104 protein-coding genes, 2 pseudogenes and 2 riboswitches (1 of these 108 running past the window's edge) are annotated in these 111,230 nt (G+C 70.8%); of the genes and pseudogenes, 48 read left to right on the forward strand and 58 right to left on the reverse strand.

The window, feature by feature from the left end; translation table 11 throughout:
- Window positions 1-40 precede the first annotated feature (40 nt).
- The 4 genes from ilvD to ACWEMY_RS04340 all read right to left on the reverse strand — a co-directional run bounded on the left by ilvD (window position 41) and on the right by ACWEMY_RS04340 (window position 3,963).
- Window positions 41-1,732 (reverse strand): dihydroxy-acid dehydratase, encoded by a 1,692-nt coding sequence (gene ilvD, locus ACWEMY_RS04325; RefSeq protein ID WP_452388839.1) that lies wholly within the window; start codon window positions 1,730-1,732, stop codon window positions 41-43.
- A gap of 23 nt (window positions 1,733-1,755) precedes the next feature.
- Window positions 1,756-2,697: an antibiotic biosynthesis monooxygenase gene (locus ACWEMY_RS04330; RefSeq protein ID WP_452388840.1), complete on the reverse strand. Its 942-nt coding sequence runs from the start codon at window positions 2,695-2,697 to the stop codon at window positions 1,756-1,758.
- 1 nt (window position 2,698) lies between these two features.
- Window positions 2,699-3,265, reverse strand: a complete 567-nt coding sequence (locus tag ACWEMY_RS04335) for a nucleoside deaminase (protein WP_452388841.1) — start codon at window positions 3,263-3,265, stop codon at window positions 2,699-2,701.
- 89 nt (window positions 3,266-3,354) lie between these two features.
- Window positions 3,355-3,963, reverse strand: a complete 609-nt coding sequence (locus ACWEMY_RS04340; protein WP_452388842.1) for a TetR/AcrR family transcriptional regulator — start codon at window positions 3,961-3,963, stop codon at window positions 3,355-3,357.
- A 71-nt stretch (window positions 3,964-4,034) separates the two neighbouring features.
- Here ACWEMY_RS04340 and ACWEMY_RS04345 point away from each other — a divergent pair, with 71 nt between their 5' ends.
- Complete coding sequence (locus ACWEMY_RS04345; protein WP_375927798.1) at window positions 4,035-4,796, forward strand: 3-hydroxyacyl-CoA dehydrogenase; 762 nt, start codon at window positions 4,035-4,037, stop codon at window positions 4,794-4,796.
- Between the two features lie 69 nt (window positions 4,797-4,865).
- Here ACWEMY_RS04345 and ACWEMY_RS04350 read toward each other — a convergent pair whose 3' ends face one another.
- A complete protein-coding gene (locus ACWEMY_RS04350) occupies window positions 4,866-5,855 on the reverse strand; it encodes an NAD(P)H-dependent flavin oxidoreductase (protein WP_452388843.1) in 990 nt (329 codons plus the stop codon).
- A 193-nt stretch (window positions 5,856-6,048) separates the two neighbouring features.
- On the opposite strand from ACWEMY_RS04350, the gene ACWEMY_RS04355 reads away from it, so the two are divergent.
- The gene (locus ACWEMY_RS04355; RefSeq protein ID WP_452388844.1) at window positions 6,049-7,071 is read left to right on the forward strand and encodes an Acg family FMN-binding oxidoreductase; all 1,023 of its coding nucleotides are present in this window, start codon (window positions 6,049-6,051) and stop codon (window positions 7,069-7,071) included.
- Window positions 7,072-7,074: 3 nt separating this feature from the next.
- Here the strand turns inward: ACWEMY_RS04355 and ACWEMY_RS04360 are convergent, their stop codons facing one another.
- From ACWEMY_RS04360 to ACWEMY_RS04375, 4 genes are all read right to left on the reverse strand, one after another.
- A complete protein-coding gene (locus ACWEMY_RS04360; RefSeq protein WP_452388845.1) occupies window positions 7,075-8,811 on the reverse strand; it encodes a GAF domain-containing protein in 1,737 nt (578 codons plus the stop codon).
- A gap of 40 nt (window positions 8,812-8,851) precedes the next feature.
- Window positions 8,852-9,496: a response regulator gene (locus ACWEMY_RS04365; RefSeq protein ID WP_375927790.1), complete on the reverse strand. Its 645-nt coding sequence runs from the start codon at window positions 9,494-9,496 to the stop codon at window positions 8,852-8,854.
- A 113-nt stretch (window positions 9,497-9,609) separates the two neighbouring features.
- The gene (locus ACWEMY_RS04370; protein WP_452388846.1) at window positions 9,610-10,617 is read right to left on the reverse strand and encodes an Acg family FMN-binding oxidoreductase; all 1,008 of its coding nucleotides are present in this window, start codon (window positions 10,615-10,617) and stop codon (window positions 9,610-9,612) included.
- A gap of 84 nt (window positions 10,618-10,701) precedes the next feature.
- Window positions 10,702-11,601 (reverse strand): universal stress protein, encoded by a 900-nt coding sequence (locus ACWEMY_RS04375; RefSeq protein ID WP_452388847.1) that lies wholly within the window; start codon window positions 11,599-11,601, stop codon window positions 10,702-10,704.
- 256 nt (window positions 11,602-11,857) lie between these two features.
- Between ACWEMY_RS04375 and ACWEMY_RS04380 the strand changes: the two genes are divergently transcribed.
- The gene (locus ACWEMY_RS04380; protein ID WP_452388848.1) at window positions 11,858-12,916 is read left to right on the forward strand and encodes an MBL fold metallo-hydrolase; all 1,059 of its coding nucleotides are present in this window, start codon (window positions 11,858-11,860) and stop codon (window positions 12,914-12,916) included.
- Window positions 12,917-12,972: 56 nt separating this feature from the next.
- On the opposite strand, the gene ACWEMY_RS04385 is transcribed toward ACWEMY_RS04380, so the two are convergent.
- From ACWEMY_RS04385 to ACWEMY_RS04400, 4 genes are all read right to left on the reverse strand, one after another.
- Complete coding sequence (locus ACWEMY_RS04385) at window positions 12,973-13,788, reverse strand: ABC transporter ATP-binding protein (RefSeq protein WP_452388849.1); 816 nt, start codon at window positions 13,786-13,788, stop codon at window positions 12,973-12,975.
- Window positions 13,781-14,605, reverse strand: coding sequence for an ABC transporter permease (locus ACWEMY_RS04390; protein ID WP_375927774.1), 825 nt, complete (start codon window positions 14,603-14,605; stop codon window positions 13,781-13,783). The genes ACWEMY_RS04385 and ACWEMY_RS04390 overlap by 8 nt, the downstream gene beginning before the upstream one ends.
- Window positions 14,583-15,605: an ABC transporter substrate-binding protein gene (locus ACWEMY_RS04395; RefSeq protein WP_452388850.1), complete on the reverse strand. Its 1,023-nt coding sequence runs from the start codon at window positions 15,603-15,605 to the stop codon at window positions 14,583-14,585. Before ACWEMY_RS04395 ends, ACWEMY_RS04390 begins: the two co-directional genes overlap by 23 nt.
- The gene (locus ACWEMY_RS04400) at window positions 15,602-16,309 is read right to left on the reverse strand and encodes a TenA family protein (RefSeq protein ID WP_375927770.1); all 708 of its coding nucleotides are present in this window, start codon (window positions 16,307-16,309) and stop codon (window positions 15,602-15,604) included. Before ACWEMY_RS04400 ends, ACWEMY_RS04395 begins: the two co-directional genes overlap by 4 nt.
- A riboswitch (TPP riboswitch) is annotated at window positions 16,300-16,395 on the reverse strand. It overlaps the preceding gene by 10 nt.
- A gap of 153 nt (window positions 16,396-16,548) precedes the next feature.
- Between ACWEMY_RS04400 and ACWEMY_RS04405 the strand changes: the two genes are divergently transcribed.
- Together ACWEMY_RS04405 and ACWEMY_RS04410 are read left to right on the forward strand one after the other, a co-directional pair.
- Window positions 16,549-18,660, forward strand: a complete 2,112-nt coding sequence (locus tag ACWEMY_RS04405; RefSeq protein WP_452388851.1) for an acyltransferase family protein — start codon at window positions 16,549-16,551, stop codon at window positions 18,658-18,660.
- An 86-nt stretch (window positions 18,661-18,746) separates the two neighbouring features.
- Window positions 18,747-19,646 (forward strand): alpha/beta hydrolase family protein, encoded by a 900-nt coding sequence (locus ACWEMY_RS04410; protein WP_452388852.1) that lies wholly within the window; start codon window positions 18,747-18,749, stop codon window positions 19,644-19,646.
- Here ACWEMY_RS04410 and ACWEMY_RS04415 read toward each other — a convergent pair.
- Entirely contained in the window at window positions 19,628-20,206 is a 579-nt protein-coding gene (locus tag ACWEMY_RS04415) for a TetR/AcrR family transcriptional regulator (protein ID WP_452388853.1), read from the reverse strand. The genes ACWEMY_RS04410 and ACWEMY_RS04415 overlap by 19 nt on opposite strands.
- Window positions 20,207-20,281: 75 nt before the next feature.
- Between ACWEMY_RS04415 and ACWEMY_RS04420 the strand changes: the two genes are divergently transcribed.
- Window positions 20,282-21,673: an MFS transporter gene (locus ACWEMY_RS04420; RefSeq protein WP_452388854.1), complete on the forward strand. Its 1,392-nt coding sequence runs from the start codon at window positions 20,282-20,284 to the stop codon at window positions 21,671-21,673.
- A 7-nt stretch (window positions 21,674-21,680) separates the two neighbouring features.
- Window positions 21,681-22,340, forward strand: a complete 660-nt coding sequence (locus ACWEMY_RS04425) for a PAS and ANTAR domain-containing protein (protein WP_452388855.1) — start codon at window positions 21,681-21,683, stop codon at window positions 22,338-22,340.
- A 12-nt stretch (window positions 22,341-22,352) separates the two neighbouring features.
- Here the strand turns inward: ACWEMY_RS04425 and ACWEMY_RS04430 are convergent, their stop codons facing one another.
- Window positions 22,353-22,964 (reverse strand): flavodoxin family protein, encoded by a 612-nt coding sequence (locus ACWEMY_RS04430; protein WP_452388856.1) that lies wholly within the window; start codon window positions 22,962-22,964, stop codon window positions 22,353-22,355.
- A gap of 20 nt (window positions 22,965-22,984) precedes the next feature.
- The gene (locus ACWEMY_RS04435) at window positions 22,985-23,341 is read right to left on the reverse strand and encodes a hypothetical protein (protein ID WP_452388957.1); all 357 of its coding nucleotides are present in this window, start codon (window positions 23,339-23,341) and stop codon (window positions 22,985-22,987) included.
- A 712-nt stretch (window positions 23,342-24,053) separates the two neighbouring features.
- On the opposite strand from ACWEMY_RS04435, the gene ACWEMY_RS04440 reads away from it, so the two are divergent.
- Window positions 24,054-24,464: an STAS domain-containing protein gene (locus tag ACWEMY_RS04440; protein WP_452388857.1), complete on the forward strand. Its 411-nt coding sequence runs from the start codon at window positions 24,054-24,056 to the stop codon at window positions 24,462-24,464.
- Here ACWEMY_RS04440 and ACWEMY_RS04445 read toward each other — a convergent pair.
- Genes ACWEMY_RS04445 through ACWEMY_RS04455 form a run of 3 tightly spaced genes read right to left on the reverse strand, consistent with a single transcriptional unit; the run spans window position 24,425 to window position 26,323 of the window.
- The gene (locus ACWEMY_RS04445) at window positions 24,425-25,450 is read right to left on the reverse strand and encodes an iron-containing redox enzyme family protein (protein WP_452388858.1); all 1,026 of its coding nucleotides are present in this window, start codon (window positions 25,448-25,450) and stop codon (window positions 24,425-24,427) included. The genes ACWEMY_RS04440 and ACWEMY_RS04445 overlap by 40 nt on opposite strands.
- Window positions 25,447-25,689: a CDGSH iron-sulfur domain-containing protein gene (locus ACWEMY_RS04450; protein ID WP_452388859.1), complete on the reverse strand. Its 243-nt coding sequence runs from the start codon at window positions 25,687-25,689 to the stop codon at window positions 25,447-25,449. Before ACWEMY_RS04450 ends, ACWEMY_RS04445 begins: the two co-directional genes overlap by 4 nt.
- Window positions 25,649-26,323 (reverse strand): HemK2/MTQ2 family protein methyltransferase, encoded by a 675-nt coding sequence (locus tag ACWEMY_RS04455; RefSeq protein ID WP_452388860.1) that lies wholly within the window; start codon window positions 26,321-26,323, stop codon window positions 25,649-25,651. Before ACWEMY_RS04455 ends, ACWEMY_RS04450 begins: the two co-directional genes overlap by 41 nt.
- A 143-nt stretch (window positions 26,324-26,466) precedes the next feature.
- Between ACWEMY_RS04455 and ACWEMY_RS04460 the strand changes: the two genes are divergently transcribed.
- Window positions 26,467-27,342: a carboxylate-amine ligase gene (locus ACWEMY_RS04460; protein WP_452388861.1), complete on the forward strand. Its 876-nt coding sequence runs from the start codon at window positions 26,467-26,469 to the stop codon at window positions 27,340-27,342.
- A gap of 6 nt (window positions 27,343-27,348) precedes the next feature.
- On the opposite strand, the gene ACWEMY_RS04465 is transcribed toward ACWEMY_RS04460, so the two are convergent.
- The 3 genes from ACWEMY_RS04465 to ACWEMY_RS04475 form a co-directional block, all read right to left on the reverse strand.
- A complete protein-coding gene (locus tag ACWEMY_RS04465; protein ID WP_375927746.1) occupies window positions 27,349-27,642 on the reverse strand; it encodes a hypothetical protein in 294 nt (97 codons plus the stop codon).
- 27 nt (window positions 27,643-27,669) lie between these two features.
- Window positions 27,670-28,158: a DUF6328 family protein gene (locus tag ACWEMY_RS04470; protein ID WP_375927745.1), complete on the reverse strand. Its 489-nt coding sequence runs from the start codon at window positions 28,156-28,158 to the stop codon at window positions 27,670-27,672.
- A 135-nt stretch (window positions 28,159-28,293) separates the two neighbouring features.
- A complete protein-coding gene (locus ACWEMY_RS04475) occupies window positions 28,294-28,467 on the reverse strand; it encodes a CsbD family protein (RefSeq protein ID WP_375927743.1) in 174 nt (57 codons plus the stop codon).
- Window positions 28,468-28,636: 169 nt separating this feature from the next.
- On the opposite strand from ACWEMY_RS04475, the gene ACWEMY_RS04480 reads away from it, so the two are divergent.
- Window positions 28,637-29,332, forward strand: coding sequence for an LmeA family phospholipid-binding protein (locus ACWEMY_RS04480; protein ID WP_452388862.1), 696 nt, complete (start codon window positions 28,637-28,639; stop codon window positions 29,330-29,332).
- A gap of 26 nt (window positions 29,333-29,358) precedes the next feature.
- Here the strand turns inward: ACWEMY_RS04480 and ACWEMY_RS04485 are convergent, their stop codons facing one another.
- Together ACWEMY_RS04485 and ACWEMY_RS04490 are read right to left on the reverse strand one after the other, a co-directional pair.
- Complete coding sequence (locus tag ACWEMY_RS04485; RefSeq protein WP_452388863.1) at window positions 29,359-30,792, reverse strand: hypothetical protein; 1,434 nt, start codon at window positions 30,790-30,792, stop codon at window positions 29,359-29,361.
- A gap of 112 nt (window positions 30,793-30,904) precedes the next feature.
- Window positions 30,905-31,921 carry a glutathione S-transferase family protein gene (locus ACWEMY_RS04490; RefSeq protein WP_452388864.1) on the reverse strand — a complete coding sequence of 339 codons (1,017 nt, stop codon included), beginning with the start codon at window positions 31,919-31,921 and terminating at the stop codon, window positions 30,905-30,907.
- Between the two features lie 98 nt (window positions 31,922-32,019).
- Here ACWEMY_RS04490 and ACWEMY_RS04495 point away from each other — a divergent pair, with 98 nt between their 5' ends.
- The 6 genes from ACWEMY_RS04495 (at window position 32,020) to ACWEMY_RS04520 (ending at window position 39,483) form a co-directional block, all read left to right on the forward strand.
- Window positions 32,020-32,937, forward strand: a complete 918-nt coding sequence (locus tag ACWEMY_RS04495) for a D-alanyl-D-alanine carboxypeptidase family protein (protein ID WP_452388865.1) — start codon at window positions 32,020-32,022, stop codon at window positions 32,935-32,937.
- Between the two features lie 76 nt (window positions 32,938-33,013).
- Window positions 33,014-34,558: an MFS transporter gene (locus tag ACWEMY_RS04500; RefSeq protein WP_452388949.1), complete on the forward strand. Its 1,545-nt coding sequence runs from the start codon at window positions 33,014-33,016 to the stop codon at window positions 34,556-34,558.
- Window positions 34,559-34,734: 176 nt separating this feature from the next.
- The gene (locus ACWEMY_RS04505; protein WP_452388866.1) at window positions 34,735-35,793 is read left to right on the forward strand and encodes an LLM class flavin-dependent oxidoreductase; all 1,059 of its coding nucleotides are present in this window, start codon (window positions 34,735-34,737) and stop codon (window positions 35,791-35,793) included.
- 262 nt (window positions 35,794-36,055) lie between these two features.
- Complete coding sequence (locus ACWEMY_RS04510) at window positions 36,056-37,696, forward strand: bifunctional 3'-5' exonuclease/DNA polymerase (RefSeq protein ID WP_452388867.1); 1,641 nt, start codon at window positions 36,056-36,058, stop codon at window positions 37,694-37,696.
- 147 nt (window positions 37,697-37,843) lie between these two features.
- Window positions 37,844-38,623 carry a helix-turn-helix transcriptional regulator gene (locus ACWEMY_RS04515; protein ID WP_452388868.1) on the forward strand — a complete coding sequence of 260 codons (780 nt, stop codon included), beginning with the start codon at window positions 37,844-37,846 and terminating at the stop codon, window positions 38,621-38,623.
- A gap of 5 nt (window positions 38,624-38,628) precedes the next feature.
- Window positions 38,629-39,483, forward strand: a complete 855-nt coding sequence (locus tag ACWEMY_RS04520) for a sterol desaturase family protein (protein WP_452388869.1) — start codon at window positions 38,629-38,631, stop codon at window positions 39,481-39,483.
- On the opposite strand, the gene ACWEMY_RS04525 is transcribed toward ACWEMY_RS04520, so the two are convergent.
- The gene (locus ACWEMY_RS04525) at window positions 39,480-40,034 is read right to left on the reverse strand and encodes a winged helix-turn-helix transcriptional regulator (RefSeq protein ID WP_375927724.1); all 555 of its coding nucleotides are present in this window, start codon (window positions 40,032-40,034) and stop codon (window positions 39,480-39,482) included. The genes ACWEMY_RS04520 and ACWEMY_RS04525 overlap by 4 nt on opposite strands.
- Window positions 40,035-40,127: 93 nt before the next feature.
- On the opposite strand from ACWEMY_RS04525, the gene ACWEMY_RS04530 reads away from it, so the two are divergent.
- The 6 genes from ACWEMY_RS04530 (at window position 40,128) to ACWEMY_RS04555 (ending at window position 46,145) form a co-directional block, all read left to right on the forward strand.
- Window positions 40,128-41,339 carry a pyridoxal phosphate-dependent aminotransferase gene (locus tag ACWEMY_RS04530; protein ID WP_452388870.1) on the forward strand — a complete coding sequence of 404 codons (1,212 nt, stop codon included), beginning with the start codon at window positions 40,128-40,130 and terminating at the stop codon, window positions 41,337-41,339.
- A gap of 102 nt (window positions 41,340-41,441) precedes the next feature.
- Entirely contained in the window at window positions 41,442-42,377 is a 936-nt protein-coding gene (locus ACWEMY_RS04535) for a TauD/TfdA dioxygenase family protein (RefSeq protein WP_452388871.1), read from the forward strand.
- A gap of 141 nt (window positions 42,378-42,518) precedes the next feature.
- On the forward strand, window positions 42,519-43,163 hold the full coding sequence (locus ACWEMY_RS04540; protein ID WP_452388872.1) for an ABC transporter permease: 645 nt from the start codon (window positions 42,519-42,521) through the stop codon (window positions 43,161-43,163).
- Window positions 43,160-44,440: an ATP-binding cassette domain-containing protein gene (locus tag ACWEMY_RS04545; protein ID WP_452388873.1), complete on the forward strand. Its 1,281-nt coding sequence runs from the start codon at window positions 43,160-43,162 to the stop codon at window positions 44,438-44,440. Before ACWEMY_RS04540 ends, ACWEMY_RS04545 begins: the two co-directional genes overlap by 4 nt.
- The gene (locus ACWEMY_RS04550; RefSeq protein WP_452388874.1) at window positions 44,437-45,174 is read left to right on the forward strand and encodes an ABC transporter permease; all 738 of its coding nucleotides are present in this window, start codon (window positions 44,437-44,439) and stop codon (window positions 45,172-45,174) included. The genes ACWEMY_RS04545 and ACWEMY_RS04550 overlap by 4 nt, the downstream gene beginning before the upstream one ends.
- The gene (locus ACWEMY_RS04555) at window positions 45,171-46,145 is read left to right on the forward strand and encodes a glycine betaine ABC transporter substrate-binding protein (RefSeq protein WP_452388875.1); all 975 of its coding nucleotides are present in this window, start codon (window positions 45,171-45,173) and stop codon (window positions 46,143-46,145) included. Before ACWEMY_RS04550 ends, ACWEMY_RS04555 begins: the two co-directional genes overlap by 4 nt.
- Window positions 46,146-46,149: 4 nt before the next feature.
- On the opposite strand, the gene ACWEMY_RS04560 is transcribed toward ACWEMY_RS04555, so the two are convergent.
- The gene (locus ACWEMY_RS04560; RefSeq protein WP_452388876.1) at window positions 46,150-47,790 is read right to left on the reverse strand and encodes an FAD-dependent monooxygenase; all 1,641 of its coding nucleotides are present in this window, start codon (window positions 47,788-47,790) and stop codon (window positions 46,150-46,152) included.
- A gap of 176 nt (window positions 47,791-47,966) precedes the next feature.
- Between ACWEMY_RS04560 and ACWEMY_RS04565 the strand changes: the two genes are divergently transcribed.
- On the forward strand, window positions 47,967-49,250 hold the full coding sequence (locus ACWEMY_RS04565) for an oxygenase MpaB family protein (RefSeq protein WP_452388877.1): 1,284 nt from the start codon (window positions 47,967-47,969) through the stop codon (window positions 49,248-49,250).
- A gap of 8 nt (window positions 49,251-49,258) precedes the next feature.
- Here ACWEMY_RS04565 and ACWEMY_RS04570 read toward each other — a convergent pair whose 3' ends face one another.
- Both ACWEMY_RS04570 and ACWEMY_RS04575 read right to left on the reverse strand, forming a co-directional pair.
- Window positions 49,259-49,876 (reverse strand): TetR/AcrR family transcriptional regulator, encoded by a 618-nt coding sequence (locus ACWEMY_RS04570; protein WP_452388878.1) that lies wholly within the window; start codon window positions 49,874-49,876, stop codon window positions 49,259-49,261.
- A gap of 47 nt (window positions 49,877-49,923) precedes the next feature.
- A complete protein-coding gene (locus tag ACWEMY_RS04575; RefSeq protein WP_375927704.1) occupies window positions 49,924-51,069 on the reverse strand; it encodes an AI-2E family transporter in 1,146 nt (381 codons plus the stop codon).
- 78 nt (window positions 51,070-51,147) lie between these two features.
- On the opposite strand from ACWEMY_RS04575, the gene ACWEMY_RS04580 reads away from it, so the two are divergent.
- Complete coding sequence (locus tag ACWEMY_RS04580) at window positions 51,148-51,993, forward strand: class I SAM-dependent methyltransferase (RefSeq protein WP_452388879.1); 846 nt, start codon at window positions 51,148-51,150, stop codon at window positions 51,991-51,993.
- A 107-nt stretch (window positions 51,994-52,100) separates the two neighbouring features.
- Window positions 52,101-52,241: a hypothetical protein gene (locus ACWEMY_RS04585; protein WP_452388880.1), complete on the forward strand. Its 141-nt coding sequence runs from the start codon at window positions 52,101-52,103 to the stop codon at window positions 52,239-52,241.
- Between the two features lie 3 nt (window positions 52,242-52,244).
- Here ACWEMY_RS04585 and ACWEMY_RS04590 read toward each other — a convergent pair whose 3' ends face one another.
- Complete coding sequence (locus ACWEMY_RS04590; RefSeq protein WP_452388881.1) at window positions 52,245-52,847, reverse strand: class I SAM-dependent methyltransferase; 603 nt, start codon at window positions 52,845-52,847, stop codon at window positions 52,245-52,247.
- Window positions 52,848-53,051: 204 nt separating this feature from the next.
- On the opposite strand from ACWEMY_RS04590, the gene ACWEMY_RS04595 reads away from it, so the two are divergent.
- Entirely contained in the window at window positions 53,052-53,903 is an 852-nt protein-coding gene (locus tag ACWEMY_RS04595) for an LLM class flavin-dependent oxidoreductase (protein ID WP_452388882.1), read from the forward strand.
- A 6-nt stretch (window positions 53,904-53,909) separates the two neighbouring features.
- Here ACWEMY_RS04595 and ACWEMY_RS04600 read toward each other — a convergent pair whose 3' ends face one another.
- The 8 genes from ACWEMY_RS04600 to ACWEMY_RS04635 form a co-directional block, all read right to left on the reverse strand.
- Window positions 53,910-54,551, reverse strand: a complete 642-nt coding sequence (locus ACWEMY_RS04600; RefSeq protein WP_375935201.1) for a LuxR C-terminal-related transcriptional regulator — start codon at window positions 54,549-54,551, stop codon at window positions 53,910-53,912.
- A gap of 17 nt (window positions 54,552-54,568) precedes the next feature.
- Window positions 54,569-55,969, reverse strand: a complete 1,401-nt coding sequence (locus tag ACWEMY_RS04605) for a sensor histidine kinase (protein ID WP_452388883.1) — start codon at window positions 55,967-55,969, stop codon at window positions 54,569-54,571.
- A gap of 84 nt (window positions 55,970-56,053) precedes the next feature.
- Window positions 56,054-56,842: a GTP pyrophosphokinase gene (locus tag ACWEMY_RS04610; RefSeq protein ID WP_375927690.1), complete on the reverse strand. Its 789-nt coding sequence runs from the start codon at window positions 56,840-56,842 to the stop codon at window positions 56,054-56,056.
- Window positions 56,843-56,901: 59 nt separating this feature from the next.
- Window positions 56,902-58,704 (reverse strand): fatty acid--CoA ligase FadD11, encoded by a 1,803-nt coding sequence (gene fadD11, locus ACWEMY_RS04615; protein ID WP_452388884.1) that lies wholly within the window; start codon window positions 58,702-58,704, stop codon window positions 56,902-56,904.
- 103 nt (window positions 58,705-58,807) lie between these two features.
- Window positions 58,808-59,677, reverse strand: coding sequence for a short-chain dehydrogenase/reductase (locus ACWEMY_RS04620; RefSeq protein WP_452388885.1), 870 nt, complete (start codon window positions 59,675-59,677; stop codon window positions 58,808-58,810).
- Complete coding sequence (locus tag ACWEMY_RS04625; protein WP_452388886.1) at window positions 59,674-61,131, reverse strand: flavin-containing monooxygenase; 1,458 nt, start codon at window positions 61,129-61,131, stop codon at window positions 59,674-59,676. Before ACWEMY_RS04625 ends, ACWEMY_RS04620 begins: the two co-directional genes overlap by 4 nt.
- Before the next feature lie 21 nt (window positions 61,132-61,152).
- Window positions 61,153-62,184 carry a PDR/VanB family oxidoreductase gene (locus tag ACWEMY_RS04630; RefSeq protein ID WP_452388887.1) on the reverse strand — a complete coding sequence of 344 codons (1,032 nt, stop codon included), beginning with the start codon at window positions 62,182-62,184 and terminating at the stop codon, window positions 61,153-61,155.
- The gene (locus ACWEMY_RS04635; RefSeq protein ID WP_375927681.1) at window positions 62,181-63,062 is read right to left on the reverse strand and encodes a metal-dependent hydrolase; all 882 of its coding nucleotides are present in this window, start codon (window positions 63,060-63,062) and stop codon (window positions 62,181-62,183) included. The genes ACWEMY_RS04630 and ACWEMY_RS04635 overlap by 4 nt, the downstream gene beginning before the upstream one ends.
- 68 nt (window positions 63,063-63,130) lie before the next feature.
- On the opposite strand from ACWEMY_RS04635, the gene ACWEMY_RS04640 reads away from it, so the two are divergent.
- The 4 genes from ACWEMY_RS04640 (at window position 63,131) to ACWEMY_RS04655 (ending at window position 65,802) form a co-directional block, all read left to right on the forward strand.
- Entirely contained in the window at window positions 63,131-63,742 is a 612-nt protein-coding gene (locus ACWEMY_RS04640) for a TetR/AcrR family transcriptional regulator (protein WP_452388888.1), read from the forward strand.
- 148 nt (window positions 63,743-63,890) lie between these two features.
- Window positions 63,891-64,511: a hypothetical protein gene (locus ACWEMY_RS04645; RefSeq protein WP_452388889.1), complete on the forward strand. Its 621-nt coding sequence runs from the start codon at window positions 63,891-63,893 to the stop codon at window positions 64,509-64,511.
- Between the two features lie 67 nt (window positions 64,512-64,578).
- Window positions 64,579-65,214 carry a TetR/AcrR family transcriptional regulator gene (locus tag ACWEMY_RS04650; RefSeq protein WP_452388890.1) on the forward strand — a complete coding sequence of 212 codons (636 nt, stop codon included), beginning with the start codon at window positions 64,579-64,581 and terminating at the stop codon, window positions 65,212-65,214.
- A gap of 132 nt (window positions 65,215-65,346) precedes the next feature.
- Entirely contained in the window at window positions 65,347-65,802 is a 456-nt protein-coding gene (locus ACWEMY_RS04655; protein ID WP_452388891.1) for a hypothetical protein, read from the forward strand.
- 54 nt (window positions 65,803-65,856) lie between these two features.
- On the opposite strand, the gene ACWEMY_RS04660 is transcribed toward ACWEMY_RS04655, so the two are convergent.
- Complete coding sequence (locus ACWEMY_RS04660; protein ID WP_452388892.1) at window positions 65,857-67,017, reverse strand: acyl-CoA dehydrogenase family protein; 1,161 nt, start codon at window positions 67,015-67,017, stop codon at window positions 65,857-65,859.
- Window positions 67,018-67,204: 187 nt separating this feature from the next.
- Between ACWEMY_RS04660 and ACWEMY_RS04665 the strand changes: the two genes are divergently transcribed.
- From ACWEMY_RS04665 to mmsB, 4 genes are read left to right on the forward strand one after another with little or no spacing between them, the layout of a single operon-like run.
- On the forward strand, window positions 67,205-68,704 hold the full coding sequence (locus ACWEMY_RS04665; protein ID WP_452388893.1) for a CoA-acylating methylmalonate-semialdehyde dehydrogenase: 1,500 nt from the start codon (window positions 67,205-67,207) through the stop codon (window positions 68,702-68,704).
- A 7-nt stretch (window positions 68,705-68,711) separates the two neighbouring features.
- Complete coding sequence (locus tag ACWEMY_RS04670; protein WP_452388894.1) at window positions 68,712-69,851, forward strand: acyl-CoA dehydrogenase family protein; 1,140 nt, start codon at window positions 68,712-68,714, stop codon at window positions 69,849-69,851.
- A complete protein-coding gene (locus ACWEMY_RS04675; protein WP_452388895.1) occupies window positions 69,848-70,918 on the forward strand; it encodes an enoyl-CoA hydratase/isomerase family protein in 1,071 nt (356 codons plus the stop codon). The genes ACWEMY_RS04670 and ACWEMY_RS04675 overlap by 4 nt, the downstream gene beginning before the upstream one ends.
- A complete protein-coding gene (gene mmsB, locus ACWEMY_RS04680) occupies window positions 70,915-71,805 on the forward strand; it encodes a 3-hydroxyisobutyrate dehydrogenase (protein ID WP_452388896.1) in 891 nt (296 codons plus the stop codon). Before ACWEMY_RS04675 ends, mmsB begins: the two co-directional genes overlap by 4 nt.
- A gap of 21 nt (window positions 71,806-71,826) precedes the next feature.
- Here the strand turns inward: mmsB and ACWEMY_RS04685 are convergent, their stop codons facing one another.
- The 7 genes from ACWEMY_RS04685 to ACWEMY_RS04715 all read right to left on the reverse strand — a co-directional run bounded on the left by ACWEMY_RS04685 (window position 71,827) and on the right by ACWEMY_RS04715 (window position 80,349).
- On the reverse strand, window positions 71,827-72,084 hold the full coding sequence (locus tag ACWEMY_RS04685; protein WP_375927663.1) for a hypothetical protein: 258 nt from the start codon (window positions 72,082-72,084) through the stop codon (window positions 71,827-71,829).
- A gap of 75 nt (window positions 72,085-72,159) precedes the next feature.
- Window positions 72,160-74,643 carry an aminopeptidase N gene (gene pepN / locus ACWEMY_RS04690; protein ID WP_452388897.1) on the reverse strand — a complete coding sequence of 828 codons (2,484 nt, stop codon included), beginning with the start codon at window positions 74,641-74,643 and terminating at the stop codon, window positions 72,160-72,162.
- Window positions 74,625-76,274: an ABC transporter ATP-binding protein gene (locus tag ACWEMY_RS04695; protein ID WP_452388898.1), complete on the reverse strand. Its 1,650-nt coding sequence runs from the start codon at window positions 76,272-76,274 to the stop codon at window positions 74,625-74,627. The genes pepN and ACWEMY_RS04695 overlap by 19 nt, the downstream gene beginning before the upstream one ends.
- Complete coding sequence (locus ACWEMY_RS04700) at window positions 76,267-77,091, reverse strand: ABC transporter permease (protein WP_452388899.1); 825 nt, start codon at window positions 77,089-77,091, stop codon at window positions 76,267-76,269. The genes ACWEMY_RS04695 and ACWEMY_RS04700 overlap by 8 nt, the downstream gene beginning before the upstream one ends.
- Entirely contained in the window at window positions 77,088-78,059 is a 972-nt protein-coding gene (locus ACWEMY_RS04705; RefSeq protein WP_452388900.1) for an ABC transporter permease, read from the reverse strand. The genes ACWEMY_RS04700 and ACWEMY_RS04705 overlap by 4 nt, the downstream gene beginning before the upstream one ends.
- Before the next feature lie 5 nt (window positions 78,060-78,064).
- On the reverse strand, window positions 78,065-78,826 hold the full coding sequence (locus ACWEMY_RS04710; RefSeq protein WP_452388901.1) for a class I SAM-dependent methyltransferase: 762 nt from the start codon (window positions 78,824-78,826) through the stop codon (window positions 78,065-78,067).
- On the reverse strand, window positions 78,823-80,349 hold the full coding sequence (locus ACWEMY_RS04715) for an ABC transporter substrate-binding protein (protein ID WP_452388902.1): 1,527 nt from the start codon (window positions 80,347-80,349) through the stop codon (window positions 78,823-78,825). Before ACWEMY_RS04715 ends, ACWEMY_RS04710 begins: the two co-directional genes overlap by 4 nt.
- A gap of 112 nt (window positions 80,350-80,461) precedes the next feature.
- Window positions 80,462-80,576, reverse strand: a riboswitch (cobalamin riboswitch).
- An 86-nt stretch (window positions 80,577-80,662) separates the two neighbouring features.
- On the opposite strand from ACWEMY_RS04715, the gene ACWEMY_RS04720 reads away from it, so the two are divergent.
- Window positions 80,663-82,453: an HSP90 family protein gene (locus ACWEMY_RS04720; protein WP_452388903.1), complete on the forward strand. Its 1,791-nt coding sequence runs from the start codon at window positions 80,663-80,665 to the stop codon at window positions 82,451-82,453.
- Window positions 82,450-85,194, forward strand: a complete 2,745-nt coding sequence (locus tag ACWEMY_RS04725; protein ID WP_452388904.1) for a hypothetical protein — start codon at window positions 82,450-82,452, stop codon at window positions 85,192-85,194. Before ACWEMY_RS04720 ends, ACWEMY_RS04725 begins: the two co-directional genes overlap by 4 nt.
- Before the next feature lie 51 nt (window positions 85,195-85,245).
- On the opposite strand, the gene ACWEMY_RS04730 is transcribed toward ACWEMY_RS04725, so the two are convergent.
- The 5 genes from ACWEMY_RS04730 to ACWEMY_RS04750 all read right to left on the reverse strand — a co-directional run bounded on the left by ACWEMY_RS04730 (window position 85,246) and on the right by ACWEMY_RS04750 (window position 89,948).
- A complete protein-coding gene (locus ACWEMY_RS04730) occupies window positions 85,246-85,896 on the reverse strand; it encodes a hypothetical protein (RefSeq protein ID WP_452388905.1) in 651 nt (216 codons plus the stop codon).
- A 229-nt stretch (window positions 85,897-86,125) separates the two neighbouring features.
- Window positions 86,126-87,157: a cytochrome d ubiquinol oxidase subunit II gene (cydB, locus tag ACWEMY_RS04735; protein ID WP_452388906.1), complete on the reverse strand. Its 1,032-nt coding sequence runs from the start codon at window positions 87,155-87,157 to the stop codon at window positions 86,126-86,128.
- 10 nt (window positions 87,158-87,167) lie between these two features.
- Window positions 87,168-88,652: a cytochrome ubiquinol oxidase subunit I gene (locus tag ACWEMY_RS04740; RefSeq protein ID WP_452388950.1), complete on the reverse strand. Its 1,485-nt coding sequence runs from the start codon at window positions 88,650-88,652 to the stop codon at window positions 87,168-87,170.
- A 115-nt stretch (window positions 88,653-88,767) separates the two neighbouring features.
- Window positions 88,768-89,145 carry a DUF488 domain-containing protein gene (locus ACWEMY_RS04745; protein ID WP_452388907.1) on the reverse strand — a complete coding sequence of 126 codons (378 nt, stop codon included), beginning with the start codon at window positions 89,143-89,145 and terminating at the stop codon, window positions 88,768-88,770.
- A complete protein-coding gene (locus tag ACWEMY_RS04750; RefSeq protein ID WP_452388908.1) occupies window positions 89,142-89,948 on the reverse strand; it encodes a uracil-DNA glycosylase in 807 nt (268 codons plus the stop codon). The genes ACWEMY_RS04745 and ACWEMY_RS04750 overlap by 4 nt, the downstream gene beginning before the upstream one ends.
- A 103-nt stretch (window positions 89,949-90,051) precedes the next feature.
- Here ACWEMY_RS04750 and ACWEMY_RS04755 point away from each other — a divergent pair.
- The 3 genes and pseudogenes from ACWEMY_RS04755 to ACWEMY_RS04765 form a co-directional block, all read left to right on the forward strand.
- Window positions 90,052-91,473, forward strand: a pseudogene (locus ACWEMY_RS04755) (carboxylesterase/lipase family protein); the annotation flags it as partial.
- A 90-nt stretch (window positions 91,474-91,563) separates the two neighbouring features.
- The gene (gene car / locus ACWEMY_RS04760) at window positions 91,564-95,043 is read left to right on the forward strand and encodes a carboxylic acid reductase (protein ID WP_452388951.1); all 3,480 of its coding nucleotides are present in this window, start codon (window positions 91,564-91,566) and stop codon (window positions 95,041-95,043) included.
- Window positions 95,044-95,070: 27 nt separating this feature from the next.
- Entirely contained in the window at window positions 95,071-95,535 is a 465-nt protein-coding gene (locus ACWEMY_RS04765) for a nitroreductase family deazaflavin-dependent oxidoreductase (RefSeq protein WP_452388909.1), read from the forward strand.
- 5 nt (window positions 95,536-95,540) lie between these two features.
- Here the strand turns inward: ACWEMY_RS04765 and ACWEMY_RS04770 are convergent, their stop codons facing one another.
- Complete coding sequence (locus tag ACWEMY_RS04770; protein WP_452388910.1) at window positions 95,541-97,316, reverse strand: hydroxysqualene dehydroxylase; 1,776 nt, start codon at window positions 97,314-97,316, stop codon at window positions 95,541-95,543.
- Window positions 97,306-98,724: an NAD(P)/FAD-dependent oxidoreductase gene (locus ACWEMY_RS04775; protein WP_452388911.1), complete on the reverse strand. Its 1,419-nt coding sequence runs from the start codon at window positions 98,722-98,724 to the stop codon at window positions 97,306-97,308. The genes ACWEMY_RS04770 and ACWEMY_RS04775 overlap by 11 nt, the downstream gene beginning before the upstream one ends.
- 202 nt (window positions 98,725-98,926) lie before the next feature.
- On the opposite strand from ACWEMY_RS04775, the gene ACWEMY_RS04780 reads away from it, so the two are divergent.
- Window positions 98,927-99,574: a TetR/AcrR family transcriptional regulator gene (locus ACWEMY_RS04780; RefSeq protein WP_452388912.1), complete on the forward strand. Its 648-nt coding sequence runs from the start codon at window positions 98,927-98,929 to the stop codon at window positions 99,572-99,574.
- A gap of 10 nt (window positions 99,575-99,584) precedes the next feature.
- Here the strand turns inward: ACWEMY_RS04780 and ACWEMY_RS04785 are convergent, their stop codons facing one another.
- Complete coding sequence (locus tag ACWEMY_RS04785) at window positions 99,585-100,523, reverse strand: oxygenase MpaB family protein (protein ID WP_452388913.1); 939 nt, start codon at window positions 100,521-100,523, stop codon at window positions 99,585-99,587.
- Between the two features lie 86 nt (window positions 100,524-100,609).
- Here ACWEMY_RS04785 and ACWEMY_RS04790 point away from each other — a divergent pair, with 86 nt between their 5' ends.
- On the forward strand, window positions 100,610-101,239 hold the full coding sequence (locus tag ACWEMY_RS04790) for a TetR family transcriptional regulator (protein ID WP_452388914.1): 630 nt from the start codon (window positions 100,610-100,612) through the stop codon (window positions 101,237-101,239).
- 9 nt (window positions 101,240-101,248) lie between these two features.
- On the opposite strand, the gene ACWEMY_RS04795 is transcribed toward ACWEMY_RS04790, so the two are convergent.
- The 3 genes from ACWEMY_RS04795 to ACWEMY_RS04805 form a co-directional block, all read right to left on the reverse strand.
- Entirely contained in the window at window positions 101,249-101,851 is a 603-nt protein-coding gene (locus tag ACWEMY_RS04795; protein ID WP_452388915.1) for a GDSL-type esterase/lipase family protein, read from the reverse strand.
- A 66-nt stretch (window positions 101,852-101,917) separates the two neighbouring features.
- Window positions 101,918-102,496 (reverse strand): VanZ family protein, encoded by a 579-nt coding sequence (locus ACWEMY_RS04800; protein WP_452388916.1) that lies wholly within the window; start codon window positions 102,494-102,496, stop codon window positions 101,918-101,920.
- A gap of 30 nt (window positions 102,497-102,526) precedes the next feature.
- Window positions 102,527-103,090 carry a TetR family transcriptional regulator gene (locus ACWEMY_RS04805; protein ID WP_452388917.1) on the reverse strand — a complete coding sequence of 188 codons (564 nt, stop codon included), beginning with the start codon at window positions 103,088-103,090 and terminating at the stop codon, window positions 102,527-102,529.
- Window positions 103,091-103,182: 92 nt separating this feature from the next.
- Between ACWEMY_RS04805 and ACWEMY_RS04810 the strand changes: the two genes are divergently transcribed.
- Genes ACWEMY_RS04810 through ACWEMY_RS04820 form a run of 3 tightly spaced genes read left to right on the forward strand, consistent with a single transcriptional unit; the run spans window position 103,183 to window position 105,396 of the window.
- A complete protein-coding gene (locus ACWEMY_RS04810) occupies window positions 103,183-103,653 on the forward strand; it encodes a DUF4334 domain-containing protein (protein WP_452388918.1) in 471 nt (156 codons plus the stop codon).
- The gene (locus tag ACWEMY_RS04815; RefSeq protein ID WP_452388919.1) at window positions 103,653-104,741 is read left to right on the forward strand and encodes an NAD(P)-dependent alcohol dehydrogenase; all 1,089 of its coding nucleotides are present in this window, start codon (window positions 103,653-103,655) and stop codon (window positions 104,739-104,741) included. Before ACWEMY_RS04810 ends, ACWEMY_RS04815 begins: the two co-directional genes overlap by 1 nt.
- Window positions 104,742-104,745: 4 nt before the next feature.
- Window positions 104,746-105,396: a TetR/AcrR family transcriptional regulator gene (locus ACWEMY_RS04820; RefSeq protein WP_375927611.1), complete on the forward strand. Its 651-nt coding sequence runs from the start codon at window positions 104,746-104,748 to the stop codon at window positions 105,394-105,396.
- A 4-nt stretch (window positions 105,397-105,400) separates the two neighbouring features.
- On the opposite strand, the gene ACWEMY_RS04825 is transcribed toward ACWEMY_RS04820, so the two are convergent.
- Window positions 105,401-106,054 (reverse strand): TetR/AcrR family transcriptional regulator, encoded by a 654-nt coding sequence (locus ACWEMY_RS04825; RefSeq protein ID WP_375927609.1) that lies wholly within the window; start codon window positions 106,052-106,054, stop codon window positions 105,401-105,403.
- Window positions 106,055-106,194: 140 nt separating this feature from the next.
- On the opposite strand from ACWEMY_RS04825, the gene ACWEMY_RS04830 reads away from it, so the two are divergent.
- From ACWEMY_RS04830 to ACWEMY_RS04845, 4 genes and pseudogenes are all read left to right on the forward strand, one after another.
- Window positions 106,195-106,989 (forward strand): alpha/beta fold hydrolase, encoded by a 795-nt coding sequence (locus ACWEMY_RS04830; protein ID WP_452388920.1) that lies wholly within the window; start codon window positions 106,195-106,197, stop codon window positions 106,987-106,989.
- Window positions 106,986-108,431, forward strand: coding sequence for a flavin-containing monooxygenase (locus ACWEMY_RS04835; RefSeq protein WP_452388921.1), 1,446 nt, complete (start codon window positions 106,986-106,988; stop codon window positions 108,429-108,431). The genes ACWEMY_RS04830 and ACWEMY_RS04835 overlap by 4 nt, the downstream gene beginning before the upstream one ends.
- A pseudogene (locus ACWEMY_RS04840) lies at window positions 108,431-110,096 on the forward strand (GMC oxidoreductase). Before ACWEMY_RS04835 ends, ACWEMY_RS04840 begins: the two are co-directional and overlap by 1 nt.
- Before the next feature lie 13 nt (window positions 110,097-110,109).
- Window positions 110,110-110,640 (forward strand): DUF4334 domain-containing protein, encoded by a 531-nt coding sequence (locus tag ACWEMY_RS04845; RefSeq protein ID WP_452388922.1) that lies wholly within the window; start codon window positions 110,110-110,112, stop codon window positions 110,638-110,640.
- A 1-nt stretch (window position 110,641) separates the two neighbouring features.
- Here the strand turns inward: ACWEMY_RS04845 and ACWEMY_RS04850 are convergent, their stop codons facing one another.
- Window positions 110,642-111,230: the 3' portion of a crotonase/enoyl-CoA hydratase family protein gene (locus tag ACWEMY_RS04850; protein ID WP_452388923.1), read on the reverse strand. The gene runs 431 nt beyond the window's last position; the window shows 589 of its 1,020 coding nt (coding positions 432-1,020); its start codon lies off the right edge, out of view — the gene reads right to left on this strand; its stop codon occupies window positions 110,642-110,644.

Below are 111,230 nucleotides of genomic sequence, written 5' to 3' on the forward strand. Positions count from 1 at the left end.
ACCCTGCCGATCCGCACCCTGATCGCCTCCTAGGCGCCGGTCAGGCCGTGACGGCTCCGTGCGCGGCCGAGCTGACGAGCTTGCGGTACTTGGCCAGCACACCCGAGGTGTACTTCGGCGGGAGCGGCTCGAAACCCACCGCGCGGGCGGCGAGTTCGCGCTCGTCGACCTCGACGTCGAGACGACGGCCCGCCACATCGAGGACGATCGGGTCGCCGTCGCGGACGAAGGCGATGGGCCCGCCGTCGACGGCCTCGGGCGCCACGTGTCCCACGCACAGGCCGGTGGTGCCTCCGGAGAAGCGGCCGTCGGTGAGCAACAGGACGTCCTTGCCCAGACCCGCGCCCTTGATCGCACCGGTGATGGCGAGCATCTCGCGCATGCCGGGTCCGCCCTTGGGGCCCTCGTAGCGGATGACCACCACATCGCCCGCGACGATCGTGCCGTCCTCGAGCGCGTCCATCGCGGCACGTTCGCCGTCGAACACCCGGGCGGTGCCCCGGAAGACGTCGGAGTCGAAGCCCGCGCTCTTCACCACGGCGCCCTCGGGGGCCAGCGAGCCGTGCAGGATGGTGAGGCCGCCGGTGCGGTGGATCGGGTGGTCGAGCGGCCGGATGACCTCACCGTCGAGGCCCAGCTCGATGCCTGCCAGGTTCTCGGCCATGGTCCGGCCGGTGACCGTCATGACGTCACCGTGCAGCAGCCCCGCGTCCAGCAGTGCCTTGAGCACCACGGGGATTCCGCCGACCTTGTCGACATCGTTCATGACGAAGCGCCCGAACGGCTTGAGATCACCCAGGTGCGGCACGCGTTCACCGACCCGGTTGAAGTCGGCGAGGGTCAGGTCCACCCCGGCTTCGCGGGCGATGGCCAGCAGATGCAGCACCGCGTTGGTGGACCCGCCGAGCGCCATGACGATGGTGATGGCGTTCTCGAACGCCTCCATGGTCATGATGTCGCGCGCGGTGATGCCCCGGCGCAGCAGTCCGACGACCGCCTCTCCGGACTTGCGCGCGTACTCGTCGCGGCGCCGGTCCGGGGCGGGCGGGGCGGCCGAGCCGGGCAGGCTCATGCCGAGGGCCTCGGCCACCGAGGCCATGGTGTTGGCGGTGTACATGCCGCCGCACGCGCCTTCGCCCGGGCAGATCGCGCGCTCGATCTTGTCGACCTCCTCGCGGCTGATCAGCCCCTTGAGACAGGCGCCGACGGCCTCGAACGCGTCGATGATGGTGACGTCGCGGCCGTCGACATTGCCCGGCATGATCGACCCGGCGTAGAGGAACACACTCGACAGGTCCAGGCGCGCGGCCGCCATCAGCATGCCCGGCAGGCTCTTGTCGCAGCCGGCCAGCAGCACCGAGCCGTCCAGGCGCTCGGCCATCATCACCGTTTCCACCGAGTCGGCGATGATCTCGCGGCTGACCAGCGAGAAGTGCATGCCCTCGTGACCCATCGAGATGCCGTCGGACACGGAGATGGTGCCGAATTCCAGCGGATAACCGCCCGCGGCGTGCACGCCTTCCTTGACGGCCTTGGCCAGCCGGTCCAGCGACAGATTGCAGGGGGTGATCTCGTTCCAGCTGGACGCGACGCCGATCTGCGGCTTCGCCCAGTCCTCGTCACCCATGCCGACGGCGCGCAACATGCCGCGGGCGGCCGTTTTCTCGAGTCCGTCGGTGACATCACGCGAGCGGGGCTTGATATCGACCGGCTTGTCGGTGTCGTGTGCCATCTGGTCAGCCTACGGCCGGGTGATCACGGCAGCGTCCAGAACACACGCGTCACCGCGTAGAAGAACGCGGCAGCGAGGGTCAGGAAACCGAGCGAACAGATCAGGCCGGTCACTTCGGTGCGGGGATCGTGGCGGCCGGAGGTCATCCAGAATCCCAGCGCGCGGTTGACGATCGGCATCACCACCCAGGTGAGCAGGGCGACCGAGAGGATATTGCCGACCAGCAGACTGATCCACAACGGCGCGTCCGGCCACATCTCGTCGATGGCCAGCGTCAGGATCACCACCGTCGGATACAGGCCGACCAGGACCGACAGGGCGGTTTTCCAGGCCGCGGGGCCGTTGTCCTCGGCGGCCGGACCGGGCGGAAACCACGAGCCGTAGGGATTGGTGATGCGGTGGACCTCGAAATCGCGGAAGTCCGGCGCGTCGGCCAGTAGTTCCCGGCGTTGCGGTGAATCGAGCCAGCGCTGGAGATTCTCGGCGGAGGTGAACGAATAGATGGCGGTCCATTCGTTCTGCACGCCCGGAATCGGCCGGTGCAGCGCGGACCCGCGAAAGCCGGGAAAGGTGCGTTCGGCCTCGGTCATCCGGTCCTGCCAGGCCAGGAATTCCGTTTCCCTGGCGGGCGCGACCGGATGCGAGACCACGACGGTCGCCACCGCGTCGTCGGGTTCGTCGACCAGTACGTGCTGGGTGGACGGCTGTGCGAACAACCCGCTGCCACGGGCCAGGAGTTCCTCGCGGGTGTCGGAGCCGAGCCAGTGTTTCAGGTGGTCCAGGTCGTCGAAGCGGTACACGACCGACCAGGCCGATCGCGCGTCGCCGGGCGGGGTCACCTCGGCGCCGAGGAAGCCCGGACACTGCGCGGCGGCGTCGTTGACCTGTGCCTGCCAGCGCTGGAACTCGGCCTCCCGGCCGGGTCGCAGGTGCTGGGTGATGACCACGGTCGCCGGGGCGGACATCTCAGTACGGGTGCTTGTCCGGTTTCTCGGCCCAGCTCTTGTACGCCTCGGCGCCCAGGTCCCGGCGGAACTGCTCGATCCGCACCCGCCGCTCGGCGAAGGGTTTCGTGAAGTCCTCGTACTGGTAGGCGTCGTCGAAGCCGATAGCGCTGGTGTCCTCGAGGTCGCTGGCGAAATGCACGGCGTCCAGGCGCGCCCAGTAGATCGCGCTCATACACATGGGACAGGGCGCGCCACTGACGTAGATCTCCATTCCCATCAGCATGCGCGCGCGTTCGGGGACGCTGTCGACGGAATCCGGCGGACGCGGGACCAATTCCAGGGTCGACTCGTTCTGGTGTTCTCTGGCGATGGAGGGCGACCATTCGTTGAGCACGCGCGCCGCCGATCGGATGGTCTCTATCTCGGCGTGCGCGGTGATGTCCCCGGTGAGCAGCACGCGATTCTGGCCGCGGGCGACGATCTCGCCGTCTTTCGCGATCACCGCGCCGAACGGGCCGCCCCAATCGTTCTCGACGGATTCCCTGGCCAGCCGGCAGGCTTCTTCCATCAATTCGTCCGGTGTCATCGGCTGCACCTCACGTGGTCGTCACCGAAATGCAAGGGGGCTGAACATCGAGCGTATCCCGGTGATCCGAGCCCACGCAACGCTCGCCGTCAGACCTCCCGGTCAGCCCCGGGGGTGTGGACATCGAGCCAGCGCAGCATGCGGTCGACCGCGTCGGCGGCATCACCGGACGCGCCCGATTCGGCCCATTCGGTGAGCGCGGCGAAGGTGGCCGCCTGATAGGCGGTGGCCAGGGCGCGGCAGATGGCGGCGGGGGCGCCGGGCAGGCGGCGTGCGAGATACGCGGTGAGCGTGTCGATCCAGGGCTGGTAGACCGCGGGGGCGGTGGCGGCGAGGGCGGGTTCGGCCGAGATCAGGCGCAGCCAGTCCGGAGCCAGTTCGTGGATCTGCGGATCGCGCGAGACCGACTCGACGATCGCGGCGCGGACGACGACGGCCACGGGGTCGTCGTCGCCGGCGCGGGTGAGGACCTCGCGCAGCCGGTCGGTCGCGGGGGCCACGCCGAGCCAGGCGATCTCGGCGCGGGAAGGGAAGTGGCGCAACAGCGTCCGGGTGCTGATGCCGGTCGCCTCGGCCAGGTCGTTCCAGTTCGTGGCGGCGAAGCCGCGCGCGGTCCACAGACGCAGCGCGTCGGCGGCCACCGCGCGGGTGTTCAGCACGGAGGGGCGGCCGGGGCGGCGGCGATCGGGCCGGGTCACGCCGAAAGCCAAACAGTTTTGGCGAAGTGTGTCAATATTGCGGCGGAGCAGACCCTCAGAGGAGATAGAGCATGGAATTCGTCAACGCGTCCGCCGTGGTCACCGGTGGTGCGTCGGGCCTCGGCCTGGCCACCGTGCGGGAACTGCACGCCCAGGGCGCGAAGGTCGTCATCGTCGACCTCGCCTCGTCCAACGGCGCGGCCATCGCGAAGGAACTCGGCGACGGCGTGGTCTTCGCGCCCGCGGACGTGACCGACGAGACGGCGGTGTCGGCGGCACTGGACGCGGCCGAAGCGCTGGCGCCGCTGCGGATCACGGTGAACTGCGCCGGGATCGGCAATGCGATCAAGACGGTCGGCAAGAAGGGGGCGTTCCCGCTGGCCGACTTCACCAAGGTCGTCAACGTCAACCTGTTCGGCACGTTCAATGTGATCCGGCTGGCCGCCGAGCGGATGGCGGCCACCGAGCCGGTGGGCGAGGAGCGCGGCGTCATCGTCAACACCGCCTCCGTCGCCGCCTTCGACGGGCAGATCGGCCAGGCCGCGTACTCCGCGTCCAAGGGTGGCATCGTCGGCATGACCCTGCCGATCGCCCGCGACCTGGCGAGCTTCAAGATCCGGGTGGTCACCATCGCACCCGGCCTGTTCCGCACGCCGCTGTTCGAGACCCTGCCCGAGGAGGCGCTGCAGTCGCTCGGCGCGCAGGTGCCGCATCCGTCGCGGCTGGGTCAGCCGACCGAATTCGCCGCGCTGGCCCGCCACATCGTGGAGAACCCGATGCTCAACGGCGAGACCATCCGCCTCGACGGCGCCATCCGCATGGCGCCGCGCTGAGCCTGCCGACACGCCGAGACCGGCCCGAAGCGAGTGCTTCGGGCCGGTCTCGTGCCGTCGGGGCCGGTGTCAGCGCACGGGCAGGGCGGCGGGCTGGTCGAGAACCGCGGCGAGGTCGCGGCGGGCCAGGTCGTACTGCTCGGTCAGGGTGGCGACGAGTTCGGCGGTGCCGCGGCCCGCGGTGATCGCGCCGATGCCCTGGCCGGCGCCCCAGACATCCTTCCAGGCCTTGGCGTCGGTGCTGGAACCGAAATTCATCTGGGAGGGATCGGATTCCGGCAGGTTGTCGGGGTCCAGGCCCGCGGCGACGATGCTGCCGCGCAGGTAGTTGCCGTGCACGCCGGTGAACAGGTTGCTGTAGACGATGTCGGCGGCGGCGGAGTCCACGATCATCTGCCGGTACCCGTCGACGACATTGGCCTCGGTGGTCGACAGGAAGGCCGAGCCGACGTAGGCGAGGTCGGCGCCCGCGGCCTGGGCGGCCAGGATCGAGCGGCCGTGCGCGATCGCGCCCGAGAGCAGCAGCGGGCCGTCGAACCAGGCGCGGATCTCCTGGACGAGCGCGAAGGGGGACTGGGTGCCCGCGTGCCCGCCCGCGCCCGCGGCGACCGCGATCAGACCGTCGGCGCCCTTCTCGATCGCCTTGCGCGCGAAGCGGTCGTTGATCACGTCGTGCAGGACGATGCCGCCGTAGGAGTGCACCGCCTCGTTGATCTCCTCGCGCGCGCCCAGGGAGGTGATCACGATCGGCACCTTGTGCTCCACGATGACCGCCATGTCGGCTTCGAGGCGGTCGTTGGAGCGGTGCACGATCTGGTTCACCGCGAACGGCGCCACGATCGCCTCCGGATGGGCCGCCTGGTAGGCGGCGTTCTCCTCGGTGATGCGGCTGAGCCAGTCGGTGAGCAGGGCGGCCGGGCGCGCGTTGAGCGCCGGGAACGAGCCGACGATGCCGGCCTGGCACTGGGCGATGACGAGCTCGGGACCCGAGGCGATGAACATCGGCGACGCGACGACGGGCAGGGCCAGGCGGCTGGACAGCCAGGTCGGCAGGGCCATGGGGTACCTCCGGGAGGGTCGAGCGGCGCGTGGCCGCGGCAAGGCGATGCTGCCGACCGTATTGCGCGCCGCCGCCCTATGCAACGAGTTGCATAAAAACGTGTCGACGATCACGGGGCCGGTGACCATCGGCCCGCGATCCGGGGCCCAAGGGCCGTTCGCACCGGGCCCGCCGGGGGAGAAGACTCGGATCATGACCGACAGCAAAGCCACCAGGGCGATCCTGGCACCGGATCTGTCGACGATCAGGGCGGCGCTGGAGCGAGCCAGCCGCGCGCCCTCGATCCACAATTCCCAGCCGTGGCGCTGGGAATTCGACGGAACCCACCTCTACCTCTACCGCGACGACCACCGGCAGCTGACCGCCGCCGACCCGACCGGACGGCAGCTGGTGATCAGCTGCGGTGCCGTACTGCACCACCTGCGCACCGTGCTGGCCGCCGACGGCTGGCGCACCGACCTCGACCGGCTCCCCGATCCCGGCCGACCCGACCTGCTGGCCCGCTTGGACTTCCGGCCCTGGGCCGATCCGCCCGAGGGCGTACGCGCCCGCGCGGCGGCGATCGAGCGCAGGCGCACCGACCGTCTCCCGCTGCTGACCCCCACCGGCTTCGGCGAGGTGTGCCGCGCCGCGCGCATGCTGGCGAGCCCGCACCGGATCGAGCTGGACGTGCTGTCCGGGCAGGCGCGGCCGGTGCTGGCCGAATCCTCGCGCGAAGCCGACGCCAAACGACGCTACGACATGGGCTATCAGGCCGAACTGCGCTGGTGGGCCGGACATTCGGCCGACACCGAGGGCGTTCCCGGCACCGCGCTGCTCGCCGCGGACGAGACCGCGCAGGTCCCGATCGCCCGCGCCTTTCCCACCGCGCCGGTGTCCGCGCGCCGCGGCGGTCTCGAGGATCGGGCCGAGCTGGTGGTCCTGAGCTCCGCGGGGAACGGCCCGGCCGACTGGCTGCACGTCGGCGAGGCGCTGTCGGCGGTGCTGCTGGAGTTCACCCGTGCGGGCGCGGCCACCTGCGCTCTCACCCACATCACCGAACTGCCCGGCGCGCGTACCGCACTGGAGACGATGGTCGACGGCCACGGGGTGCCGCAGGTGCTGGTCCGGGTCGGTGCCGCGCCGGCCGGTGACGTGCCCGGCCCGCCGACCGCGCGCAGGCCCGTCGACGAGATCCTGACCGTCCGCCCGGACACGGCCGCGGCCGTGGGCTGACGGTCAGGCCAGCGGGGCCGACCAGCGCAGGGTCGTGCCGCCCTGCTCCCGCGGCCCGACGTGGAATGTGCCACCCACCTCGGCGGCACGGGCCGCGAGATTGGCCAGCCCCCGGCGGTGCGTGGTCTCGGCCGGGATGCCGATCCCGTCGTCGGAGACCTCGATCGTGACGTCGTCGCGCACCGTCAGTTCCACCGCGACGGTGCTCGCCCGCGCGTGATGCACCGCGTTGCTCAGCGCCTCGCGCAGCACGGCTTCCACGTGGTCGGTCAGCGGTGGCTCGAGCACGGTGACCGGGCCCGCCAGGCGCACGGTGGTGCGCACGCCGCTGTCGGCGGTCATCCCGGTGATGATGTCGTGCAGGCGCTTACGGTAGGTCGCCGAGTCGGTGGTGGTGTTGGACTGCAGGTCGAAGATCGAGTGGCGGATGTCGCCGACGATGGCCTGGATGTCGTCGATGGTGTCCTCGAGCCGGTTGCGCACCTCGCCGCTCCTGGCGCGCTGCATGGTCGCGTGCAGGGACAGGCCGACGGCGAACAGGCGCTGGATCACGTGATCGTGCAGCCCGCGCGCGATCCGGTCGCGGTCGGCGAAGACGTCGAGTTCGCGCATCCGGCGCTGGGTGTCGGCCAGTTGCAGGGCCACCGCGGCCTGATCGGCGTAGGTGGACAGCAGGGCCTGATCGGACTCGCCGGGCAGCACGGCACCGGCGGGGAAGACCGAGGTCAGTACGCCGGTGACGATGCCGTGCGCGCGCAGCGGCAGGGTAAGGACCGGTCCGAAGCGGTCGGTCGAGACCAGGATCGGGATGTCGGCCGGGGAATGCGTGGTGACCGCGCGCCCGGAATGGAAGGCCTCGCCGGTGTGCCGGTCGGCCAGGGGGAGCGGGGTGCCGATCAGGCGCTCGGCGTCGGCACCGGCCGCGGCGACCACCACCAGTTCACCGATCTCCTCGGGCGGCACATCCGGGTCCTCGGGCAGCGCGAGAAAAGTGCAGGCCGAGCCGGTGAGCGCCTGGCCGCGTTCGGCGGCCAGGCGCAGCACCTCGGCGGACGGGCTGCCCGCCAGCAGTTCGGTCGCGACATCGCGGATGGCCTCCAGCCACTGCTGGCGCACCCGCGACTGCTCGTAGAGGCGGGCGTTCTCGATGGCGATCCCCGCCGCCGCGGCCAGTGCCTGCACCACCACCTCGTCGTCCTCGGTGAACTCCTGCCCGCCTGCCTTCTCGGTGAGATACAGGTTGCCGAAGATCTCCTCGCGCACCTGAACCGGCACCCCGAGGAAGGTCCGCATGGGCGGGTGATGGTCGGGAAACCCCACCGACGACGGGTGCCGGGACAGGTCGGTCAGCCGCAGCGGGCGCGGGTCGGCGAAGAACAGCCCGAGCACGCCGTGCCCGCGCGGCAGGTCCCCGATCAGCACCCGGGTCCGGTCGTCGATGCCCTCGTAGACGAATTCGGAGAGCTGGTCGCTGGTCTTGTCGGCGCTGCGCACACCGAGCGCGCCGTAGCGGGCGTCGACGAGTTCGATGGCGGTGTGCACGATGGTGCGCAGGGTGTTGTCCAGATCCAGGCCCGCGGTCACCACCAGCATGGCCTCCATCAACCGGTCCATCCGGTCACGGACGTCGACGATCTGGGCGATCCGGTCCTGCACCTCGCCGAGCAGCTCGCGCAATCGCAATTGGGACAGGGTTCGGGCGACCGGTGGCAGGCCGCCGACCCCCGGCGCTTCGTCCATACCGGGATTCTCGCACGTCCGGGTGGTGGGCATCGTGAGGTCAGCGCCGCCGCGACGGGTCGAGATCGGCGGCCATCACCGCGGCCTGGGTGCGCCGCTGCACGCCGAGCTTGGTCAGCAGCCGGGACACGTAGTTCTTGACGGTCTTCTCGGCGAGGAACATCCGCGCGGCGATCTGGCGATTGGTCAGGCCCTCGCCGAGCAGGGCCAGCAGGGTGCGTTCCTGATCGGTCAGGGTGGACAGCGGGCCGGTCTTCTCCTCGGCCTCGGCGCGCAGTTTGGCCATCAGCGCGGCCGCGGCGCGATTGTCCAGCAGCGACTTGCCCGCGCCGACCTCGCGCACGGCATCGATGAGCTCGAGGCTCCGGATGTCTTTGACCACATAGCCGCTCGCTCCGGCGAGGATGGCGTCGAGCATGGCCTGCTCGTCGGTGAACGAGGTGAGGATCAGGCAGCGCAGCGTGGGTTCGGCCGAGAGCAGTTCACGGCACAGTTCGATCCCGCTGCCGTCGGGTAGCCGCACGTCGAGCACCGCCACCTCGGGACGCAGGGCGGGGATGCGGGCCAGGGCCTGCGCGCAGGTGCCCGCCTCGCCGATCACCTCGAGGTCTGGCTCGAGCGCGATCAGATCGGCGACGCCGCGCCGGACGATCTCGTGGTCGTCGACCAGGAATACCGTGGTCATCGCGAGTCCTCCTCGGTGTTCGGCGCCGGTGTCTCCATTGTCCGCCGCGGGCGGCCGGTGGGCGTCCTCGTACGAGTCTGGTCGCCGGTACCCGTGACGGGGAGGGGCGAAGGTCACCCGGAGACGGGACCAGTGGCCCCCGACGGGCGTTCGCGCAGGACATCGGTGAGCGGGCGGCGCGGGGTGGGAGCCGGCCTGGCCGGATCGGGGGCGGAGCCGACCCGCACCACGACCTGCGGGACGCCGGGGTGCCCGATCATGCTGCCGAGCAGGCGGCGCGCGGCGACCAGTTCGGTGACGTGGGTCAGCGGACAGGTGGCCAGGCCGTCGGCGGTGCAGGCGAGCAGCATCGCGGACAGCGCCTCCCCGGTGCGCAGCCAGCTCATCGGGGACTCGTCGGTCGCGGTGAGCACCGTGAGTCGGGCACGGTCGTGCAGCTCGCCGCGCCGCGCCGAGGGGCCTGCGGCGGGGAAGTCCCTGGCCACCCCTACACGGGCGCGTTCGGAGTCGGAGACCACCGCGGTGGGCGGGATGCCTTCCCTGGCCCCGGGATGCCCGGTCCACCAGCCGATCTCGGCCTGGTACTGCGGATCGTAGGCGCGCAGCGAGGCGGTCTGCTCGGAGGCGAGGGCCAGGCGCGGGCGGGCGTCCTCGGGCAGGACGTCGAGAGTGAGCCCATGCGGGGTGACGACCTCGTCGAGCGCGCGGCGGACCGAGGCCCAGCCGGTGGGTTCGGTCATCGGGAGCCGGTCGGTGTAGCGGTGGGCGATCGCCTCGGCGCGGCGGAACAGATCCACCGGTGGGTCCGGCCACGGCCGGAAGGTGAGGGCGGCCAGCAGATCCGGCCGGGCGGGGTCGGGCAGGCGGTCGGCCTCGGCGTGCACGCAGTGCGCCGCGAAGGCCGTGCGCACGTGGTCGAGCACCGCGCCGCAGCTGATCACCGCCTGGCGTCCGTGCGGATCGGCCGCCCCCAGCAGCCGGTCGGGGTCGCGCAGCAGCTGCAACCGGTCACCGTCGAGGACCCACCGCCACGGCTGGGTGTTGTGCACCGACGGTGCCCGGCAGCCGAGCTCGACGGCCGCGCGGATCGTGGACAGCCCGGGAACCGGATCCTCGCTCATACCAGTCAGTGTGCTCCTCCGATCGGGTGTGCCGAGACGGTCTTCGCGCCCTTGTTCCGGGGACCGAGTGCCCTGGCGGCGAGGTCAGCCGGGATGCACGACCATGACCGGGCATTCGGCGTGCTGGACGAGCCAGTTGCTGGTGGACCCGAGCAGCAGCCCGCGGAACCCACCGCGGCCGCGACTGCCGACGACGAGCAACTGCGCCGTCCGCGACCAGTGCGCCAGCCGTTCCCTGGGCCCGAACACCTCGACCTCGCGTCGCACCGGCACGTCCGGGAACTGCTCGGTCCACCCGGCGAGCCGTTCGGCCAGCAGTGCCTCCTCGGCGACGGCCAGGTCCGCGATCGGCAGTTCGAGATAGCCGGTTCCGGCGAACTGCCCGCGCGACAGATCGCTCCACGCGTGCACGGCCACCAGCTCGGCCCCGCGCTGGGCGGCCTCGGCGAACGCGGCACCGATGGCGGGCTCGCCGACATCGCTGCCGTCGACACCCACCACCACGGGCCCGTCGCGTCCGGGATCGGGCCCGCGCACGATGACCACGGCGCCGTGCGCGTGCGCGGTCACCGCGAGCAGCGTCGAACCGAGGTGGGCGAGTGTGCCCGCCGAGTCGCGCACGCCGAGGACCACCAGGTGCGCGTGCGCGGAGGCGGCGACGAGCGTGCGGGCGGGATGCCCGGCGGCGAGTTCGGTGGTGACCGTCAGGCCCGGTGCGGCGGCGAGCGCGTCGTCGCGAGCGGTGGCCAGGATGCGCTCGGCGGCCAGGTGGATGTCCTGCATGGTGGCGTAGATGAAGGCGTCGTAGGCGCTGCGCGGGGTCCGGTCGGCGATCGGATCGGTGCAGTGCACGAGGTGCAGGGCGCGGTCGCGGTCCGCGGCGACGCGGGCGGCCCACCGCACGGCCGTGGTCGATCCGTCCGAGCCGTCGATCCCGACGACGATCGCGTCCGCGCCGTGCGGACTGTCACTGTGCTGTGTCATGTCCGTTCCCCTCGGTCGGTGACGGTGTGCCTCCACCGTGCCACGCGGCACCGGTCGGGCGCGACGGTCACGGTTCGCCGCGGTCTCGTCGGGCTCCGGAATTCGCACTCTACGGCCGGTGGCCGGGCGATTTCGGGACCCGGACGCGGGTCGCGTGTCCCCGGGCCGGAATCCGGAATTCCCTGTCGGACGGCCGGGTCCGTGGTCTAGTACCCGTATGTGCGGTGCGGCGCGGCGGTTGGTGAGCAGGCGGGGAATGCTGAGTGGAATGCTCGGCGGCGGTGCCTTGGTGGCGCTGAGCGCGGCCACCGCGTCGGGAACACCCGCCGACGCACGCACGATCGCCGCCCGGCAGCGCTTCTTCGGCACCGACATCGTGGACGCGGCCACCGGCGAGGTGCGCCCGGACCGGGTGGTGCTGTCGTGGGTGGGGTGCGCGACCTACGCGGTGGCGTTCGCGGGCACGGTGCTGCTGCTCGACGCGTGGGTGCCCCGATTGAGCAGTGCGGGGTATGTGCCCGCGACCGCGCAGGATCTGGCGGATCTGCGGCCCGCCGCGATCCTGATCGGGCACGGGCACTTCGACCACGCCGGCGACGCGGGCCGGATCGCGCAGGCGAGCGGCGCGGTGGTGCACGGGACGGCCGAGCACTGCGCGACCATCCGCGCCCAGGTCCCGGACCCGGGGTTCGGCACGGTGGCGCTCGGTGACGCGGCCACCGCGCCGGGCAGCGTCCACGAGTTCCGCGTCGGCGACATCGCGGTGACCGCGGTCCGGCACCTGCATTCGGGCCCGACCGCGCCCGACCCCGTGCAGGGCTCGGCACCGTTCTTCCCGGTGCCGGACCTGTGCGCCATCGCCCAGCACCCACCCACCCTCGACGATCTGCGCGTCGGGCTGCCACGACTGCGCGACGAGGAAGGCGGCTGCCTGCTGTACCAGCTGCGCACCCCCGGATTCTCGCTGGTCTGGCACGATTCGGCCGGACCGCTCCTCGAGAAGGCGCCCCAGGTGTTCGACGTCTTCGCCGGCCTCGCGCCCACCGATCTCCAGATCGGCGCCATCCAGGGTTTCAACCAGCTCACCAACGGCCTGCGCGACCCCCGCACCTACATCGAGGCCCTGCGCCCCCGCCTGTTCGTCCCGGCCCACCACGACAACTGGCTCCCCGGCTTCACCGCCCCCGCCGCCACCTACACCGCCACCCTCCACGCCGAACTCGACCGCATCCCCGCCGCCCACCGCCCGGAACTACGTTCCCTGCTCGACCCGACGGACTACATCGCTCCCGCCCGCCTGACTTTCCAGATCTGAGCACCCCGACGACGGGGCTGTTCTCGACACGCTGGAGCCCGCGCCGGTGCGGTGACTCAGCGGCGCGGGGCCGGGGGTTGCTGCTGGGTGAGTGCGCGGCGGGATTCCTCGTGCAGGATCTCGAGGAGTTGTTCCTCGAGCGCGACGAATTCCGGGGTGGTGATCAGCGACAGGTCGCGGGGGCGGGGGAGGTCTACGCGCAGTTCGTGGCGGACGGTCGCGGGGCGCGCGGACAGGACGACGACGCGGTCGGACAGGTAGACGGCCTCGCGGATGTCGTGGGTGATCATCAGGACCGTCCAGCGGTAGCGCTGCCACACGTCCTGTAGCCAGGACTGCATCTCGGTGCGGGTCAGTGAGTCCAGGGCGCCGAACGGTTCGTCGAGCAGCAGCAGTTCGCGTTCCTGGACGACGGTGCGCAGCATGGCCGCTCGCTGCCGCATCCCGCCGGAGAGCTGCTCGGGCCGGGCGTCCTCGAATCCGGCCAGGCCGAAGGCGGGGAACAACTCGCGGGCGCGGCGGCGGGCCTCGGCCTTCGGCACGCCCTGCACCCGCAGGCCCAGGACGGTGTTGTCCAGGACCGAACGCCAGGGGAACAGCAGGTCTTTCTGCGGCATGTAGGCGCAGTGGGCGCCGGTGCCGGGACCGTGGAACCGGATGCTGCCGGAATCCGGCGACTCGAGACCGGCCAGCATATTGAACACCGTGCTCTTGCCGCTGCCGCTGGGCCCGATCACCGTGACGAACTCGCCCGCGCGCACGCTGAACGACACCCCGGCCAGCACCTCGAGCCGCTCGCCACCCCTGCCCTCCTGCGGGAACGACTTGGTCAGACGGTCGACGACGATGCGGTCGTCTCCGGCGTCAGTCATGCCTGCTCCTGTTCTGCGCCCGCGACCACGGCGCGACGAGGCGCTCGATCGCGAAGGTCGCCAGGTAGAGCGCGATACTGAGCAGCGCCGTCACCAGGACCGCGGCCAGGACCAGGTCGGTGCGGAAGGAGTTCTTCTGCAGGCTCATGTAGATGCCGAGACCGACGCTGGCGCCGACGTACTCGGCGAACACCGCGCCCACCACCGCATAGGTGATCCCGATGCGCAACGCGGTGAAGAACCGGGGGATCGCCGAGGGCAGCCGCACATACCGGAACACCTGCACCCGCGAGGCGCCCATGCTCCGCAGCAGCGCGCCCGCCTCGCGATCGGCCGCGGCGAACCCCTCGATCAGCCCGATGGCCATGGGGAAGAAGGTGACCAGCGAGACCACCAGGATCTTCGGCAGCAGCCCGAAACCGAACCAGATGATCATCAGCGGCGCGATCGCGATGATCGGCACCGTCTGTGAGGCCACGAACAACGGCACCAGCGCCCGCCGCAGCCACGGCGAGAAGTCCACGACGATCGCCAGCACCCAGGCCAGCGTCAGCGAGACCGCGAACCCGAGCAGGGTGACCTGCAGGGTGGCGGCCGCGTGCGTGGCGATGTCGTCGCGATGAGCCCAGCCCTGCTCGGCCACGCGCATCGGCGAGGGCAGCACCTGTGGACGGATCCCGCTGCTGGTGACGTAGACCTGCCAGAGCACGACCAGCGCCGCCACCGTGAGCAGTGACGGCAGCGCCCACCGCAGACCCGCCCACGCGGACCGGGGCCGCGGCTTCGCGTGCGGGTCAGGCGGTGCCGAGGTACTCATCGGTGAAGTACGTCGACCAGTCCGGCTCGGTGGTCAGCGGTTTGCCGTCGGGACCGGTGAGCAGCCCGCTGCGGTAGAGGAACCCGGAATTGGCCGCCCACTGCTGCACGGTCTGCGTGCCGACCTTGCCGTCGGCGTCCTTCATGAACTGCTCGGCCAGCATGCGCTGGCTCTCGAAGACCAGTTTCTCGTCGGTGAACGCGCCGGGGTTGGCGTCCAGGAGATCCTGGGCGGCCTGGTCCGGGTTGTCGGCGGCGAACTGGTAGCCGCGCTGCAGTGCCTGCACGAACTTCGCGGCGCGCTCGGGATTCTCGGCCAGCCAGCCCTCGTTGGCGTCGATCACGATGGCGTAGGAGTCCGGGAAACCGAAGTCGGTGTAGCGGAAGTACCGCATCGGGGTGCCGTGGTGTTCGGCCTCGATGCCCTCCCACGCCAGGTAGGAGACGGTGAAGTCGGCCTTGCCCGAGTAGACGGCCTCGTACGCCGACGAGCCCAGCGTCACCGAGGTGAAATCGCCGGTGCCACCGGCATTGCGGATGACCTGCTGCAGCGCCTCCCGCTCGCCCGGGTCGCCGAACCCGGCGTAGGTCTTGCCGTCGAGATCCTTCGGGCTCGCCAGGTCGGCGCGGTCGGCGCGCACGCCGATTCCGGTGGCCCAGTGCTGCAGCGGCGCGAGCACCGAACGGACCTGCGCGCCCGAGGCGCGCGCGAAGGTCGACGAATTGTGGGTGCTGATGCCGAACTCCGCGTTCCCGGCATCGATCACGGTGTCGACGGCGGTGTTGTTGTACGGCAGGACCTCCACGTCCAGGCCAGCGTCGGCGAAATAGCCGCGCTGCAGGGCCACATAGAGGCCGGTGTGGTTGGTGTTCGGTGTCCAGTCCAGCGCGAAGCGGATGGTGTCGCCGGACCCGCTGCCCGATCCGCAGGCGGTGAGCACCGAGACGACGGCAACCGAGGCGAGCACGGCCGCGAGCGCGCGGCGCAGACGGGCGCTCATCCGGCGGGCCAGGGCTGCGGGTGCAGGGCGGTGTCCCAGAACAGCAGTTCGTAGCGCACCGCGAGGGTGAAGGCCGTGGCCATCGCCGCCCGCTCGCGCGGACCGGCCGACTCGGCCGCCGCGTCCACCAGCGCGCGGGCGGTGGCCGCGGACTGCTGGAACTCCTCGGCGCCGTAGGTGGTGACCCACTGCGCGTACGGGTGCGCGGGATCGGCGGCGATCACCTGCGCGGCGCTCGCGGCCAGCTCCCGGCCCACCTCGGCGTAGATCCAGAAGCAGGGCAGGGCCGCCGCGGCGGCGACGGCGTAGGAGTCGGTCGCGGCGGTGGCGATCAGGAAGGAGACATAGGCCAGGCAGGTCGGCGTGTGTTCCGGTTCGCCCTCGCGCGGCGGCAGCACGCCGCCGGTGAGCAGCTGGTCGTGCATGGCCGATTCGACGGTGGCCGCGGTCGCCGAGGAGTTCGCCCAGAAGGCCGCGGTCTGCGGGTCGGGCGACTTGGCGGCCAGCAGGGCCAGCGCCTTGGCGTAGCCGGTGAGGTACAGCGAATCCTGCTCGATGTAGACGCGGAAGGCGTCGAGCGGCAGGGTGCCGTCACCGAGACGGCGCAGGAATTCCAGATCGTCGATCGCGGTGCGCAGCGCTGTCGTCTGCTCCCAGAGCTCGTCGGTGAATCTCTGTGTGGTGGTGGTGTGGGCGCGCAACACCGTGACATCCCTTCGTCAGCATTACCTGAACAGGTTCCCGGGTCTGTTCTCAGCCTTGCGGTCGCAAAGCACCCCGTGTCAGAACTCGACCGACCCTAGCAGCGACCGCCGACAAGCGGGGAATGCCGTTCGGCGGCCGGTCACCGCGGCCGGGGCCCACGGAATGGCAGTGCGTGCCAGATCACATTCGATGCCAGGAGGAATGGCCCGGGCCGACGCGGCGTGATAGGAGATTCGTCATGGCCAGACCCCCGGAGATCGAATCGGTACCCCGCCCGGCGCGGACGCACAGTCCGTCGGCGGACGGCGCCGAGCGCTCGGCGTACCGATTCGATCTGGACGGTCTGCGGGGTCTGGCGATCGCGTTGGTCGTGGTCTTCCACGTGTGGTTCGGGCGCGTGTCCGGCGGGGTCGACGTCTTCCTGGTGCTGTCGGGCTTCTTCTTCACCGGCATGGTGTTGCGCCGGGCACAGTCCCCAGAACCGGGCTGGGCGACCGGGGTGCTGCGGCGCACGCTGCGCAGGCTCGTCCCGGCCATGGCGGTCGTGCTGGCCGCGGTCGTCGTCGCCACCGTGCTGGTGCTGCCGTACACCCAGTGGTCCACGGTGGCGGCGCAGGTGCTGGCCTCGCTGTTCTACTACCAGAACTGGCAGCTCGCGCTGACCTGGTCGGACTACCTGGCCGCCGATCCGTCGGTGAGCCCGCTGCAACACCTGTGGTCGATGGCGGTGCAGGGGCAGTTCTATCTGGCGGTGCTGCTCGTGATCGGGGCCGCCGGCTGGGTGTGCGCGCGGCTGTCGCGGCCGCATCGGGTCCGGCTCGTCGTCGGCGTGGTGGTGATCGTCGGCGCGGTGTGCTCGTTCGTGTTCGCGGCGCACGGCATGACGACCCGGCAGGGCTGGAACTACTACGACACCGCCGCCCGCGGCTGGGAACTGCTGGCGGGGGCCGCGCTCGCGGTGCTGGCGCCGTCGCTGCCGCGGTCGCGGTTCGTGCGGTCGCTGGCCGCGTTCCTCGGTGTCGCCGGTGTGGTGCTGTGCGGGTGGATCGTGCTCGACGCCGCGAACCGGTTCCCCGGTCCGGCCGCGCTGCTGCCGGTGGGCGCGGCGATGGCGGTCATCCTGTCCGCGTCGGGCCTGCCGGTGCGCGAGTGGCCCGCGGTGAATCAGCTGCTGGCCCATCCGGCCATGCGGTGGCTCGGCGACATCGCCTACCCGCTGTACCTGTGGCACTGGCCGATCCTGATCTTCTTCCTCGCCGAGCGGGGACATCCACGCGCGGGTCTCGTCGGTGGGGCCGCGGTGATCGGGGTGTCGGTGCTGCTGGCCTGGCTCACCCACCGCTGGGTCGAGGAACCGCTGCGACAGCGCGGCGCGGTGCGCCCGGTCGGTGGCGCGCGACCACGCAGGCTGGTCACGGCGGGGGTGGGTGTGCTGCTGGTGGCCACGATCACGGCGGCGACCGGGTGGCAGTACGCCGTGGTCCGGGTCAACCCGTCGGCCGCGGTCGGCGTGCTCGATCCGCAGCGGTACCCGGGCGCCGAGGCACTGGCCGCGGGCGCGCCCGTCCCCGACGCACCGATGCGGCCCACGGTCTTCGAGGCACCCGCCGAACTGCCCCCGCCCACCGTCGACGGGTGCATCGCCGACTGGGACACCCGCGACCTGGTCACCTGCACCTACGGTGACCCCGACGCCGAACGCACCCTGGCCCTCGTCGGCAGTTCGCACGCCGAACACTGGCTGCCCGCCCTGCAGGTCCTGGCGACCGAACACAGCTTCCGCATCCAGGTGTATCTGAAGATGGGCTGCCCGCTCACGCTGGCCGAGGACGCCATGTACAAGGGCGAGGCGAACCCGGACTGCCGGGACTGGTCGGCCGAGGTGATCGACCGGCTCGACGCCGACCGCCCCGACTGGGTCTTCACCACCGGCACCCGCCCCCGCGACACCGGCGGTGACGAGACCCCGGGCGACTACCTCGACGTATGGACGGCTCTGTCGGAGCGCGGCCTCAATGTCATCGCCGTGCGCGACACCCCCTGGTTGCGTCGTGGCACCGTGCGCTACAAGGCGGTCGACTGCCTGGCCGGTGGCGGTGATCGCAGCAGTTGCGGCATGGCCCGCGAGGACGCGCTCGATCCGGTGAACCCCGGACTCGAGCCCGCCTCGGCGTTCCCCAGCGTCTTCCCGATCGACCTGAGCGACGCCGTGTGCGAGCAGACACGCTGCCTGGTCGAGGAGGGCAACATCCTCATCTACCACGACGAGCACCACCTCACCGCCAGCTATTCGCGCTCGCTGGCGGGACCGCTCGGGCGCGAACTGCAACCGTTGCTCGGCTGGTGGTGAGCCGCGCCACGGTGGACTCCCGCCTCACCGTCTGAGCGTCACCGGCGCGGTACCGTGCTGCTCAGGGGTGTAAAAGGAGGTTCCCGGTGGCAGCTGGCCGACGACGGTTCCTCGTGGCTGTGAGCGTGGTGGCGGCGGTGCTGGGAGCGCGGGCCGCCGAGCTGTCGGCGCCCGCCGAGCCGGTCGTCAGCGAGGTCGTGGCGCACCCACAGAGCGTCCAGCGCATCGCCTACGGCAACGCACCGGACACCTTCGGCGACCTCTATCTCCCGCCGACCGCCAGCACCCGGCTACCGGTGGTGGTACTCGTCCACGGCGGCGGCTGGACCCAGGGCCGCACGCTGGCCCAGTTCGACGCGCACGCCCGGGCCCTGGCCCGCGAGGGCGTCGCGGTGTGGAACGTCGAATACCGGCGCGTGGGTGGGGGCGGTGGCTGGCCGATGACCCTCACCGATGTCGACGAGGCCGTCACCGCGCTGGCCGACACCGTGGCACCGCGCGTGGGCAATCTGCTCGACCTGGGGCGGGTGCACCTGGCCGGCCACTCCGCCGGGGGCCAGCTCGCTGCCTGGGTCGCCGGGCGCTGGTCGGCGCATCCGCCGCGGCATCCGGAGATCCGGATCCGCAGCCTCACCCTGATGGCCGCCGTCCTGGACCTCGACTCCGCGGTCACCGACAACCGCGACGCCTTCGTCCCGAAGCTGCTCGGTGGGACGCCCGGTGAGGTCCCCGACCGTTACCGCGACGCCTCACCCATCCACCAGCTGCCCGCCGCCGCCATCCGCGTCACCGCCCTGCACGGCGCGAACGACCGCGTCGTCGTCCCCGCGCAGAGCATCCGCTTCGTCGAGGCCCTGGCCCGCGCGGGTATCGTCGCCGATCTCCAGATCCTGCGCGGCACCGGTCACGGCGAATTCGCCGACGCCACCTCCCCGGCCTGGAACACCGCCCACCGCAGCATCCTCGCCTACACCGCCGCCGACTGACCCCGGCTCTCGGGCAGCAACTGCAGGATGCCGGTGACGGCCCGCCGGAACGGCTCCTCGGACTGGGCCCCACGCGCGAGCACATAGGCGCCCTGCCGCACCGCGAGCACGGTCGTGGCCAAGGCGTCGACATCGAGTGCGCTGTCGAGTTCCCCCCGCGCCACCCCCTCGGCGAGAACCTCCCGGATGCTCTCCTGGATCCAGGCGAACATCGTCGAGATCGGCTCCAGCAGGGCGGGATCGGCCACCACCGCGGAATCCTGCACGAGCCGCCCCAACCGGCACCCGCGCAGCACGTTCTCATCGATCGTCAAGAACGCCGCCACCTTCTCCCGTACGGTCGACCCACTGCGCAACCGCCCGCCGATCTGCTCGCGCAGCTCATCGGCCATCCGCTCCTCGGCCGCCACCGCCAGCCCCGCCTTGCCGCGGAAGTGGTGATACATGCTGCCCTGACCCGCCTGCGCGAGTTCCTGGACTGCCCGCGGGCTCGTGCCCGTGAACCCGTTCTCCCACAACAGTGTCTGCATGCTCGCCACCAGCCGGTCCGCCGTCGTCATCTGGCGATTGTACCCAGCAGTATGTACAGTCGGCGGCGTTGTACCTGTAGGTACAGGAGTCGACGGGGGTGGCGAATGACGGTCCGCGCGAACGGAACCGGACGATCGGCGACAGCGAACACGGCGGCCTCGGCGGCGATCTGCCTGGGGTTCTTCATGATCCTGCTCGACGGCAGCGCGCTGAATGTGGCGTTGCCCGCGATTCAGGCCGAGACCGGCGGCACCATGGCGGCGCTGCAATGGTTGATCGGTATCTACACGATTCCGCTGGCCGCGTTGCTGCTCAGTGCGGGGGTGCTCGCCGATCGGATCGGTGCGGGCAGGCTGTTCCTGTGGGCACTCGGTGGTTTCACTGTCGCGTCGCTGGCGTGTGCGCTGAGTCCGACCCTGCCGGTTCTGCTGGGGTTCCGGTGCCTGCAAGGTGTTTTCGGTGCGGGGATCCTGCCGACGACCTTGGCGCTCATCACGCGTCTGCATCCCGAACCGGCGCAGCGGGCGCGGGCGATCACGGTGTGGGGTGCGATCGGGGGGATCGCGCTGATCGTAGGGCCGGTGGGTGGAGGTGTGCTGACCGAGGTGCTCGGGTGGCGGTCGATCTTCCTGGTGAACGTGCCGATCGGGTTGGTGGCGGTCGGGCTGGCGTGGTGGTGCATCGGCGAGACCGCCCGGCGGGGCGGTGCCTCGTTCGACTGGGGCGGGCAGATTCTGGCGGTGCTGGGGTTGGGGGCGCTGGTCGCGGTGCTCGTGGAGGGTGGTGAACGGGGCTGGTCTGATCGGGTGACGGTTGTCGCGGGCGTGGCGGCGCTGGGGTCGCTGGTCGCGTTCGTCGTGACCGAATCGCGGGTGCGGGCACCGGTTCTGCCGCTTCGGATATTCCGCACGCCCGCGTTCTCCGCCGCCGTCATCAACGGCTTCGCGTTCCAGTACGGGGCCTACGGCCTGCAGTTCCTGCTGGCGCTCTTCGTCCGATCCCGGTGGGGCTACGACGCGTTCGGCGCCGGTGTGCTGTTCGTTCCCTTCGCCGCGGTGTGGACATTCGCCACGCTGGTCCTGAACAGGCGGTGGTCGGGGCGGGGGATGCGCTGGCTGTTGATCACGGGCTCGCTCGTGGCGGCCTTCGGGTCGCTGGTGTGCGTGGCGGTCGACGGGCCGGAGAGCAGGCCGGTGCTGCTCGTGGGCACCGTCATCGTCGGATTCGGTTGCGGGCTCTTCGGGCCCAGTGCGAACGGCGCGGCCATGGCGGCGGCCGATCCGGACTTCGCGGGCTTGGCCTCGGGGGTGCTGAACACCGCGCGTCAGGTCGGGATGGCGGTGGGTGTGGCGGTGCTCGGGGGATGCCTGCGTGCGAACCCGCTCGTCGGTGTGCGGGTGGGCATCGTGACCACGGCAGTCGGTTTCCTCACCATTGCCGTGTTGTCGTGGCGCTACGTCCCGGCACGGCTTTTCGGCGCCGGAGATCGGGGATAATCGGCGCATGATCGGACCGGACGGCGCGGCGGCGCGGGTGCAGGTGGAGCGGGTGCTCGGTGGGGGAGAATCGCTGGCTGTCGGGCGATTCCGGTATTGGTTCGTCGAGCATCGGTGGGAGTGGTCGGACGAGGTCGCCCGGATGCACGGGTACCCACCCGGGACGGTTCCCACACTCGACATGCTGCTGGCACACAAACATCCCGACGACCGGGACCGGGTCGCGGCGATGCTCACCTCCATCGACCGCGTCGGCACCTTCTCCAGCCACCATCGCATCATCGACACCCGGGGCCAGCAGCGCGATGTGCTGGTGGTGTCCGAACCGATGGTCGACGATTCCGGCGCGGTCGTCGGAACCGCCGGCTACTACATCGACGTCTCCGGCTCCGCCGCCGAATACCGGCGCGAGGCCATCGACACCGCGCTGCCGGATCTCCTGGCGGCCCGCGCCGAGATCGAGCAGGCCAAGGGTGCGTTGATGCTGGTCTACGCGATCACCTCCGACCAGGCCTTCCAGGTACTGCGCTGGCGCTCCCAGGAGACCAACGTCAAACTGCGCACCCTCGCCGAACGGGTGGCCGCACGGCTGCCGCAGATGGCCGGCGGTGACGCCGCGCTGCGCACCCGGCTCGACCACCTCCTCCTTACCGCCCACGAAGCCTGACCGGGCCGGAGATCACCGCGCGGGGTAGTTCTGCGCGCGCAGCAACCGGGCGAGGTGGGCGGCATTGCGCGCCATGGTCGAGGTCGTCTCGCGCACCGCGTCGGGCGTCTCGGACAGATCGTTGTAGTCGACGCTGCCCATCGCCTCCCCGTTCCAGTAGGTGCAGCCCTGCGCGGGAATGGTGAAGCCGACATCGTTGAGCGCCTGGAAGGTGTCGGCGACGATCTTGTGCGCGCCGTCCTCGTTGCCGACGACAGCGGCGAGCCCGAGCTTGCCGAAGGCGGCGGGCCTGCCCAGCTCGTCGGTGTTGGACACCTCGGCGTCGAGTCGCTCGAGGGCGCGCTGCGCGATCGAGGACAGATGCCCCATCCAGGTGGGGGTGGACAGCAGCACGATGTCGGCGTCGAGCACGCGGCGCCGGATCTCGGGCCACTGGTCGCCGTCGCCTTCGTCGGCGCTCACGCCCGGCCGGACGTCGAAATCGGCGACCCGCACCGCCGCACCGGTGACGCCGTGCCCGGCCAGCTCGGCGAGGACCTGTTCGGCGATGAGCACACTGCTCGACGGCGCGGGCGAGGATTTCAGGGTGCACACCAGGGCGAGAGCGCGCAGGGAGTCGGTCATCGGAGATCCTTTCGGGCAGGTCAGCGGTCACGGACGACGCGCACCGTGTCCAGGCGCGGATCGGCGGCATCGGGCAGGTTCATTCCCGCGGCGACACCGGTGCGCAGGTATTCCATGACCGCCTCGTCGAGCCGTTCGCCGGGCACGACCGCGGGAGATGGAACAATCAGCTCCTCGGCCTCGGCCAGCAGACCCCGCCGGGCCAGCCGGTCGTCGAGGCCGGGCGTCATCAGCATGTCGCTGCGGAAGGCGTCGGTGCCCAGGGCGCGCAGCACCCGGTCGTCGATGCCGCGGCCCTGCCGGTGCCCGGGCGGGGTGAAACCGTAACGGCCCAGCGCGTGGTACGCGGCGAGCAGCGGGGCGGTGCTGTGGTCCATCCGATCGCTTTCCCCTGTGCGGCCTATCGCCGTGCCGAGGGGTCGGGCAGTCGGGGGTCTGGCCCGGGAACCGGCGGAAACGGTTCGGGCTCCGGGGACGGCGGCGGGACCGGTGGCGGTGACGGAGTGGGCCGGGGCGGGGGAGTGGGTGACGGTGTGGGTGACGGTGACGGATCGGGTGGTGACGGCGGCACCGGGTCACCCGGGGTGGGCGGCACCGGGTCCGGGCCGGGGCCGGGTGGGAACGGCGGGGGTGGAGTGGGTTCGGTGAGGCGGAGTGGAGTCATGCTGTCCTCCTGAGTGATGGTCGGCGCGGGAATCCGTGCGCTGCCGGGCCGACACAATCGTCATGCCCGTTGCCGATGCCCCGAAACAGCTCGGCGACCGCGCCCGCCACCGACGACGGCGATGACGCCACCGACGCTGCCCACCCCGATTGAGTGATCGAACGTGGGGTACGCGCCGGTCATGGAAATCGTGGTGATCGTCGGACTGGTCGTTGTCGTCGCGGTGGTTCTGCTGGCCCGCAAGCGCACTCCGCGCGGGCCGGACGAACCGGAATCGACCGGCAACGACCCGAAATGAGCCGCCCGCCGCCGAGGCGGTGACAGCGGCACTGACCCGTGCCAGAATTGGATCAGGTTGAGACCCCAGCCGATCCCGGTCGCTGTGCTGCCACGACCGACCGGAACTTCCTTCTGACGGAGGTTCGATGGCTGTCGTGACCCGTCGTCGGCACGCGAGCCGGCTGCGCTGGTATCGAGGATCCACCCAGGCGAGCATGGTGCAGCGGTTGCGCCGGCGGGGCGAACCGGGCTGCTGGGTGATGGTCGCCGGAGCCGAACTCGACGCCGCGCACACCCCCGAGCTGCGCGCCCTGCTCGAACGGTCCCGGCGCTCGGGTGCGCGGGTGATGGTGCTCGACCTGCGCGGCACCGATTTCCTCAGCATCCGCGTCGCCGCCTCGCTCGCCGAGGCCAAGCGCGAGGCCGCGCGCCACGACATCGACCTGCGCCTGGTCACCGGCAGGCCGGAGGTGGAGCGGGCACTGGACCTGGTCGGCGTGCGCCCGCTGTTCCGCTACTACAGCTCGATCGAGGCGGCCTCCGCGCCGGCGCGCTGAGCGAGCGGCGCGCGCAGCGAGGTCTCGCCCCGCGTCCAGCGGCCCAGCACATGCTCGGTGAAGCGGTCCTCGAGCAGGTTGGTCACCTGGATCCCGAAGACGATCTCGCGGGCCGCCGCGGGCTCGGCGGCCAGCAGCTCACCGATCACCTCCCGGCGCATCACCTGCTCGTGCACGGCGTCGGCCTCGACGTGCTCGGTGTAGAAGCGCGCGCACGCCGGGTGGGGCAGCAGGTCGCGGGCCAGGTCGGCCAGCCGGCGCGACGCCGGGGACGAGGTGATCTCGACCGACGCGAAATGCCCGACCGAGGCCGCCCGCAGCCCACGGTGCAGCCCCAGCAGCGACATCATGTCGACCAGGGCCAGCATCGGTGCGGGCACGATGTCGAGGTAGTGCAGGTAGCCGGGGTCGAGGTCGGCCCCGGCCAGCAGGTCGGCGAACAGTTGCGCGTGCACCCGTTCGCCGCGGCCGCCGCCGAACTCGTCGAACTCGACCGCGACCAGCGCAGCCTTCGCCTGTCCCCGCAATCGCGGGATCACCCAGGCGTACGGGTCGGCCTCGATGTGGTGATAGATCGAGCGGTGCACGAAGTACTCGCGCAGCAGGTCGGCGGTGCCGCGCTCGGCGAGGAATCCGGCGATCCCCGTGCCCTCGGCCGCCGGTTCCAGCAGCGGGGCGAGTTCACCGTCGACATCGTCGCCGCCGTCGACCCCCGCCCGCAGCGCCGCGAGGAACTGCCGTTCCAGCGCGGCGCGCACACCCAGCAGCCCGGGGTCCCACTCCCAGCCGTCGTCGACCGCGGCGAAACCCTGATAGTGCAGTTCGTAGCAGGTGTGCAGGGCGAGCAGCAGATCGTCGCCGAAGGGATCGAGTTCACCGACCGCCGGGACCGGCGAACCCGGTGCGCGGGTGAGCGATTCGACCAGCCGGGCCGAGAGTTCACCGCGCGGGGCAGGCAGTGCGCGCTGCGGCGCCGGGGCGGTCATCGTGCCTCGTCGGTGTGGGGGCCACGATGTCTGCGCCGGTGGCTGGTGTCGCACAGCGGGTAGATCGAGGAGCGGCGGCACAGGCACAGGGCGACCCGGAACCGGTCGCAGTGCAGGACCTCGCCGTCGGCGGTGACCAGGTCGACGGGCCCGTCGATCAGGGCGGGACCGCCGTCGACGAGCACCACCCGCCGTGGCTCACTGCCGTTCCCCGACGACGGGCGACTCTGTGCGGTCAATGCGGATCACCACCAATTCCTCCTGGTCCTGTCCCGGCCGGATATGGCCGCGCTCGGCCAGCCACCGCGCCCGCGACCGCAGGACCGGCCCGAACGGCACCGTGCCCCCGGCGACCACCTGGGCGTCGACACCACGCTCACGCAACTGGCACAGACTCCGGTCCGGATCGCTGATCGCCGAGTGCACGATCAGCCCGCACCCGCGGTCGGTGAGCAGATCGGGCAGCGTGTGGCACAGCCGGTCGAGCACGCTGCGGCCGTCCGGACCGGCGTCCCAGGCCAGTGCGGACCCGCGCGTTCGCGATGCGGCGGCGGGCACATAGGGCGGGTTGGCCACCACCAGGTCGAAGCGCGGCAGCCGCAGCGCGGCGCTGAAGTCACCGTGCAGCAGTTCGACCGCGATGCCGCGCACCCGGCAGTTCAGCCAGGTCGACAGGAGCGCCGGCCACGACAGGTCGATGGCGGTGAGACTGCCCGCACCGGCCGCCGCGGCGGCGAGCGTCGCCACCCCGGTCCCGGCGCAGGCGTCGAGCACCCGGGCGCCGGGAATCCGGGGCAGATCGCGCAGGGCGCGACACAGCAGCCAGCTGTCGGTCTGCGGGCGGTACACACCGGGTGCTCGGATCAGACGCATGGCGGTTGTCCTGTCGTCCGGTCGATCGATGAGGTGGTGCTCAGAGCGAATGCCCCGACTCCGCCGAGGTAATCAGCGCACCCGGTTTCGGTGCGCACGCCGGGGTATTACCCGGGCACAGCGTCGGACTGTCGCGTCGCCGGGTGGCCCAGTGCGCGGTCGACCACGGCGTGCACCTGCTCGCGGTAGCCGTGCCGCCGACGGTGCCCGAGGGCTATCCGGTGACCGACACCGACCGCTACCAGCGGATCGCGCACACCTTCGGCATGATCGCGCACGAACAGGGCCTGTGCGGGTGCCACGTGCACGTGGGAGTCCCGGATCGCGAGACCGCGGTGCTGGTGGGCAATCATGTGCGGCCCTGGCTGCCGGTGCTGCTGGCCGTCACCGCGAATTCGGCGATCTACCGGGGCAGCGAGACCGGCTACGCGAGCTGGCGCAGCATTCTGTGGCGCCGCTGGCCCAGTGCGGGACCGCCGCCGTATTTCACCTCGCTGGCCGAATTCGAGTCGATCGTGGCGATGATGCGGGCCGGTGGCAGCATCCTCGACAACAAGATGGTCTATTGGGACATCCGGCCCTCGGAGTCGTTTCCCACCGTCGAGATCCGGGTGAGCGACGTCCCGGCCACCGTCGGGGAGTCGGCGCTGCTGGCGGCCCTGATCCGTGGTCTGGTCGGCATGGGATTGCGGGCGATCACCCGCGGCGACATCGGCCGGGCCGTCCCGGGAGAGCTGTTGCGCGCCGCGTACTGGAACGCCGCCCGCTTCGGGCTCGACGGCAACGGGCTCGATCTGGTCGACGGCCGGGTCGTTCCGCAGCAGCAGCTGCTGGCCCGGCTCGTCGCCCACATCGAGCCCGTCTTGCAGGACTGTGGCGATCATGCCTTCGTCACCGAGGCGATCGCCGCGCTCACCGCCCGGGGTAACGGTGCCCGTCGGCAGGTGCGCGCGCTGCGTGAGCGGGACGCGGTGGCCGACGTGGTCACCGAACTGGGCCGGGCGACGCTGGAGGGTTGAGCGGGCTCAGTGCCCGCGCTCATCGGTGAGGTCGAGGCCCTCGGCGGCCTTGACCCGGCGATGCTCGGCGACCACGATGACGATCCCGGCGACGAGGCAGATCGCGCACACGATGCCGGCGATCGCGGCCCAGCCGGCGAAGCCGTAGCCCGCCGCGGTGAGCGTGAGGCCGACCAGCACCAGTCCGAGGCCGATGAGGATGAGACCCGGCCAGTTACGGGTGTCCTCGATGGATTCTCCCGCGTGCGAACGGGTGGTGCGCTCGTCGTCGGGGAAATTGTGCGGCTGCGGAGAGTTCATCGCAGGTTCCTTCCGGATCGGAGGGGGTCAGCGGTCGGGGGTTCGCCCGCGTTCGAGCAGTGGCCACACCAGCCAGGTACCGAGGAACAGCGCGCTGAACACGACCCCGGCCGCCACGGCGGCGACGGTGCCCGCCACGATGCCGAACAGCAGCACCGCGACGCCGACCAGCGCGATTCCCAGCAGGATCACCCCGCCGATCGCGACGCGATGGGTGGAGGCCACCAGCCAGGCGATGCGGTGGCGCCGGAACAACAGCCGGTGCGCCGCCACCGGGGCGACCAGCAGCACGGTCGCGCCGATCGAGGCCGCCACCACCACCAGATACAGCACCTTGATCGGTGTGCCGGTGGTGACGAACTGCGGTTGGAACGGCAGCACCATCAGAAAACCGGTGAGCAGCTGGACTCCGGTCTGGACGACGCGCAGCTCCTGCAACAGCGACGCCCAGTTGCGGTCTAGCCGTTGCGTCTCGGTCTCGCCGCGGGCGTCGAGGTTCCAGGAATAGTCGTCCATCAGGTGACCTCCTGCCCACTGCCCGACGGCCGGGAAACCGGGCCGTCTCACCGGGCAATACCCGCTCGGTGCGGCGGCAATCGGGGCGGGGACCGCCGGGGGCCGCCCGAACGGACGGCCCCCGGCGGTGTGCGCTCAGTCGCGGAAGGCGTCCTTGACCTTCTCGCCGGCGTTCTTCAGATCGGATTTCGTCTGATCCACGCGACCCTCGCGCTCCAGATCCCGGTCGTCGGTGGCCTTACCCGTGGCTTCCTTGGCTTTGCCTGCCAGTTCCTCGGCCTTGTTCTTCGCCTTGTCAGCAAAGCTCATCGTGGCAATTCCTTTCAGACAGTTGCTCGGCCATCTCGTGACCGTGGGCCGTCCTGGGGACCCATTCAGGGCGATACCCGGGTCCTCACATCGCAAACAGCCGCGGCTGTCGGCGCTGCGCCGCGCGCGGTTTCGCGCATGATGGGGGGATGGCCGAGCAGGTGAGCGCATGCGCGCGGTGCTGATACTGATCGTCGTGCTGGCGGTGGCGCTGGTCGTCGGGGACCGGGTGGCGGTGGTGGTGGCGCAGAACGAGATCGGCAGGCGGGTCGCCGCGGCCTACGACCTGCCGCAGCCGCCGCAGGTGGTGATCGGCGGGTTCCCGTTCCTGACCCAGGCCGTCGACGGGCACTATCCCGAGGTCGACATCCGCGTCGGGGACTGGACCGGCGAGGACATCACCGTGCGCGACCTCGATGTCCGGCTGACCGAGGTGACCGCACCGCTGACGGACCTGCTGAACCGCCGCACCGAGAACCTGGTCGCCGCCACCGCGACGGCCACGGCCGTGGTGCCCTACGACAGTGTGCGCGGTTTCGCACCGGACGGGGTGGAGTCGGTCGCACCCGGCCCGGACGGGCTGCGGGTCACCGGGACGTTCCCGGTGCAGGGCCTGTCGATTCCCGCGATCGTCGTGGTCACGGTCGCCCCGGCCGACGACGGGATCGAGGTCACCCCGGTCTCGGCCCAGTCCACCGCCGGTGGCCCGGCCATCCCGCTGAGCCTGCTGCGCAGCGTGCTGACCTTCACCGTGCCGCTGCGTCAGCTCCCGCTGGGCGCCCGCCTCACCGCCATCGAGCCGGGCGCCGACGGCCTGCACGTCACCGCGGTCGCCCACGACGTCCCCTTCGCCGACACGGCCTGAGCCCGATCACCCGGAACCGGCCGGGCTCAGCGCGGGGCGATCCGGAACAGCCCGCTCATGGTGCCCTGGTAGAGCGTCCGGTCGGGGGCGATGGTGCCCACCATCTGCAGGGTGTTGTGGATCGCGGTCGCGCCGATCGGCTGCTCGGTCTCGACGCGGCCGGTGGCGGCGTCGACGACGGCGTAGTGGAAGGTGTCGGTCAGTCCGGCGCTGCCGGTCGGGATCACGGTGTGCCGGGTGACGGTGTAGATCTTGCCGTCGGCCACCGACAACCGTGGAACCGCCGCGGACAGCGCGGAATTGGTCCACACCACCCGGCACCCGGCGTCCTCGACGTCCACCCGCACCATCCCGCCGGTGAACGGCGCGCTAGCCGGTTCGCTCGGCCCGGCGCCCTCCGGCACGGCCGGATACGGGTAGCCGTAGGTGCTCGCCACGAACAGGCTGGTGCCCGATCCGATGGGGGAGTTCTCGGTGCCGTCGACCGTCGGCACCGAGCACACCGGCGCGCCGGTGGCGGTGTCGAAGACGAGCAGGTTCTCCCGCGGCACCGCGTTGTCGGTGATCGCCAGGTACTCGGTGCCGCTGCCGGGGCCGAAGAAGGTCGGCGTGGCGCCGGTGCCCCAGGACAGCTGTCCCGGCTTGCGCGCGGGGCCGCGATCGTAGGGCCGGCGCCACACCACCCGCGGTGCGCCCGCGGCGTCCACGTCGACCAGATACAGCGCGTGCGTGGTGGCGATCGCGACACCCTGCGGCGCGGCGGAGATGCTGTTGGCGACCTGCTCGCCGGGACCGAGCACGATCGAACGCACGGCGCCGCTCGCCGGGTCGGCGAACCCGGCCGCGGCGTTGTCGGTGGCGAACCAGACCCGGCCGTCGAAGTCGGGCATCACCGAACTCACCGCGTCGCAGTCCCCGCCGCCGCAGTGTCCGGTGACGGCGACGGAGATCTCGGTGGCCGAGTCGACGAAGACGGTCCAGCCGTCGCCGTCGCGGCGGTGCCCGATGCGCAGCAGCTTTCCGCTGCCGTCGACGGTGACCATCCGGTCACCGCTGTCGAGGTAGGCGTACACGCCGCCGAGCAGGCTGCCCTTGGCCAGGTCGAGCGAGGCCAGCGGCTGCCCACTGGCCGGATCGAGCAGGAAGACCGTCGGGGCCCGGTCGACGATCTTGGTGCACAGTGCCTGCGGCAGGCCGTCGGCGCCCTGCAGGATCGTCGGGCACGCCGCGGCGAGCTCACGGAACTCGCCGACGATGTTCCCGGTGCCGGGCCCGGCGAACGGTGTGGCGTCGGAGGATTCGGCGTCGCCGTGCATGGTCGCGGTGCCGAGCGGGCCGAGGTACGGATTGGCCGGGGGGAGGGTGCCGAAACCCGCGGTCGCCGTGCCGGTGGAAACGGTCAGCACTGCGGCCGTGGCGAGCGCGGCGACGGCGGCCGCGCGGCCCAGTCGATCGAACACGGGCGACTCCCTGACATCTCGGTGCCGAATATTCGAACTACAGCGAACGAATATTCGCATGGCAGTCGAGAGTAGAAGCGCCCGTCGCCGATGGCAAGACGGGATCGGCGGGTTACCGCGCCGGGAGGGCCGGTACCTGCTCGGCGGTGTGCGGCGGGGACGGCGGGGTGCCGTCACCGAAGGGCCTGCCGCCGAGCTCCTCGCGGTGGTGCGGGGTCAGCCAGCCGACGAGATCCGGTCCCGCCGGGACGATTCCGGTGGGATTGATGTCGCGGTGCACCACGTAGTAGTGCTCCTTGATCTGCCCGAAGTCCACGGTGTCACCGAAACCGGGCGTCTGGAACAGGTCCCTGGCGTAGGCCCACAGCACCGGCATCTCGGTGAGCTTGGTCCGGTTGCACTTGAAGTGGCCGTGATAGACCGGATCGAAGCGGACCAGCGTGGTGAACAGCCGCACGTCGGCTTCGGTGATGGTGTCACCGACCAGATAGCGCTGGGTGCGCAGCCGTTGCGAGAGCCGGTCGAGCGCGGCGAACAGGCGCGCGTAGGCGATGTCGTAGGCGTCCTGCGCTCCGGCGAATCCGCAGCGGTACACACCGTTGTTGACCTCGCGGAAGACCTCGCGGTTGATCTCGTCGATCTGCCCGCGCAGGGCCTCCGGATAGAGCTGGGGTGCGCCCGGCCGGTGGTGCGCGGTCCACTCGGTGGAGAAGTCGAGGGTGATCTGGGCGTAGTCGTTGGTGACCACCTGCCCGGTCGGGATGTCGACCACGGCGGGCACGGTGATCCCGCGCGGATAGTCGGGGAACCGGGCGAGGTAGGCGTCGCGCAGGTGGTGGATGCCCAGCACCGGATCCACTTCGCCGGGGTCCAGGTCGAAGGTCCAGCTGAGTTTGTCGTGGGTGGGTCCGCACAGGCCCAGCGACAGGACGGGTTCGAGTCCCAGCAGCCTGCGCACGATGAGCGTGCGGTTGGCCCACGGGCAGGCCCGCGCGGCGACGAGCCGATAGCGCCCGGACTCGACCGGATAGCCGTCACGGCCGTCGGCGGTGATGCGCGTGGTGATGTAGTTGGTGTCGCGGCGGAACTCACCGGCTTCGACGTAGGTCCCCGCATCCGTTTCGCTCACCGCTCCAGTCTCGCAGACGACGCCGTCCACGGCCTCGCCCGTGGAAACGCGGTGTGCCGTTCCCGCGAATCACCGCGCGGGTGCGACAGAATGTCGCGATGCGGACATTTGCCCGGGTGTTGCACGCTGTTGTCGCCGGTGTCGTGGTGGGGGTCGCGGCCGGTCACGGTGTCGCGACCGCCGGTCCCACCGGAAGCTCGGATCTGCTGCCCTGGTCGGCCACCGGACCCGACGGCGTCCAGGCCGCGGGCGCGGCCCTGGCCGACGGCATCACCGGCACGGTGCTGTGGTCGCGCGAGGCGCACACCCCGGTACCCATCGCCAGTATCGCGAAGGTGATGACGGCCGTCGTCGTGATCGCCGCCAACGACCTGGAACGTCCCGTGACCGTCCCGGCCGAGGCATTCTCCTACTGCGGCAGACACGGCGGCAGTACCGCCGGGCTCAGTGCCGGTGAGGTGCTCACCGCCCGCCAGCTGCTCTACGGCCTGCTGCTGCCCTCGGGCTGTGACGCCGCCTACGCGCTGGCGGAGTCGTTCGGCCCCGGCCAGGGCGGTTTCATCGGCCGGATGAACGACACCGCGCGTGTGATGGGCCTGGGCGGAACGCAATTCAGCGATCCGAGCGGGCTGCCCGAACCGCACGACTACTCGACGCTGTCCACACCCGCGAACCTGGTGACCCTGGCCGTGCGTGCCATGACCATGCCGGTCTTCCGCGAGATCGTCGCCGCCAGGGACTTCTTCGTCCCCGCGGGGCCGGGCAACCGGGAACACTCCTGGGAGACGACCAACCGCCTGCTGCGCGAGTACCCGGGCACCATCGGCATCAAGACCGGCAACACCGACGCCGCGGGCCACTGCCTGCTGTTCGAGACGGTCCGCGCGGGCATCCCACTGGTCGGCGTCGTCCTGCACAGCTCCGATCACAGCAGCATCGTGGCCAAGCAGGACGCCGAACGCATCCTGAACTGGGCCTACGACCCGATCCTGCGCGTACTGCCCGCCGCGGGCTGATCATCGCCCGTCACCGGGGGCGGCGGAGGAGCGGCGCCACGGCGTACTCGCCAGTACCGTGTGCCGGGTGAGTTCGATGATCAAATCGCCCGGCACGCAGGGACGGCCGGGCGTGGCACTGGCCGCCGTGGTGGCGGTGGTGTTCGTGACCTTCCTCGACACGACCGTGGTGAGTGTGGCGCTCGGCGCCATCCGCACCGATCTGCTGGCCGACGTCACCGGCCTGCAATGGGTCGTCAACGCCTACACGGTGGTGTTCGCCGGATTGATGCTGGCAGGCGGCTCGCTCGGTGACCGATGGGGCCGCAAGCGCGTGATGATCGCCGGTCTGGTGATCTTCTGCGCCGGGTCGGTGGTCTCGGCGCTGGCGAGCAGCGTCGCGGTGCTCATCGCCGGGCGCGCGATCATGGGCCTCGGTGCGGCGGCGTCGGAACCGGGCACCCTGTCGGTGCTGCGCCACATCTTCCCCGAGAGCCGCACCCGCGCCAAGGCGGTCGGTGTCTGGGCGGCGGTGTCGGGTCTGGCGCTGGCGGCGGGCCCGGTGCTGGGCGGGGTGCTGGTGCACGCCTACGGCTGGCGCTCGATCTTCTGGTTCAACCTGGTGATCGGCGCGGTCGCGCTGATCGCGGCCCTGTGGTCGGTGCCCGAGAGCGCCGATCCCCGGCAGGAACCGGTCGACTGGGCGGGCGCGGTACTCGGCGCCACCGCCTTCGCGACGGTGATCTACGCGGCCACGGTCGGTGCGGACTGGGGCTACACCGCGCCCTCGGTGCTGGCGCTGTTCGCGGTCGGCGGGCTGGCGCTGATCGGGTTCGTCCTGGTCGAGAAGCGGGTGCGCGCACCGATGCTCGATCTGCGCTATCTGCGGCTACCGGTGGTGCGCAGTGCGCTCGTGGTGGCCTTCGCCGTCTACTTCGGGATCTTCTCGATCTTCTTCTTCACCGCGCTGTATCTGCAGGTGATGAAGTCCTATTCGGGGGCGCGCACGGCCGGGATCTTCGCGCCGATGGCCGTCACCATCGTGCTCGGCGCCCTGGTCGCGGGCTTCTGGGTGGCTCGCCGGGGCGCGCGTCTCCCGATGATCCTCGGCTGTGTGGTGGGCGCGGGCGGCATTCTGCTGACTCGCTGGGAGCTGGCGGGCACGCTGCACGATCCGTGGCTGGCCGCGGCGATGGGTGTGGCCGGGCTCGGTTTCGGGATCGCGGTCGTGCCGCTGACCTCGGCGGTGCTCTCGGGGGTCCCGCCCGAGCATTCGGGCATGGCCGCCGCAGCGACCAATACGATGCGCCAGATCGGTTCGGCCTTCGGCGTGGCGGTACTGGGCGCCCTGGTGAGCGGGTTCCTGTCCGCGGATCTGAAGGCCAGGATGACCGAACTGGGCCTGCCGACCACCCTGCAGTACGACGCCATCCAGGTCGTCGAGCGGGGCGGAATGCCGGAGGGCACCAACATCACCCAGTATCTGCCGTACTGGTCGAAGGTCTCCGAGGCGTTCGAACTGGGCAAGGTGGCCTTCCATCACGGGCTCGAGGTCGCCCTGCTGGTGTCGGCGGTGATGATCCTGCTGGCGGCGGCGTTCGCCACGGTCGACGGGGTGCGCCACCGCGCCGACATCACGTGAATCCCGCTCGGCGGGATTCTATTCCGGGACGCGGGCGATCCGTGCTGGTCAGCGGTGTCGCCCGGGGTTCGGCTCCGTGGCGCGTGCCCGTGGCAATGTCCGCGGCGGGTCGATACTCGGCGGGCCGGGTTCATCGCCCGGCCCGACGCCGTCGCGCACCGAACGGAAAACCCCGCATGAGTCTCGAATTCCTCTGGTACATCCCCAATCAGGTCACCCCGGGACACCGAGGCGAACCCGTCGCCGCCGACCACAACAGCCTGGACACGCTCACCGCGCACGCCACGGCCCTGGAGGCCAACGGCTGGAAGGGCGCCCTGCTCGGCACCGGCTGGGGCCGTCCCGACACCCTCACCGTCGCCGCGTCGCTGGCCGCGCGCACCGAGAGCTTCGAACCGCTCATCGCCATCCGGCCCGGCTACTGGCGACCGGCGAACTTCGCTTCCGCGGCCGCCACCCTCGATCATCTGACCGGCGGCCGGGTGCGGGTGAACATCGTCTCGGGCAAGGACGATCCGGGCGCCTACGGTGACAGCGAAGGCGACCAGGCCGACCGGTACGCCCGCACCAGGGAATTCCTGCAGCTGGTGCGCAAGCTCTGGACCGAGGAGAACGTCACCTACCGCGGCGAGCACTTCCAGGTCACCGATTCCACCGTGCAGCCGCGCATCGTCGTCCGTGGCGAGCGGCGGCACCCGACCCTGTACTTCGGTGGCGCCTCCGCGGCCGCCGAACGCGTCGCCGCGACCGAGGCCGATGTCCAGTTGTTCTGGGGCGAGCCGCTCGACGGCGTCCTCGAACGGATCGAACGCCTACGCGCGCTGAGCACCGAACTGGGCCGCGAGCACGCGCCACTCGAATTCGGCCTGCGCATCACCACTTTCGTGCGCGACACGACCGAGCAGGCCTGGGCCGACGCCGAGGCCAAGGTGGCCGAGATGGCGAAGAACGCCGGCGGCGAACAGCCGCGCCGCCGGGCCGCGGTCGGTCAGCAGCGACTGCTCGACCTGGCCACGCGCGGCGACGTCCTCGACGACAACCTATACACCGCGCCCGGCCGCTACGGCGGCGGGGGAGCGGGCACGACCTGGCTGGTCGGCTCCGCCGAAGACGTCGCCAAGTCCCTGCGCCGATACCGCGACCTGGGCATCACCCACTTCGTCCTGTCCGACACCCCCTACCTGCGCGAAATCGAACGCCAGGGCTCCCAGCTGCTACCCCTGCTGCGGGACTGACCCGGCGAGGACTCGGTCGGCGAAGGGCAGCACGGCGTGTGCCCGGACGAGTCGGTCATGAGTCACCGCACCGACGGCTCGCCGGTGCGGACCCGGACCGGTGCCGCGACGGGTCGAGCAGCGCGGTGTCGCGGGTCGGCACCTGCTGCGCGGACCGGGCCTGCTGGGCCGCGCGGCCGGTGTCGTCCCCCGTTCTGCGGACCCGGAAATCAGGCGGCGCGGCAGCGCGGAAGGTGTCGTACCCCGCTGCAAGACTCGGGCCGTGCGGTGGGCGATAGCGGAGTCGGGTGACGGTGGCGTGCGCCTGTGTGCGCTCGACCAGGAGGGGAAGCCCGCCGGGCCGGTGCTCACCGAAGCGTCTCTGGCCGAGGCCGTGCGGTCGCGTCCCGAGGTCGAGCGGTGGGTGTGGCGGTCGACCGCCGAGATCTACCGGCCCCTGCTGGCCGCCGGGGTGCGGGTCGAGCGCTGTTATGACGTGCAGGCCGCCGAAGCGTTGCTGATCGGGCACGAGGAAGGCCAGTCCGGGCAGGCCAGGTCGCTGGCGGCGGCGTGGGCACGGTTGCATCGCCTGCCGGTTCCGCCGGACGCGCCCGTGCGGGCCGCCGAGACGGAGCCCTCGCTGTTCGACTCGGCGCCGGTGCCGCTGCCGCCGGGTGTCGACGAGTTCGACGCACTGCTGGCGGTGTACGCGGGGCAGGTCGCCCGGACCGCGCGCGCCGAGCATCCGGACCGGATGCGGTTGCTGCTGGCGGCCGAGTCGGCGGGCATGCTGGTCGCCGCGGAGATGGCGCGGGCGGGGATCCCGTGGCGCGCCGACATCCACCGCGAACTGCTCGACACCCTGCTGGGCGAACGCTTCGCCGGCGGTGGCGAACCGCGCCGGATGGCCGAACTGGCCGACGAGGTCTCGCGGGCGTTCGGGATGCGGGTGCGGCCCGATCTGCCCGCCGAGATCGTGCGCGCCTTCGCCCGCGCGGGGATCGAGGTGTCCTCCACCCGCAAATGGGAGTTGCAGCGCGTCGACCATCCCGCGGTCGCCCCGCTGCTGGCCTACAAGTCGCTCTATCGCGTGCACACCGCGCACGGCCGGTCCTGGCTCGACCAGTGGGTGCACGGCGGCCGGTTCCGTCCCGAATACCTCCCCGGCGGTACGGTCTCGGGGCGCTGGACCACCAACGGTGGTGGCGCCCTGCAGATTCCGAAGATCATCCGCCAGGCCGTCCGCGCCGACCCCGGCTGGACACTGGTTGTCGCCGACGCCGCCCAGATGGAACCACGCGTCCTGGCCGCCGTGTCCCGCGATCCCGCGCTGATGGCCGCCGCGGGCCGCCGCGAGGACCTCTATGCCGACCTGGCCACCCGCGGCTTCGGCGGCGACCGCGCCCGCGCCAAACTCGCGCTGCTGGGCGCCATCTACGGCCAGACCTCCGGTGACGCCCTCACCCACCTCGCGGCCCTGCGCCGCCGCTACCCCGCGGCGGTGGCCTACGTCGACGACGCCGCCCACGCCGGCGAGGAGGGGCGGCTGGTACGCACCTGGCTGGGCCGCACCTGCCCGCCGGTCCTCGCCGAGGACACCCTCGCCGGCTTCACCGGCACCCCGGCCGCCCGCGCCCGCGGCCGCTTCACCCGCAATTTCGTGGTCCAGGGCAGCGCCGCCGACTGGGCCCTGCTGGTCCTGGCGGGCCTGCGGCACGCGCTCACCCACGCCGGTTCACAGGCCGAACTGGTGTTCTTCCAGCACGACGAGGTGATCGTGCACTGCCCGGCCGAGGAGGCTCCGGCCGTCGTCGCGGCGATCGATACGGCATCCGACACCGCGGGCCGGATCGCCTTCGGACCGACCCCGGTGCGCTTCCCCTTCACCACGGCGGTCGTCGACTGCTACGGAGACGCCAAGTGAGACCACCTCGCCGGAGAGCAACCGCATCGCGGGGAGACACCCTGGCGGTTCCCGTGTGGTGGTACCAGGGTGACGGGCTGCCCGGTCGAGAGCCTTGGGCCGGTTAGCATCCGGTATGCCCGTGACCGTGATGCCGGAGTCGCCGCGATGAGCGTGGCGGGCTGGCGTGGCGCGGGCGCGCTGATCCGGCCGGGGGTGCTCGCGTTCGCCGGGACCATCGGCGCGACCGACCGGCACGCCCACCACGCCGTCCAGATCATCGACGCCCACCTCCCGGTGACCGTGCGGGATGGCGAGAACACGCCGCACACCGGTACCCGGGTGATCATTCCCGCCGACACCGAGCACCGCATCGAAACCGGCGGCGCGACAGGCGTCGTCGTGTTCCTCGACCCGGATTCCGTGGCCGGTCGAGGCGCCGGGCAGCGGGCGTCCACCGGGTGGACGGGGACTTCGACGGTTTCCGGGTCGCGGGGCACCGAGATCGTCGACGAACTGCTCGCGGAACTGGGGGAGGGAACCGGTGGCGAGATCGCGGCGGACCGCCACCCTGCCGTCCGCGCGGCGGTGGCCGCCCTGCCCGCGCTGGTGGCCGCCGGTCCGGTGCGGCCCGGCGAGGTCGCCGCACTGGTCGGACTCTCACCCAGCCGGCTCACCCACCTGTTCAGCGCCCAGGTGGGGCTGCCGCTGCGCGGCTACATCCTGTGGCTGCGCCTCATGAACGCCGTCCGTTCGGCCGAGCCGGGCCGCGATCTCACCACCATCGCGCACGCGGCGGGCTTCGCCGACAGCGCCCACCTCACCCGCACCTGCCGCGAGATCTTCGGGCTGCCCCCGTCGGCGCTGTCGCGCACCGTCGAGTGGGACATGGGCGCGGCGGACAGCCGAATCGTTCAAGCGGACAACGGGGTACACCGCCGAGGCTGAGAGTCATGCACACCGCTCTCCGCCGACTCGCCCGCTACGGATACGTCCCGTTCATGCTGCTGGGCCTCAACGGCATCGGCATCACCCTGGCCGCCACGAACGCGCCCAAACCGTGGCTGTTGCTCGTCCTCGCGACGGCGATCGCCACCTCCTTCGCGGCCGAACGCCTCATCCCCTACGATGACACCTGGAACGGCACCCAGCCCGACAGCACCCGCGACCGCGTCCACGCCGTCGCCAACGAAACCCTGATCCTGGTGAGCACGGCACTGATCCCGCTGCTCGCGGCCATCGTCCCCGCCCCCGGATTCTGGCCGGACACACTGCCTTTCGCGATCCAGGTCCTCGTCGCGATCCTCGTCGCCGACGCGGGCATCACCCTGGTCCACCTGGCCAGCCACCGGATCGGCGTGCTCTGGCGGTTCCACGCCGTACACCACAGCGTCACCCGCTTCTACGGCCTCAACGGCCTGATGAAGCATCCCCTGCACCAGAGCGCCGAGATGGCCGCCGGTGTCGCGCCGCTGATCCTGATCGGCCTGCCGGTCGACGTCGCCACCGCCCTCGCGCTGGCCGTGGCGATCCAGCTGTTGCTGCAGCACTCCAATGCCGACTACCGGGTCGGGCCGCTGACATACGTGCTCGCGCTCAACGAAGGCCACCGTTTCCACCACCTGAAATGGCCCGGGATCGGTGACGTCAACTTCGGCCTGTTCACCCTGCTCTGGGACCACCTGCTGCGCACCTACAGCTACGACCCACGCCGCCGCATCAGCTCCGATCAGCTCGGGATGGCCGCGCACCCGGACTATCCGGTCGGCTACCTCGACCAGCTGGCCGAGCCCTTCCGCCGCCGCTAGCTCGTGCTGAGCGCGCGGGCGCCGGTGGCGATCGCGGTGGCCTCGGCCAGGTCGAGGCGCAGTTCCCGATCCGGTGCCCGCGCCGGTCCCTCGTGGTGGGTGACACCCTCGGCGGTGATCACGTAGTGCAGCACGGTCTCGCCGATGTGCACCGTGACGGTGCCCGCGGGCACCAGCTCGGCGACCGCGCGGCCCAGCGGCAGAGCCAGCCAGTGCGCGCGCACCGCGTCGGTCGGCTTGCGCTCACCGAGCAGGGGCGCACCCCAGGCCGAGAGCGCGTCGAGCACCGGCCGCAGGGCCTGACCGGATTCGGTCAGCTCGTAGCTCGAGCGCATGCCGTTGCGGTGGTGGGTGAGCAGGCCCTCACGTTCGAGATCCTTGAGCCGGGTGGCCAGCATGTCGGTGCTGATCCCCGGCAGGTCGGCGAACAGATCGCTGTAGCGGCGCGGCCCGGAACACAGTTCGCGGACGACGAGCAGGGTCCACCGGTCACCGACGAGGTCGAGGGCACGGCTGACCGCGCAGTAGTGGTCGTAGCTTCGGCGTGGCACGTGTACTACTTTAACCAGTGGCTTGGAAAAACCAAGTGAAATCTTGGAAATACCAAGTAATGTGTGCGGCAACCACGGTCCGGAGGGATGTTCATGCAGGTCAAGCAGTCCAGCAAGCTGTCGGGAGTGTCGTACGAGATCCGCGGCCCGGTCGCGGAGGAGGCCGCGCGACTCGAGGCCGAGGGGCATCACGTCGTCAAGCTCAACACCGGCAACCCGTTGATCTTCGGCTTCGACGCGCCCCCGGACCTGTTGCAGGACATGGTGCGCACGCTGCCGTCCTCCACCGGCTACACCTCCTCGAAGGGCCTGCTCTCGGCCCGCCGCGCGGTGGTGCAGTACTACCAGACCCTGGGTGTCCACGATGTCGACGTCGAGGAGGTCTTCCTGGGCAACGGTGTCTCCGAACTGATCATGATGGCGATGACCGCCCTGCTCGAGAACGGCGACGAGGTCCTCGTGCCCGCTCCGGACTTCCCGCTGTGGACCGCCGCGACCGCCCTCAACGGCGGCACCCCCGTGCACTACCTGTGCGACGAGGGCGCCGACTGGTACCCCGATCTGGCCGACATCACCGCCAAGATCACCGACCGCACCCGTGCGATCGTGCTGATCAACCCCAACAACCCAACCGGTGCGGTCTACCCGCCGCAGGTGCTGCGCGAGATCCTCGAGATCGCCCGCAGGCACAACCTCGTGGTCTTCGCCGACGAGATCTACGACAAGATCTACTACGACGATCTCGAGCACACCGCCGTCGCCTCGCTCGCCCCCGATCTGCTGTGCCTGACCTTCTCCGGCTTGTCCAAGAACTACCGCGCCGCCGGTCTGCGCTCGGGCTGGCTGGTGGTCTCCGGCCCCACCCGCCACGCCGCGAGCTACCTCGAGGGCCTGACCATGCTGGCCGGCCTGCGCCTGTGCGCGAACGTGCCCGCCCAGCAGGCGATCCAGGCCGCCCTCGGCGGACACCAGAGCATCTACGACCTCACCCTGCCCGGCGGCCGCCTGCGCGAACAGCGCGACCGCGCCTGGGAAGCGCTCAACAGCATCCCCGGCATCTCCTGCGTGAAACCCAAGGGCGCGCTCTACGCCTTCCCGCGCATCGACCTGGACATGTACCCCATCCACGACGACGAGAAATTCGTCCTCGACCTGCTCCTGCAGGAGAAACTCCACATCGTCCAGGGCACCGGCTTCAACTGGCCCCGCCCCGACCACTTCCGCATCGTCACCCTGCCCCACGCCGACGAACTCGAAGCCATCATCGAACGCATCGGCCGCTTCCTGGCCACCTACCGCCAGTAGCGGCCGGGGGTTCGGCTCACCCTGAATCCAATGATGGCCGGGGGTCGGCGCGGATGGTTTTCTGTGATCAGAAAGTCCTGGTTCGAGCGAAAGGCCCCCCGTATGTCTGTCGATGACACCGCTGTTCCCGGGACCGCCGTGCGGGTGGTCCGGCTGGGCGCGCACATCGGTGCGCGGATCGACGGCGTGCGGCTCGGCGGCGACCTCGACGCCGCGACCGTGGCCACCGTGCGGGCCGCGTTGCACGAGCACAAGGTGCTGTTCTTCCGCGGTCAGCACCACCTCACCGAGGACGGGCAGTACGAGTTCGCCCAGCTGCTCGGCACGCCGACCACCCCGCACCCCACCGTCACCTCCGCGGGCGCCAAGAGCCTGGCCATCGACTCGCATCAGACCCGCTCCAATGTCTGGCACACCGATGTCACCTTCGTGGACCGGGTGCCCAGCGCCTCGATCCTGCGCGCGGTCGCCCTGCCCAGCTACGGCGGTTCGACCACCTGGGCCTCGACGGTGGCCGCCTACGAGGCGCTGCCCGCGCCGCTCAAGCTGCTGGCCGAGAACCTGCGCGCCCGCCACACCAACCGCTACGACTACGCCGCCGACATCGAGGACCGTCCCGACGACAAGGACCGCGCCTACCGGCACGAGTTCGAGTCCACCTACTTCGAGACCGAGCACCCGGTGGTGGAGGTGCATCCGGAGACCGGCGAGCGCGCCTTGCTGCTGGGCTGCTTCGTCAAGGAGATCGCCGGTCTGTCCGGCAACGAGTCGCGCGCCCTGTTCCGGCTGTTCCAGGACCGGGTGACCCGCCTCGAACACACCACCCGCTGGGACTGGTCCCTCGGTGACGTCGCCATCTGGGACAACCGCGCCACCCAGCACTACGCCGTGGACGACTACGACGGCAGCGAGCACCGCAGGCTCACCCGCATCACCCTGGCCGGGCCGGTCCCGGTCGGGGTCGACGGCACACCGAGCACGGTGATCGCCGGCGACGCACAGTCCTATGTGCGCACCCCGCTGCCCCGCGCGGCCTAGGAATCGACCGCTACCGCAACACTTCCGGCACCGTGGTTCCCCGGCCGAGCGCACCGTATGGATTACCCTTCGACGACACGACCGTCCGGTGATCACGCGCGAACAGGTCTCCACCGGTCCGGCCCGACGAGGGGATTCGGCGTGAGTTTGTGGAACTATGTCCGGGGGCGCGGGGAGGTGCTGACGTTCCTCACCTACCAGCACGCGTCCCTGGCCTTCCAGACGGTGCTGGTGGGTACGGTGGTCGCGCTGCTCATCGCGTTCGCCGTGTATCGCCTGCCGCTGGGCTCGGCGCTCACGCTCACCTCGAGCCGTGTCGCGCTGACCATCCCGTCGCTGGCTCTGTTGGCCCTGCTGCTGGTGCCGTTCGGTCTCGGCGTCGTCCCGTCGTTCATCATGCTGGCGTTCTTCGCGGCGCTGCCGGTGATCGGCAACGCGATCGTCGGGCTGCGGTCGGTGCCCGCCACGGTGATCGAGTCCGCGCGCGGAATCGGGTTGCCGCGCTGGCGGATCCTGCTCACCGTCGAGTTCCCGATCGCCTGGCCGGTGATCCTCACCGGCATCCGGGTCTCCACCCAGATGATCGTCGGCGTGGCGGCCATCGTCGCCTATGTGCTCGGCCCCGGGCTCGGTTCGCTCATCTTCAACGGCCTGTCCCGCCTCGGTGGCGCCAACGCTCTCGAGATGGCGCTGACCGGCACCATTCTCATCGTCGTGATCGCGTTGGTGTTCGACGCGCTCCTCGTCCTGCTCGGACGCCTCACGATCGCCAAAGGACTGTCATGACCGATGTGACCAGCCAGCCCGCCCCGGCGGCACCGCAGCGCAATGTCACCGGCGCCTCGATCACCCTCGACGGTGTGGTCAAGCGCTACAAGGGCCAGGACAAGCCTGCGGTGCAGCGCCTGGACCTGGAGATCGACGCCGGGCACATCGTCGCCTTCGTCGGCCCCTCGGGCTGCGGCAAGACGACCACGCTCAAGATGATCAACCGGCTCATCGAGCCGACCGAGGGCCGGATCCTCATCGACGGCCGCGACGTCACCCGGGAGGACCCGGACAAGCTGCGCCAGTCGATCGGCTATGTCATCCAGTCCGGCGGCCTGTTCCCGCACTGGACGGTCGCCAAGAACATCGGCGCCATCCCGCGCGTGCTGGGCTGGGACAAGAAACGCATCGCCGAACGCACCGAGTACCTGCTGGATCTGGTGGGCCTTGACCCGGCGACCTTCGCCGACCGGCTGCCCAAGGACATGTCCGGCGGCCAGCAGCAGCGCGTCGGTGTGGCCCGCGCCCTGGCCGCCGACCCGCCGGTGCTGCTGATGGACGAACCGTTCGGCGCGGTCGACCCGATCACCCGGGTTCGCCTGCAGGACAGCCTGATCGCCATCCAGCACGAACTCGGCAAGACCATCGTCATCGTCACCCACGATTTCGAGGAGGCCACCAAACTCGGCGACAAGGTGCTCATCCTGTCCGAGGGCGGGCACGTCGAGCAGTACGCGCGCCCGGAAGAGATCCTCACCGATCCGGCGACGCCGTTCGTGGAGGAGTTCGTCGGCTCCGGCGCGAAACTGGCCTACCTCACCGTGTCCCGGGTGCGCGATGTCGACTACGACCCGGTCACCACCGCCCGCATCGGCGAATCGGCGCCCGCGGTGATCGAGCGCGCGAAGGCCGCCGGGCACACCTGGGTGGTGGTGGTCGACGCGGCCGGGCGGCCCCGCTCGTGGCCCTCGCTGACCGAGGTCGCCAGCAAGCCGGAGGTCTCGGACTACCTGGACCGCAGGCTGCCGGTGGTCGCCGAGTCCTCCACGCTCAACGACGCGCTCGACGCCATGCTGGCGGCCAGCCAGGGCGCCACCCTCGTCACCGACGGACGCGGTGCGGTGGTGGGGTCGCTGAGCATCGGCTCGGTGACCGACGTGATCCAGACGAAACTGGCCGAAGGGCACGCCGCCGAGAAGGAACCCTCCTACGAGACCTACGTGGACGGGTCCGATCCCACCCCGACCCCCGTCGTCGCGGCCGACGACGCACCCGGAACGGCCGAACCGTCGTGAACCGGCTGCGCCGCCTGCCGATCGACGTGTGGTTCGAGCCGATCATCATCGTGGTGATCGGCCTGGGCTACCTGTTCTGGTACCGGTCCACGACCTTCACCGCCACCGAACAGGCCTCCCTCGGCTGGGCCAACCTGCAGACCACCATCGTCGAGCACATCCGGCTGACCGTGGTCGCCACGTTCATCGTGGTCGTGGTGGCGATCCCGCTCGGCATCGCGCTGACCCGCCCGGCGCTGAAGCGCCTGGAACCGATCGCGGTGAACGTCGCCAATATCGGGCAGGCCGCGCCCGCGGTGGGTCTGCTGGTGCTGTTCACCTTCTGGCTCGGCACCGGATTCCGCACGGCGATCGTGGGTCTGGTGGTCTACGCCATCCTGCCGATCCTGCAGAACACCATCGTCGGCCTGCGCCAGGTCGACCAGCGCACCATCGAGGCCGCGCGCGGCATCGGCTTCTCGGCGACGCGCACGCTGGTGCAGGTCGAGCTGCCGCTGGCCGTGCCGGTGATCCTCAACGGCGTGCGGACCGCGCTGGTCATCCTGGTCGGTACCGCCACGCTGAGCACCTTCATCGGCGCCACCAGCCTGGGCACCCTGATCACCACCGGGGTCACCCTGTTCCTGCCCAAGTTGCTCATCTCCGGCGCGGTGCTGGTCGGCCTGCTGGCGTTGATCATCGATTGGCTGGGCCGGCTCGTGGAGCTGGCCGCGACCCCGCGAGGTATCGCATGAGGCGGGCACGGTTCGGCGCGGCGCTGGCCGCCACGATGACATTGCTGCTCGGCGGCTGCGGCCTGGTGAGTTCCTCGGGCACCTTCCACGACGCGAGCCTGCCCGGCGGGGAACGGCCCCTCGAGGGCGCCTCGCTGGTCGTCACCTCCAAGAGCTTCACCGAGGGTGTGCTGCTGGGCAAGATCACCGCGACCTACCTGGCCGCGGCGGGCGCCTCGGTCACCGACCTGACCGGTGCGCCGGGTTCGGCCTCCTCGCGGCAGGCCCAGCTCAACGGCGACGCCGACGTGCTCTGGGAGTACACGGGCACCGGCTGGGTCAACTACCACAACCAGACCGAGACCATCGCCGACCCGCAGGAACTGTGGCAGCGCGTGCACGACATCGAGAAGGCCGACTACGACCTGGAGTGGCTGCCCCCGGCCAACTTCAACGACACCTACGCCTTCGCGGCCTCGACCCCGACCGCCGAACGGCTGGGTGTGCGGACGCTGTCGGAGGCCGCCGCTTTGCCGGTGGCCGAGCGCACGTTCTGTGTCGACGACGAATTCTTCAGCCGCTCCGACGGTTTCATCCCCATGCTGGAGAAGTACGGCATCCCCTACAACACCCCGAACGGCGTGCCCACCGGCAATGTCACCCGGATGGACGCGGGCGTGGTCTACACGGCCACGGCCAAGAGTGAACCCTGCAACTTCGGCATGGTCTACACCACCGACGGCCGGGTGAAGAACCTGAATCTGACCGTGCTCGAGGACGATCGCAAGTTCTTCCTGCCCTACAGCGGCACCGCCGTGGTGCGCGGGGAGGTCATCGAAGCCCATCCGGAGCTGCGTACCCTGCTCGGCACCATCTCCGAACGCCTCACCGACGACCTCATGCAGGAACTCAACGGCCGTGTCGACATCGACGGCGAGGACCCCGCCGATGTCGCCTACGACTGGCTGCGCAGCGAGAACCTGATCGAATAGCCGTTCACGCCGTCCCCAGCACGGCCTCGGGGACCGGCGCGAAGATCGCCCCGAAGTAGGCGGTGAGCTCGGCCGTGTCGGCGGGGCAGGCCGTGTGGCCGAGGTAGCCGTCGGGCCGCACGAGGAACACCGCGCCCGGCCGAGCCCGGTACTGCCGGGCGAACTCGCCGTCGGTGTCCCGGATGATCGGCAGTGCGGTCGGCCCGATCGTGGTGTCCGGTGCGGCGACGAGATAGGTGTCGACGCGTCCCTCGGTGAGGGTCCGCAGGAACCGCGTGTGCCGCTCGATCGTGTCGAGTGCTGTTCCCTCGCAGGCGCCCTCGACATACCAGAGCGCGGTGTGGCCGGGGCCCGCGATCAGGGGGAGCAGGCGCAGCGGCGAACTCACCGCGTTGCGGGTGAGGCCGGTCGCGTCCGGGGCGCGGGTGCCCGGTGCGGGTTGCCCGGGCGCGGCGGTCACGATCGGGCTGTCGGCGTAGTCGATCAGCAGCTGGGCCTCGCGCAGCAGTACCCGGGTCGCGTCCGTCTCACCGGCGCCGATGCCCTCGCGCGCGTCGCGCACCGTGCGCCCGACGACGTCGGTGCCGACCGGTCTGCGTTCGGCGTCGTAGCTGGCCAGCAGGGTGGGACTCGCCGCCTCGGCGACCGCGAGCGCGAGTTTCCAGGCGAGATTGTGCGCGTCCTGGATGCCGGTGTTCATGCCCTGCGCCCCGGTCGGTGGGTGGATGTGTGCCGCGTCGCCTGCCACGAACACCCGTCCGCGGGAGTAGGTGTCGACGATGCGATGACTGATCCGGAACACCGAGGACCAGCGCAGGTGCGAGGCGGTCGTCGGCTCCGGGGCCAGCCGGTCCAGGACCGCCTGGATGGCGGCCAGATCGGGTGCGGTCCCGGCGCCGAAACCGTGTTCGACCCGGTCACCGCCCACGGCCGCCGAGATCTCGAGTTCCGGGGGCACCCGCATCGACACCCGGTAGCGGTGCTTGCCCGGCAGCGGGATGCATACCAGCACGTCGTCGGTGGCGCCGTCGGTGCGGTGCGTGGCCCGCACGGCGTATCCGCGCGGCTGCGTCCAGTCCAGTTCGACATCGCCGAGCATGTACTGCTCCTCGAACGCCGCGCCCTCGAAGCTCAGGCCGAGCGTCTTGCGGACGGTGCTGTGCGCGCCGTCGCAGCCCACCAGGTACCTGGCCCGGATCGTGTGCTCGCCGTCGGGTCCGGTGAGCACGGCGTGCACGCTGTCCTCGTCCTGGGTGAACCCGGTCAGCGCGACGCCCCGTTCGACGTGTGTTCCGCGGGTGGCCAGGTGCTCCCAGAGGATGCGTTCGGTCTCGTACTGGGGCAGCCCGACGAAACCGAACGGGATCTGCGGTGGCAGCGCCAGTTCCATCCGGCCCGCTTCGGCCCCGTCGACGTATACGAGCTGCCCGCGCAGCTGGATCGAGGCGTCGAGAACCGCCCGGAGTATCCCCATGGCCTCGAACAGTTCGAGGGTCCTGGGCTGGATGCCGACGGCCTTGGCGTAGCGCGGGGGATCGGCCTGCGCGTCGACGATCCGGCAGCGCACACCCCGGCGCACCAGTTCGGCGGCGGCCGCCGATCCCACCGGACCGGCCCCGACGATCAGCACATCGGTATCGAACATGCGACATCACCTCACGATGGAAGCCCCCGCCTCATGCTGTCCGCTGATCGTACGCCCACCCCCTTCTCCGGCGACTTCCATACTATTGGGTATGGGAGAATGTACTTCATAGTATGGTCGGGCGATCTGCCGCGATGTGCGCCAGACGCCGCGAATCTCCCGTCAGGAGGCCGACATTGGCCGATTCCGTCCGAGAACGAGCCCACGAGATCCCGGCCGCGGGGCCGTGTCCGTCGGCCTTCCGCTTCTGGCAGGCGCGGCGCGGTCCCGCGGTCCGTCGCGTCGAGCGGATCGTCACGGCGGTGACGCGCCGCCCGCTGTTCCCCGATGACGCACAGGCCGCCGCGCTGTGCGCGGACCTGTTCACCGGCGACCCGGTCGCGGAACGCTTCGTCGCCGAGGTGCTGCACGGCGAGATCGGGCCGACGGCCGGTCGCCGGATGCTGGAGACCGCCCTGGCCGACGGCATCGCGGCGGTGCCGGATGCCCCCGACGCGCTGCGTGCGCTGTTCGCCGAGTTCGAGACCGTCCCCGAGTGGGTCGTGCCCGAACTGGTGGAACAGGGCGCCGCGATCTGGCGGCGCTGGGGCACGATGCTGTTCAGCTTCGCCGGTGCCGAGACCCTCGAGATGTACACCGAGGCCGCGGTCGCCACCCCGCTGTCACTGGCGGGCGGCTACGCCGGAGACAGCGCACTGCGCCGCTTCCTGGAGACCACCCGCTTCTGGATGGACGTCTCCGCCCGCGACGCCCTGCTCACCCCCGGCTCGACCGGCCGGGCGACGGCGCTGAAGGTGCGGGTCATGCACGTCGCGGTGCGGGCCAAGGTCGCCGCGCATCCCGAATGGGACATCGACCGCTGGGGCCTGCCGATCAGCCAGACCTACCAGACGCTCACCCTGCTGGCCGGGAGCGTGACACCCGGCCTCGGCCTGTGGGCACTGGGCTACCAGACCACACCGTCGGAAATCCGTGCGCTGCTGCACTTCCAGAAATACCTCGGTCACCTGCTCGGCGTGCGCGTGCGCTGGTACCCGGAGACCGTCACCGACGCCCTGCGCATTCTCGCCATGACCATGGCGGCACGGTCCTACGACGCGGGACAGCACGGCACCGAACTCATCGAGTCCTACCCCGCGGCCTTCGCCCCCCGCGACGGCCACCGCGGCCTCACCCGCCTGCGCGAGCACTACAACTACCGCATCAACTCCGTCTACGCCGCCCTGTACATGACCCCCGGCACCCGCCGCCGCTACACCATGCCCCCCGCCTTCCCCTGGATCCTGATCCCCGTCCTGCGCTTCCCACTGATCACCGCCATGGAACTGGCCCGCCGCTCCTGCCCACCCTTCGCCCGCGCCCACGAATGCCTCATGCTCGCCCACCGCGAGAACTGGTACCGCACCCAGATGCACGGCCGCGAAGCCACTTTCGCCGCCACCGGAGCCCTACGCCGCTGAGCCGGGCGTCAGGCAGGGGGTTGTGGGGTGGTGATGAAGCGGAAGAACTCGTGGCGTTGGGTGGGGGTGGGGGTGGGGAGGTTCTGGTTGCCGTGGACGAAGCCGATGCCGGCGAAACACATCAGGGCCGCGCGCATCCGGGCCTGGTCGGGGGAGAGACCCAGCTCGGTCAGGGTGTCGGCGAGGGTGTGGAAGATCCGCTGGTCCAGGGCGCGGACCGCGTCGGCCACCTCGGGGCGGGTGCGGGCCCAGTCGCGGACGGCGAGTTCGATCTGCCAGACGCGCTCGCCGGTGAGCAGCTCACCCATGCGGGCCAGGCGCTGCTGCGGCGGGAGCTCGTCGAGCCCGCCGAAGCCGCGGGCCGCGTCGTTGCGATCGGCGCACCAGTTCCGGGCGGTGGTCTCCAGCAACTGATCGATACCGTCGAAATGCCAGTAGAAGCTGCCCTTGGTGACGCCGAGTTCGTCGCAGAGTCTGGCGATGGTGATCGCGGCGGCACCGTCGCGCAACAGCACGCGCAGGGCCGCGTCGGTCCAGTCGGTCACCCCGAGTCTGCGCGCCGCGCCGCGGGCCGAGGCCGCTTTGCGGGTGGACACCGGCGGGGCCGGTCGCGAGGTCTCGGTCATGCTCGTCTTTCCGTCGGCAGCACCGCCAGCCTAGCCGCCGGTGCGGGTCATTCCGGGGCGGGCGTCTTCGGGGGCCGGGTGCGCCGTGCCGTCGTCTGATCGATGCGCGGATCCTCGGTCACCGGATAGTGTTTGACGTACTCCGACAGGAACGCCTGCACGGTCGCGGTGGCCGGAATCGCCAGCAGCGCGCCGACCGGGCCGAGCAGCGCGCCACCGGCCAGCACCGCCAGCAGGGCGATCGCAGCGTTCACGTCGACGGTGCGGGCGGTGATGCGCGGCTGCAGCAGATAGTCCTGGACCCACTGGTAGACCACCGCGAACACGATGACCCACACCGCGTCCAGCGGATCCACAGTCAAGGCGACGAGCACCGGCAGGATCGCCGCGATATAGGTGCCGAAGGTCGGGATGAACGCGGAGACCACACCGAACCAGACGCCCAGCGCGATCGGGTTGGGCAGGTGCAGGATCGCCAGGAACGCCCCGTGCGCGATCGAGGAGATGATGGCCAGCAGCACCCGCGAGAACAGGTAGCCGCCGGTCTTGTCGATGGCCAGGTCCCAGGCGTGCAGGAAGGTCTCCTGCCGCGCGGGCGGCAGCAGCGAGCACATCGTGCGCCGCACCCGCGGCCCGCCCGCGGTGAGGTAGACGCTGAACAACGCGATGGTCAACAGCTGGACCAGCCCGCCCAGCACGGTCGTCGACACACCCCAGGCATTGTCGGCCGCGGTGCGCGCGTATCCCTCGATGAGGTCGGATTCGCGCAGCAGCCGCTGGCTCAGGTCGTGCATGGTGAACTGCTGGCCGAAGGTGCGGTTCACCCAGCGGATGCCGTCGTCGAGCAGGTGCGGTGTCTCGTGCGCCAGGTTCGTCGTGGTCTCCACCAGCAGCGTCACCAGCGCGGCGAGGAAACCGAGCACGCACAGGAAGGTGGCGACGAAGACCAGGCCGGTGGCGAGCCCGCGCGGCATCCCGCGCCGCGCCAGCAGCGCGACGGCCGGTTCCATCGCCAGCGAGACGAACAACGCCACCAGCAGGATGATCAGGATGCCGATCAGCCGGTGGAAGGCCCAGTCGGCCAGCAGGAACAGCCCGAAGAAGACCAGGCCGAGGATCATGGCCCGCGGCAGCCACGGCGGCATCCTGGGTGGGGTGCGCGCCGGTGGGGTGTCCGGGGAGTCGGTGTCCACGGCTCCCAGTGTCACCCCGGACCGGCCCGTGACCCGGTATCGACGCGGCCGCGCGCCCGGCTGGGTAGATTCACGGGCATGGAACCCGGCGCGCCCAGCCGCACCGCACTGGCCACGGCCTATGCGCGGGCCTATCACCAGGTCGTCGACGAGCCACGCGTGTTCACCGACCCGCTGGCCGAGCGCATTCTCGGTGTCACCGACGCCGAGCTGGCCACCCTGGGCACGGCGAGCCCGGACCATCCCGGCCACGCGGGCGCGAGTCATCGCCCGCGCAGGCTGTTCATCGCCGCGCGTGCGCGTTTCGCCGAGGACGCGATCCGTGACGCGGTCGCGGCCGGAACCCGGCAGGCGGTGATCCTGGGCGCGGGCCTGGACACCTTCGCCTGCCGCAACCCGTATCCGCGGCTGCGGGTGTTCGAGGTCGACCATCCCGGCACCCAGGCCTGGAAGCGCGACCGCCTCGCCGCCGCGGCCATCACCCCGCCCGACACCCTCACCTTCGCCCCCGTCGACTTCGAAACCGAAACCCTGGCAACCGGATTGGCGGCCGCGGGTTTCGACCGCTCGGCACCGGCGATCTTCGTCTGGCTCGGCGTGGTCGTCTACCTGACCAGCGCCGCCATCGACGCCACCCTCGACTACCTGGCCGGCCAGGCCACCCCCACCGACCTGGTCCTCGACTACGGCACCCCACCGGCGACCCCCGCCGACCACACCGCCCTGCGCGTGCGCGCCGCCCGCGTGGCCGCCCTCGGCGAGCCCTGGCTCAGCTACTTCACCCCCGCCGACATCACCGCCCGGCTCCGCCGCTACGGCTTCACCCACATCGAAGACCACCCCGCCCAGAACCTCATCACCACCTACACCTCCCTGCTCGACGTCACCTTCCCCGGCCCGCACCTCCTCCGCGCCACCCGCTGACTGGCCCGAGCATCTCCACACCGGGTTCCCCGGCGAGCGCGAGCACCTCCTCGATCGGGAAATCGCCCGCCGCGGCCCGCGCGGCCGCAGCCCGGGAGAACCCCTCCATGCCGACCGGTCGGGGCCGTGAGGTGGTGGCGATCGCGCAGGAACTCGTCCCGGCGATCGAGGCCGATGTGGCGGGGTTGATCGGCGTGGAGGGGCTCGATCGGCTGCGCGCCGACCTGCGCGCCATCATCGACGGCTGACGCTCAGTCCGGGCGGGAGAACACCGCGACCAGGAAGTCGGCGTCGTCGGTGAACGGGCGCAGATCCCACGTCGACAGCAGGACGTCGGCGCGCAGACCCGCCGCGGCGGCGTCGGCGAGGAATTCCGGGAAGGCATAGCCGCGGTCGGCGCCGAAGCCGGTGACGACGCGGCCCGCCGGGGCGAGGTGACGGGCGAAACCGGCGAGCACCGCGGCGCGGGTCGACGGCGCGACGAAGGTGAGCACATTGCCCGCGCACACGATGGCGTCGAAACCCGCACCGGGCAGGTCCAATTCGGCCAGGTCGCCGACCAGCCAGGTGGGGCCGGGATGATCCGCGCGCGCCGCCTCGATCAGCACCGGGTCGATGTCGACGCCGACCACCTCGTGCCCGGCCCCGTGCAGATAGCCACCGATGCGGCCCGGCCCGCAGCCCGCGTCGAGCACCCGGCTGCCGCGCGCCAGCATGGCGTCGACCAGCCGCGCCTCGCCGACGATGTCCTGGCCCTGGGCGGCCAGCGCCCGGAATCGTTCCACGTACCAGGTGGAATGGTTCGGGTCGGCGGCGGTGAGTTCCTCCCAGCCGCTCGGTGTGCGCTCGCCCATCTCATGTCCTCCTTCGCCGGTTCCCCGGGCCCACCCTAGAGGCGCGCCGCACGGGTTGCCGCGTTCCGGCGCGATCGGTTACGGTGGCGGCAATCCGAAGGCGCTCTCCAGGAAACATCGTCGCAGAGTGGGAGCCCCGCCTCAGCAGAGCAGGCGTGGAGTGGGCGGCACGACAACGCACGCCCCTGTCCTCTGGAGGATTCCATGTCTTTGCCTGTCGGTCTCGGCCTGCCCATCGCCGATCCCCGTACCCTGCCCGAGTGGGCCCGGCGCGCCGACGCGGCCGGGTTCTCGACACTCGGTCTGCTCGATCGCGTCGTCTACGACAATCCCGAACCGCTGGTCACCCTGGCTGTGCTCGCGGGAATCACCACCCGCATCCGTTTGCAGACCGAGGTGCTCATCGCCCCGCTGCGTGATCCGGCCCTGCTCGCCAAACAGGCCGCCACCCTGGACCTGCTCTCCGGCGGGCGTTTCGCTCTCGGCCTCGGAGTCGGCGGTCGCGAGGACGACCACGAGGCCACCGGCACCGAGCTGCGCACCCGCGGCAGGCGCCTCGACGAGCAGCTCGGCGTCCTGCGGCGCGTGTGGGCGGGCGAGCCGTTCAGCCCGACGTGCGGTCCCATCGGCCCGGCACCGACCGTGCCCGGCGGCCCCGAACTGCTCTTCGGCGGCTTCCAACCGGCCGCCATCGACCGCGTCGGACGCTGGGGCGGCGGCTTCCTCGCGGCCGCCGCGCCGTCCTGGGCGGGCGGTCTGTTCGATCTGGCCCGGCGCTCCTGGAGCGATCACGGCCGACCCGGCGCCCCGCGGATCGTCGCCCAGATGAACGCCGTGCTGGGCCCGCAGCCCCTGATCGACCAGGCGCGCACCGCGATCCTCGACTACTACGAGTTCAGCGGCCGCGCCGCCTACATGGCCGAGGGCCTGCTCACCACCCCCGAGCAGATCCGTTCCGGCATAAGGCAGTTCGAGGACCTCGGCGCCGACGAGATCATCCTGTACTGCTACGGCACCGACCCCGATCAGGTCGACCGCTTCGCCGAATTCCGCTGACCGGCGTCACCCTCTGAGACGCAGCACCGCGAGCACCCGGCGGTGATGGGTCTCGGAGGGTGGCAGGTCGAGCTTGGCGAAGATATTGCCGATGTGCTTCTCCACCGCCCGCTCGGTGACCGAGAGCGCGGCAGCGAGGGCGCTGTTGGTGAGCCCCTGGGCCATCAGTTCCAGCACTTCGCGCTCGCGCGGGGTGAGCCGCGCGAGCGAATCCTGTTGCCGGGACGCGCCCATGAGCTGACTCACCACCTCCGGATCGAGCGCGGTGCCGCCGGTGGCGACGCGTTGCAGCGCGTCGACGAAATCGCGCACGTCGGCGACCCGGTCCTTGAGCAGGTAGCCGACCCCGGCCGCGCCACCGGCGAGAAGTTCGGTCGCGTACCGGGTTTCGATCCACTGCGAGAACACGAGCACGCCGGTGAGCGGATACTTGCGGCGCAGTTCGATGGCGGCCAGCAGGCCCTCGTCGGTGAAGGTCGGCGGCATCCGCACGTCCACCACCGCGACATCGGGCGCGTGCGTGCCGACCACCTCGCTCAGGGTCGTCGCGTCGCCGACCATGGCCACCACCTCGTGCCCGCGTTCGGTGAGCAGCCCGGCCAGCCCGTCGCGCAGGATGGCGCTGTCCTCGGCGATCACCACCCGCAGTGGGTGGTCGGCGGCGGTCACTGCGGGCCCGCCGTCGGCAGCAGCAGGGTGACCACGGTGGGTCCACCCGCCGGGCTGCGCACGCTCAGCGAGCCGTCGACGGCCGCGGCCCTGGCGGCGAGACCGGCGAGGCCACTGCCGTCCGAGGTCGCCGTGCCGGGGTCGGGAACACCACCGATGCCGTTGTCGCGCACGGTGACCGCGAGGGTGCGGATGCTGTCGGGCAACACCGAGACCTCCGCGCGGCTCGCGTGCGCGTGCTTCACCACATTGGTCAGCAGCTCGGCAACCGAGAAGTAGGCGATGGCCTCGATGGCCGGGCTCGGGCGTTTCGGTAGCTGCACCCGCAGCGTCACCGGGACCGCGCACCGGGCGGTGAGCGTCTCCAGCGCGGGGCCCAGGCCCAGTTCCAGGGCGGGCGGGTGGATGCCGCGGACCAGTTCGCGCAGCTCGGTCAGCGCCTCCTTGGACGAGGCGTGCGCGTCGGCGATCAGATCGCGCGCGTCACCGCCAGCCGCCATGCGCTCCTCGGCCCGGCCCAGGGCCATCGCGATGGTGACCAGCCGCGCCTGGGTGCCGTCGTGCAGGTCGCGTTCCACCCGGCGCAGCGTGGCGGTCGCGTCGTCGACGGCGGCACGGCGGCTGGCCCGCAGTTCGGCGAGCTGGTGGTCGCGGGCGGTCGCGGCCAGCAGGTGCACGGTCAGCAACCGGTGCAGCCAGCACACGCTGCGGATCAGCCACGGCAGCGCGAAGCACAGCACGATGCCCGCCGCGGAGAAGGCCAGCGCGCGCGGCCAGGTGTCGACGTAGAACGATCCGAGCTGGAAGAGACTGTGGTGCTCGACGCCGTTCTCGTCGACCTGCACCGGGTCGACCAGCGCCCACGGGATCACCGAGATCGCCGTGAAGCCCACCATGGCGATCACCGTGAGCACCACATACCCGACGCCGACGCCGAGCACGGCCTGCGCGAGCAGGAACAGTGTGGCCCGCCAGCTCGCCCGGTCGGTGAACGCGCTCTGCAGGAAACCGAACAAGCCAGGCTTGCGCGCGAAGTCCGGCGGCGCCTCGACCGGGGTGCCGAGCAGTTCCCGGCCGAGCACCCGGTAGAGACGTCCCCAGATCCGGCCGCCGAGCAGGATCAGCGCGAGCAGCGGGATGCCGATCAGGAAGATCGACGCGTAGAGCCCACCGCCGAAGCCGAAGAACAGGTAGCACACGGCCGCGCAGCCGAGCACGAACGCCAGGATCAGGTAGGCGAATTCCTTCCAGGTCCTGGCCCGGAACGGGGCGCGCAGCACGGCGACGACCGCATCGCGCACCCCGCTGCGACGTTGCGGCGGTGGAGCGGGGATCACGACGGTCGGTGCGTCGGCGGTGTCGAGGACCAGGGTCGGCTCGGCGGGTGTGTCGGTCATGAGATCCATGGTTGTCGGCGCGCGGTGCGGATTCGAGGGAGCTGTCCGCCGAATCCGTGGTGTGGCTGGCCACACCCGCACCGCTCAGCCCGGCATATCGCGCGGCCTGCGCCGGCCGGACTGGTCGGCGAGCAGATCCTGGTAGAGGATGCTCAGGTCGACGGAGTCGGCGGTGTCCTTGCGGGCGTGCGCGCCGCGGTCGACCTGACGGTGCAGGGCCTCCATGGTCTCGTCGAGCTGGGTGGCGACCTCGGCGGCCTGGGCCAGATCGCTGCGCAGGTTCGGGGGCACCTCACCGCGGTACTTGTAGTAGATCTTGTGCTCGAGGCTGGCCCAGAAATCCATCGCGATGGTGCGGATCTGGATCTCGACCGGGATCTGCTCGGTGCGGTCGGAACGGAACACCGGGATCGAGACGATCAGGTGCAGGCTCTGATACCCGTTGGGTTTGCGGTGGGTGATGTAGTCGCGTTCCTCGAGCACGGTGATGTCCTGCTGACCGGCCAGCATGTCCCGGATGACGCCGATATCGGAGATGAAGCTGCACACCACCCGCACCCCGGCGATGTCGAGCACGTTCTCCCGGATGGCGGCCAGGTTCATCGCGTAGTTCTTGCGCCGGATCTTCTCCAGCACGCTCTCGGGCGATTTGAGCCGCGAGCCGACGTGCTCGATGGGGTTGTACTCGTGGGTGTTGTTGAAGTCCTCGCGCAGGATGTTGATCTTGGTCGTCACCTCGTCGATGGCGAACTTGTAGCCGAGCATGAAATCGACGAACTGCGCGCGCAGCTCCCGGAGATCGTCGACGGCGACCTGCTCACCGTGACCGAGCAGATCGTCGTCGGGCGTGTGGTCCAGCTGCCAGGGCTTCATCGACCTCCATTGTGCCCGGTCCGCGGCAGTGCTCTCCCGACCGGGCTGTCGAGCCCCGGTCAGCCGGGCTGGCCGAGGTCGATGACGGTCGCGGGCGGGGTGTGGGCGTAGAGCTCGTCGATCTGCGCGGCGTATTTCTCGGCGATCACCCGGCGCTTGAGTTTGAGGGTGAGGGTCACCTCGTCGCCGCCGGCTTCCCAGAACTCCGGCAGGACGCGGACGCGCTTGATCTGCTCGACCCGCGACAGCGCGGCATTGCCCGCGAGGACGCCGGACCGGATGGCGGCGCGTACGCCCGGATCGACCGCCAGCGCCGCCGCGGAGGCGTCGGCCAGGCCGTGCGCGCGGGCGTAGGGTTCGGCGGATTCGGCGTCGAGGACGACGAGCGCGGTGTTGTAGGCCCTGCCGTCGCCGATGACGGCCATCGTGCCGATCAGCGGGGTGGCGGCCTTGACGGCGTTCTCGATGGTGGTCGGCGACATGTTCTTGCCCGCCGCGTTGATGATCATCTCCTTCTTGCGATCCACCACCCGCAGGTACCCGGACTCGTCGACGCGGACGATGTCGCCGGTGTGCAGCCAGCCCTCGGGGTCGATCGTCTCGGCGGTCTGCTCGGGTCTGCCGCGATACCCCTTCATCACCAGCGGTCCCCGCACGAGCAGCTCGCCGTCGGCGGCCACCCGCGATTCCATGCCGGGCAGCAGTTTCCCGACGGTACCGAGCACGGCGTCGCGCGGATGGCTGACGCTGCAGATGCACGCCAGCTCCGACATCCCCCAGATCTCGGCGATCGGGAGGCCGAGCCCGGCGAAGAATCCCAGCGTGCGCGGCGGGATCGGGGCCGCGCCCGACAGCGCCCAGCGCACCCGGTCCAGACCGAGGGCGGCCCGCAGCTTGCCGAGGACGAGTTCGTCGGCGGTGGCCCATTCGGCGGCGAGTTCGTCGGGCACCGGCTCGCCCGCGAGCTGGTGTTCGCTGCGTCGCTCGGCCACCGACAGCGCCCAGCGCAGGGCCTGGCGGCGGGTCTCGTCGGGCTCGGCCGCGACCTTGAATTCGATGGCGGCCATGAGCTTCTCCCACACCCGGGGTACCGCGCCCCACACCGTCGGGCGCAGGTCCACCAGCGCGGCCGCGATCCGCGTGGGATCGGCGACGCAGGTCACCTGGGTGCCGAGAACTTCCTGCACGTAGAGGGCGGTGAGCCGGTCGGCGATGTGGGCGGTGGGCATGAACGAGGTGATGGTGTCACCGAATTCGATGCCGAGCACCTCGGCGATGCCGTGGACCTGGAACAGCAGGGCGGCATGGGTGGTCTCCACACCCTTGGGCGCGCCGGTGGTGCCGGAGGTGTAGATGAGGGTGGCCACATCGCCGGGGCGCACGGCCTGCCAGGTGGCGTCGAAATCGAAGCCGGCGGGGGCGGCGGCGAGCAGTTCGGCCACCGACAGCGTGCCCTCGGGCGCGTCGTCGACACAGACGATGTGCTCGACCTCCGCGCCCACGGCGGCGACGGCTTTCGCGTATTGCGGTTCGCAGATCACCACGCGCGCACCGGCATCGGTGAGCACGTGGGCGAGCTGGTCGGGGGACAGCGTGTTGTACACCGAGAACGCGGTGGCGCCGAGGTGCTGGGCCCCGACCTCCAGGGGATAGAACTCCACCCGGTTGCTCATCATCAGTGCCACGGTGTCGCCGTGACGCACACCGAGCCCGGCCAGACCGGCGGCCACGGCACGGACCTGTTCGGCGTAGTCGGCCCAGGTCAGGGTCTGGGTGTCGCCCGGGGTACGCAGGGCGACGGCGGAGGGGTCGATGGTGGCCGTGTGCTGGAAGGCGGCGGGCAGGGTGGCGAAACGGGACATGCTCACGAGGCGAGGGCTTTCTGGTTCAGGCCCGCGGTGACGGGGCCGAGATGATCGAGGACGAGAAGGCCCGCCGCGGTGCGTGATCCGCCGCGGGTTTCCGTCATGTGCGGCTCTCGATGGCCCGCACGAGCTCGTGGACGCGCGGATCGGCGGCGAGCCTGCTGTCGAGGACGACATTGATCGCCCCGCGCAGCAGCGCGTACGGCTCCCAGCCGCGCGGCGCGATCGTGCGGGGCGCACGCCGGGCGATGCCGTCGGCGATGGTGCGGGCCGCGTGCGCGGCGCTGATCCGCACGTCCAGGGGCCAGGGCAGCAGGCTGTCGAGTTCGCGGCCGAGGTCGTCGGCGTCGAGCATGTCGTGGGTCATGGCGGTGTCGACGATGCCGAAATAGGCCACGCCCGCGCTCGCGCCGCTCGCGGCCAGTTCCACGCGCAGCGCGCGGCCCAGCTGCTCGACGGCGGCCTTGGTGAGCATGTACGGCGAACCGCCCATCCCCGGCGCGAAGGCCGCGCACGAGGACACCACCACGACATGCCCGCGGCGGCGCACGATGTGGTCGAGGACCGGGTGCACGGTGTTGAACACCCCGGTCAGATTGATGGCCACGACCCGGTCGAAGTCGGCGGGGTTCATGGTGCGCAGGGTCGCGGGGACCGGGGTCACCCCCGCATTGGCCACCACCACGTCGAGGCGGCCGAAGCGCTCGATCACCTCCGCCACGGCGGCGCTCATCCCGGCCCGGTCGGCCACATCGGCGCCGATCCCGTGCGCGGTGGTGCCGAGTTCGTAGGCGGTGCGCTCGGCGGCCACCGCGTCGATGTCGACCAGGGCGAGCAGGGCTCCCCGGGCGGACAGGACCCGGGCGAGTTCCCGGCCGATGCCCTGGCCCGCGCCGGTCACCAGCACGACCTTGCCGCGCACGGGGTAGGGATCGCCGGTCCGGCGGCCCGGCAGGGACAGCCCCATCATGCGGACACCTCGTAGTTCGCGGCGTCGAATCGCCGGGTGCGGCGGCGATATTCGAAGCTCCAGTTCGGGTACAGACCGGCATTGCCGCCCTCGGCCGTGGTGTAGTAGCTCTCGCAGCCGCCGGTGAGCCAGACCGTGTCGGCGCTGCGGGTGCGCATCTCGTCGACGAACTCGTCCTGCACCCGCTCCCGCACCTCCACCCGGTGCTGCCCGGTGGCGCGCAGGGTGCTCAGCGCGTCGACGATGTAGGCGATCTGGGATTCGATCATGTAGATCGCCGACTGGTTCCCCGCGGCGCCGAACGGTCCGAGCGTGCAGAAGAAGTTGGGGAAACCGGCGACGGCGGCGCCCAGATAGGTCTGCGGGCGTTCGGCGTACAGTTCGGCGATGGAGCGTCCGTCGCGGCCGGTGATGCGTTCGAACGCGGTGGGCAGCGAGGTGAATCCGGTGCCGTAGATGATGGTGTCGACCGGGATCTCCGCGCCCGCGGTGGTGCGGATCGAATGCGGCCGGACCTCGGCGATGCCGTCGGTCACCACCTCGACATTGTCCTGGTCGAGGGCGGGCAGATACGCGTCGGAGAAGATCGCGCGTTTGCAGCCGATCATGTAGTCGGGGGTCACAGTGGCGCGCAGGCCCGGATCGGTGACCTGACGACGCAGCTGCAGCCGCCCCAGCAACTCGTAGGGGTGCCGGAAGCGGTTGTCTACGAACCCGACCAGCCCGAAGCCCTCGATCAGGGTGTACCAGGTGCCCCGAATCGCCTTCTGCGCCAGTGGCAGACGCCGCAGCAGCAGGCGTTCGAGGCCGAGGGTGCGCCGGTCCATGCGCGGCACGATCCACGGCGCCGAGCGCTGGAACACCGTGAGCGAGTCGACCTTCGGCTGGATCTCCGGGATGAACTGCACCGCCGAGGCGCCGGTGCCGATCACCGCGACACGTTCACCGGTCAGCTCGTGGCTGTGGTCCCAGTGCAGGGAGTGGAAGGTCTTGCCCGCGAAGGTCTCCAGACCGGGCAGTGACGGGTATTTGGCCTCGGCGAAGATGCCCGCGGCGGACAGGAAATAGTCGGCGGTCAGGGTGCCGCGCGAGGTCTCGATGCGCCAGCGGGTGTGCTCGTCGTCCCAGCGGGCGTCGAGGAGTTCGGTGCCCAGGCGCAGGTGCCGCACGATGTCGTGACGTTCGGCGACGGTGCGCAGATAGTTCAGTATCTCGGGCTGTTTGCCGTAGGTGCGTGACCAGTCGGGGTTGGGGGCGAAGGAGTAGCTGTAGAGCTGAGAGGGGACGTCGCAGGCGCAACCCGGGTAGGTGTTGGCCTGCCAGGTGCCGCCGAGTTCGTCGGCGCGGTCGAGGACGACGATGTCGTCGAAGCCCGCCTCGCGGAGCTTGATCGTCAGGCCGAGGCCGCCGAAACCGGCGCCGAGCACGACGATGTGCCTGTGTTCTGTGGTCATGGGGGACCGGGCCTTTCGCGGTCAGAGGTCCAGCGTGAGCGCGTCGCCCGCGGCGCGGGAAACGCAGGTGAGCAGGTGGTCGGCCCGCTCGGTGGGCAGCAGCAGCCGGTCGCGATGGTCGACGGCGCCGTCGAGGACGCGGGTTCGGCAGGTGCCGCAGAAGCCCTGGCGGCACGAGTAGACGACATCGGGTCGCACCCGCCGGATCGCGTCGAGCGCGGTCTCGGTGCCGCTCACCCGCACGGTGTCACCGCTGCGGGCCAGGGTGATGTCGAAGGCGCGGCCGTCGCTCACCGGGCGCGCCGAGAACAGTTCGGTGTGCAGCGAAGCGGCCGGGTTCGTGGTGAACAGCGTGCGCTGAGCGAGCTCCAGGACCGGGGGAGGACCGCAGACGTACACCGCGGCACCCGGTGCGGCGGTGGCGAGCAGGGCGGGGATATCGGGTGTGCCGGTCTCGTCGTCCGGCCGGATGTCGGTGCCTGCCGGGACCTCACCGAGGAACGGCATGCTCTGCCGGGAACGGCCCAGATACACCAGGTGGCCCCGGCTGCCGGCCGCGCGGGCCATGGGCAGGATCGGCGTGATGCCGATGCCCGCGGCCACGAACAGGTACGACGGCGCCGAACCGACGAAGGTGAACGCGTTGCGCGGGCCGCGCAGCCGCAGCGGGTCACCGGCGCGGAGGGTGTGCATCTCCACGGAGCCACCGTCACCGTCGGTGATGCGGCGGACCGCGATGCGGTAGCGGTACCGGTCATCCGGATCGCCGCACAGCGAGTACTGACGCTGACGCCCCGACGGCAGGAACACATCGAGATGCGACCCCGGCCGCCACGCGGGCAGCGGCCCACCTCCGGCGCGGCGCAGGCGCACGCTCACCACGTCCTCGGCCTCGACCCGCACCGACTCGACCACCGCGTCGATGTCGAACCCGGTGCGCCGCACCGGATGTGGTGGCGACAGCGACGGCCGGGTGAACACCTTCTTGTAGGCGTCGACGGCGACGCCGAGCGCACGCACGCTGCGGGGCGCGGTCACGGCGGGCCCGCTCACCCGCGCGCCGCCGGCGAATGCGCCAGATAGCGCAGCGCGTTGTCCATCGAACCCAGCTGGGAGGGATGGAAACCCGGCCGCAGATAGCGCGGCATCTCGGTGACGAAGGTCGTGAAACTCGGGATGACCCCGCGCACGGTGGCGCTCACGAACTGCCGGGCCCAGGACCGTCCCTTGTCCGGGCTCGGATCCTTGCGATAGAGATAGGCCGTCGAGATCACGAACAGCGGCAGCAATGTGCCACTGGCGAGCAGCCCGGTGCGCACCCGGCGGGCGTAACCGCCGTCGACGTGCATGTACGCGTCGAACACCACACTGCGATGCTCGACCTCTTCCGCGCCGTGCCAGCGCACCAGATCCAGCATCGCCGGGTCCATCCCGAGCTCGGCGAGCACCTCCGATTCCAGCAGCCACTCGCCGATGACGGCGGTGAAATGCTCCATCCCCGCGAACAAGCCGAGCCGTTCTTTGAGCCACTGCTCCTTCGCGCGCCCGGTCAGCCCCTGATCGCCCAGTACCCGATCCACCAGCCAGGCCACTGCCGAGACATAGGACTCCACATCGAGCCCGATCGACTGCAGGTGCCTGCGCGCGCCCTCGTGACTGCTGGCGTGCATGGACTCCTGCCCGATGAAACCGGTGACCTCCTCCCGCAGCCGCTCGTCGTCGATATAGGGCAGAGCCTCGGCCAGGCAGGCGGCCATCGCCCGTTCCCCTTCGGGCAGGACCAGATGCATCACATTGGTGACGTGCGTGGCCAGCACTTCCCCGGGGATGTAGTGCAGGGGCACCGACGAGAAGTCGAAATGCACATCCCGCGCCTGAATCGCGTGCGCTTCTTCCTGATAGGAGCGCGCCGTTGCACTGTTATCAGCCATGCACCGACCGTACAGTGCAACAAAAAGTATCGCAATGTTGCATTCGGCCGGCCTGCTACGGTCGTGGGGTGCTGTCCACCGCCGCCACCTCGGGTGATTCGCCCACCGCCGACTCCGTCGAAGAACGCATTCTCGACGCCGCGCTCGTGCAGTTCGAGCGGGTCGGCGTGCGCAAGACGACGATCGAGGACATCGCCAGGGCCGCCGACGTCGACCGCGCCACCGTCTACCGCCGGATCGGTTCCCGCGACGACGTGGTCCGCGCGGCCTTCGGGCGCGAGGTGCGCAGGCTGCTCGCCGACCTCAAGGAGATCCCGGCCCGCCACGACACCTTCGACGACATCGTCGTGGACGTGTTCACCACCGTCATCACCCGCTGGCGCTCGCACGCCCTGGTCGAGCGGCTGCTCACCCTGGAAGCCGACCGCATCCTGCCCCAGCTCACCGTCGACGGCGCCACCTTCTTCCTCCTCTCGGTCTCGGCGTCCACCGAGATCCTCGCGAAAGTCCTGGAAGACAACAGATTCCCCGACATCCCCGACCTCACCGCCCGCGTCGAGGTGGTGTGCCGGGTGGTCCATTCGCTGATCCTGCAACCCGTCGGCACCCTCGACACCGGATCCCCCGAAGCTCTCGCGGCCTACGCCCGCGCCCACATCGTGCCGATCCTCACCCGCTGACCGACGCCGTCACGGTTGGGCCACGACGCGACCGGGTGTCCGGTTTGTCCTTGGTGCTCACTGAGCGCCTCGGTAGATTCGGCAACCGGCGGCGAACGGGTGGCATGCGCGAGGGTCGCGCTGGCCGTCACGGCGGAAGGTGGACCGGATGGACACCGAGCATCTCCGGGCAGGTGCCTCGACAGCGCTGGCGCTGGTCGCACTGTCGGCGGCAACCCTGACCGGCGCCGGTGCGGCGGCCGCGCAGACCGGCGGCATCCGGCTCGTCGGCGAGGCGCACGGCGACTGCACGGCGACGATCACCCTCACCAATCACACCAATTCGACGTTCTACCAGCCCGACTGGTGGTTCGCCGAGGAGGGCGACCCGGCCATGGTCGACGCCCTGACCTTGCCGGAGACCATGCCCTTCCCGTGGCGGGCGGTCTCGGGTATCCCATGGCCGATGGCGCGGTGGGTGGGCTCCCCGGCGTTGCACTCCGGCGTCGCGGAGGGGATACCGACCTTCCCCGGCGCGCGCTACAACACCAATGCGCAGCCCGACGGCTTCGTGACGACCGGGACGATCGATCTGCGCGCGGCCGAGAACGCGCCCCCGGCCGCGGCGGACGGCACCCTGACCATCTACTTCCGGGTGAAGAGCGGACCGGTCACCGGGGATCAGCTGCGGACCCCGCAGGAACTGGTCGTGAACGGTTGCGCCGGTGGCGGCGGTGGCTCCGCAGACTGGGGCTCGGTCGACTTCGGCTCGGTGACCCCCGGTAGCTGAGGGTTGACCACCCCGGGTTTGCCCACCCTTGTGCAAGCGTGCGATGGTGGGAGGTGAAAGGAAAACTGTGACTGCGACTACACCTCCCCTCACCGCGACCCTCGGCCCGCGCGCCCTGGCCAACCGGCAGCGCATCGTCGCCGTCGCCGGGGACGAGCTGCGGCGCAATCCCTCGGCGAGCATGGAGGACATCGCCGCGGCCGCGGGCATGGTCCGTCGGACGCTCTACGGGCACTTCCCGACGCGTGAGGCGCTCATCGACGGCATGCTCGACGAAGCCTTCGAGCAGGTCGGGCGGGCGCTGGACCACGTCGACACCGGGCAGCCGCCCGCGGTGGTGGTGGCCGATCTGGCCGTCACGCTGTGGGCGGTCGGCGACGAATTCTGCCTGCTCCTGCGCCTGGACGAGGCGTCGTCACGGGCGCGCGCGGCCGACCGGCTCGCCCCGGTGCGCGGCCTGGTGGTCACCCTCGTCGAGGACGGTCAGGCCGACGGCACCTTCGCCGATCACCTGCCACCCGCCGCGGTGGCCCGCGTGCTTACAGCGCTGGTGCTCGAGCTGCTGAACGCGCGCGACAACGGGGAATGGGACAGCGCCGACCCGGCCAGGGACGCGGCCAGGGCCTGCCTGATCGCCGCCGGTGTCGACCGGGTCACCGCGGCCGGAATCGCCCTCACCGTGGCGGAGAAGCACCGCCGCTGACGCTCGTCGAGCGCGGGATGTGAGTCCCGGCACGATACCCCTCCAATCACTTGCACGCCTTTGTGCAAGAGGCGTACTTTCACACCTGGGTGCAATTGCACGCAGGTGTGAAAGAAGCCGAAGGAGTTCGAGATGACCAGTCAGGTGGCAGATGTTCGGATGACCTACGCGACCCGGCCTTCCGTCGGCCGGGCGCCCGTCGAGATGCCCGCCGCGGCGCTGCGTGGCATCGGTGCGGTGCGCGTGCTTTTCGGTCTCGTCGCGTTCGGCGCGCTGTTCGCGGGATTCGACGCGGGCACCGGCATGGCCGTGCCCGTCCTCGCGGTGGTCGGCGCCGTCTCGGTGCTGCAGGGTCTGGCCACGGTGGTGGCCACGCCGCGGCTGCTGCGCGACGACCGCGCCGTGCTCTCCTCGGTCGCCGCCGACGCGGTGCTGGTGGTCCTCGGCGTGGCCGCGCTGATGGTGGGCTGGGACCAGTTCACCGTCGCCGGAGCGGCGGTCGTGCTCGGCGGCGCCGTGATCGCGGCACTGTCGGCCGTGGCGGTGGCCGTGGTCACCGCGCTGGCCGAGGGTCGCTCGGCGGCCTGAGCGAAGACGCCGACGGCGCCACCGGAATCCCGGTGGCGCCGTTCGTCGTTCCGGTCAGAGGAAGCGGGCGATGAGATCCTTCATGACCTCGTTGGCGCCCGCGTAGATGCGGGAGATGCGCCCGTCGGCCCACATCCGGGCGATCGGGTACTCCTCCATGTAGCCGTACCCGCCGTGCAGCTGGACGCAGCGGTCGATCACCTGGGTCTGCTGTTCGGTGGTCCAGTACTTGACCATGGCGGCGGTCTTCACATCGAGCACGCCGCGCAGGTGCTTGTCGACGGCGGCGTCTACGAAGGTGCGGACCACCTCGGCGACGGTGGCGCACTCGGCCAGCTCGAAACGGGTGTTCTGCATGGCGAACAGCGGCTTGCCGAAGGCGGTGCGCTGCTTGACGTAGTCGAGGGTCTCGGCCACCGCGGTCTCGATGGCGGCCGCCGCGGCCACGCCGCAGATCAGCCGCTCCTGCGGCAACTGCTGCATGAGCTGGACGAAACCCTGGCCCTCGGCGGTGCCGAGCAGATTGGCCTTGGGTACGCGCAGCCCGTCGAAGAACAGTTCGGTGGTGTCCTGGCCCTTCTGGCCGATCTTCTTCAGCAGCCTGCCGCGCTCGAAGCCCGGGGTGTCGTCGGAGACCTCGGCGACCACCAGTGACACGCCCTTGGCGCCCTGTGCGGGGTCGGTCTTGACCGCGATGATGAGCAGATCGCAGTTGCGGCCGTTGGAGATGAACGTCTTCGCGCCGGTGATCAGGTAGTCGTCGCCGTCCTCGATCGCCTTGGTGGCGATGTTCTGCAGGTCCGAGCCGGTGCCGGGCTCGGTCATCGCGATGGCGCCGATCCATTCGCCCGAGGCCAGTTTCGGCAGCCAGCGCCGCTTGTTGTCCTCCGAGGCGTAGGCCAGCAGGTAGTGCGGGACGATGCCGGTGTGCACGCCGAGCTGCATCGAGGAATCGCCGCCGCGGACCTGCTCGGTGAACAGCACCGCCTCGTGCGCGAAGGTGCCACCCCCACCGCCGTACTCCTCGGGCACCGACATGCACAGCAGGCCCAGCGCACCGGCCTGGCGATAGACCTCACGGCTGGGGTAGCCCTGCGCGGCGAACTCCTCGCGATGCGGCGCGACGGTCTCGGCGAAGAAGGTGCGGGCCAGTGCGGCCAGGTCCTGCAGCTCCGAGCCGGCGGCGCTGCCGGGCTCGGTGTCGACGGTGCTCATCGGGATCTCCTCATTGTGGATGGACGTGGCACCAGAATGGCGATGCTGTTGGCGAGATGTCAATAGCTGGATCGGGTGATTGACAAGAAGCCGGTGGTGCGCGATCGTATCCGTTGGTTGGACATCCAACTATCGGACCACCTCCGACCCTTGTGCGCCGCGCGCACACCCGACGAACAGGACTTTGATGGTTCGCGAACTGACGCATTTCCTCGGCGGAACCCACGTCCAGGGCACCTCGGGTGCCTTCGGTGACGTGTTCGACCCCAACCTCGGCCGGGTGCAGGCCCGGGTGCCGCTGGCGAACGCGGCCGAGGTCGAGGCGGCCATCGCCGACGCGGCCGCGGCGCAGCCGGTGTGGGCGGCGTTCAACCCGCAGAAGCGCGCCAGGGTGCTGATGAAGTTCCTGACCCTGGTCAACGACGAGATCGACAGCCTGGCCGCGCTGCTGTCCTCCGAACACGGCAAGACCCTCGCCGACGCCAAGGGCGACATCCAGCGCGGCCTCGAGGTGATCGAGTTCGCGGTGGGTATCCCGCACCTGCTCAAGGGCGAGTACACCGAGAGCGCGGGCACCGGCATCGACGTGTACTCGATGCGCCAGCCGCTCGGTGTCGTCGCGGGCATCACCCCGTTCAACTTCCCGGCCATGATCCCGCTGTGGAAGGCCGGTCCGGCGCTGGCCTGCGGCAACGCGTTCGTGCTCAAGCCCTCCGAACGCGATCCCTCGGTGCCGCTGCGGCTGGCCGAGCTGTTCGTCGAGGCGGGTCTGCCGCCGGGGGTGTTCAACGTGGTCAACGGCGGCAAGGAGGCCGTGGACACGATCCTGCGCGACCCGCGGATCAAGGCCGTCGGCTTCGTCGGCTCGACCCCGATCGCGCAGTACATCTACGAGACCGCGACCGCCAACGGCAAGCGCGCCCAGTGTTTCGGCGGCGCCAAGAACCACGCGATCGTGATGCCCGACGCCGACCTCGACGATGTCGCCGAGCAGCTCGTCGGCGCGGCCTACGGCTCGGCCGGTGAGCGGTGCATGGCGCTGTCGGTGGCCGTGCCCGTGGGTGAGGAGACCGCGGACCGGCTGGTCGAGAAGCTGACCGAGAAGGTCCGCAAGCTGAATGTGGGCCGCTCCGACGACTCCGGTGCCGATTTCGGCCCGCTGGTCGGCGCCGACGGCGTGGACCGGGTCAACGGCTACGTGCAGATCGGCATCGACGAGGGCGCCGAGCTGGTGGTGGACGGCCGCGGGCTGACCGTCGACGGCGCCGAGGACGGCTTCTTCGTCGGCGCGAGCCTGTTCGACAAGGTCACCGCCGACATGCGGATCTACCAGGAGGAGATCTTCGGCCCCGTCCTCACCGTGGTCAGGGCCGGCGACTACGAGCAGGCGCTGCGCCTGGTCGACGAGCACCAGTACGGCAACGGCGTCGCGATCTTCACCCGCGACGGCGACACCGCCCGCGATTTCTCCTCCCGCGTGCAGGTCGGCATGGTCGGGGTGAACGTGCCGATCCCGGTGCCGATCGCCTACTTCACCTTCGGCGGCTGGAAGGGCTCGGGCTTCGGCGACCTCAACCAGCACGGCCCGGACTCGATCCGCTTCTACACCAAGACCAAGACGGTGACCCAGCGCTGGCCCGCCGGGCTCAAGGAGTCCAACGCCTTCGTCATCCCGACGATGGACTGAGGCGGCCATGTTCACTCTCGATGCCGACGAACGCGCGATCGGCGACACCGCCCGCCAGTTCGCCGACGAGTTCCTCGCGCCGAACGCGCTGGAATGGGATGAGCACAAGCACTTTCCGGTCGACGTGCTGCGCAAGGCGGGCCCGGTCGGCTTCGGCGGGATCTGCGTGCGCGAGGAGGTGGGCGGCTCCGCGCTGCGCCGCCTGGACGCCGTGCGCATCTTCGAACAGCTCTCGACCGGGTGTCCCGCCGTGGCGGCCTACATCTCGATCCACAACATGGCCGCCTGGATGATCGACGCCTACGGCACCGACCAGCAGCGGCACCGCTGGCTACCGGGGATGTCGTCGATGGAACTGCTGGGCAGCTACGCGCTCACCGAGCCCGGCGTCGGCTCCGACGCGGCGGCCCTGAGCACCAGGGCCGTGCGTGACGGCGAGGACTACGTGCTCACCGGCGCCAAGCAGTTCATCTCCGGCGCGGGCGCCAACGACGTGTACGTGATGATGGTCCGCACCGGCCAGGACGGGCCACGGGGCATCTCGGCGCTGATCGTGCCCGCCGACACCCCCGGCCTGACCGTCGGCCCGAACGAACGCAAGATGGGCTGGAACGCCCAGCCCACCCGGCAGGTCGTGCTCGACGGTGCCCGCGTGCCCGTGGCGAACCTGCTCGGCGAGGAGGGCACGGGTTTCTCCATCGCGATGCACGGGCTCAACGGCGGCAGGCTCAATATCGCGGCCTGCTCGGTCGGTGGCGCGCAGGCCGCGCTGGACAAGACCGTCGGCTATCTCGCGCAACGGCACGCCTTCGGCAAGGCGCTGGCCCGCAACGAGGCCCTGCAGTTCGAGCTGGCCGACATGCGTACCGAGCTCGAGGCGGCGCGTACGCTGCTGTGGCGCGCCGCCGCGGCCCTGGACGCGGACGCCGCCGACAAGGTGGAACTGTGCGCGATGGCCAAGCGGTTCGCCACCGATGTCGGCTTCGAGGTGGCGAACAAAGCCTTGCAGCTGCACGGTGGCTACGGCTATCTGCACGAATACGGCCTGGAGAAGATCGTGCGTGACCTGCGGGTTCACCAGATCCTCGAGGGCACCAACGAAATCATGCGAGTGGTCGTGGCCCGCTCGCTGACAGGAGCGGCATGACCGACGAACCCGAAGTGCTGATCACCGTCTCCGACGGGCTCGGCCGCATCACCCTCAACCGGCCCCGCGCCATCAACGCCCTGAATCATCCGATGGCACTGGCGATCCTGGACGCGTTGCGGGCCTGGGCCGACGACGACGCGGTGCGCGCGGTGGTGGTCACCGGTGCCGGGGAGCGGGGGCTGTGCGCGGGCGGCGACATCGTCGCCATCCACGCCGACGCGAAGACCGGCACGGCCGGTGCCTCGTCGCCGACCGGGAAGTTCTGGCGCGACGAGTACATCCTCAACGACCTCATCGGCCGCTTCCCGAAGCCGTACGTGGTGATCATGGACGGGCTGGTCATGGGCGGTGGTGTCGGCCTGTCGGCGCACGGCAGCCATCGCATCGTCACCGAACGCTCGCGCATCGGCATGCCCGAGGTCGGGATCGGGTTCGTCCCCGATGTGGGCGGCACCTACCTGCTCGCGCGCACCCCAGGCGAGATCGGCACCCACGTCGCCCTGACCACCGCCCGGATGAGCGCCGGTGACGCCATCGCCGCCGGTTTCGCCGACCACTACGTGCCCGCCGACTCGGTGCCGGAGCTGCTGGACACCCTGCGCACCGAGACCGTCGAGGCCGCCATCGCGAAGTTCGCCCAGCAGGCCCCGGCCTCGGAACTGGACGCGCAGCGCGGCTGGATCGACACCTGCTACCGCGCGGACACCGTCGAGGAGATCGTGGCCGCCCTGCAGGCCGAGGGCTCGCCCGAAGCGGCGGCCGCCGCGCGGGACATCCTCGCCAAATCGCCGGTGGCGCTGAAGGTCACGCTGCGGGCCCTGCGCGCCGCCCGCGAACTCGACAGCCTCGAGGACACCCTGCGCCAGGAGTACCGGGTCTCGATCGCCTCGCTGGGCTCGCACGACCTGGTCGAAGGCATCCGCGCCCAGGTCATCGACAAGGACCGGGAGCCGAAGTGGCGGCCCGCCACCCTCGCCGAGGTCTCCGATCAGCGGGTCACGGCCTATTTCGCCGCGCTCGGACCGGCCGAACTGGATGTCACCACCCCGGAGGCACAGGTATGACGAACAAGACGATCGGTTTCCTCGGGCTCGGCCACATGGGCGCGCCCATGGCGGCCAATCTGGTCGCGGCGGGCCACGACGTACTCGCCTTCGACCCGGTCCCCGCCGCCCGGGACCAGGCCCGGGCCGACGGTGCCACCGTGGTCGCCACCGCCGCCGAGGCGGCGCGGGACCGCGATGTCGTGATCACCATGCTGCCCAACGGCAAGCTGGTGCTCGACGTCTACACCGAGCTGCTCCCGGCCGCCCGGCCGGGCACGCTGTTCATCGACTGCTCCACCATCGATGTCGCCGACGCCAAAGCCGCCGCGCGACAGGTGGTCTCGGCCGGGCATCGCCCCCTCGACGCGCCGGTCTCCGGCGGTGTCGCCGGGGCGACCGCGGGCACGCTGACCTTCATGGTCGGTGGCGCGGCCGCCGATTTCGCCGACGGGCTCGCGGTGCTCGAGGTGATGGGCGGCAAGGTGGTGCACTGCGGGGAAGCCGGCGTGGGCCAGGCCGCCAAGATCTGCAACAACATGCTGCTCGGCATCTCCATGATCGGTCTGTCCGAGGCGCTGGTGCTGGGGGAGCGGCTGGGCCTGAGCCATCAGTCGTTCTTCGATGTGGTGTCCACCGCCTCCGGGCAGAGCTGGGCGCTGACCAGCTACTGCCCGGTGCCCGGACCGGTGCCCGCCAGCCCGGCCAACAACGACTATCAGCCCGGTTTCGCGACCGCGCTGATGTCGAAGGATCTCACCCTGGCCGCGAACGCGTTGCGCGCCAACGGCATCGACGGGCAGCTCGGTGAGCTGGCGGCGGCGATCTACGAACGCTTCAACCAGACCGACGCGGGCCGGGACTTCTCGGCCATCGTCGCCGATATCCGGGACCGCTCCGGCGAGTAGTTCCCGGCCGGGCCGCGCCGCTCAGGCTCCCATGAGCCCGATATTGCTGTCGAGCAGCGCGGCCTGCTCGGCCAGGGCCCGGTCGTCGGGCGGATCGCCGACCTGGCCGAGGAGATCGGCACGGGTGACGACCACCAGTCCGCCGTCGCCGACATCGGGACCGGTCCTGACCTCGACATGGCCTTCGGTGAGGACCAGGCGCGCGTCGGCGGAGGTCGTGTTGATCAGGCGATGCAGCAGGGCGCTGGTGATGGTCTGCCCTGCGGGATTCTCGGTCATGATCGGGTCACTTTCGTCGTGGCGATCGTTCGAGCCGGGGGTCGGCCGGTGTCATCGCGTTCAGCATACGCGCGGCTACCGGCCCGCCTCCCGCTCGCGCACCCGCAGCGCGCGGGCCAGGTGGTCGCGCTGTTCGATCACCAAGCGGCGCAGCGCGCCCGGTGCGTCGGTGTTCGCCGCGAGCCAGCTGTCCACGTCGTCGAGCGTGTCGGCGGCGGGGAACAGGCCCAGGACGATGCGGCGGGCGATCTCGATACTGCGCTGATCCCAGACCTCGCCCAGCGCGGCGAAGTAGCCGCTGTCGTAGCGGGCGATCAGATCGCGGCGGTCGGCGGCCCGGAATCCGGCGATCTCGGCGTCGAGGTGATCGTTGGTCAGGGTCGTGTCGCGCAAGACCGCGTCCCAGGAGGCCGCTTTGACCGCGGGTTCGGGGCGGGCGGCGAGGGCGCGGCGGTGCGCGGTGCGGCCCGAGGCGGTGTCGTCGTGGCTCAGCTCGGCGTCCAGGTCGGCCGCGCTAGCGTGGCCGGTGGCGGCCAGGGCCGTCCACAGTGACCAGCGCAGGTCCGGGTCCAGCGCCAGTCCGTCGGGGGCGGGCTGCTCACCCAGCAGCAGGGCACGGATCTCGGGGGCGCGCGCGGCGTCGGCGGTGGCGGCGCTCGCGGTCGCACGGGCCAGCGCGAGCTGCGCCCCGGAGCCCGGAGCCGCGGAAGACAGGGCGTTCCAGCAGGATTCGAGCCATTCGGCCTGCCATCGGCGCTGGGCCTCGGCGGGCAGATAGTGCGCGATGGCGAAGGACGCGTTGGCCAGTACGGCCGACAGCAGCGCGGTGTTCGGTTCGGCCGGGGCGAAGTCGCGGGCCATGCGCAGATAGCGGTCGACCGGGAGTTCGGCGTCGCGGGTGGCGTTCCACAGCGCCGACCAGATGAGGCCGCGGGCCAGCGGGTCGGTGACCCGGTCGAGCGATTGCTGGACGGTGTCCAGTGAGGCGGCGTCGAGGCGGACCTTGGCGTAGGTGAGGTCACCGTCGTTGAGCAGCCGCAGGGGCGCGGGGGCGAGGTCGATCGGGGTGCGTTCGTCGACGAGGTCGAGTTCCACCCGTTCGCGGCGCACCAGATCGCCCGCGTCGTCGAAGTCGTAGAGACCCACGGCCAGGCGGTGCGGGCGCGGGTCGGTCTGCACGACGGCGTCGCCGTCGACGGTGAGGGTGGACATGCCGGTGGTCTGCAGCCAGGCGGCGGCCCAGCCGGTCAGATCGCGCCCCGATTCCGCCGACAGCTCGGTGAGCAGGTCGGCGAGGGTGGTGTTGCCGAAGGCGTTGGTACGGAAATAGCGGCGGGCTCCGGCGAAGAACTCCGCACGGCCCACGTAGGCGACCAGCTGCTTGAGTACGCCGGCGCCCTTGGCGTAGGTGATGCCGTCGAAATTGAGCTTGGCCGCTTCGAGATCGGTGATGTCGGCGACGATCGGGTGCGTGGTGGGCAGCTGGTCCTGCGAATACGCCCACGCCTTGCGGCGATCGGCGAACGCGACCCAGGCGTCGGTCCACTCGGTGGCCTCGGCAGCGGCCAGCGCGCCCATGTAGTCGGCGAAGGATTCCTTGAGCCACAGGTCGTCCCACCACACCATGGTGACCAGGTCGCCGAACCACATGTGTGCCATCTCGTGCAGGATCGTGTTCGCCCTGGCCTCGTACTGGGCGGCGGTGGCCGCGCCACGGAACACGTACGCCTCGGTGAAGGTGACCAGGCCGGGGTTCTCCATCGCTCCGAGGTTGTACTCGGGGACGAAGATCTGGTCGTACTTGCCCCACGGGTACGGGTAGTCGAAGGCGTCGGCGAAGAAGTCCAGGCCCTGTTTCGTCACCGTGAGGACGGTGTCGGCATCGAGGTGCCGGGCCAGCGAGGCGCGGCAGAGCACACCGAGCTCGACGGTGAGATCGTCACGCGTCCACGAGGATTCGACGCGGTGGTACGGTCCCGCCGCGATGGCGGTGAGGTAGGTGGAGATCGGCAGGGTGGGGGAGAACTCGACGCGCTGATCCGCGCCGAGGGCTTCCACCGTGGCGGCGGGCCGGTTCGACAGCACCTCCCAGCCTGCCGGCGCGGTGACGACGAAGGTGAACGGCGCCTTCATATCCGGCTGCTCGAAGCAGGCGAAGACGCGGCGCGCGTCGGCGGGCTCGTACTGGGTGTAGAGGTAGGTGGCGCCGTCGACGGGGTCGAGGAAACGGTGCAGGCCCTCGCCGGAACGGCTGTAGGCGGCGGTGGCGCGCACGGTGACCTCGTTGGTGTCGGCCAGGCCGTCGAGCGTCAGGCGCGCGCCGTCGTAGTCGACGGCGACGGCGCGGCCGTTGAGGGTCACCGAGTCGACGGCGAGGCCGAGGAAATCGAGCCAGGTGCGGGTCGTGGTGGCGTCGAATCGCACCGTGGTGACGGTGGTGAAGCCGGGACGGTCCTGGTCGGGCGCGCCCGAGAGGTCCAGTTCCACCCGGTAGTCGCCGACGGTGACCGCGGCCGATCGCGCGGCGGTCTCGGAGCGGGTCAGGTTCGCGGTATCCACGCCTCGATCCTGCCAGCCGTGGCGGTTTCGCGGTCGGTGACCGGTGCGAGTCCGGCCAGGATCGGGGCCACCGGCGGCGACCGCACTTCGTCCGGGGTGCTGATCTCGGTGACGCGCCCGCCGTCCACGACGGCGATCCGGTCGGCGCGGGCGAACAGTCCGGGCAGATCGTGGCTGATGAGCAGGACCGCGGCGCCGGTGTGCTGCCGGTAGTCGTCGAGGTGGTCCAGAATCGTCTGCGCCAGCGCCAGATCCAGCGCGGTGGTGATCTCGTCGCACACGAGCACACGCGGGTGCGCGGTGAGTGCTCTGGCCAGGGCGGCGCGCTGGAGCTGGCCGCCGGAGAGCCCGGCCGGGTGACGGTGTGCCTGGTCGGCGTCGAGATCGAGGGCGCGCAGCAGCTCGAGCGCTTCGTCGCGTGCGTCGGTACGGCGGAGTCCCCGGAGCCGGACCGCGGTGGCCGCGACCTGGTCGAGGACCGGTCGGCGCGGGTCGAACGAGGCCGCCGATTCCTGCCAGACGTATTGCACGGCGGCGATCTGGGCCCGCGCCCGGCGGCGCAGCGGCGGCAGTGGCTGGTCATCGAGCCGGATCTCGCCGCGATCGGGCGGCACGAGCCCGGCGATACAGCGGCCGATCGTGGACTTGCCCGCACCCGAGCGCCCGATCACGCCGAGCAGTTCGCCGTGGCGCAGGTCGAGGTCGATCGCGGTGAGCGTCGGCGAATTCCGATGTGACACCGATACTTCGCGCAGCCGCAGCGCGGGCCCGGTCGGCGCGGTCGACGGGCCGGGATCGGAACGGGTGACCGCGTCGACGCGCGAGCCGTGCCGCGTCGAGCCGCCACGTCCGCGACCGCCCGCCGTGGTTCTCGCGATCCGCGGTGGTGCCGAATCGGTCGCCGAGGGTGGACCGCTCCGTTCGGGCGGCGCCGGGTCGCGGGGGAGGTCGCCGACGGCCGACATCCGCCCGTTGCGTACGAAGAGCACACGGTCGCTGAGGGTTTCGGCGGCACGTGCGTCGTGGGTGACGAGCACGATCGCGGTGCCCGCCCGTCGCAGTCCGTCCAGGCCCGACAACAGGGCGGCGCGGGCGATCGGGTCGAGCCCGACGGTCGGTTCGTCCACCACGAGGATGCCGGGGTCGAAGGTCAGCACCTGGGCCAGGGCCAGCCGGGCGCGCTCACCGCCGGAGAACTCGAACGGGTACTTGCGCAGGAGCGCGTCGAGCCCGTCCGGGTCGACGGTGAAGGCGGCGGCCGCCAGGATCGCGGCGAGCCGGTCGCGGCGGTCCGCGCGGCCGGGCCGGGGGAAGCCGTGGCGGCGTGCGCGCAACCGGTCGAGCTCGGTGAGGGCGGTGCCGATGCGGCGGGCCGGATTCAGGGTCGCGGCGGCGTCCTGCGGGAGGTAGCCGACCCGCAGCCCGTCGCGGCGGTCGATGCTGCCGGAGACGGTGAGCCCGGCGGCGGTGCTGTCCGCGAGGGCGGTGGCGAGGGTGGTCTTGCCCGCGCCCGACGGGCCGAACAGGGTCACGATCTCCGCGGCACGGATGTCGAGGTCCACCGCGTCGACGAGCACGGATTTGCCCGCGGTGATCCGCAGATCACGCACGCGGAGCAGCGGTTCAGACATCACGGCCCGTCCCCGCCATCCGGCGCGCCGACAGGGTGCGCGGGTCGGCGAGCAGATCGTCACAGAGCAGATTGATCCCCACGATGAGCAGCACGATCAGCCCGGCGGGCAGCGCGACCGACCACGGCGCGATGGTCAGCGCGTCCTTGTTGGCCGCGACGGACACGGCCCAGTCGGTGGAGGTGGTGTCGAAACCGAGGCCGAGGAAATTGGCCGAGGCCAGGAAGTACACGGCGGCGGTGAAGCGCAGTGCCAGGTCGGCGGCGATCGGGCGGGCGAGCGTGCCGACGGCGTAGTTGCCGTAGCGGAACGCCCGAGACTCGCCCTGCATCCGCAGCGCGTCCATGACCGGACCGCGCACGGTGCCGCGCGCCGCCATCCGGACGAACCGGGTGATCGGCGCGAGCAGCGCGAACCCGATCGCACACGCGATGGCGACCGCCGAACCACGCGTGCGCAGCGCGGCCACCATGATGATCAGCAGCGACGGCAGGCACAGCAGCACATCCATCGGCCGCATGAGCAGTTCGTCGACCCAGGCGCGCGGAGTCGCCGCCGCGGCCAGACCGATCATCGAACCCACCAGGTACGCGACGAGCACGGTGACGGCGGCGACCAGCAGGAAGGTCCGCCCGCCGGTGAGCGCGGCGGCCAGGACGTCGCGACCGAGCCGGTCGGTCCCGAACGGCGACCACTGCGACGGGCCGAACGGCGCCTGCCGGTGTCGCGGCGCCCACCGGGCGAACACCGGCCCCACGAAGGCCACGAGCAGCGGCACCAGCACACAGCTCAGGTAGATCGCGCGGCGCGGCGTCATCGGCTCGCTCCCTCGGCCGATCGCGGGACCATGCGCTGCCCGGCGATATCGATGACGGTGTTGATCGCGATGGCGACCACCCCGGTGATCGCCACGATGGCCAGGATCACCGGGTCGTCGCGATTGCCGATGGCGCCGATGAGCGCCGAGGCGATCCCGGGCACCACGAACACTGCCTCCACGATGAGCACACCCGAGAGCAGGCCGTCGCCGGTGCGACCCAATTCCTGCATGGCGGGCGCGAGTGCATTGGGTGCCACATGGCGGGTAAGCAGCGACAGCCTGCCGACCCCGAGGCGGCGCGCCTGGGCGATATAGGGCTGGTCGAACACGTCGACGACTCCGGCGCGCACGAGACGGGCCAGCGGCGCCGCGACCCGGGCGACCATCACGATCAGCGGCAGCACCAGGTATTCCGGCCGGTCGAGCAGGTCGTCGAGGTCGGTGCCGAGGAAGGTGGCTGGCAGCAGATCCAGCTCGAGCGCGACATAGCTGACCAGCAGCACCGCCAGCACGAAATCGGGGATCGAGTCGAGGGCGATCCCGATGGTGGTGACGATCCGGTCGCACCAGGACCCCGGCCGCAACCCGGCGGCGAACCCCGCCGTGACGGCCACCGGGATCAGCAGCACCACCGCCAGCACGGCCAGCAGCGCGGTGGTGCGCAACGGATCGGCGATCACGCTGGTGACGCTGTGCCCGTTGGCATACGAGACCCCGAAATCGCCGGTGAGCGCCCCGCCGAGCCAGTGCCCGAACCGCTCGACCGGTGCCACGTCGAGTCCCATCAGCTCGCGCGCGGCCGCCCGCTGCTCCGCGCCGAGCACATCGTTGCTCTGCACGTCCGCCGCGTCGCCGGGCATCAGCAGCGACAGCACGAACACCAGCACCACCAGCACGAACAGCTGCCCGGCCCCGATGACGGTACGGCGCAGCAGAAACCGGGCGAACGGGGTGGACTCGCGCACCGGTGCTACCGGATACCGACCACGACGCGGTCGTCGCCGTACTGCCACACCGTGCCGGCCTCCGCGAACCCCGCCGCCCTGGCGAAGCCCACGTAGTCGTGCACCGTCGGCCGGTCGTGCACGGTGTGCTCGAAACCGCCGTCGCGCAGGCGCACCAGCTCGGCCAGTTCGGGTGCCCGCGCCACCGCGTCCCACCACTGGGCCCAGTCCTCGGCCGCGGCGGTGCCCTGCCGGTCGCCGCGCCGGGCGGTCATGGCCTTGCCCAGTGCGTCCAGGCGTGGTCCGGCCGGACCCTCGTAGAGGTGGTCGCCGTCGATGAACAGACCGCCCGGTTTCAAGGCCGCCGCGCAGGTGCCGATGAGCTGCCGCAACGGTTCCCGGTTCATCCAGTGCAGCGCCGTGGTGCTGACGAACGCGTCGGGCTCCCGGTCCAGCTCGAGCGCCTCCAGCCAGCCCTCCGCGCGCAGATCGGCGAACACGGTACGGAACCGGTCCGAGCCCAGCGCCAGGTCGGCCAGGCCGAGCAGCAGCGGATCGGCGTCGACGCCGACCACCCGCGCGGCCGGGAAACGGTCGAGCAGGCGCTGGGCCAGGGTGCCCGGGCCCACCCCGAGATCGACGATCAGCAGGTCGTCGCGGTCACGCAGTTCGTCTAGCACGTCACCGATCGCCTCGAAACGCTGTTCGCGATCGGGCATGTAGTGCTCCTGCTGACGATCCCAGCGCTCGATCCAGTAGCGCGCCCGCGCCGCGTCGAGCACGGTCATCGGGGGCTCACCGCGTCGAAGCGGGCCCAGCCGTGCGAGTTCGGCACGGCGGCGCGCACCTGCTGGAAACGGTCGCGGGCCGCGCTGTTCCACGGCGTGGTGCCGAAGAACACGAATCCGCCCCGGTCGTGCAGGATCTCGTGCATGGTGCGGTAGAGCGCGGTCCGAGCCTCCACACCGGCGGTGGCCTGTGCCTTGGCGTAGAGGGCGTCGAACTCGCGGTCCGACCATTTGGTGCGGTTCTGCGGCGAGTCGGTGAGCAGGCGTGAGGCGAAATGGTTCGGGATGGCGAGCGGCCCGGACTGGCCCATGGTGAGATGGCCGGTCGACAGCGCGTCGGTGTAATAGGTGTCCTTGGACCCGAGCACGACGTTCACCCGGACCCCGCAGCGTCCCGCGTGCTCGGCGAAAAGCCGTGCGGCTTCGACGAATCCGTGCGCGACGGGCGCGGTGAACAGGTCGAACGACAGGTCACGCACCCCGGCGCGCCGCAGCAGCCTGCCGACCTCGTCGGGATCGTAGGTGTGCTGCGGCAGGTCGGCGTAGTGCTGGAAGCCCTTGCCGAACACATCGTTGGACACCTCGCCCTGACCCTCCAGGGCCACCGTGACCAGTTCGTCGCGGTCGAGCATCCGCATGACGGCCCGGCGCACGTCCGGATTGTCGAACGGTGCCCGGTCGGTCTTCATGGCGAAGAAATAGATGCCGCTGTTCGGGGTCGCCGACAGCGAGATTCCCCGCCTGCCCTGCAGGGTCCGTGCCGCGGCGGGGGTGAGGTTGTCGGCGTAGTCGATCTCGCCGCTCTGTACCGCCGAGAGCCGCGCGTCGGACTCCGCGCTCACGATCCGCAGCCGCCGGACGGCCGGGGCGCCGTCCCAGTACTGCTCGTTGGCGGTGGCGACGAATTGCCTTCCGGCCTCGAAGGATTCGAAGACGAACGGGCCGGTGCCGACCGGCCGGTCGAAGTCGGTGGCGCCGTTCTGCACGATCTTGGTGCCGTAGGCCGACAGCGCGATCAGGAACTCGAACGACGGCTCGGTCAACGCGAGTTCGACGGTGTGGGCGTCCACGGCCCGGCTCTGGGACAGGTCCAGTTTCGCCAGTGACGAGGCGGCGATGAACGGGCGGCGCTGCGGCGGGCCGAGGACGCGCGCGAAGGTGTAGAGCACGTCGTCGGCGGTGAACGCCTTCCCGTCGTGCCAGCGCGCGTCGCGCAGCGCGATCCGCCACCGGGTGCCCTCGGCGTTCAGTTCGGCGGACACGGCCAGGCGGGGGATCGGCGTCATCGTCTCGTCGATCTCGAAGAGCCCGTCGTAGACCGACTTCATCCTGGCCTCGTCGATGAACAGGGTGTTCACCCCCGGGTCGATGCCCTCGCCCGCGCCGGAACCCTGGAAGGCCGCGGTGAAGGTGTCGACCGCACCCTCGCCGTCGGCGGACCGGGCGCACCCGGTGAGGGCGGCGCCCGCGGCGAGCGCGCCACCGAGCAGGAAGGTCCTGCGGCGCAGCGTCGAGGACGGCATGTGCGGCTCCTATCGCGTTGTGCTCTCACGCGACGAGGACATGCGGAAACGAGCCCCCGGAAGCCGGTGGCGCGGTTCGGCGCGTCGATCAATACCCACGTGATCACGACCGTTTGTCAGTACTGCGCCCGCGGGTATCTGGCTTCGGCTCGCACGAGCCTCACAGTTGCGGGACAGCCCCGGAATCGCACCGGTCTTCCCCGCGGACAGGCGTCATCCTACGCACACCCCGCCCCCACGCGAGGATCGCCGACGGCGGCTGAGGCAGAATCCAGCGCGGTAGACGTGGGAACGACCGGCCGGGGGGCGTGCGATGGAACGCGCATTTCAGGTGGATCTGCGGGGCATCGTGGATCTGCTCAGTCATCACCTGTATTCGAGTCCGCAGGTGTATCTGCGCGAGGTGCTGCAGAACGGGGTGGACGCGATCGCGGCCCGCGGGCAGCTCGCCACCGGATTCACCGGCCGGATCGAGATCGAACCGGCCCATAGCGGTGCGCCGCTGCGGATCCACGACAACGGGATCGGCCTCACCGAGGACGAGGTCCACACCTTCCTGGCCACCATCGGCAACAGTTCCAAACGCGACGAGATCGGGTTCGCGCGCCGGGAGTTCCTCGGCCAGTTCGGCATCGGGCTACTGTCGTGCTTCCTGGTCTCCGACGAGGTGCGGGTGCTGACCCGCTCGGCGCGCGGCGGGCCGACGCTGGAATGGGTGGGCTCTTCGAACGGGCAGTACCGCGTCACCCGGGCCGGTGCCGAACGGCCAGAGCCGGGGACGACGGTGATCCTCACCCCGCGCCGCGACCACGAACGCTGGTGCGACGCGACCATGGTCACCGAGCTGGCCCGGAAATTCGGTGGGCTGCTGCCGATTCCGGTGACGGTGGCCGGTGTGCCCGTGGGGACGGCGACCGTGCCGTGGCAGGCCCCGCATCCGAGCGCGGCGGCCCGCACCGCGGCGTTGGGTGACTACGCCGAACGGACCTTCGGCTTCACCCCACTCGATTGCCTGGATCTCACCGTCGCCGAGGCCGGGCTCTCCGGTGTCGCGTTCATCCTCCCCATGGCCGCCGATCCCGGTGTGCGGCAAGGACACCGGGTGTATCTGCGGCGCATGCTGCTGGGCGAATCGGTGCCCGACCTGCTGCCGGAGTGGGCCTTCTTCGCCCGGTGCGTCGTCGACACCACCGAACTGCGGCCCACCGCGAGCCGCGAATCGCTCTACGCCGACGACCTGCTCGCCGCCACCCGCACCGCGCTGGGCAGCCGCATCCGGGACTGGCTGGTGTCGCTGTCGGTCACCGATCCGCCGAAGCTGCACACCTTCCTGGCCGTGCACCACCTCGGCGTGAAATCGCTGGCCCTGCACGACGACGCGATGCTGCGCCTGGTCTCCGACTGGTGGCCGATGGAGACCTGCTGGGGCCCGATGACCCTGGCCGAATTCGCCCGCCGCAGCCCGGTGCTGCGCTACACCGCGACCGCCGACGAGTTCCGGGAGCTCGCCGCCGTGGCCGCCGCCCAGGGCATCGGCCTGGTCAACGGCGGCTACGCCTACGACGTGCAGATCATGTCGCGGCTGCACCGGGTGCACCCGGCCCTGACCGTGCGCGCACTCGACCCCGCCGAACTCGCCACCCGCTTCGACCAGCCCACCGAGGCGCACGCCGGACTCACCCGCCTGCTCGAGCACGGCCGCACCGCACTCGCCGCGCGCCGATGCGTTCCGGTGGCGAAAGCCTTCGACCCCGCCCAGCTGCCCGCCCTGTTCCTGGTGAACCGCGAACTGCACCGGTCGGCGGAGAGACAGCAGGCGCGCGAGCGGGCCGACGAGCTGTGGGCGGGCGTGCTCGACGCCGTCGACACCGGCCAGGAGCCGGAACCCGGACAGCATCAGCTCGTGCTGAACCTGCGCAACCCGCTCGTCGCCACCATGCTGGAACTGACCGACCCCGACCTCATCGCCCTGGCCGTGGAAGCCCTCTACGGCCAGGCGCTGCTCCAGGGCCGCCATCCCATCGGCGCCGACGAGAGCGCCCTGCTGAACCGCTCGTTCAGTGGGCTGCTGCGCTGGGCCATGCGGGCGGAGGACGCGCGATGAGCTACACCGAAACCGAACTCACCGCCCGCTACCGCGCTCTCGGTTCCGGCTGGCATGCCGCGGTCCGCGCCGAGCTGGAGGAGATCGTCGCCCATGCCGACGCGGGCGGCCACCACCGCCTCGCGTTCCGCGCCCGCCGTGATCTCGCGAACCGGCACTGCGTCTCGGGCCAGTGGGACCGCGGCTTCCCGCTGTTCGCGCGCTGCCTCAGCGACTACGACAGCCGCCCCGACGATTACGGCCCGCAGGAGGAATGGTCGCTGCGGTCCTGGTACGTGCGCACGGTCCGGACCATGATCGGCTTCCCCGAGGTGGACCTGGACCGGATCACCGCCCTGCTCGCCGACATCCGGCGCCGCTTCGCCGCGGGCGGGCACGGCCTCGCCGGTGTCCACGAGGTGGAACGGCGGCTGGCCCTGCAACGCGGTGACTGGGACGCCGAGGAACACGCCTACCGGCAGTGGGTGCTCGCGGGCGGCCCGACCCCGCACGATCCGTGGGATCTCGAGAACGAGATCGAGCGACATCTGCACCGCGGCGACCCCGCCTCGCTCGCCCGCGCGCTCCGGCTCGCCCAGCCCCTCCGCGACGGCGAATTCTCCCTGGAGTCCGCGCCCTATATCGCCGCGACCGTGCTCCCGTTCTGGGCCGAGCACGCCGACGACGAGGAACTGGCCGCGCTGTACCAGCGGATGGCCGACGGTTTCGCGAAGGTCGACGTGTACCCGTACGAGTACTCCGGCATGGCCATCGAATTCCTGGCCCGCACCGGCAACGAACAGGACGGGCTCACCCGGTTCCGCCGGCTGATGTGCCACTTCACCACCCTGAACCGCCCCCACGGCCGCCTCGAATTCGCCACCAGCAGCGCGGTCCTGCTGGCCCGGCTGGTGGCCCTCGGCCGCGGCCCGGAATCCCTGCCCTGTCACGGCTGCTCGGCCGGGCATCCCGCGACGACCGTCGCCGAACTGCACGCGCGCATGCGCGCCGAAGCACTCGATCTCGCCGCGCGGTTCGACGCCCGCAACGGCACCGCGTGGCAGCGCACCCGCGTCGAACGCAGGCTCGCCGCCGGTCCGCTGCGGGAATTCCTGCCGCTGGTGCCCGGCGCCCGGCCCACCCTGCACGTGGTGTGGCCCCTCGGCGCACCCGCCGAAGTCGCCGTGCACTGTGCCCGCTGGCATTTCGACCGTGGCCTGTGGAGCGATGCCCGCCGCTACCTGGACCTGATCGACGATGCCGCGCCGCCCGCGGTCGCCGCCGCGGTCCTGGAACTGCGGGCCCGCTACGACGAGGACGCCTCGACCGTGCCCCGCCTGCGCGAGGCGGCCGCCGCCTACGCCGCGGCGGGGGAGTACCTGCGCCACGACCTGTGCCTGGTGGCGCTGGCCGACCGGCTGAAGGACGAGAAGCGTTATGCCGAAGCGCTCGCGGAGATCACCGAACCCGTGGAACGCCTGCGCGCCCACGCCGATCCGGGATCGGTGGTCGGGGCCGAGGTGATCCTGGCCGAGATCCTGTTCCTGCTCGATCGCGACGACGAGGCCCGCGATCTCGCCGAACGGACGCTGACACTGGCCCGTACCGTCACCGACCCGATGGCCCGCGCCCTGGCCGGTCACCGGCTGGGCCGCATGCGGGTCTGGTGGAAGGAACCCACCGACGCCGTCGCCGCCGACCTGGTGCCCGCCCTCACCGCGAGCATCGAAGCCGGAGCCCAGTTCCTGGCCCGCCGCTGCGTCGAACAGCTGGTCGAACGGTTCACCGCCGTCGAGGACCAGGCCGGACTCGCCGAGCTGCTGGCCCGCTGCCTGCGCGACGCGCCGCCGACGACCGGTCGGCTGGTCACCGCCGAACTGCGCTTCCGCCACGGCTGGGCACTGCACCTGCTCGGCCGCGACACCGACGCCGTCGACGAATTGTCCTTCGCCGCCCACGAATACGACGCGCTCGACATCTGGAACGTGTCGCGGCGGCTGCACTGGATCCGGCTGGCCGAGGTGTGCGCCGCGCTGGGCCGCTGGGACCAGGCGCACCGGCACGCCGAGCACGCCTGCACCTGGGCCGACAACGCCCGCGCGAACGGCACGGTCCTCACCGACGCCGCCGACGTGGTCACCGCGCGCTACGTTTTGGCCGACGCCCTGCGCGAACTGGACCGCCGCGATGCCGCCGTCACCGCCTATCACGCCCTCGCCGAGGACGCGCTCGCCGCGGACCGGCGCGACTTCGCCCGCTACGCCCACTTCCGGGCCGGGGAACTCCTGCTCGCCGCCGATCGCCCCGCCCCCGCCGCACAGGACTACCGCACGGCCGCCGACCTCGCCACCGAACTGGACAGAACCCCGCGCGAGCAACGCCGGTACCGCGTCCTGGAAGTGATCGCCCACGTGCGGGCGGGCGACCTCCCCGCCGCCGACGCCGCGCTCGAGCAGGCCCGGCTGGTGCGGGCCCGCGACACCGACGACCACGCCCGCCTCGACCTCGCGACCGCGCACACCCTGTTCGCGCACGGTCGCAGACCCGAGGCCCACGCCCATGCCGTCCGCGCCGTGGACGCCCTGCACGCCACCGGATATCACGGCGAGGCCGTCACGGCGGCGCTGTTCTGCGCGCGTATTCCGCTGGCCGACCAGCGACCGGATCTGGCTGTGTCCGTACTGCGTTCCTCGCTGGCACGGTGTCCCGGCGACCTTCCCCAGGCCCGGGAATTGTCCGCGATGCTGAACGAGGTCGAGTAGCGGATGATTAGCTGAATCGTTATATAAATACCGTCTGCCGGGCGTGGCCGATTAAATCGGCGGCAAACCTTCCTCGACGAGTTGATCGTGGATGATCGCGGCCATCTGCTCGGCCAGCGGGTCCAGCGGCGACACCGGAATGGGCATGCCATCCTCGGACTGCACCTGGATCAGCGCGCACGCCAGTTCGGTGAAATCGCAGGAGCGCACGATGCCCCAGGTGCGCATCACGACCATCTCGGTGGCGGGCGCGATGGTCACCGAACGGCTGCGCCAGCGCTGCGGCGCGGGTGCGGAGCGGCGGCGCCTGCGGGTGGCCTCGGCCGCGGTGGCGGCGTGCCGCTCGGCGATGAGCGCCGGTGGGATGTGTGCGTAGAGGTTGTCGCACAGCACCGCCGACCGGGCATCGGCCCTGGCCAGCGCGGTGAGCTTGCCCAGCGGCATCGCGTCGCCGGGGATCGCCCAGCCGTAGGCCGCTTTCCAGCGGTCGACCAGATCGTCGAGGACGACGGATTCGAACATGGTGATGCGGGCGGTCAGGTCGACGGACTCCTCGTCGATGCTCGCGTGCCGTTGTGCCGGGGTGAGCCGGTGATCGACGAGCCATTCGGTGCGGACTCTGGTCACCTCCCGCCAGACGTGCAGGTCGATCGCGCGCGTGCGGGATCGTTCGTCGTGCTCGTCGCGATGTGATCGGGTCATTGCGCGCATCCCTTTCATCGTGCTGCACGGCCGCGGGATCCCGCCGGTGGGGAATTCGGCCGTCAACCGGTGATTTGTTGTGCGGAGCCGGTTTCGCCTTTCCGTTAATTGCGCCAATGGTGATTTCGATCCGACTCTATCGGCACGATTGCGCGTTCGGCTATGACCACGCATGGATAGTCGCCAAATATTTGCCACGGGAATTCGCGGCGGAATGTCCGCGCCGCGTTCAGCGCGGGGGTCGCGACAGCGGCAGCCCGGTCGGTGCGGGAATGTGGTCGACGGTGAGCCGCTTGCGGAACACCCAGTAGGTCCAGCCCTGGTACACCAGCACCACCGGGGTGGCCAGCACGGCCGCCCAGCTCATCACCCGCAGGGTGTAGGGACTCGACGAGGCGTTGTCGATGGTCAAGTCGTAGAGCGGGCTGATGGTGGAGGGCATGACATTCGGGTACAGCGAGCCCACCAGCAGGACGGTGGCCGCCACCACGGTCAGCGTGGTGCCGACGAAGGCCCAGCCGTCGCGCGCCGTCGCGGTCGCGGCACCGGCCAGGACCAGGCCGAGCACGGCCACCCCGAGTGCTGCCCAGGTCCAGCCGGAGCCGTAGGCCAACTGGGTCCACAGCCCGAACGCGCCGACGATCAGCACCGTCGGCACGAACAGCACCCGGACGGTCTTACGCGCGTCGTCACGCACTTCGCCGCCGGTCTTGAGGGCCAGGAAGATCGCACCGTGCAGGGCGAACAGGATCGCCGTCGTCGCGCCGCCCAGCAGCGCGTACGGGCTGAACAGATCCCACACCGAACCGACGATCTGCTTGCGCTCGTCCAGCGGCACCCCGCGCACCAGATTCGCGAACACCCAGCCCCAGGCCAGGGCCGGAATCCAGGAACCGATCCCGATGCCGGCATCGCACCAGGCACGCCAGGTGGGATCGTTGATCTTGGCCCGGTACTCGATGGCGCACACCCGCAGGATCAGCGCCACCAGCAACAGCAGCAGCGCGAGATAGAACCCGGAGAACATGCTCGCGTACCACTCCGGGAAGGCCGCGAACAGCGCGCCACCGGCGGTGATCAGCCAGACCTCGTTGCCGTCCCAGATCGGGCCGATGGTGTTGAGCACCACCCGGCGCCGCACATCGGAGCCCTTGCCGAGGATCGGCATGAGCATGCCCACGCCGAAGTCGAAACCCTCGAGCACGAAGTAGCCGGTGAACAGGACTCCGACCAGCACGAACCAGAATTGCTGCAGGCTCATCGCTCGACTCCTAGTACGCGAACGACAGGGGCTCGACCGGTTCGGCGCGGTGCCGGCCACCGCCCCCGTCGTCATCGGGTTCGTCGTGCTCGGTGGGTGCCGGGTCCGGTCCGGCGACGATGTAGCGGTGCATGAGGTAGTACCAGACGATCGCGAGCGCGCCGTAGAGCAGCGTGAACACGATCAGGGAGAACACCACGGTGCCCGGCGCGTGGTCGGACACGCCCTGGGCCACCGTCATCCGGATGGTGGTGTCACCGGTGAGATTCGGGACCACCACCCAGGGCTGGCGGCCCATCTCGGTGAAGACCCAGCCCGCGCTGTTGGCCAGGAACGGGGTCGGGATGGCGAGCAGGCTCAGCCAGGCGAACCAGCGCTTGTCCGGGACCCGGCCGCGCCGGGTCATCCAGAAGCCGGCGAGCAACAGCAGGACTGGACCGGCCAGCAGGCCGACCATGGCGCGGAAGGACCAGTAGGTGACGAACAGATTGGGCCGGTAGTCACCGGGACCGTACTGCTCGACATAGGACCGTTGCAGGTCCTCCACGCCCTGGAGGGTGACCCCGGTGAACTGGCCCTCGGCCAGGTAGGACAGCACATAGGGCACCTTCAGCACGTGGGTGACGCTGTCGCAGTTGTTGTGCGTGCCCACGGTGAGGATCGAGAAATCGGGGTCGGTCTCGGTGTGGCACAGCGATTCCGCCGAGGCCATCTTCATCGGCTGCTGGTCGAACATGATCTTGCCCTGGATGTCGCCGGTCAGCGCGACCACCACGACCGAGGCGGCGATGACGAGCAGGCAGCTGCGGGCCGCGGGCCGCCAGAGGGTGCGTGCCTCCTCGCGTTTCACCGCGTCACCGCTGCGGGCATTGCGGACCATGTACCAGCCCGCGATACCGGCCACGAAGGTACCCGCGGTGAGAAAGGCGCCCGCGACCACATGCGGAAAGGCCGCCACGCTCGTGTTGTTGGTGAGCAGCGAGAAGATGCTGTCGAGTTCGGCGCGCCCGGTTTCCGGGTTGTAGCGCGCCCCGACCGGATGCTGCATGAACGAATTCGCCGCGATGATGAAATAGGCCGAGGCGTTCACACCGATCGCCACGATCCAGATCGTGGCCAGGTGAACGAGTTTCGGCAATCGCGTCCAGCCGAAGATCCACAGCCCGATGAAGGTGGACTCCATGAAGAAGGCGATGAGCGCTTCCAAAGCCAGTGGGGCGCCGAAGATGTCGCCGATGAAGCGCGAATATTCGCTCCAGTTCATGCCGAACTGGAATTCCTGCACGATGCCGGTGGCCACGCCGAGGGCGAAGTTGATCAGGAAGAGTTTGCCGAAGAATTTCGTGAGCCGGTACCAGCGTTCGTTACCGGTGACCACCCAGGCCGTCTGCATACCGGCGACGATCGGGGCAAGGCCGATGGTGAGCGGGACGAAGATGAAGTGGTAGACGGTGGTGATACCGAATTGCCATCGCGAGATGTCGACCGTGCTCATCGCCAGCGTGCTCATCGGTTCTCCTGCCATCGCAGTGATCGTCTCGCCGAGCAACTACTCCAGGTGATTCTGGTGTGCGTGCGGGCCGGGAGCGGCCGTCGATATCACATGTTCATCAATCCGATGAAACATGGTTGTCGAGAATCGCGGCCAGGACGGTCGCCTCGCTGATATCGGCGCGTCGCGCGGCGGTGAGCAGGGTGAGCGGTCCGTGCTCGGCCATCGTCCGCAATTCCGTGAGGGCGGCGGCGTGGTCGGGCTGTTCGAGTTCGCTGCGGTAGCGGTCGGCGAATTCGTCGAATTTCTCGGGATCGTGGTGATACCACTTGCGCAGCTCGGTGGACGGGGCGACGTCTTTGCACCAGGTCGTGAGATCGGCGCGTTCTTTGCTGACCCCGCGTGGCCAGAGCCGGTCGACCAGAACCCGCTGCCCGTCGTCCGGTTCGGGGTCTTCGTAGATCCGGCGGACCCGCACGTCGGGTTGCTGTGTCATGGCGCCCTCGTTTCGTCGTCGGGAAGTCCGGAACCGGCGAGGGATTTCGCGGTCCGCAGGATGTCTTCGAGCATGGCGGGGGTCAGGCGGCCGGTGAAGGTGTTGTGCTGGCTGACGTGATAGCAGCCGAGCACGGTGACCGTGCGCCCGTCGGGGTGGGCGAGGGTGACCTGGGCACCGTGGGCGAAGCGCGGGCGCGGGCGCGGGACCTGCCAGCCGCCCTCGGCCAGGACCGAGAACAGGGCCTGCCAGCCGAACCCGCCGAGCACCGTGATCACCGCCAGGGTGTCGGCCAGCAGTTCGAGTTCACGGCTCAGGTACGGCGCGCAGGTGTGCCGTTCGGCGGGGGTGGGCTTGTTCTCCGGGGGTGCGCAGTGCACCGGGGAGGTGAGGCGGGTGCCGCGCAGGGTGATGCCGTCGTCGGCGGAGACCGGGTGCGCGCCGCTGGACAGGCCGACCGCATGCATCGCCGCGAAGAGCACATCGCCGCTCTGGTCGCCGGTGAACATCCGCCCGGTGCGATTGCCGCCGTTGGCCGCGGGCGCGAGCCCGACGACCAGGATCGACGCGTCGGCGGGACCGAAGCCCGGCACCGGCCTGCCCCAGTACTCCTGATCGCGGAACGCGGCCCGCTTCACCCGTGCGACCTCCTCGCGCCAGGCGACCAGCCGGGGGCAGGCGAAACAGGAGGAGACCAGGCAGTCGAGCTCGGCGATGGTGGTGGCGGCACCGGCGGCCAGCGGCGCCCGCTCGGGGCCGTGGGGGTTGATCTCGGTGGGTTCGCAACTCACGTCGCCGACCATGGGCGTCAGTTTAGTGGGCGCGCCCGCGCCGGCCGGGCCGCGCGAGAGCGTTAGCGAGGCGAACATCCTGCGCGGTACCGGCGGTACCACGTACGGTGTACGAATGGTGTCCACCGAGATCGTGACCGCCGACGGAGTCGTGCGCGGTCGAGCGGGCCGACGTGTCGTCAGCTGGCGTTCTGTTCCCTATGCGGCCGCGCCGGTCGGCGACCTGCGCCTGCGTGCCCCCCAACCCGTCCGGCCGTGGACGGGGGTGCGCCAGGCGACCGAGTTCGGGTGCGCGGCCGTCCAGCATCCCAACGGCGCGCGGACCGGGCCGCGGGCCTGGCAGGCCGTCGGCGAGGACTGTCTGACGCTGAACGTGACCGCGCCCGTCACCGCCGCGGCGCAGCCGCGGCCGGTGCTGGTGTTCCTGCACGGCGGCGGCTACATCTTCGGCACCTCGAGCATGTATTCCGGGGCCCGGCTGGCGGTGCGCGGGGACGTGATCGTGGTGTCGGTCAACTACCGCCTCGGCGCGCTCGGCTACGTCGACTTCACCGAGTTCTCCACCCCGGATCAACCGATCGAGTCGAATCTCGGCCTGCGCGACCAGGTCGCGGCGCTGCAATGGGTACAGCGCAATATCGCCGCCTTCGGTGGCGACCCGGACCGGGTCACGATCTTCGGGGAATCGGCGGGCGCGCACGCGGTGGTCTCGCTGCTGGCCACCCCGTCGGCGGGCGGGCTGTTCCACCGGGCCATCGCGCAGAGCGCACCCGCGGACTGGATCGCCGAGCCCGCGCAAGCCCGGAGGTTCGCGCGCCGTGTCCTCGAACGGGCCGGGATCGACCCGGCCGACGCGGGCCGCGCGCTGCGCACCGTGCGCGCCGGGGACCTGAGCCGGGCCGCCGACCGGGCGCTGGGCCGGGCCCTGCGCGAGGAACCGGGCAGCTTCCCCTACGCGCCGGTGGTCGACGGGGACTTCCTGCCCGAGGCGCCGCTGACCGCGATCGCCGCCGGGCGCGCGCATCCCGTGCCGCTGACCATCGGCACGAACCTCGACGAGGCGACCCTGTTCCAGCGCTTCGGCAAGTCGGTGCCGCATACGCAGGCCCAGCTGACCACGGTGTTCGCGCGCTGCGCGCCCGGCACCGAACAGCGCGTCCTCCGCGCCTACCCCGGCTATCCGGCCCCGCGCACCGCCGTCCGGATGGGCGGAGACTTCATGTTCCTGCGCCCGACCCTGGCGGTGCTGGAAGGCCACAGCCGCCACGCCCCGACCTACGCCTATCGCTTCGACTACGCGCCACGGGCCCTGCGCGCGGCGGGTTTCGGTGCCACCCACGCCCTGGACCTGGTTCCGGTGTTCGGCTGGGTGGACGGGCCGGTCGGCCGGATGATGACCGCCGCGGGCGGGCGCCGGGCCTTCCGCGCGGTCCAGGACTTCATGCAGGACAACTGGGCGCATTTCGCGCGCACCGGCAGCCCGCTGCCCGCCTGGGCGCCGTACACCGCCGAACGCCGGGCGACCTGCGTCATCGATCAGCCGCCCCGCGTCCTGATCGACCCCGAGCCGGCCAAACGGCAAGCCTGGCACGAGGTGTCGATCGATGTGGCCGGATCGGAACGAGGCATGACGGTCGAGCTGGCGGACCGGATCAGGACGCTCTACGCCGAGGACCCGCAGATCCGTGCCGCCAAGCCCGACCCGGCGGTGCACGCCGAGGTCGTCGCGGCCGCGACCCCGCTGGCCCGCATCGTCGAGATCGCCATGACCGGGTACGCCGACCGCCCCGCCGTCGGCACCCGGCGCACCGAACCGGTCGTCGACCCGGCGACCGGCCGCACGACCCGGCGGCTCCTGCCGGAGTTCGAGCTGCTCACCTACCGGGTGCTCTGGGAACGCGCCCGCGCCCTGGCCGCCGCCTGGCACGCCGACGGTGTCGCCGCGGGCGAATTCGTCGCGATGCTGGGATTCACCAGCGTGGACTACACCGTGCTCGACCTGGCCGGGATCCACCTCGGCGCGGTGGCGGTGCCGTTGCAGGGCGGTGCCGGTCTCGACCAGCTGCGCTCGATCCTGACCGAGACCGAGCCTCGCGTGTTCGCGGTCGACACCGCGCACCTGAGCATCGCCGTCGACGCGGTGCTGGCCGAAACCACCCCGCGCACCCTGCTCGTCTTCGACCACCACCCGGACGACGACGACCATCGGGACGCCCTGGCCGCCGCGCGGGCCCGTCTCACCGAGGCGGGATCACCGGTCACCATCGACACCCTCACCGAGACCGTCGACCGCGGCCGGGTGTTGCCCGCCGCGCCGCTGTCGGTCCCCGAGCCCGGCGACGATCCCCTCGCCCTGCTGATCTACACCTCGGGCAGTACGGGAACGCCCAAGGGCGCCATGTACACCCAGCGGCTGGTGTCGGTGAGCTGGCAGCCGCCGCGCCCGCTGGCGGCGATCACCCTGAACTTCCTGCCGCTGAGCCACATCGCCGCCCGCCTGACCCTGACCAGCGTGCTGGCCCGCGGCGGCACCGCGTATTTCGCCGCCACACCGGACATGTCGACCCTGTTCGAGGACATCGCGCTGGTGCGCCCCACCGAGATCTTCCTGGTGCCCCGGGTCTGCGACATGCTGTGGCAGCGCTACCGGCACGAACTCGACCGCCGTGGCGGACCCGACCCGGACGCGCACGCCGAGGAGGTGAAAACCGTCCTGCGCGAGGAGTTCCTGGGCGGGCGGTTGATGTCGGTGCTGTGCGGTAGCGCGCCGATCGCGCCCGAACTGCGCGCCTTCGTCGAATCGGTGCTGCGGATGCGGCTGCACGACGGCTACGGCTCCACCGAGACCGGCGGCGGCGTCATCTTCGACACCAAGGTCATGCGGCCGCCGGTGCTGGACTACAAGCTCGTCGACGTGCCCGAACTGGGCTACTTCACCACCGACAAGCCCCACCCACGCGGTGAGCTGCTGCTCAAGACCACCACCATGATCGCCGGGTACTACCGGCGGCCCGAGGTCACCGCCGAGGTGTTCGACGCCGACGGTTTCTGCCGCACCGGCGACGTGGTGGCCGAGCTCGCGCCCGACCGCCTGGCCTATGTGGACCGGCGCAACAATGTGCTCAAGCTGTCGCAGGGTGAGTTCGTCACCGTGTCGAAGCTGGAGGCCGTGTTCGCCGGTGCCGATCTCGTGCGCCAGATCTACGTCTACGGCAGCAGCGAACGCGCCTACCTGCTGGCCGTGGTGGTGCCCACCGAGGCCGCGCTGGCCGGACCGCCGGGGGAGTTGCGTGGCGCCCTCGCCGTCTCGATCCAGCGCGCCGCGCTCGACGCGGGCCTGGAATCCTACGAGATCCCGCGCGACTTCCTGATCGAGCCCGAACCGTTCTCCGTCGCCAACGGCCTGCTCTCCGGCGTGGCGAAACTGTTGCGGCCCAAGCTGAAACAGCGCTACGGCGACCGGCTCGAAGCGCTCTACGACGAGGTGGCGCGCGAGCAGGAGGACCAGCTCGCCCAGCTGCGCCGCGACGCGCCCGGGCTGCCGGTGGCGGAGACCGTCACGCGGGCGGCGGCCGCGGTGCTCGGCTGCCCGGTCACCGACCTGCGGCCCGGCGCCCGGTTCGCCGACCTGGGTGGGGATTCGCTGGCGGCGCTGTCGTATTCGACGCTGCTGCGGGAACTGCTCGGTGTCGAGGTGCCGGTGAACGTCGTGCTCGCGCCCGACAGCGACCTCGCCGCGCTCACCCGCTACATCGAACGGGGCACTCGCGGTCTCGATGCCGACGCGGTGCACGGGCCCGGTGCCACCGAGATCCGCGCCTCCGATCTCACGCTGGCGAAGTTCCTCGACGCCCCCACCCTGGAACGGGCCGCCGACCTGCCCGCTGCCGAGGGCATCCGCACCGTCCTGATCACCGGCGCCAACGGCTACCTCGGCCGGTTCCTGCTGCTGACCTGGCTGGAACGGGTCGCGCCGCGCGGCGGCCGGGTGGTGTGTGTGGTGCGCGGCGCGGACGCCGAGTCGGCCCGCGCCCGCCTCGACGCCGCCTTCGACACCGGCGACGCCGCGCTACGCGCGCACTTCCACGCCCTCGCCCGGGACGCGCTCGAGGTGGTCGCCGGTGATCTCGGCGAGCCGGATCTCGGTGTGCCGCGACCGGTGTGGCAGCGGCTGGCCGAACAGGTCGACCTGATCGTGCACTCGGGCGCACTGGTGAACCACGTGCTGCCCTACGGTCAGCTCTTCGGCCCGAATGTCGTGGGGACCGCCGAGGTGATCCGGCTCGCCCTCACCACCAAGCGCAAACCGGTGAGTTACCTGTCGACCGTGGCGGTCGCGGCCCAGGGCGAGTTCTTCGCCGAAGACGGTGACGTGCGCGCGATGAGCCCGGTCCGTCGGCTCGACACCGGCTACGCCGACGGCTACGGCAACAGCAAATGGGCGGGGGAAGTGCTGCTGCGGGAGGCGTCGGACCGGTTCGGGTTGCCGGTGGCGGTGTTCCGCTCCGACATGATCCTGGCCCACCGCGACTACGCCGGACAGCTCAATGTGCCGGACGTGTTCACCCGGCTGTTGCTCAGCGTGCTCGTCACCGGGATCGCGCCGGAATCGTTCTACCGCACCGATTCCGGCGGTGGACGCCGCCGCGCCCACTACGACGGGCTGCCCGCCGATTTCGTCGCCGCGGCCGTCACCGCGCTGGGCGCGGCCGCCACCAGCGGCTACCGCACCTACGACGTGCTCAACCCACACGACGACGACATCTCCCTGGACACCTTCGTCGACTGGCTGATCGCCGCGGGCCACCCCATCGCCCGCATCCGTGACTACGACGAATGGTTCACCCGCTTCGAGACCGCCCTGCGCGCCCTGCCCGAATCCCAGCGCAAACACACCCTGTTACCGCTGCTGCACGCCTATCGCCGTCCCGGGGTCCCGCTGGCCGGATCGGCGCTCCCGGCCGACGGGTTCCGCGCGGCCGTGCGCGACGCCGGAGTCGAGACGATGCCCGACATCCCGCACCTGGACGCGGCGCTGATCGGCAAATACGTCCGCGACCTGATCGGTCTCGGGCTCCTGGCGGCACGCACCGGCGCAGCGTCGTAGCCTGGACCGCGTGAGAAAGGACACCGCATGGGCCGATCCTCTGTAGGCGCGTATCTGGGTGCCAAGGCGTTGCGTACCCGCTGGCTGGTCCGCGCGCCGATCCTGCTGTACCGGGCGGGATTGGGGTTCGTGTTCGGATCTCGCCTGCTCATGCTCGAACACCGCGGGCGCAGCAGCGGCCACCGGCGCTACGTAGTGCTCGAGGTGGTCGACCGTCCGGGCGCCGGTGAGTACGTGATCGTGTCGGGATTCGGTGTCGGGGCCCAGTGGTACCGCAACATCGTCGCCGACCCGGCTGTCCGGATCTCGACCGGCTTCCGGCGCGGGCTGCCCGCCCGCGCGACCCCGATGACCGAGACGGACTCGGCGCACGCGCTCGAGCGGTACGCCCGCGAGCACCCGCGCGCGTGGAAGAAGCTGCGCGCCACCATCGAAGAGGCCACCGGCGCCCCGGTGGACACCCTGCCGATGGTGCTGTTGCGGGTGCGCTGATCCGCTCAGAGGTCGAGCAGGTGGGGGAGCCCGGCCCGGAACCGGTCGGCGTCGAGCGCCTTGGCTGCGGCGAACGCGGGCAGCTCCACCAGCGGGAAACAGGTGGCGCGCGGGGCCGGATCGTCCGCGGCGTCGAGTATCGCGTTGGCGGCCGCGCGGCCGGATTCGTTGGCGCCCTCCATGGTCGCCAGGTCGATGTGGCTGCGCACGTGGTCGCCGCCGAAATAGAGATTGGGGATCGCGCAGTGCGCGTCGGGGCGGTGATCGTAGGAGCCGACCGTGTTGACCAGCAGCGGTGTCGCATTGTGGATGCCGCCACCGGACCAGGTGATGCCGGGATCGAGATGCCAGGAGTGGATGTCCTCGTCGCGCAGCCAGCCGGTACCGGTGTTGAGCCAGCCCTTCAGCTGCGCCCACACCTCGGTGGCGATCTCCGCGGCGCCGCATTCCTTGGCGGTGCGGCCGTAGACGATGCCGGGGGTATCCCAGTCGGAGATGTCGACGGACAGACATTCGACCACCGACCCGTCGCCGTAGGTGGCGGCGAAATCGCCCACCCACATCGGTGCCTGGCGCAGCGCGGTGATCGCCCAGGGTGACCCGAGCGCGGCGATGTGACCTTCGGGGATGTCGCTGGGACGGCGCAGGAAGTACTGGATGCCGACCATCCAGTCGGTGACCAGCTCCCGCATGCCCGCCAGGCGCGGATCGGCGTCGAGGATCGCGGGACCGAGTAGGTCGACGACCCGGTCCACCGGCATGGCGCACACATAGTGGTCGGCGGTGACCGTCGTCGTCCCGGCCGCACCGCTCACCGTCACCGACGCGATCCGGCCACCGGCCAGATGCAGGGCCCGCGCGCCCTGGCCGAGCACGAAGCGCACGCCGAGACCACGCAGATGGGCGACCCACGGATCGATCCACGCGGCATTGGTGGGCCGGTTGAGAATCCGGTCGACACCACCGGAGAACTCCGGGACGAGCCCGCTCCCGGCCAGCACCAGCGCCTCGCCGATGGTTCCGATGGTGCGCGCGGAACTGGTCTGCGGTTTGGCCGCCACGGTGATGCGGGTCAGCGCGTTCACCAGGTACCGGCGATAGGCGGCGGACTTGCCCTCGGCCCGCATGATCTGTTCCCACGTCACGTATTCCCACTGCCCGAAGCGGCGTTCGGTGCTCGAGGTGAACCACATGGTCATCTGCTTGGCGAAGAAGGCCAGCTCGTGCGCGGGCAGTTCCGGGACGAACCCGAACGCGCCGACGACCGTGCTCTGCAGCACCTGCGGGGTCAGCTGGGTGAGGCCGCCGAGCTCGACCGGCAGGAAGATCGGCGCGGAGTCCTCGAAACCGGCGACCGTGCCCTCGACCCGCACCAGATTGTCGAGCACGCCGTTCGGGTTGCCGGGAAACGGGATCCGGCTCATCGTGTCGGGCACATTGCGGTAGCAGCCGGGGAAGAACCGGAAGCCGTGCTCACCGGGCAGTTCCTGGCGCCCGGGCCCGCCGGTGCCGGGTACACCCAGGCTGCGGGCCTTGCCGCCGAGATAGGCCGGTTCGTAGACGGTCACCTGGTAGCCGCGCTCGGCCAGCTCGTGGGCGGCGCTGAGCCCGGCCATCCCGCCGCCGAAGATCGCGACCGTCCTGCCGCCGGACCGGAGTAGTGGTGAGCGGGGACCGGGAGAGGCGGCGGTCGCCGGTGCGGTGACGGCCAGGGCGGCCCCGGCGGCCAGACCGGCGCGCAGGGCGGTGCGGCGGGTGACGGTGAGCGGCTTATCGGACATGCTGTGCTCCAGGTGCCACGGTGGTGTGCAGGGTGTGCGTCGGCGGCACGACCCGGATCGGCGTGCCGCGCAAGGTGGTTCGGGTGAGCTTCCGTTCGGTGAGAGCGCCGCGCACTTCGCGGCCCATATCGGTGAGGACGGCGGGCAGGCGGTCACGCTGGTGCCGCAAGGCGCCCCAGCCCAGCCGGGCCGCCCGGGCGGGGCTGGCGAGTTCGGCGGGCCTGCGGGTGCGCGAGAAGATGCCGGTGGTGATCTCGGCGAGTTCGGGATCGGTGGCGGCGCGCCGGTAGAGCTCGATCTCCAAGGGGCGCATGGCTTCGCCGCGGGCCAGCCGGTTGGTCCAGTGGAAGATCTCCCGGCATTCGAGGACGCGGCGGCGTTCCCACCGCGCGAGTGCCGCGTCGAGGGCGTCGGGATCATCGAGGACGCCGGCGACGGATTCGGCCAGCAGGCGGCCGTAGTGCAGGGCGTCGCGGATGCCCTGGGCGGTCACCGGGTCCTTGAAGTGGCCCGCGTCGCCGGGCAACGCCCAGCCGCGGCCCGACGAATGCCGGAAGTAGGAGGCGATCCCGGTCGCCGACCGCACCCGGCCGACCCGCTCGCACCCGCGCAGCCGCTCGGCCAGCGCCGGAATACGCGCCACCGCTTCGGCATAGCGGCGGTCGGCCTCGCCCGGTCCCAGCCGTTCCGAGGTGCGCGGTGGCTGCACCAGACTCAGCACCAGGCCGTCGTCGCAGGGGAAGGCGGTACCGAGGTCGGCGCCGACCCGCCACTGCGCGGCGACGTGCCGGGGCGCGTCGGCGGTGTCGCGCCAATAGGCGAAGTAGCAGTCCCGGCCACTGGGCACCGAGACGAACGGCTCCTGCGCGCCGACCGCGCGCGCCACGGTGCTGCGCCGCCCGTCCGCACCGACCACCAGCGACGCGCGGATCTCGGTGACGGCCCCGGACCGGTCGGTGTACCGCACACCGGCACAGCGGTTTCCGTCGAACACCACCGACTCCACCCGGCACCGCGTGCGCAGCTCGGCCCCCGCGGCGACGGCGGCCCGCACCAGGACGTCGTCGAGCCCGGTGCGCCGGACACACAGCGCGTAGTCGATCCCGTCGACGGCGGGAAACGCTGTCCCGATGCCGAATCCGGCGCCCTCGGCATAGGCGCGGGTCAGCGGCGGGGCGCCCAGGGCGGTGACCGCGGGGAGGACGCCGAGCTGCTGGAGTTCGGCGACCCCGGCGGGCCAGAGCAGATGGGTCGACAGCGTCTCCGACGGCAGGGCCGCGGAATCCAGCACGATGACCCGTCGTCCCGCCCGCGCCAGTGTCAGGGCGGTCGAGGAGCCCGCGCACCGGGCGCCGACCACGACCACCTCGGCCGACTCGATGGTGCTGGGGACGGGGGAATCAGTCATGCGAACCGCCTCGGTCATCGAGTCTCGGACACTGTGTCCGATTCGATGATGAGGTGCTCCGGGGCCGGAGTCAATACCACACCGGGACAACGGGTTTGCCGCCCGGGGCGCACGGCCGGAGCGGAGAGCGCCTGCCCGGCGGGCACAATGGGGACATGTCCTCAGCACCCGACCGCGCCACCGAGCAGGCGCCGGTTCGCCGATGCCCTCGCTGACGCGCGTCCCGCGATCGGCGCGCAAACCCTCCGACGACCGGCGCGTCGAATTCGAGCGCCGCGTACTGCGCGCGGTCGAAGACCTGCTCGCCGACGGCACGCCGTTCACCGAGCTCGCCGTGCAGAAGATCGCCGCCGCCTCCGGCGCCGCCCGCTCCACCTTCTACCGCTATTTCCCGGACAAGAGCAGTCTGCTCATCCGGATGGCCGAATTGGCGACCGCCGACCTGTTCGCCGCGGCCGAATCGTGGTGGCGCGCGGAACACACCGACCGCCAGGCGGGAGTCACCGCCGCGATGCGGGCGATGATCGGCGGCTTCCGCACCCACCGCTATCTGCTGCTCGCCCTGAGCGAGGTGTCCGGCTACGACCGGGCCGTCGGCGCGTACTGGCGGACCAGGGTGGCGAGCTTCGCCGAACTCGTGCGCATCCGGCTCGACGCCGAACGCGCGGCGGGCCGGGTGGCCGCCTCGCTGGACTCGGCGGCCACCGCCCTGGTCCTCACCTCCATGGTGGAACGCACCATCGCCGCGGCCTTTTCGGCCGACACCGGCCTCGGCGACGAGGAACTGGCCGCCGCGCTCGGCCGCGCGATCTGGCTCGTCGTCTACGGCGACGCCGGGTCCGCGCGGTGAGCGCGCGGGCTCATCGCGCCGTCATCCGGAAATCCGGTTCCGGTGCGAACGAGCTCAGGCCGACCTGGCGGTAGTTGCCGACCAGCCGCTCGTACTTGCGCCGGTTGCGGGCCATCGGCGAATCGGTGACCGCGGCGGGCAGCCGCCGGTAGGCCACGCGGAGCACGGTGGTGAGTGCCCGGAACTCGCGGTCCTGACGGCGGCCCCAGTCGATGGGCATCTTCGCGCGGACCTCGGGATGCATGATGCCGCAACCCAGGATCATGGCGACATGCCCGAAGGTCGGCGCGCCGAGTCGCCACAGTGGGTCGGTGATCGCGGGCAGGAAGTACGGGCGTGGGGCGCGGCGCACCGTGCTGGTGGCCGCGTCCAGGGCCGGGGTCACCCGGAGTTCGGCGATCATCGCGTCGTAGTGGGCGACCAGGGTGGGGTAGTCGGAGATCGGCCGGGAACTGCCGGACAGGTGCAGGCCGCGGGTCTTGTGCAGGTAGTGCTCCCAGATCGCCTGGTCGTCCGCGGGCGAAGGCCGGTCGCCGGTCAGCGCGAGGTAGGCGCCGCGCTGGACGAAGAAGGTGGAGTACAGGATCCAGTTCCAGGATCGCGGGTTGAGCGCGGAGTAGCGCTCGCCGTCGGGTCCGACGCCCTTGACCTCCCGGTGCAGCAGCATGAGCCGCTCGGACTCGGCGGCGCGATCGGCATCTTCACCGTGGTAGATCAGCTGGTCGGCGGCCGCGGTGCGGACCGCGCGCGCCCACGGGGTGTCGCGGGAGCGGCCGGTCGCCTCGAGCGCGGCCGAGACCGGCGGCAGCATCGGCTGATCGAACAGGGCGACGCCGAACAGGCCGAACAGGACCGAACCGCCGACCTGCTCGAAACGCTCGACGGCGGGGGAGGATCGGTGCGGATCGTCGGCGGCGTGAAGTTCCTGGTGCGGCACGGGACAGGTCATCGTGAACTCCTTTGTTCATTCCACCATTTCTGGTGCCGTGCGACACCAGAAATGTGTGTGATGTCAGGGTGCACCAGAATGGGGGGATGGTCAAGACGACTCCGCGCGCCTACGGGGGTGTCGCGGCGGACGAGCGCCGCGCCCGGCGCCGCGCCGCGCTGCTTGAGGCGGCCCTGGACCTGCTGGCCGAGGAGGGCGCGCAGGCGGTCACCAAACGCGCGGTCTGTCATCGCGCCCAGCTCAACGACCGGTACTTCTACGAGCAGTTCACCGACCGGGACGCCTTGCTGACGGCACTGTCGGAGGAGCTCACCCGCCAGGGCATCGCCGCCGTCGTCGCGGCGACCCACGCGGCACCGCCCGATCTGGCGAGTCAGGTCCACGCCGCCGCCGACGCCGCCCTGGGTTTCCTGCTGACCGACCCCCGCCGCCAGGCGCTGCTGCTCAACGCCCACAGCACCGAATCCCTCTACACCGCGCGGGTGGCCACCCAGCACGCCATCGCCGCCGCGGCCACCGCGGTGAACCAGGAACTGCGCCCGGGACAGGCCGGTGACCCGGCCGACGCGGCGCTGGCGGCCTACACCCTGGTCAGCGGCACCCTGGAACTGGTGGCCGCCTGGCTGCGCGGCGAATTCGCGACCACCCGCGAACAGCTGACCGACCATATCGCCCGGCAGCTGCTGCTGGCCCCGGTCGCCGATCCGGCCGGATGACGCGCCGGTTCAGGACCCGCTGATCCAGTCCTTCCAGCCGCCGTCGAGGACGAGCTCGGCGAGCCGGTCGTAACCGGCGCTGCCGGGGTGTGCGCCGTCGCCGTCACGCACCTCGGCGACCCACACCGGGTCGGTCGCGAGAACTTCGGTGACCTCGACGAACGGCACCGACCGCGCGTGGCACAGCGCCGACATCTCCGCGGCCAGCCGCGTGGTGCGCCGCAGGTGCGGTTCGCCCGCGTCGATCACCGGCGGTGGGCCCACGACCAGCGCGGACATGCCCCGGCGGGTGCTCTCGGTGAGCAGTGCGGTGAGGTTGGCGAGGGTGCGTGTGGGATCGACGCGCGGCCTGCCGTCCTCCTCGACCATGTCATTGCTGCCGAAGGACAGCACGATCCGGTTGTCCGCCTCGGGGGCCGTGCGCGCGGTGACCTCGGGCCAGCAGCGCGCGACGACATCGTCGGAGGTGTTGCGGCGGATGCCGAGGTTGAAGGCGGTGATGTCGGTGGCCGTGGCGGTGAGCACGCGCCCGACCCAGCCGCGGTAGGCGGGATCGCCGATGCCCTGCACGAAGGAATCGCCGAGGAAACAGATACGCAGGGCACCACTCACCCGGACAGTGTACGAACACGCCTGCGACCGGTCGCGTGAGTGTCTGTCCCGGAGAGTCTTTTGGTGTCAGGTGGCCCAGCCGAAACCGGTCAGCAACCGGTCGCTGCGCGAGCGCCCGGCGCGGCGGCGCGCGCGATGGACGTCGGCGAGCCACGCGCCCAGGCCCGCGCCCGCGGCGTTCATCAGCACGTCGTCGATCGAGGACACGCGCCCGAGATCGAGGACGTACTGCGCGATCTCGAGCACGGCCGAGGCAGCGGCGCCGATGAAGGTCATCCGTGCGACCGACGACCAGCGCGGAAACCGCAGCGGCAGCAGGAAACCCAGCGGCACGAACACCGCGATATTCGCGCCGACCTGGACGAGGATCGTCGACGGCGCGGCACCGAGGGTGTCCACCAGATCGCGCAGCGGCACCAGGCTCACCGCCCGCTCACCGCCGGTCGGCGTGAGGATCATCCACACCCACGGCAGGGTGCCGACCAGCACACCCACCTCGGCGATCGAACGTCGCAGCGCCTCCCGGCGTGGCATCGCGTGCCCGATCCGCCGGTGCACCAGACCGGCGGTGACGGCCACTGCCACCGGCACCAGCACGGCCCACACGATCACGACCGGACCCCAGGACTCCCATACTCTCCCCACGGCGCCACGATAGCCCGTCGCCGGGAACCGCTACGGCGCGGCGATGCGCTGGGCCGCCAGGACGGTGGCCGCGCGGCGGGTGGCGATGTGCCGGTCGTCGGTGTGGCTGGTGTCCTGGCGCGCGTGGGTCGCGGCGGTACGCGCGAGGTCGGTGAGCATGCGCAGCAGCAGCGCCGCCGGGATCTCGGCGGTGACCAGTCCTTCGCGCTGGCCGCGGCGCATCTCGGCGATCTTGATGTCGACGGTGCGGCGCAGGATCTCGGTGATGTCGGGGCCGGAGGGCTCGAGTTCGGCCCACGCCTGGAGTTGCGCGTCCTCGGGATGGGCGACGAAGTGGTCGAACAGGCGGCCGATGTAGGCGGGGATGTCGTCGGCGGAGAACTCGGTGTCGTCGGCGGTCTGCTCGGCCCACAGTTCGGTGACCGCGGTGTAGAGCTCGACCTTGCCGGGGAAGTACGCGTAGAGCCGGTCCTTGCTGGCATGGGCGGCCGTGGCGATCCGATTGATCCGGGCCCCGGCGACCCCGAAGCGCGCGAACTCGCTCTTCGCCGCGGCCAGAATCCGCTCCCTGGTCGCCTCACCCGCTGCCCGCATGTCGGCATCGTACCTCTTGCCGAACCATCTGGTTCGGAACTATGGTCGCTTTTCAGAACCGGATGGTTCTGGAATCGCGAGACGGGACATTCATGAGCGCGGACACACCACGCTGGCAACAGCTCCGGGAGCAGGCCGAAGGCGTCGCGACCGGCGAATTGGACCAGCTCTGGACGCGGCTACGACCCGCGCGCGCTGAGGACATCCTGGGCGAATGGCGCGGTGCCGCTTTCCAGACCGGCCACCCGCTGTGCCGGGCCCTGCCCGCCAGCCGCTGGTACGGCAAGACCTTCCTCGCGCTCGACGACGCCAAGCCGCTGATCTGCCGCGCCGAGGACGGCTCGCTGTTCTCGAATGTCGAACTGGGACAGGGCGAGGCGACGCTGTGGAACATCGAGTTCCGCGGCGAGGTCACCGCGACCATGGTCTACGACGGCCGCGCGGTGTTCGACCACTTCAAGTGGCTCGACGACCACACCCTGATGGGCATCATGAACGGCAGGCCCGAGCTGGTCCTCGCGCGCGGCGAGCACTTCTACTTCCTGCTCGAACGGGTCGCCTGATGCGTACCACGGCGGTGCTCTCGCGCGATCCGGCGGCCGGGTTCACGGTCGAACCGGTCGAGATCGACGACCCGCGGGCCGGGGAGATCCTGGTGCGGGTGGCCGCGGCCGGGATCTGCCACACCGACCTGGTGAGCAGGCGCGCCGGCGCCGCCGACCGGCCGATCCTGCTGGGCCACGAGGGCGCCGGGGTGGTCGAGGCGGTCGGCCCTGGCGTGCGCTCGGTGCGGCCCGGTGACCACGTGGTGCTGACCTTCCGCCACTGCGGGGCGTGCGCCAACTGCGCGGCCGGGCGGCCCGCCTACTGCGTCCGGGCGACCGCGCTCAACCAGTTCGGCCGCCGCGCCCACGACGGCCCGCGGGTACACCTCGACGGTGTCCCGGTGCTGGACGGCTTCTTCGGGCAGTCGAGCTTCGCCGGGTACGCGCTCACCACCGAGGACAACACCGTCGTCATCGATCCCGCGATCGACCTCGCGCTGGCCGCGCCGTTCGGCTGCGGTTTCCAGACCGGCGCGGGCGCGGTGCTCACTGTGCTGCGTCCCGGGGCGGGGGACCGGCTGGTCGTCTACGGGGCGGGCGCGGTCGGCATGGCCGCCCTGCTGGCGGCCCGGACCATCGACGGGGTGCGCGTGGTCGTGGTCGAAACCTCCGCCGAACGGCGCACGCTCGCCCAGGAACTCGGCGCCGAGGTGGCGATCGACCCGGCCGGTGACTCCACCGTCGAGCGGGTCCGCGCGGCCACCGACGGCGGTGCCACCCACGCGCTCGACACCACCGGCCGCGCCGACGTGCTAGGGGACGCGGTGGCGGCGCTGACCATCGGCGGCGCCGCCGTCGCGGTCGGCCTCGGCCGCGGCACCCCGCCGATCGACCTCGGCGACCTGGTGCTGCACGGTAAGACCGTGCGCGGCTGTCTCGAGGGCGACAGCGTGCCCGCCACCTTCCTGCCGTATCTGCTCGATCTCCTGGCGAGCGGCCGATTCCCGGCCGAACGCCTCGTCGCCCGCTATCCGCACACCGACATCGACATCGCGCTGGCCGATCAACGCGCCGGGCGCGTGGTCAAGCCGGTCCTGACCTGGTGATCACATGACGATTCTGGACACCGGCTTCCTCGGCACGGAGACCCCGGCCGACGCGGTCGACACACGGCCCGACCTGGGCACCGCCCGCACCCAGCGGCGGCTCACCGCCCTGCACGCCGCCCGCGACGTCTTCGTCGCGCACGGCTACCACGGCGCGAGCATGGACGAGATCAGTACCCGCGCCGGAATGAGCAAACCGGTGCTGTACACGCACTACGCCAGCAAACTCGACCTGTATCTGGCTGTGCTGCAGGGGTATCTGGACCGGATGGTCGACGGCATCCGCGACGCGCTCGCGGTCTCCACCGGCCACGAACAGAAGGTGCGCCGCGCGGTCCTGGCCTACTTCGACTTCGTCGACGAGGACGCCGGCGGGCACACACTGGTCTTCGAATCGGCGGTGCCCAGCGAACCGTGCGTGCGCTGGCGGGTACGCCACGCGATGGGCGAGTGCGCGGTACTGGTGAGCGCCGAACTGCGCGCGGCGGGCATGGACCCGACCCGCGCCTACGCCTGCGCGTTCGGGCTGGTCGGTGCCAGCCATTCCGCCGCCCGGCACTGGCTCGACGCGGGCCGCCCGATTCCCAAGAGCGAGGCCGTGGACGTGGCCGTCGCGCTGTGCTGGAACGGCCTGTCGGGCACCACCCGGCGCTGACGGATCAGCGGACGGGCAGCGGGCTCCCGTCGAGCAGGTGCTCGGCGGGCAGCTGACCCGTCAGGACGGCCAGCGCGCGCTTCCAGCGGCGCAGGATCGCCTCGCGCTCACCGAGCGTGCCGGTGAGCATGGCCGTCATCGACAGGCCGGTGAGCAGGTCGATGGTGAACTCGATGAGGACTTCCGCGCGCGGGTCCCCGGCATAGGCCTCGCCGAGCACCTCGGCGTAGAGCGTGCGCATCTCGGTGAACACCCGCCGCTCCTCGTGCACCAGCCGGTCGCGCAGCTCGGTGTCGGTGCGCGCGGCGACCCACAGATCCAGCGCGGTGAAGAAGGCCGGGCTGTTGAGATCGCGCCAGGCCAGATCGACCACCGATTGCAGCCGGTCGCGCCCGGGTGCGAGCAGTTCGGCCTCCTGCCGGAACTTCTCCAGCCGCAGATCGACGACCCGGGTGGTGGCGGCGATGAGCAGTTCGGCGCGGGTGGGGAAGTGGTGCTGCACGGTGCCGCGGGCCAGCCCGGCGCGTTCCTGCACCGCGCTGACGGTGGTTGCCGCGTAACCGCTTTCGAGCAGGCACTCGGCCGTGCAGGCGAGAATGCGCGCGCGCGTCGACTCGCGGCGCTGCGCCTGGGTGCGGCGGGCTGGTTGCACGGTCATCCAAGAAATCGTACGCGTCGACGACAAGTTTCGGGAACTTCGCCAATATTGGCGTGCTGCCAGCTATTGACGGGGACCAATGAAGCTGGTGCAATCAACAAACCGTACGCAGTAACTGTTTTCCTGGATGAAGGGCTGCGATGACGCAGATCTCCCACACCCGCCGCGGCAACGGCCCGCCGATCGTCCTGGTCCACGGGCTGGGCAGCCGCTGGCAGGTCTTCGCCCCGGTGCTCGACCGGCTCGCCGCGGACCACGAGGTGATCGCCCTTGACCTGCCCGGCTTCGGTGATTCCCCGGTGGAGCCCGGTGTCCGCCCCGGACCGCGCGGGTACGCCGAGTGGCTGGCGGGCTGGCTGGCCGACCTCGACATCCGCGACCCGCACGTGGTCGGCAGTTCGATGGGCGGCGGGATCGCCCTCGAACTGGGCCGCTCGGGCGTGGCCCGCGCGGTGACGGCGTTCGCTCCGGTGGGCTGCTACGGCACGGCGGGCCTGCGCTGGGTGCAGTGTCTGCTCACCGCCATGCGCGGCGCCGCGCGGGTCGCGGGGCCCGTGCTGGATCGGGCGGTGGAGTATCCGGCGGGCCGGGTCGCGCTGCTGTCGTCGATGTTCGGGCGACCGGCGCGGGTCGACCCCGCCGCCGCCAGGACCGACCTGGCCGGACTGGCGGGCGCGGTGTCGTTCGCGGCCGCGCGCGACGATTTCGGCGACTACTTCCTGCGTCCCGGCGACGACCCGGGCGCTTTGCCTCAGATCCCGGTGACGATCGCCTGGGGCACCCGCGATGTCGTCCTCACGCACCGCACCCAGAGCGTGCGGGCCCGGCAGGCGCTGCCCTTCGCGCGCCACATCGACCTACCCGGCTGCGGGCACCTGCCGTTCGCCGACGACCCGGACGCCTGCGTCCGGGTGATCACCGAGGGAGCCGTATGAAACCGTCCATCGCCGTCATCGGGACCGGTTTCGGTGGCCTGGCCGCCGTGATCGAACTGAAGAAACAGGGTTTCGACGACATCGTCGTGTTCGAGAAGGCCGACGAGGTCGGCGGGGTGTGGCGCGAGAACACCTATCCCGGCGCCGCCTGCGATGTGCCCTCGCCGTTCTACTCGTACTCCTTCGAGCCGAATCCGCGCTGGCCGCACCGGTTCTCGCGGCAGCCGGTGATCCTCGACTACATCCGTGACATCGCCGACAAGTACGACATCCGCCGTCACATCCGGTTCGGTACCGAGGTCACCGGCGCCACCTACGACGACGACTCCGGCCGCTGGAGCGTGGAACTCGGCGGCGGCGAGACCGTGGTGGTCGACGTGCTCGTCTCCGCCGTGGGCCAACTCTCCCGGCCCGCCCTGCCCGACATCGCGGGTCGCGACACCTTCACCGGCACCAGCTTCCATTCCGCCCAGTGGAATCACGACGTCGACCTGACCGGCAAACGGGTGGCCGTGATCGGCACCGGCGCCAGCGCCATCCAGTTCGTCCCCGAGATCCAGCCGCTGGCGAGCCGGTTGACGGTGTTCCAGCGCAGCGCGCCCTACATCATCCCGCGCCCCGACCGTGAGTTCGGCCCGTGGCATCACCGGGTCTTCGAGAAGCTGCCCGTCACCGAGCTGGCCGAACGCGCCACCTGGTACGGCGTGGTCGAGGGCCTGAGCCTGGCCTGGGTCTACGCCAAGCCGCTGGCCGCCGCGATCCGGCGGATCTCCCGCTGGCACATGCGCAGGCAGACCGCCGCGGTGCCCGGCTTGTTCGAGAAGGTGTGGCCGGACTATCCGATCGGCTGCAAGCGGATCCTGTTCTCCGACAACTATCTGCCCGCGCTGGCCCAGCCCAATGCCGAAGTGGTCACCGAGCGGATCGAGCGGATCACCCCGACCGGCGTGCGCACCGCCGACGGCGTGGACCACGAGATCGACGTGATCATCTGGGGCACCGGCTTCACGCCCACCGAATTCCTGGCCCCGATGACGATCACCGGCGCCCAGGGGCACGCGCTGGAGAAGGAATGGCGCGACGGCGCGCACGCCTACTTCGGCATGACCGTGCCCCGCTTCCCGAACCTGTTCATCATGTACGGCCCCAACACCAATACCGGCGGCGGCTCGATCATCTACTTCCTCGAGGCGCAGGCGGCCTACCTGGGCCGCTACGTCGCCCATCTGGCGGCGACCGGCAAACCCCTGGCCGTGCGGCCCGAGGTGGAACGGGCCTACGACGAACGCATCCAGGCCGAACTCGGCGGCAGCGTGTGGAGCCAGTGCTCCTCGTGGTATCGCCAGGCCGACGGCCGGATCACCACCAACTGGCCGCTGCTGGGCATCCAGTACAAGCAGCAGGCGACCTTCGATCCCGCGGACTACGAGGTGATGGCGTGATGACCGATTACGACTACGACGTGATCGTCGTCGGCTCCGGCTTCGGCGGCAGCGTCTCGGCGCTGCGGCTGACCGAGAAGGGCTACCGGGTGGGCGTGCTCGAATCCGGCCGCCGCTGGAACGCCGAGGACTATCCGAAGACCAACTGGAACATCCCCAAGGCCATCTGGGCGCCGCGCCTTGGCCTGACCGGCCCGCAGCGCATCAGCGCGCTCGGCAAATGCCTGGTCTTCAGCGGGGCCGGTGTCGGTGGCGGGTCGCTGATCTACGGCAACACCCTCTACGAACCGCTGCCGGAGTTCTACGGCGACCGCGCCTGGGCCCACATCACCGACTGGAAGAGCGAACTGGCCCCCTACTACGAACCAGGCCAAACGCATGCTCGGCGTGGTGGAGAACCCGCGGATCGGCCCCAAGGACGACGTGCTGCTCCAGGTGGCGCGCGACCTGAAGGTCGCCGACACCTTCCACCGCACCCACGTGGGCGTGTTCTTCAACGAAGGCGACGAGGGCGTCGAGGTCGACGACCCGTACTTCGGCGGTGCCGGTCCGCGCCGCGCGGGCTGCATCCACTGTTCGGAGTGCTTCACCGGCTGCAAACACAACGCCAAGAACACCACCACGCTGAACTACCTGCACCTGGCCGAGAGCAAAGGCGCGCAGGTGCATCCGCTCACCACGGTGACCTCGGTCGCGCCCGACGGACAGGGCGGCTACCGGGTGCAGACCGTGCAGTCCGACGGCTGGATCCGCAAGCGGCGCCGCACCTTCACCGCCGGACAGGTGGTGTTCGCCGCCGCCGCGCTGGGGACCCAGAAGCTGCTGCACAAGCTGCGCAAGGACGGGACGCTGCCGCAGCTGTCCCCCCGGGTGGGGGAGCTGACCCGCAGCAATTCCGAGGCGATCATCGGCGTCACCAGCAAATCGCGCCGTGATTTCTCCCAGGGCGTGGCCATCACCTCCTCGATCCATCCCGAACCGCAGACACACGTGGAGGTGTGCACCTACGGCAAGGGCCAGAACGCGCTGTTCCTGCAGACGGTGCCGATGGTCGACGGCGGTGCCTTCCGGTTCCTGCGGCTGCTGCTGACCATGCTGTTGCACCCGCTGCAGTTCCTGCGCTCGCAGAACGCGCACGGCGCCTCGGAACGTTCGGTGATCCTGCTGGTCATGCAGTCGCTGGACAACTCCCTGACCTCCTATCTCAAGGGTGGGCGCCTGGTGACCAAACAGGGTGGCGGCGAACCGAACCCGGCCTGGATTCCGCTGGCCCACGACATCGCCCGCCGCTACGCCGCGGAATCCGACGCCATCACCGGCAATATCGCCACCGACATCTTCAACATCCCCGCCACGGCGCACTACATCGGCGGCTGCACCATCGGCGACTCGCGCGAGACCGGCGTGATCGATCCGTACCAGCGCGTCTACGGGCACCCCGGCCTGCACATCGCCGACGGCAGCGCGATCACCGCCAATCTGGGTGTGAATCCCTCGCTCACCATCACCGCGCAGGCCGAGCGGGCGATGGCGTTCTGGCCGAACAAGGGCGAGGTGGACCCGCGTCCCGCGCTCGGTGCGGCCTACGAGCGCATCAGTCCCGTCGTCCCGGCACAGCCCGCCGTCCCCGCCTCGGCGCCCGGCGCGCTGCGGCTGCCCGCCTGATCCGAAGGAAGTCATGAGCATCGACAGTCTGACCGCGCTCGAACCCGAGTGCACGCGCGAGGAGGCGCTGCGCCTGTTCGACAGCTTGCCGCCGGTGCGGGCCGGTGAGCTGACCGGCCGCTGGCACGGCCGCGAGCTCGGCACCGGTCACCGCATGGACGGCGCGCTGGCGGCCTCGGGCTGGTACGGCAAGCAGTTCGACGGCACCGAGCAGGTGCATCCGCTGCTGTTCGGCGACGCCACCGGCGAGATCTTCGCCGTCGACCCGCGCCGGGTACCGCTCGGGCTGGTCGGCACCGTGCCCCCGTCGCTGGTGGCGCGGGGCCGCGGCCTCCTACGCGTGCTCAAACCCGCCCTGCGCACCCGGCACCACCGGGCCCGGTTGCGCCAAGTGGAGCATCGCGGGGTGGTGACCACCGCGATGGTCTACGACCACCTGCCGATCATCGACGTCTTCCGCCGCGTCGACGAGGACACCGTGCTGGGCCTGATGGACTTCCGGGACAAGCCCGAGCCGTACTTCTTCGTCCTGGTCCGCGACTGAGTCAGTCCTCGAAGCCGCGTCGCTTGTGGTCGCCGAACGGTTCGTCGCGCTCGCGGACCGCCTCGCGGAAACCGGCTGTGGCGGAGCGCAACTGGAAGGCGTAGCCCTCGCGCGTGTGCCGGGAGATACCGTCGAAGACGGTGCCGATCATGCCCGAGTTCGCCACGCCCTGTGCGTTGAGCGCCGAGTTGAGGGCGAGCTTGGCCATCATCAGCTGGTTGACCGGCATGCGCGCGATCCGGGCCACGAACGCCTCGGTGCGCTCGTCGAGTTCCTCGGCCGGACACGATTCCACCGCCAGTCCCCATTCGGCGGCCTGCGCGCCGCTGATGCAGTCACCGGTGAACAGCAGGCGCTTGGCGCGCTGGTCACCGAGCCGGTGCGCCCACATGCCCGCCGCGGGAATGCCCCAGACCCGGGTGGGCGGGTAGCCGATCTTGGTGTCGTCGGCGCAGATGATCTGGTCGCAGAACAGGGCGATATCGGTGCCACCGGCGATGGCGAAACCGTGCAGTTTGGCCACGGTGGGCTTGTTCGCGTGCAGCAGGCTGGCGAAACCGCGGTTGAAGCGGCTCATCATCGCGTAGTCG

The sequence above is a fragment of the Nocardia sp. NPDC004415 genome, from assembly GCF_053602435.1.

Coding starts and splice junctions, on each gene's coding strand:
- ACWEMY_RS04345 (WP_375927798.1), top strand. CDS start 4,035: ATGGAATTCGTCAACGCGTCCGCCGTGGTCACCGGTGGTGCGTCGGGC.
- ACWEMY_RS04535 (WP_452388871.1), top strand. CDS start 41,442: ATGTCTGTCGATGACACCGCTGTTCCCGGGACCGCCGTGCGGGTGGTC.
- mmsB (WP_452388896.1), top strand. CDS start 70,915: ATGACGAACAAGACGATCGGTTTCCTCGGGCTCGGCCACATGGGCGCG.
- ACWEMY_RS04495 (WP_452388865.1), top strand. CDS start 32,020: ATGCGGACATTTGCCCGGGTGTTGCACGCTGTTGTCGCCGGTGTCGTG.
- ACWEMY_RS04425 (WP_452388855.1), top strand. CDS start 21,681: ATGATCGGACCGGACGGCGCGGCGGCGCGGGTGCAGGTGGAGCGGGTG.
- ACWEMY_RS04595 (WP_452388882.1), top strand. CDS start 53,052: ATGTCTTTGCCTGTCGGTCTCGGCCTGCCCATCGCCGATCCCCGTACC.
- ACWEMY_RS04830 (WP_452388920.1), top strand. CDS start 106,195: ATGACGCAGATCTCCCACACCCGCCGCGGCAACGGCCCGCCGATCGTC.
- ACWEMY_RS04395 (WP_452388850.1), bottom strand. CDS start 15,605: ATGAGCGCCCGTCTGCGCCGCGCGCTCGCGGCCGTGCTCGCCTCGGTT.
- ACWEMY_RS04605 (WP_452388883.1), bottom strand. CDS start 55,969: ATGACCGACACACCCGCCGAGCCGACCCTGGTCCTCGACACCGCCGAC.
- ACWEMY_RS04430 (WP_452388856.1), bottom strand. CDS start 22,964: ATGACCGACTCCCTGCGCGCTCTCGCCCTGGTGTGCACCCTGAAATCC.
- ACWEMY_RS04790 (WP_452388914.1), top strand. CDS start 100,610: ATGGTCAAGACGACTCCGCGCGCCTACGGGGGTGTCGCGGCGGACGAG.
- ACWEMY_RS04445 (WP_452388858.1), bottom strand. CDS start 25,450: ATGACCGCCCCGGCGCCGCAGCGCGCACTGCCTGCCCCGCGCGGTGAA.
- ACWEMY_RS04350 (WP_452388843.1), bottom strand. CDS start 5,855: ATGGCCCTGCCGACCTGGCTGTCCAGCCGCCTGGCCCTGCCCGTCGTC.
- ACWEMY_RS04725 (WP_452388904.1), top strand. CDS start 82,450: ATGAGCTACACCGAAACCGAACTCACCGCCCGCTACCGCGCTCTCGGT.
- ACWEMY_RS04390 (WP_375927774.1), bottom strand. CDS start 14,605: ATGAGTACCTCGGCACCGCCTGACCCGCACGCGAAGCCGCGGCCCCGG.
- ACWEMY_RS04835 (WP_452388921.1), top strand. CDS start 106,986: ATGAAACCGTCCATCGCCGTCATCGGGACCGGTTTCGGTGGCCTGGCC.
- ACWEMY_RS04545 (WP_452388873.1), top strand. CDS start 43,160: ATGACCGATGTGACCAGCCAGCCCGCCCCGGCGGCACCGCAGCGCAAT.
- ACWEMY_RS04635 (WP_375927681.1), bottom strand. CDS start 63,062: ATGGCTGATAACAGTGCAACGGCGCGCTCCTATCAGGAAGAAGCGCAC.
- ACWEMY_RS04610 (WP_375927690.1), bottom strand. CDS start 56,842: ATGAAGCCCTGGCAGCTGGACCACACGCCCGACGACGATCTGCTCGGT.
- ACWEMY_RS04730 (WP_452388905.1), bottom strand. CDS start 85,896: ATGACCCGATCACATCGCGACGAGCACGACGAACGATCCCGCACGCGC.
- ACWEMY_RS04505 (WP_452388866.1), top strand. CDS start 34,735: ATGAGTCTCGAATTCCTCTGGTACATCCCCAATCAGGTCACCCCGGGA.
- ACWEMY_RS04370 (WP_452388846.1), bottom strand. CDS start 10,617: ATGAGCGAGGATCCGGTTCCCGGGCTGTCCACGATCCGCGCGGCCGTC.
- ACWEMY_RS04625 (WP_452388886.1), bottom strand. CDS start 61,131: ATGACCACAGAACACAGGCACATCGTCGTGCTCGGCGCCGGTTTCGGC.
- ACWEMY_RS04780 (WP_452388912.1), top strand. CDS start 98,927: ATGCCCTCGCTGACGCGCGTCCCGCGATCGGCGCGCAAACCCTCCGAC.
- ACWEMY_RS04660 (WP_452388892.1), bottom strand. CDS start 67,017: ATGAGCACCGTCGACACCGAGCCCGGCAGCGCCGCCGGCTCGGAGCTG.
- ACWEMY_RS04750 (WP_452388908.1), bottom strand. CDS start 89,948: ATGGTCGGCGACGTGAGTTGCGAACCCACCGAGATCAACCCCCACGGC.
- ACWEMY_RS04500 (WP_452388949.1), top strand. CDS start 33,014: ATGATCAAATCGCCCGGCACGCAGGGACGGCCGGGCGTGGCACTGGCC.
- ACWEMY_RS04805 (WP_452388917.1), bottom strand. CDS start 103,090: ATGCGGGCAGCGGGTGAGGCGACCAGGGAGCGGATTCTGGCCGCGGCG.
- ACWEMY_RS04360 (WP_452388845.1), bottom strand. CDS start 8,811: ATGGACGAAGCGCCGGGGGTCGGCGGCCTGCCACCGGTCGCCCGAACC.
- ACWEMY_RS04570 (WP_452388878.1), bottom strand. CDS start 49,876: ATGACCGAGACCTCGCGACCGGCCCCGCCGGTGTCCACCCGCAAAGCG.
- ACWEMY_RS04715 (WP_452388902.1), bottom strand. CDS start 80,349: ATGCCGTCCTCGACGCTGCGCCGCAGGACCTTCCTGCTCGGTGGCGCG.
- ACWEMY_RS04815 (WP_452388919.1), top strand. CDS start 103,653: ATGCGTACCACGGCGGTGCTCTCGCGCGATCCGGCGGCCGGGTTCACG.
- ACWEMY_RS04520 (WP_452388869.1), top strand. CDS start 38,629: ATGCACACCGCTCTCCGCCGACTCGCCCGCTACGGATACGTCCCGTTC.
- ACWEMY_RS04585 (WP_452388880.1), top strand. CDS start 52,101: ATGCCGACCGGTCGGGGCCGTGAGGTGGTGGCGATCGCGCAGGAACTC.
- ACWEMY_RS04420 (WP_452388854.1), top strand. CDS start 20,282: ATGACGGTCCGCGCGAACGGAACCGGACGATCGGCGACAGCGAACACG.
- ACWEMY_RS04645 (WP_452388889.1), top strand. CDS start 63,891: ATGGACACCGAGCATCTCCGGGCAGGTGCCTCGACAGCGCTGGCGCTG.
- ACWEMY_RS04555 (WP_452388875.1), top strand. CDS start 45,171: ATGAGGCGGGCACGGTTCGGCGCGGCGCTGGCCGCCACGATGACATTG.
- ACWEMY_RS04745 (WP_452388907.1), bottom strand. CDS start 89,145: ATGACACAGCAACCCGACGTGCGGGTCCGCCGGATCTACGAAGACCCC.
- ACWEMY_RS04620 (WP_452388885.1), bottom strand. CDS start 59,677: ATGATGGGGCTGTCCCTGCCGGGCCGCCGGACCGGCGATCCCTACCCC.
- ACWEMY_RS04365 (WP_375927790.1), bottom strand. CDS start 9,496: ATGACCACGGTATTCCTGGTCGACGACCACGAGATCGTCCGGCGCGGC.
- ACWEMY_RS04700 (WP_452388899.1), bottom strand. CDS start 77,091: ATGACGCCGCGCCGCGCGATCTACCTGAGCTGTGTGCTGGTGCCGCTG.
- ACWEMY_RS04670 (WP_452388894.1), top strand. CDS start 68,712: ATGTTCACTCTCGATGCCGACGAACGCGCGATCGGCGACACCGCCCGC.
- ACWEMY_RS04675 (WP_452388895.1), top strand. CDS start 69,848: ATGACCGACGAACCCGAAGTGCTGATCACCGTCTCCGACGGGCTCGGC.
- ACWEMY_RS04475 (WP_375927743.1), bottom strand. CDS start 28,467: ATGAGCTTTGCTGACAAGGCGAAGAACAAGGCCGAGGAACTGGCAGGC.
- ACWEMY_RS04580 (WP_452388879.1), top strand. CDS start 51,148: ATGGAACCCGGCGCGCCCAGCCGCACCGCACTGGCCACGGCCTATGCG.
- ACWEMY_RS04515 (WP_452388868.1), top strand. CDS start 37,844: ATGAGCGTGGCGGGCTGGCGTGGCGCGGGCGCGCTGATCCGGCCGGGG.
- ACWEMY_RS04385 (WP_452388849.1), bottom strand. CDS start 13,788: ATGACTGACGCCGGAGACGACCGCATCGTCGTCGACCGTCTGACCAAG.
- ACWEMY_RS04695 (WP_452388898.1), bottom strand. CDS start 76,274: ATGTCTGAACCGCTGCTCCGCGTGCGTGATCTGCGGATCACCGCGGGC.
- ACWEMY_RS04825 (WP_375927609.1), bottom strand. CDS start 106,054: ATGACCGTGCAACCAGCCCGCCGCACCCAGGCGCAGCGCCGCGAGTCG.
- fadD11 (WP_452388884.1), bottom strand. CDS start 58,704: ATGTCCCGTTTCGCCACCCTGCCCGCCGCCTTCCAGCACACGGCCACC.
- ACWEMY_RS04355 (WP_452388844.1), top strand. CDS start 6,049: ATGACCGACAGCAAAGCCACCAGGGCGATCCTGGCACCGGATCTGTCG.
- cydB (WP_452388906.1), bottom strand. CDS start 87,157: ATGAGCCTGCAGCAATTCTGGTTCGTGCTGGTCGGAGTCCTGTTCACC.
- ACWEMY_RS04375 (WP_452388847.1), bottom strand. CDS start 11,601: ATGACACAGCACAGTGACAGTCCGCACGGCGCGGACGCGATCGTCGTC.
- ACWEMY_RS04765 (WP_452388909.1), top strand. CDS start 95,071: ATGGGCCGATCCTCTGTAGGCGCGTATCTGGGTGCCAAGGCGTTGCGT.
- ACWEMY_RS04685 (WP_375927663.1), bottom strand. CDS start 72,084: ATGACCGAGAATCCCGCAGGGCAGACCATCACCAGCGCCCTGCTGCAT.
- ACWEMY_RS04440 (WP_452388857.1), top strand. CDS start 24,054: ATGGCTGTCGTGACCCGTCGTCGGCACGCGAGCCGGCTGCGCTGGTAT.
- ACWEMY_RS04530 (WP_452388870.1), top strand. CDS start 40,128: ATGCAGGTCAAGCAGTCCAGCAAGCTGTCGGGAGTGTCGTACGAGATC.
- ACWEMY_RS04455 (WP_452388860.1), bottom strand. CDS start 26,323: ATGCGTCTGATCCGAGCACCCGGTGTGTACCGCCCGCAGACCGACAGC.
- ACWEMY_RS04560 (WP_452388876.1), bottom strand. CDS start 47,790: ATGTTCGATACCGATGTGCTGATCGTCGGGGCCGGTCCGGTGGGATCG.
- ACWEMY_RS04470 (WP_375927745.1), bottom strand. CDS start 28,158: ATGGACGACTATTCCTGGAACCTCGACGCCCGCGGCGAGACCGAGACG.
- ACWEMY_RS04380 (WP_452388848.1), top strand. CDS start 11,858: ATGCTGAGTGGAATGCTCGGCGGCGGTGCCTTGGTGGCGCTGAGCGCG.
- ACWEMY_RS04845 (WP_452388922.1), top strand. CDS start 110,110: ATGAGCATCGACAGTCTGACCGCGCTCGAACCCGAGTGCACGCGCGAG.
- ACWEMY_RS04785 (WP_452388913.1), bottom strand. CDS start 100,523: ATGACCTGTCCCGTGCCGCACCAGGAACTTCACGCCGCCGACGATCCG.
- ACWEMY_RS04770 (WP_452388910.1), bottom strand. CDS start 97,316: ATGTCCGATAAGCCGCTCACCGTCACCCGCCGCACCGCCCTGCGCGCC.
- ACWEMY_RS04435 (WP_452388957.1), bottom strand. CDS start 23,341: ATGGACCACAGCACCGCCCCGCTGCTCGCCGCGTACCACGCGCTGGGC.
- ACWEMY_RS04655 (WP_452388891.1), top strand. CDS start 65,347: ATGACCAGTCAGGTGGCAGATGTTCGGATGACCTACGCGACCCGGCCT.
- ACWEMY_RS04720 (WP_452388903.1), top strand. CDS start 80,663: ATGGAACGCGCATTTCAGGTGGATCTGCGGGGCATCGTGGATCTGCTC.
- ACWEMY_RS04415 (WP_452388853.1), bottom strand. CDS start 20,206: ATGACGACGGCGGACCGGCTGGTGGCGAGCATGCAGACACTGTTGTGG.
- ACWEMY_RS04810 (WP_452388918.1), top strand. CDS start 103,183: ATGAGCGCGGACACACCACGCTGGCAACAGCTCCGGGAGCAGGCCGAA.
- ACWEMY_RS04330 (WP_452388840.1), bottom strand. CDS start 2,697: ATGTCCGCCCCGGCGACCGTGGTCATCACCCAGCACCTGCGACCCGGC.
- ACWEMY_RS04480 (WP_452388862.1), top strand. CDS start 28,637: ATGCGCGCGGTGCTGATACTGATCGTCGTGCTGGCGGTGGCGCTGGTC.
- car (WP_452388951.1), top strand. CDS start 91,564: ATGACGGTCGAGCTGGCGGACCGGATCAGGACGCTCTACGCCGAGGAC.
- ACWEMY_RS04465 (WP_375927746.1), bottom strand. CDS start 27,642: ATGAACTCTCCGCAGCCGCACAATTTCCCCGACGACGAGCGCACCACC.
- ACWEMY_RS04820 (WP_375927611.1), top strand. CDS start 104,746: ATGACGATTCTGGACACCGGCTTCCTCGGCACGGAGACCCCGGCCGAC.
- ACWEMY_RS04590 (WP_452388881.1), bottom strand. CDS start 52,847: ATGGGCGAGCGCACACCGAGCGGCTGGGAGGAACTCACCGCCGCCGAC.
- ilvD (WP_452388839.1), bottom strand. CDS start 1,732: ATGGCACACGACACCGACAAGCCGGTCGATATCAAGCCCCGCTCGCGT.
- ACWEMY_RS04710 (WP_452388901.1), bottom strand. CDS start 78,826: ATGACCGTGCTCGACGCGGCGCGGGCGCGCTACTGGATCGAGCGCTGG.
- ACWEMY_RS04775 (WP_452388911.1), bottom strand. CDS start 98,724: ATGACTGATTCCCCCGTCCCCAGCACCATCGAGTCGGCCGAGGTGGTC.
- ACWEMY_RS04335 (WP_452388841.1), bottom strand. CDS start 3,265: ATGACACCGGACGAATTGATGGAAGAAGCCTGCCGGCTGGCCAGGGAA.
- ACWEMY_RS04665 (WP_452388893.1), top strand. CDS start 67,205: ATGGTTCGCGAACTGACGCATTTCCTCGGCGGAACCCACGTCCAGGGC.
- ACWEMY_RS04740 (WP_452388950.1), bottom strand. CDS start 88,652: ATGAGCACGGTCGACATCTCGCGATGGCAATTCGGTATCACCACCGTC.
- ACWEMY_RS04405 (WP_452388851.1), top strand. CDS start 16,549: ATGGCCAGACCCCCGGAGATCGAATCGGTACCCCGCCCGGCGCGGACG.